The 115,343-nt window shown below is 74.5% G+C and carries 87 protein-coding genes and 4 pseudogenes (2 of these 91 running past the window's edge); 38 read left to right on the forward strand and 53 right to left on the reverse strand.

Features of this window, described 5'->3' with window-relative positions; all coding sequences use genetic code 11:
- Positions 1–665, reverse strand: partial view of a TetR/AcrR family transcriptional regulator gene (locus tag ACF1AK_RS09320; protein ID WP_391498142.1) — the 5' portion only. Its footprint begins 49 nt before the window's first position; only the first 665 of its 714 coding nucleotides appear in the window; the start codon lies at positions 663–665; its stop codon lies beyond the left edge, outside the window.
- 145 nt (positions 666–810) lie between these two features.
- Here ACF1AK_RS09320 and ACF1AK_RS09325 point away from each other — a divergent pair, with 145 nt between their 5' ends.
- Positions 811–1,377: a hypothetical protein gene (locus ACF1AK_RS09325; protein ID WP_391498143.1), complete on the forward strand. Its 567-nt coding sequence runs from the start codon at positions 811–813 to the stop codon at positions 1,375–1,377.
- A 59-nt stretch (positions 1,378–1,436) separates the two neighbouring features.
- On the opposite strand, the gene ACF1AK_RS09330 is transcribed toward ACF1AK_RS09325, so the two are convergent.
- Positions 1,437–1,922 carry a MarR family winged helix-turn-helix transcriptional regulator gene (locus ACF1AK_RS09330; protein WP_391498144.1) on the reverse strand — a complete coding sequence of 162 codons (486 nt, stop codon included), beginning with the start codon at positions 1,920–1,922 and terminating at the stop codon, positions 1,437–1,439.
- Between the two features lie 212 nt (positions 1,923–2,134).
- Between ACF1AK_RS09330 and ACF1AK_RS09335 the strand changes: the two genes are divergently transcribed.
- From ACF1AK_RS09335 to ACF1AK_RS09365, 7 genes are all read left to right on the forward strand, one after another.
- Complete coding sequence (locus ACF1AK_RS09335) at positions 2,135–3,328, forward strand: MFS transporter (protein WP_391498145.1); 1,194 nt, start codon at positions 2,135–2,137, stop codon at positions 3,326–3,328.
- A gap of 64 nt (positions 3,329–3,392) precedes the next feature.
- Positions 3,393–3,812: a heme-binding protein gene (locus ACF1AK_RS09340; RefSeq protein ID WP_391498146.1), complete on the forward strand. Its 420-nt coding sequence runs from the start codon at positions 3,393–3,395 to the stop codon at positions 3,810–3,812.
- Entirely contained in the window at positions 3,809–4,156 is a 348-nt protein-coding gene (locus ACF1AK_RS09345; RefSeq protein ID WP_391498147.1) for a nuclear transport factor 2 family protein, read from the forward strand. Before ACF1AK_RS09340 ends, ACF1AK_RS09345 begins: the two co-directional genes overlap by 4 nt.
- A gap of 15 nt (positions 4,157–4,171) precedes the next feature.
- Positions 4,172–5,002 carry an aldo/keto reductase gene (locus ACF1AK_RS09350; RefSeq protein WP_391498148.1) on the forward strand — a complete coding sequence of 277 codons (831 nt, stop codon included), beginning with the start codon at positions 4,172–4,174 and terminating at the stop codon, positions 5,000–5,002.
- A 154-nt stretch (positions 5,003–5,156) separates the two neighbouring features.
- Positions 5,157–6,143, forward strand: coding sequence for a TIGR03571 family LLM class oxidoreductase (locus tag ACF1AK_RS09355; protein WP_391498149.1), 987 nt, complete (start codon positions 5,157–5,159; stop codon positions 6,141–6,143).
- 109 nt (positions 6,144–6,252) lie between these two features.
- Positions 6,253–7,263, forward strand: coding sequence for an aldo/keto reductase (locus ACF1AK_RS09360; protein WP_391498150.1), 1,011 nt, complete (start codon positions 6,253–6,255; stop codon positions 7,261–7,263).
- A 190-nt stretch (positions 7,264–7,453) separates the two neighbouring features.
- A complete protein-coding gene (locus ACF1AK_RS09365) occupies positions 7,454–8,794 on the forward strand; it encodes a GH1 family beta-glucosidase (RefSeq protein ID WP_391498151.1) in 1,341 nt (446 codons plus the stop codon).
- 254 nt (positions 8,795–9,048) lie between these two features.
- Here the strand turns inward: ACF1AK_RS09365 and ACF1AK_RS09370 are convergent, their stop codons facing one another.
- The 4 genes and pseudogenes from ACF1AK_RS09370 to ACF1AK_RS09385 all read right to left on the reverse strand — a co-directional run.
- Complete coding sequence (locus ACF1AK_RS09370) at positions 9,049–9,282, reverse strand: hypothetical protein (RefSeq protein WP_391498152.1); 234 nt, start codon at positions 9,280–9,282, stop codon at positions 9,049–9,051.
- Positions 9,283–9,315: 33 nt separating this feature from the next.
- The gene (locus ACF1AK_RS09375) at positions 9,316–12,489 is read right to left on the reverse strand and encodes a trypsin-like peptidase domain-containing protein (RefSeq protein WP_391498153.1); all 3,174 of its coding nucleotides are present in this window, start codon (positions 12,487–12,489) and stop codon (positions 9,316–9,318) included.
- A complete protein-coding gene (locus ACF1AK_RS09380) occupies positions 12,486–12,836 on the reverse strand; it encodes a trypco2 family protein (RefSeq protein WP_391498154.1) in 351 nt (116 codons plus the stop codon). The genes ACF1AK_RS09375 and ACF1AK_RS09380 overlap by 4 nt, the downstream gene beginning before the upstream one ends.
- 172 nt (positions 12,837–13,008) lie before the next feature.
- Positions 13,009–13,173: pseudogene (locus ACF1AK_RS09385) on the reverse strand (pirin family protein); the annotation flags it as partial.
- Between the two features lie 95 nt (positions 13,174–13,268).
- Here ACF1AK_RS09385 and ACF1AK_RS09390 point away from each other — a divergent pair.
- Complete coding sequence (locus ACF1AK_RS09390; RefSeq protein WP_391498155.1) at positions 13,269–13,853, forward strand: hypothetical protein; 585 nt, start codon at positions 13,269–13,271, stop codon at positions 13,851–13,853.
- A gap of 321 nt (positions 13,854–14,174) precedes the next feature.
- On the opposite strand, the gene ACF1AK_RS09395 is transcribed toward ACF1AK_RS09390, so the two are convergent.
- On the reverse strand, positions 14,175–14,723 hold the full coding sequence (locus ACF1AK_RS09395) for a hypothetical protein (RefSeq protein WP_391498156.1): 549 nt from the start codon (positions 14,721–14,723) through the stop codon (positions 14,175–14,177).
- A 107-nt stretch (positions 14,724–14,830) separates the two neighbouring features.
- Here ACF1AK_RS09395 and ACF1AK_RS09400 point away from each other — a divergent pair.
- Positions 14,831–14,986, forward strand: a pseudogene (locus ACF1AK_RS09400) (IS5/IS1182 family transposase); the annotation flags it as partial.
- A 284-nt stretch (positions 14,987–15,270) separates the two neighbouring features.
- On the opposite strand, the gene ACF1AK_RS09405 reads toward ACF1AK_RS09400, so the two are convergent.
- The 3 genes and pseudogenes from ACF1AK_RS09405 to ACF1AK_RS09415 form a co-directional block, all read right to left on the reverse strand.
- Positions 15,271–15,447, reverse strand: a complete 177-nt coding sequence (locus ACF1AK_RS09405) for a hypothetical protein (RefSeq protein ID WP_391498157.1) — start codon at positions 15,445–15,447, stop codon at positions 15,271–15,273.
- A gap of 80 nt (positions 15,448–15,527) precedes the next feature.
- Positions 15,528–20,510 carry an RHS repeat-associated core domain-containing protein gene (locus tag ACF1AK_RS09410; protein WP_391498158.1) on the reverse strand — a complete coding sequence of 1,661 codons (4,983 nt, stop codon included), beginning with the start codon at positions 20,508–20,510 and terminating at the stop codon, positions 15,528–15,530.
- 604 nt (positions 20,511–21,114) lie between these two features.
- Positions 21,115–21,330 (reverse strand): annotated as a pseudogene (locus ACF1AK_RS09415) (hypothetical protein); the annotation flags it as partial.
- A 315-nt stretch (positions 21,331–21,645) separates the two neighbouring features.
- Between ACF1AK_RS09415 and ACF1AK_RS09420 the strand changes: the two are divergent.
- The 3 genes from ACF1AK_RS09420 (at position 21,646) to ACF1AK_RS09430 (ending at position 26,758) form a co-directional block, all read left to right on the forward strand.
- Positions 21,646–23,130, forward strand: a complete 1,485-nt coding sequence (locus tag ACF1AK_RS09420) for a hypothetical protein (protein ID WP_391498159.1) — start codon at positions 21,646–21,648, stop codon at positions 23,128–23,130.
- Entirely contained in the window at positions 23,123–25,777 is a 2,655-nt protein-coding gene (locus ACF1AK_RS09425; RefSeq protein WP_391498160.1) for a hypothetical protein, read from the forward strand. The genes ACF1AK_RS09420 and ACF1AK_RS09425 overlap by 8 nt, the downstream gene beginning before the upstream one ends.
- 72 nt (positions 25,778–25,849) lie before the next feature.
- Entirely contained in the window at positions 25,850–26,758 is a 909-nt protein-coding gene (locus ACF1AK_RS09430) for a phosphorothioated DNA-binding restriction endonuclease (protein WP_391498161.1), read from the forward strand.
- A 41-nt stretch (positions 26,759–26,799) separates the two neighbouring features.
- Here the strand turns inward: ACF1AK_RS09430 and ACF1AK_RS09435 are convergent, their stop codons facing one another.
- Positions 26,800–27,102 carry a hypothetical protein gene (locus ACF1AK_RS09435; RefSeq protein ID WP_391498162.1) on the reverse strand — a complete coding sequence of 101 codons (303 nt, stop codon included), beginning with the start codon at positions 27,100–27,102 and terminating at the stop codon, positions 26,800–26,802.
- 433 nt (positions 27,103–27,535) lie between these two features.
- Between ACF1AK_RS09435 and ACF1AK_RS09440 the strand changes: the two genes are divergently transcribed.
- On the forward strand, positions 27,536–27,886 hold the full coding sequence (locus tag ACF1AK_RS09440; protein ID WP_391498163.1) for a hypothetical protein: 351 nt from the start codon (positions 27,536–27,538) through the stop codon (positions 27,884–27,886).
- 307 nt (positions 27,887–28,193) lie between these two features.
- On the opposite strand, the gene ACF1AK_RS09445 is transcribed toward ACF1AK_RS09440, so the two are convergent.
- The 6 genes from ACF1AK_RS09445 to ACF1AK_RS09470 form a co-directional block, all read right to left on the reverse strand.
- Complete coding sequence (locus ACF1AK_RS09445; RefSeq protein WP_391498164.1) at positions 28,194–29,510, reverse strand: sensor histidine kinase; 1,317 nt, start codon at positions 29,508–29,510, stop codon at positions 28,194–28,196.
- A gap of 4 nt (positions 29,511–29,514) precedes the next feature.
- Positions 29,515–30,315: a response regulator transcription factor gene (locus ACF1AK_RS09450; protein ID WP_391498165.1), complete on the reverse strand. Its 801-nt coding sequence runs from the start codon at positions 30,313–30,315 to the stop codon at positions 29,515–29,517.
- A gap of 143 nt (positions 30,316–30,458) precedes the next feature.
- Positions 30,459–31,355: an endonuclease/exonuclease/phosphatase family protein gene (locus ACF1AK_RS09455; RefSeq protein ID WP_391498608.1), complete on the reverse strand. Its 897-nt coding sequence runs from the start codon at positions 31,353–31,355 to the stop codon at positions 30,459–30,461.
- A 152-nt stretch (positions 31,356–31,507) separates the two neighbouring features.
- Positions 31,508–32,563, reverse strand: a complete 1,056-nt coding sequence (locus tag ACF1AK_RS09460) for a D-alanyl-D-alanine carboxypeptidase family protein (protein WP_391498166.1) — start codon at positions 32,561–32,563, stop codon at positions 31,508–31,510.
- Positions 32,564–32,833: 270 nt separating this feature from the next.
- Positions 32,834–33,730 (reverse strand): hypothetical protein, encoded by an 897-nt coding sequence (locus ACF1AK_RS09465; RefSeq protein ID WP_391498167.1) that lies wholly within the window; start codon positions 33,728–33,730, stop codon positions 32,834–32,836.
- A complete protein-coding gene (locus ACF1AK_RS09470; protein ID WP_391498168.1) occupies positions 33,723–34,235 on the reverse strand; it encodes a SigE family RNA polymerase sigma factor in 513 nt (170 codons plus the stop codon). Before ACF1AK_RS09470 ends, ACF1AK_RS09465 begins: the two co-directional genes overlap by 8 nt.
- Before the next feature lie 252 nt (positions 34,236–34,487).
- Between ACF1AK_RS09470 and ACF1AK_RS09475 the strand changes: the two genes are divergently transcribed.
- Positions 34,488–35,240: a hypothetical protein gene (locus ACF1AK_RS09475; RefSeq protein ID WP_391498169.1), complete on the forward strand. Its 753-nt coding sequence runs from the start codon at positions 34,488–34,490 to the stop codon at positions 35,238–35,240.
- Between the two features lie 860 nt (positions 35,241–36,100).
- On the opposite strand, the gene ACF1AK_RS09480 is transcribed toward ACF1AK_RS09475, so the two are convergent.
- Positions 36,101–37,261: an iron-containing alcohol dehydrogenase gene (locus ACF1AK_RS09480; protein WP_391498170.1), complete on the reverse strand. Its 1,161-nt coding sequence runs from the start codon at positions 37,259–37,261 to the stop codon at positions 36,101–36,103.
- A 136-nt stretch (positions 37,262–37,397) separates the two neighbouring features.
- Between ACF1AK_RS09480 and ACF1AK_RS09485 the strand changes: the two genes are divergently transcribed.
- Positions 37,398–38,351 carry a LysR family transcriptional regulator gene (locus ACF1AK_RS09485; protein WP_391498171.1) on the forward strand — a complete coding sequence of 318 codons (954 nt, stop codon included), beginning with the start codon at positions 37,398–37,400 and terminating at the stop codon, positions 38,349–38,351.
- 106 nt (positions 38,352–38,457) lie between these two features.
- Here the strand turns inward: ACF1AK_RS09485 and ACF1AK_RS09490 are convergent, their stop codons facing one another.
- The 4 genes from ACF1AK_RS09490 to ACF1AK_RS09505 form a co-directional block, all read right to left on the reverse strand.
- The gene (locus ACF1AK_RS09490) at positions 38,458–39,228 is read right to left on the reverse strand and encodes a choice-of-anchor P family protein (RefSeq protein WP_391498172.1); all 771 of its coding nucleotides are present in this window, start codon (positions 39,226–39,228) and stop codon (positions 38,458–38,460) included.
- Positions 39,229–39,382: 154 nt separating this feature from the next.
- Positions 39,383–40,783 (reverse strand): glycosyltransferase family 2 protein, encoded by a 1,401-nt coding sequence (locus ACF1AK_RS09495; protein ID WP_391498173.1) that lies wholly within the window; start codon positions 40,781–40,783, stop codon positions 39,383–39,385.
- Positions 40,780–41,385: an archaeosortase/exosortase family protein gene (locus tag ACF1AK_RS09500; RefSeq protein WP_391498174.1), complete on the reverse strand. Its 606-nt coding sequence runs from the start codon at positions 41,383–41,385 to the stop codon at positions 40,780–40,782. The genes ACF1AK_RS09495 and ACF1AK_RS09500 overlap by 4 nt, the downstream gene beginning before the upstream one ends.
- Before the next feature lie 84 nt (positions 41,386–41,469).
- A complete protein-coding gene (locus ACF1AK_RS09505; protein WP_391498175.1) occupies positions 41,470–41,667 on the reverse strand; it encodes a hypothetical protein in 198 nt (65 codons plus the stop codon).
- Between the two features lie 403 nt (positions 41,668–42,070).
- On the opposite strand from ACF1AK_RS09505, the gene wecB (ACF1AK_RS09510) reads away from it, so the two are divergent.
- Together wecB (ACF1AK_RS09510) and ACF1AK_RS09515 are read left to right on the forward strand one after the other, a co-directional pair.
- Positions 42,071–43,246 (forward strand): non-hydrolyzing UDP-N-acetylglucosamine 2-epimerase, encoded by a 1,176-nt coding sequence (wecB, locus tag ACF1AK_RS09510; RefSeq protein WP_391498176.1) that lies wholly within the window; start codon positions 42,071–42,073, stop codon positions 43,244–43,246.
- Positions 43,247–43,497: 251 nt separating this feature from the next.
- Positions 43,498–47,301, forward strand: a complete 3,804-nt coding sequence (locus ACF1AK_RS09515; RefSeq protein WP_391498177.1) for a hypothetical protein — start codon at positions 43,498–43,500, stop codon at positions 47,299–47,301.
- Positions 47,302–47,543: 242 nt separating this feature from the next.
- Here ACF1AK_RS09515 and ACF1AK_RS09520 read toward each other — a convergent pair whose 3' ends face one another.
- Entirely contained in the window at positions 47,544–51,365 is a 3,822-nt protein-coding gene (locus tag ACF1AK_RS09520) for a ricin-type beta-trefoil lectin domain protein (protein WP_391498178.1), read from the reverse strand.
- A 278-nt stretch (positions 51,366–51,643) separates the two neighbouring features.
- Between ACF1AK_RS09520 and ACF1AK_RS09525 the strand changes: the two genes are divergently transcribed.
- Together ACF1AK_RS09525 and ACF1AK_RS09530 are read left to right on the forward strand one after the other, a co-directional pair.
- Entirely contained in the window at positions 51,644–59,032 is a 7,389-nt protein-coding gene (locus ACF1AK_RS09525) for an RHS repeat-associated core domain-containing protein (protein WP_391498179.1), read from the forward strand.
- A gap of 8 nt (positions 59,033–59,040) precedes the next feature.
- Positions 59,041–59,490: a hypothetical protein gene (locus tag ACF1AK_RS09530; RefSeq protein ID WP_391498180.1), complete on the forward strand. Its 450-nt coding sequence runs from the start codon at positions 59,041–59,043 to the stop codon at positions 59,488–59,490.
- Positions 59,491–59,581: 91 nt separating this feature from the next.
- On the opposite strand, the gene ACF1AK_RS09535 is transcribed toward ACF1AK_RS09530, so the two are convergent.
- Complete coding sequence (locus ACF1AK_RS09535) at positions 59,582–60,877, reverse strand: nucleotidyl transferase AbiEii/AbiGii toxin family protein (protein WP_391498181.1); 1,296 nt, start codon at positions 60,875–60,877, stop codon at positions 59,582–59,584.
- The gene (locus ACF1AK_RS09540) at positions 60,874–61,605 is read right to left on the reverse strand and encodes a hypothetical protein (protein WP_391498182.1); all 732 of its coding nucleotides are present in this window, start codon (positions 61,603–61,605) and stop codon (positions 60,874–60,876) included. Before ACF1AK_RS09540 ends, ACF1AK_RS09535 begins: the two co-directional genes overlap by 4 nt.
- A 43-nt stretch (positions 61,606–61,648) precedes the next feature.
- On the opposite strand from ACF1AK_RS09540, the gene ACF1AK_RS09545 reads away from it, so the two are divergent.
- Positions 61,649–61,969 carry a hypothetical protein gene (locus ACF1AK_RS09545; RefSeq protein ID WP_391498183.1) on the forward strand — a complete coding sequence of 107 codons (321 nt, stop codon included), beginning with the start codon at positions 61,649–61,651 and terminating at the stop codon, positions 61,967–61,969.
- Between the two features lie 84 nt (positions 61,970–62,053).
- Here ACF1AK_RS09545 and ACF1AK_RS09550 read toward each other — a convergent pair whose 3' ends face one another.
- Entirely contained in the window at positions 62,054–62,665 is a 612-nt protein-coding gene (locus tag ACF1AK_RS09550) for a TIGR03086 family metal-binding protein (protein ID WP_391498184.1), read from the reverse strand.
- 183 nt (positions 62,666–62,848) lie between these two features.
- Here ACF1AK_RS09550 and ACF1AK_RS09555 point away from each other — a divergent pair, with 183 nt between their 5' ends.
- From ACF1AK_RS09555 to ACF1AK_RS09590, 8 genes are all read left to right on the forward strand, one after another.
- Complete coding sequence (locus tag ACF1AK_RS09555; protein WP_391498185.1) at positions 62,849–64,129, forward strand: pyroglutamyl peptidase; 1,281 nt, start codon at positions 62,849–62,851, stop codon at positions 64,127–64,129.
- A 222-nt stretch (positions 64,130–64,351) separates the two neighbouring features.
- Entirely contained in the window at positions 64,352–64,564 is a 213-nt protein-coding gene (locus ACF1AK_RS09560) for a DUF5988 family protein (protein ID WP_380295928.1), read from the forward strand.
- 257 nt (positions 64,565–64,821) lie between these two features.
- Positions 64,822–66,240 (forward strand): amino acid permease, encoded by a 1,419-nt coding sequence (locus ACF1AK_RS09565; RefSeq protein WP_391498186.1) that lies wholly within the window; start codon positions 64,822–64,824, stop codon positions 66,238–66,240.
- 137 nt (positions 66,241–66,377) lie between these two features.
- A complete protein-coding gene (locus tag ACF1AK_RS09570; RefSeq protein ID WP_391498187.1) occupies positions 66,378–69,074 on the forward strand; it encodes a hypothetical protein in 2,697 nt (898 codons plus the stop codon).
- 1,047 nt (positions 69,075–70,121) lie between these two features.
- Entirely contained in the window at positions 70,122–70,895 is a 774-nt protein-coding gene (locus ACF1AK_RS09575; RefSeq protein ID WP_391498609.1) for an ABC transporter ATP-binding protein, read from the forward strand.
- Positions 70,880–72,871, forward strand: coding sequence for a hypothetical protein (locus tag ACF1AK_RS09580; protein WP_391498188.1), 1,992 nt, complete (start codon positions 70,880–70,882; stop codon positions 72,869–72,871). Before ACF1AK_RS09575 ends, ACF1AK_RS09580 begins: the two co-directional genes overlap by 16 nt.
- Positions 72,868–74,361, forward strand: a complete 1,494-nt coding sequence (locus tag ACF1AK_RS09585; protein ID WP_391498189.1) for a sensor histidine kinase — start codon at positions 72,868–72,870, stop codon at positions 74,359–74,361. Before ACF1AK_RS09580 ends, ACF1AK_RS09585 begins: the two co-directional genes overlap by 4 nt.
- Positions 74,325–74,981 (forward strand): LuxR C-terminal-related transcriptional regulator, encoded by a 657-nt coding sequence (locus ACF1AK_RS09590; protein ID WP_391498190.1) that lies wholly within the window; start codon positions 74,325–74,327, stop codon positions 74,979–74,981. The genes ACF1AK_RS09585 and ACF1AK_RS09590 overlap by 37 nt, the downstream gene beginning before the upstream one ends.
- Here ACF1AK_RS09590 and ACF1AK_RS09595 read toward each other — a convergent pair.
- The 3 genes from ACF1AK_RS09595 to ACF1AK_RS09605 are packed head-to-tail and all read right to left on the reverse strand — an operon-like array spanning position 74,954 to position 76,753.
- Positions 74,954–75,637, reverse strand: coding sequence for a rhomboid-like protein (locus ACF1AK_RS09595; protein WP_391498191.1), 684 nt, complete (start codon positions 75,635–75,637; stop codon positions 74,954–74,956). The genes ACF1AK_RS09590 and ACF1AK_RS09595 overlap by 28 nt on opposite strands.
- 8 nt (positions 75,638–75,645) lie before the next feature.
- Positions 75,646–76,020: a hypothetical protein gene (locus tag ACF1AK_RS09600; protein ID WP_391498192.1), complete on the reverse strand. Its 375-nt coding sequence runs from the start codon at positions 76,018–76,020 to the stop codon at positions 75,646–75,648.
- A gap of 31 nt (positions 76,021–76,051) precedes the next feature.
- Complete coding sequence (locus ACF1AK_RS09605) at positions 76,052–76,753, reverse strand: DUF4291 domain-containing protein (protein ID WP_391498193.1); 702 nt, start codon at positions 76,751–76,753, stop codon at positions 76,052–76,054.
- Between the two features lie 179 nt (positions 76,754–76,932).
- On the opposite strand from ACF1AK_RS09605, the gene ACF1AK_RS09610 reads away from it, so the two are divergent.
- Positions 76,933–77,463 carry a universal stress protein gene (locus ACF1AK_RS09610; RefSeq protein ID WP_391498194.1) on the forward strand — a complete coding sequence of 177 codons (531 nt, stop codon included), beginning with the start codon at positions 76,933–76,935 and terminating at the stop codon, positions 77,461–77,463.
- A gap of 35 nt (positions 77,464–77,498) precedes the next feature.
- Here the strand turns inward: ACF1AK_RS09610 and ACF1AK_RS09615 are convergent, their stop codons facing one another.
- From ACF1AK_RS09615 to ACF1AK_RS09630, 4 genes are all read right to left on the reverse strand, one after another.
- Positions 77,499–78,119 (reverse strand): L-threonylcarbamoyladenylate synthase, encoded by a 621-nt coding sequence (locus ACF1AK_RS09615; RefSeq protein ID WP_391498195.1) that lies wholly within the window; start codon positions 78,117–78,119, stop codon positions 77,499–77,501.
- Positions 78,120–78,209: 90 nt separating this feature from the next.
- The gene (locus ACF1AK_RS09620) at positions 78,210–79,385 is read right to left on the reverse strand and encodes an AI-2E family transporter (RefSeq protein ID WP_391498196.1); all 1,176 of its coding nucleotides are present in this window, start codon (positions 79,383–79,385) and stop codon (positions 78,210–78,212) included.
- 10 nt (positions 79,386–79,395) lie between these two features.
- Positions 79,396–80,580, reverse strand: coding sequence for an alcohol dehydrogenase catalytic domain-containing protein (locus ACF1AK_RS09625; RefSeq protein ID WP_391498197.1), 1,185 nt, complete (start codon positions 80,578–80,580; stop codon positions 79,396–79,398).
- Between the two features lie 44 nt (positions 80,581–80,624).
- Positions 80,625–81,590: an SDR family NAD(P)-dependent oxidoreductase gene (locus ACF1AK_RS09630; protein ID WP_391498198.1), complete on the reverse strand. Its 966-nt coding sequence runs from the start codon at positions 81,588–81,590 to the stop codon at positions 80,625–80,627.
- A gap of 154 nt (positions 81,591–81,744) precedes the next feature.
- On the opposite strand from ACF1AK_RS09630, the gene ACF1AK_RS09635 reads away from it, so the two are divergent.
- A complete protein-coding gene (locus ACF1AK_RS09635) occupies positions 81,745–82,803 on the forward strand; it encodes a DNA topoisomerase IB (RefSeq protein ID WP_391498199.1) in 1,059 nt (352 codons plus the stop codon).
- A gap of 109 nt (positions 82,804–82,912) precedes the next feature.
- Here the strand turns inward: ACF1AK_RS09635 and wecB (ACF1AK_RS09640) are convergent, their stop codons facing one another.
- A complete protein-coding gene (wecB, locus tag ACF1AK_RS09640) occupies positions 82,913–84,037 on the reverse strand; it encodes a non-hydrolyzing UDP-N-acetylglucosamine 2-epimerase (protein ID WP_391498200.1) in 1,125 nt (374 codons plus the stop codon).
- A 420-nt stretch (positions 84,038–84,457) separates the two neighbouring features.
- Here wecB (ACF1AK_RS09640) and ACF1AK_RS09645 point away from each other — a divergent pair, with 420 nt between their 5' ends.
- The 4 genes from ACF1AK_RS09645 (at position 84,458) to ACF1AK_RS09660 (ending at position 87,521) form a co-directional block, all read left to right on the forward strand.
- Positions 84,458–84,634 (forward strand): hypothetical protein, encoded by a 177-nt coding sequence (locus ACF1AK_RS09645; RefSeq protein WP_380296313.1) that lies wholly within the window; start codon positions 84,458–84,460, stop codon positions 84,632–84,634.
- 8 nt (positions 84,635–84,642) lie between these two features.
- Positions 84,643–85,257 (forward strand): exosortase/archaeosortase family protein, encoded by a 615-nt coding sequence (locus ACF1AK_RS09650; RefSeq protein WP_391498201.1) that lies wholly within the window; start codon positions 84,643–84,645, stop codon positions 85,255–85,257.
- Positions 85,254–86,642: a glycosyltransferase gene (locus ACF1AK_RS09655; protein ID WP_391498202.1), complete on the forward strand. Its 1,389-nt coding sequence runs from the start codon at positions 85,254–85,256 to the stop codon at positions 86,640–86,642. Before ACF1AK_RS09650 ends, ACF1AK_RS09655 begins: the two co-directional genes overlap by 4 nt.
- Positions 86,643–86,774: 132 nt before the next feature.
- The gene (locus ACF1AK_RS09660; protein WP_391498203.1) at positions 86,775–87,521 is read left to right on the forward strand and encodes a choice-of-anchor P family protein; all 747 of its coding nucleotides are present in this window, start codon (positions 86,775–86,777) and stop codon (positions 87,519–87,521) included.
- 57 nt (positions 87,522–87,578) lie between these two features.
- On the opposite strand, the gene ACF1AK_RS09665 is transcribed toward ACF1AK_RS09660, so the two are convergent.
- On the reverse strand, positions 87,579–88,100 hold the full coding sequence (locus ACF1AK_RS09665; RefSeq protein WP_391498204.1) for a GNAT family N-acetyltransferase: 522 nt from the start codon (positions 88,098–88,100) through the stop codon (positions 87,579–87,581).
- Positions 88,101–88,180: 80 nt separating this feature from the next.
- Positions 88,181–89,422, reverse strand: a complete 1,242-nt coding sequence (locus ACF1AK_RS09670) for a cytochrome P450 (protein ID WP_391498205.1) — start codon at positions 89,420–89,422, stop codon at positions 88,181–88,183.
- Positions 89,423–89,743: 321 nt separating this feature from the next.
- On the opposite strand from ACF1AK_RS09670, the gene ACF1AK_RS09675 reads away from it, so the two are divergent.
- Positions 89,744–90,262 (forward strand): hypothetical protein, encoded by a 519-nt coding sequence (locus ACF1AK_RS09675; protein ID WP_391498610.1) that lies wholly within the window; start codon positions 89,744–89,746, stop codon positions 90,260–90,262.
- Positions 90,263–90,287: 25 nt separating this feature from the next.
- Here the strand turns inward: ACF1AK_RS09675 and ACF1AK_RS09680 are convergent, their stop codons facing one another.
- The 16 genes and pseudogenes from ACF1AK_RS09680 to ACF1AK_RS09755 form a co-directional block, all read right to left on the reverse strand.
- Entirely contained in the window at positions 90,288–91,904 is a 1,617-nt protein-coding gene (locus ACF1AK_RS09680; protein WP_391498206.1) for an amidohydrolase, read from the reverse strand.
- Entirely contained in the window at positions 91,904–92,752 is an 849-nt protein-coding gene (locus ACF1AK_RS09685) for a PaaX family transcriptional regulator C-terminal domain-containing protein (RefSeq protein WP_391498208.1), read from the reverse strand. The genes ACF1AK_RS09680 and ACF1AK_RS09685 overlap by 1 nt, the downstream gene beginning before the upstream one ends.
- 76 nt (positions 92,753–92,828) lie before the next feature.
- A complete protein-coding gene (locus tag ACF1AK_RS09690) occupies positions 92,829–93,590 on the reverse strand; it encodes an Asp/Glu racemase (RefSeq protein ID WP_391498209.1) in 762 nt (253 codons plus the stop codon).
- A gap of 56 nt (positions 93,591–93,646) precedes the next feature.
- Entirely contained in the window at positions 93,647–94,552 is a 906-nt protein-coding gene (locus ACF1AK_RS09695; protein ID WP_391498210.1) for a fumarylacetoacetate hydrolase family protein, read from the reverse strand.
- A gap of 16 nt (positions 94,553–94,568) precedes the next feature.
- The gene (locus ACF1AK_RS09700) at positions 94,569–95,693 is read right to left on the reverse strand and encodes a cupin domain-containing protein (RefSeq protein WP_391498211.1); all 1,125 of its coding nucleotides are present in this window, start codon (positions 95,691–95,693) and stop codon (positions 94,569–94,571) included.
- Positions 95,690–96,694 (reverse strand): carbon-nitrogen hydrolase family protein, encoded by a 1,005-nt coding sequence (locus ACF1AK_RS09705; RefSeq protein ID WP_391498212.1) that lies wholly within the window; start codon positions 96,692–96,694, stop codon positions 95,690–95,692. The genes ACF1AK_RS09700 and ACF1AK_RS09705 overlap by 4 nt, the downstream gene beginning before the upstream one ends.
- On the reverse strand, positions 96,691–99,165 hold the full coding sequence (locus ACF1AK_RS09710) for an FAD-dependent monooxygenase (RefSeq protein ID WP_391498213.1): 2,475 nt from the start codon (positions 99,163–99,165) through the stop codon (positions 96,691–96,693). The genes ACF1AK_RS09705 and ACF1AK_RS09710 overlap by 4 nt, the downstream gene beginning before the upstream one ends.
- A complete protein-coding gene (locus tag ACF1AK_RS09715) occupies positions 99,162–99,563 on the reverse strand; it encodes an acyl-CoA thioesterase (protein ID WP_391498611.1) in 402 nt (133 codons plus the stop codon). Before ACF1AK_RS09715 ends, ACF1AK_RS09710 begins: the two co-directional genes overlap by 4 nt.
- A gap of 63 nt (positions 99,564–99,626) precedes the next feature.
- Positions 99,627–101,222: pseudogene (locus ACF1AK_RS09720) on the reverse strand (AMP-binding protein); the annotation flags it as partial.
- Between the two features lie 139 nt (positions 101,223–101,361).
- On the reverse strand, positions 101,362–102,780 hold the full coding sequence (locus ACF1AK_RS09725) for a phytoene desaturase family protein (RefSeq protein WP_391498214.1): 1,419 nt from the start codon (positions 102,778–102,780) through the stop codon (positions 101,362–101,364).
- A 674-nt stretch (positions 102,781–103,454) separates the two neighbouring features.
- On the reverse strand, positions 103,455–107,966 hold the full coding sequence (locus ACF1AK_RS09730; RefSeq protein ID WP_391498215.1) for an SAV_2336 N-terminal domain-related protein: 4,512 nt from the start codon (positions 107,964–107,966) through the stop codon (positions 103,455–103,457).
- Between the two features lie 8 nt (positions 107,967–107,974).
- Positions 107,975–109,030, reverse strand: coding sequence for an AAA family ATPase (locus tag ACF1AK_RS09735; protein ID WP_391498216.1), 1,056 nt, complete (start codon positions 109,028–109,030; stop codon positions 107,975–107,977).
- A gap of 50 nt (positions 109,031–109,080) precedes the next feature.
- On the reverse strand, positions 109,081–110,568 hold the full coding sequence (locus ACF1AK_RS09740) for a hypothetical protein (RefSeq protein ID WP_391498217.1): 1,488 nt from the start codon (positions 110,566–110,568) through the stop codon (positions 109,081–109,083).
- The gene (locus tag ACF1AK_RS09745) at positions 110,565–111,458 is read right to left on the reverse strand and encodes a trypsin-like peptidase domain-containing protein (protein ID WP_391498218.1); all 894 of its coding nucleotides are present in this window, start codon (positions 111,456–111,458) and stop codon (positions 110,565–110,567) included. The genes ACF1AK_RS09740 and ACF1AK_RS09745 overlap by 4 nt, the downstream gene beginning before the upstream one ends.
- Positions 111,459–111,514: 56 nt before the next feature.
- Positions 111,515–111,961 carry a CU044_2847 family protein gene (locus ACF1AK_RS09750; RefSeq protein WP_391498219.1) on the reverse strand — a complete coding sequence of 149 codons (447 nt, stop codon included), beginning with the start codon at positions 111,959–111,961 and terminating at the stop codon, positions 111,515–111,517.
- 113 nt (positions 111,962–112,074) lie between these two features.
- Positions 112,075–112,848, reverse strand: coding sequence for an alpha/beta hydrolase (locus ACF1AK_RS09755; RefSeq protein ID WP_391498220.1), 774 nt, complete (start codon positions 112,846–112,848; stop codon positions 112,075–112,077).
- A 201-nt stretch (positions 112,849–113,049) separates the two neighbouring features.
- Here ACF1AK_RS09755 and ACF1AK_RS09760 point away from each other — a divergent pair, with 201 nt between their 5' ends.
- The gene (locus ACF1AK_RS09760) at positions 113,050–113,862 is read left to right on the forward strand and encodes a hypothetical protein (RefSeq protein WP_391498221.1); all 813 of its coding nucleotides are present in this window, start codon (positions 113,050–113,052) and stop codon (positions 113,860–113,862) included.
- Positions 113,863–113,901: 39 nt separating this feature from the next.
- On the opposite strand, the gene ACF1AK_RS09765 is transcribed toward ACF1AK_RS09760, so the two are convergent.
- A complete protein-coding gene (locus ACF1AK_RS09765) occupies positions 113,902–114,276 on the reverse strand; it encodes a DUF6401 family natural product biosynthesis protein (RefSeq protein ID WP_391498222.1) in 375 nt (124 codons plus the stop codon).
- 166 nt (positions 114,277–114,442) lie between these two features.
- Between ACF1AK_RS09765 and ACF1AK_RS09770 the strand changes: the two genes are divergently transcribed.
- Positions 114,443–115,343, forward strand: the 5' portion of a protein-coding gene (locus ACF1AK_RS09770) for an LLM class F420-dependent oxidoreductase (RefSeq protein ID WP_391498223.1). The gene runs 26 nt beyond the window's last position; 901 of the gene's 927 nt are visible here — the first part of the coding sequence; it begins with the start codon at positions 114,443–114,445; its stop codon lies off the right edge, out of view.

The following is a 115,343-nucleotide window of genomic DNA, read 5'->3' on the forward strand; positions in this document are numbered from 1 at the left end:
AGCTGATCGACGAGGTAGCAGCGGACCAGCCGTTTGCAGGCGGAGATCATCGCCGGGTCGCCGTCCGGGTCGCAGCGGAAGGCGAGCTTGAGCACCGCGTCCGCCGCCTCCAGGGCCACCCGCAGGCCGAGCGTGAGGGCCGCCGGGTCGGCGGCCGCGAAGAGTTCGCCGCCGAGCGCCTGGAGCCGCAGCGCGACGGCGGTGTTGTTGTCCACCTCGGGGTCCAGCAGATGGCGTTCGGCGCGGACGCCCGCCGGGACGGCAAGTCCGGCGAGCCCGAAGTCCAGCTGCCCGAAGCCGGGAACCGTGCGCTTCATCGCGACGAACTCCTCCACCGCCAGATCGGTGAACCCGGCCGGTCCGGCGGGCGCCTCGGACCGCAGCCGGTCGTCGAGCCGTTGCAGGTACTGGTCGAGGTTGCGCCCGGCGAGGGCGGCGAGGAGGTCCTCCTTGCCGGCGAAGAACTGGTACAGGGTGCCGATCGGCACCCGCGCGCGCCGGGCCACCTCCTTGGTGGTGAGCGCCGCCGCCCCGGCCTCGTCGAGCAGTGCGGCGCAGGCGTCCAGGATCCGCCGGTAGCGCTCCTGGCTGCGCTGCTGCACCGGCCGTCGCCGCCCGGCGCCGGTCCGCCCGGAGACCGGGTGACTCCTCGTGTCCGCGCTCATGGGGCCACTGTGCCGCATCCGCCGTTCGGCGGGCCAATCCCGCGCGCCCTCCCCGCGCGCCCGTCGCACGTCCGCTCCGCACGTCCGCCGGCTGCGCCCCGGCTAGGCTCGGCGCTGATCACAGGGGCAGGGAGAGGGAAGACAAGTGGGCCAGAAGATCATCCGGTTCTCGGACCTGACCGGCAAGCACGCGGAGAACGAGGACGACCTGGTGCGGATCGTCGTCCGCGAACACCCCGACCTGGCGGACGGCCCGGTCGAGATCGAGGCGCTCCCCGGCGAACTGGCCGGGATCGCGGGCCTGGCGCTCGACCTGGTGACGGTCGAGCTGCACCACCCGGACGGCGAGGAGCCGGAGACCGTCGTGATGACCGCCGAGGCGTTCGACAGGCTGGCCACGGCCGCGCCGATGGCCGAGGTGCTGCGCGGCGCCCAGCGGGTCGCGCGCCCCTTCCCGGTCCAGGGCGCCCCGGCCGGCGCCGCCGCGTCCGTCCGCGAGCGGGTCAACTACGCGAGCCTGGAGCACGCCGGCCGCCCCCACAAGGGCCGCACCACCGACGCCGAGAAGCTGCTCGTCCAACAGCACCTGGACGAGATCAACGCCCGCCTGACCGCCGAGGGCGTCCGCGCCATTGACCTCGGCAACCCCGAACACGTCACCCGCTACGGCCTGGAGGACCTCGCCCGTACCCGCGGCGCGACCCTCGCCTGACCGTCGGCACGAAGCCCCGGGACCGCTGGCGCGTGGTCCCGGGGCTTCGTCGTGCCCGGTCAGTGCGCGGCGGCGGGCTCCGGGAGCCGTCGCGCCGTGTTCATCTCCTCGACGGTGGCGACCAGCGGGGCCAGCTCGGGGTTCCGGGCGGCCTCGTCCAGCGCCTCCCGCAGGGCGGCCTGGTTGGTGGGCCTGGCCGCTTCCAGGAGCTCCAGGCCGGGTCCGGTCACATCGGTGTAGATGCCGCGACGGTCGGTCGCGCAGAGGTAGCGCGAGAGCAGGCCGCGGTCCTCCAGCCGGGTGACGAGGCGGGTGGTGGCGCTCTGGCTGAGCACCACCGCGTCGGCAACCTGCTTCATCTGCAGGTGCCCGCCCTCACCGTCGTGCTGGCGGCTGAGCACGTCGAGCAGCGAGTACTCGCGCACGCTCAGGTCGTGCTCGGCCTGCAGGGCGCGCTCGATGTGCGCCTCGATCCGGCCGGCCAGGAGGTAGAGGGCGGCCCAGCCGTTGGCGAGGGCGGTCAGCGCGGGGTCCGTGGCGGTCATGGGCGCGGCACTCCTTTCCAGGGGTTCCACCCCAGGATAAGCCCTTGCACGGAATATCTGCCAACACAGGTATCCCGCCCATGCAAGTATTATGGGCGGCCGACGCCCGCCGTCGGCGATGGGCAGATGCCCGCACTTGCACTTTGCCCGCGCTTGCAACTATTGTCGGAGCACGTAAGCCGCAACAGCAATCGTAAGGAAGGCAGTACACCATGCCTCTCGCGCTCCTGGCCCTGGCCATCGGGGCCTTCGGGATCGGTACGACCGAGTTCGTGGTCATGGGCCTGCTGCCCGAGATCGCGGGCGACTACGGAGTGTCCATCCCCTCCGCCGGGCTCCTGGTCACCGGTTACGCGATCGGCGTCGTCATCGGCGCCCCGCTGATGACGGTGCTCGGCACCCGGATCAGCCGCAAGACCATGCTCATGATCCTGATGGGCCTGTTCGTGGCGGGGAACCTGCTCTCCGCCGTGGCACCGACCATGGGCGTGATGCTCGTCGGCCGCATCGTGGCCTCCCTCGCCCACGGGGCGTTCTTCGGCATCGGCTCGGTGGTCGCCGCGGACCTCGTGGCCCCCGACAAGAAGGCCGGCGCCATCGCCACGATGTTCACCGGCCTCACCATCGCCAACATCGTCGGCGTTCCGATGGGCACCTTCATCGGCCAGGCCGTCGGCTGGCGCGTCACCTTCGCCGTCGTCGCCGCGCTCGGCGTGGTCGGACTGCTCGGCATCGCCAAGCTCGTCCCCGCCCTGCCCCGCCCCGAAGGGGCCCACCTGCGCCGCGAGCTCACGGCGTTCCGCAACCCGCAGGTCCTGCTCGCGATGGCGATGACCGTCCTCGGCTTCGGCGGTGTCTTCGCGGCGATCACCTACATCGCCCCGATGATGACCCACGTCGCGGGGTACTCCGACGGCGCCGTAACCTGGCTGCTGGTCCTGTTCGGCGTCGGGATGTTCCTCGGCAACCTGCTCGGCGGCAAGTTCGCCGACCGCAAGCTGATGCCGATGCTCTACGCCTCCCTCGGCGGACTCGCCGTCGTCCTGGCCCTGTTCACCCTCACGGCCCACAACAAGATCCTCGCCGCGGTCTCCATCCTGCTCGTCGGGGCGCTCGGCTTCGCCACCGTCCCGCCGCTGCAGAAGCGGGTCCTCGACCAGGCGCACGGCGCGCCCACCCTGGCCTCCGCCGTCAACATCGGCGCCTTCAACCTCGGCAACGCCCTCGCCGCGTGGCTCGGCGGGCAGGTCATCGCCGCCGGCCTCGGTTACACCGCCCCGAACTGGGTCGGCGCGCTGCTCGCCGGGGCCGCCCTCCTGCTGGCCGTCTGGTCCGCCGTCCTGGAGCGCCGCACCCCCGTACGGGAGGGCGCCGTCACCGCCACTCCCGTCCCCGTCCACCACTGACCGTCCACCACTGACCGTCCACCACTGACGCACCCGTCCCGTTCCTTCCAGGAGAAGCGCCACCATGAGCACCACCCTCACCCCGCTGACCACCGCCGACGCCGAGACCCTGATCAACGCCGCCCGCGCCGCCGCCGAGGCGGCCGGGGTCCCGGTCAGCGTCACCGTCCTCGACGCCGGGGGCCACCTGCTCGCCTTCCGCCGCGACGACCGCGCCGTCCTGATCTCCGGCGAGACCAGCACCCGCAAGGCCTACACCGCGCTGCAGCTGAACGCCCCGACCGCCGACCTGGTCGACCTCGTCAAGCCGGACGGCCCGTTCCACTCGCTGCCGACCGCCCTCGACCGTCCGCTGCTGTTCATCGCCGGCGGCATCCCGGTCCACCGCGACGGCCGCCTCGTCGGCGCCATCGGCCTCGGCGGCGGCGCCCCCGAGCAGGACCACTCCTTCGCCACCGCCGCCCTCCAGGAACTGAACCGGTGACCCGCACGCCGCGCGAGGTCTTCGCCGACCACGGCGAGCGCCTGGGCACCGGCGACCTCGACCGCATCGCCGGGAACTACACCGAGGACGCCGTCCTGATCACCCCCGACGGCGCGTTCCACGGCCACGACGGGGTCCGGAAGGTCATCGGCCGCCTCCTGGCCGATCTCCCGGACGCCGACTGGCAGCTGGACCCGCAGTTCGCGGGCGGGGTGCTGTTCCTCCAGTGGGCCGCCGCCACCGGCACCCACCGGGTCGCCGACGGCACCGACACCTTCGTCTTCCGCGACGGCCTCATCAGTGCCCAGACCGTCCGCTACACCCTCACCAACCGCACCGACTGAAAGACCGGTACCACCATGAGCACCCCCGCTGTCCCCACCGTGAAGCTCAACAACGGCGTCGAGATCCCCCAGCTCGGCTTCGGCGTCTTCCAGGTCCCCGACGACCAGACCACCGCCGCCGTCGCCAGCGCCCTGGAGGCCGGCTACCGCAGCATCGACACCGCCGCGATCTACGGCAACGAGGCCGGCGTCGGCCGCGCCCTCGCCGAGGCCGGCGTGCCGCGCGAGGACCTCTTCATCACCACCAAGCTGTGGAACGCCGACCAGGGCTACGACGAGACCCTGCGCGCCTTCGACGCCAGCCTCGCCAAGCTGGGCCTGGAGACCCTCGACCTGTACCTGATCCACTGGCCCACCCCGGCCCGGGACCTCTACCTCGACTCCTGGCGGGCCATCGAGCGCCTCGCCGCCGAGGGCCGGATCCGCGCCGCCGGCGTCTCCAACTTCCAGCCCGCCCACCTCCAGCGCCTGCTGGACAACAGCGAGCTCGTCCCGGCCGTGAACCAGGTCGAGCTGCACCCCGGCCTCCAGCAGGCCGAGCTGCGCGCCTTCCACGCCGAGCACGGCATCGCCACCGAGGCCTGGAGCCCGCTCGCCCAGGGCGCCGTCCTGGACGACCCGGCGATCACCGCGATCGCCGAGCGCACCGGCAAGTCCGCCGCCCAGGTGGTGCTGCGCTGGCACCTCCAGCTCGGCAACATCGTCATCCCGAAGTCCGTCACCCCGGCGCGCATCCGCCAGAACCTGGACGTCTTCGACTTCGAGCTGACCGGCGAGGACATGGCCGCCATCGCCGCCACCGACCGCGGCCTGCGCACGGGCCCGCACCCGGACCAGTTCAACTGACCGACCCGCACCCCCGGAAGCCCGCTGCGGGCCGGCCCTTCCCGGCCGGTCCGCGGCGGGCTTCGCCCGTTCCCGCCCCCGCCCCGTTCCCGTTCCCGCGCCGACTCTCCGTCCCGATTCCCCCGCTCCGACCGCTCTGAGGACCGACTCACCCATGGCACTCCGTCACCCCGCCCTCGCCCGCCTCGCCCCCGGCGAGGGCCGGCTCACCCTCGGCCTGGAACTCCCGCTCGACAACGACTGGGGCCCCTCCCGGCAGACCGCCGACCGTGCGGCCGGCCGCCCCCACGGCGTCCCGGACCTCGCCGAGCACGCACGCCTCGCCCGGCTCGCCGACCGGCTCGGCTTCGCCGGCCTCTGGGTGCGTGACGTCCCGCTCTTCGACCCCGTCCGCTTCGGGGACGCCGGGACGGTGTTCGAGACCTTCACCCACCTCGGCCACCTCGCCGCCGTCACCGAGCGCGCCGTCCTCGGCACCGCGGCCGTCGTCCTGCCGCTGCGCGAGCCGCTGCTCGTCGCCAAGGCCGCCGCCACCGTCGACGCGCTCTCCGGCGGCCGGATGCTGCTCGGCCTCGCCAGCGGCGACCGGCCCGTCGAGTACCCGCTCTTCGGGCGGGACTTCGAGGCCCGTGGCGCCGCCTTCCGCGAGGGACTGCACACCCTGCGCGCCGCCTGGCGCCCGGGCCCGCTGGAGCTGCCCGGGGCCGGACTCGGCGCGGACTTCCAGCTGGAGGTCCTGCCGAAGCCGGAGCAGCCCGCGGGCATCCCGATCGCCGTCGCCGGCGGCGCCCAGCAGACGCCCGAGTGGATCGCCGAGCACGCCGACGCCTCGCTCAACTACCCCCGCGACCTGGGCGCGCTGCGCCTGCGGACCCGCCAGTGGCGCGAACTCGCGGGGGAGAAGCCGTACCTCACCCCGATGGTGCTCACCCTCCAGGAGGACCCGGACGCTCCGGCCCGTCCGATCCGGCTCGGCCTCAGCACCGGCCGCAACGCCCTGATCGAGCACCTGGAGACCATGGCGCTGTCCGGGGTCTCGCACGTCTCCTTCAACCTGCGGCCCAACGACCGGCCGGTGGAGGAGCTGCTGCAGGAGCTCGCGGAGCACGTCCTGCCGCGCTTCTCCGCCTCCGTCGCCTAGAGTCCTTGCATTAGCCCGCGCCTGCAATTATTGTTAAAGCAGGCAAGGGGCGCTCGCATCTCATGAGCGGGCCTTGCACCCCGCACCCTCCGTTGGAAAAGGCACCACCATGTCCCTCAAGGAACTCCTCCCCGGCAAGCTCGGCTACGGCACCGCCCCGCTCGGCAACATGTTCCGCGCGATCCCCGAGGTCGAGGCACTCGCCACCGTCGAGGCCGCCTGGGACCAGGGCGTGCGCTACTACGACACCGCCCCCTTCTACGGCGCCGGCCTGTCGGAGGAGCGCCTCGGCGAGGTCCTGTCCGCCAAGCCCCGCGGGGAGTACGTGCTGTCCACCAAGGTCGGCCGCGTCATCCTCGACGAACTGGAGCAGGGCAGCCGCGACCTCGGCGAGAAGGGCGGCCTGTTCGAGCACGGCAACCCCAACAAGATGCTCCACGTCTGGACCGCCGAGGCCACCGAGCGCTCCATCGAGGACAGCCTCAAGCGCCTGCGCACCGACCGCCTGGACATCGTCTGGGTCCACGACATCGCCCAGGACTTCCACGGCGACCAGTGGCTGCAGAAGTTCGAGGAGGCCCGCACCGGCGCCTTCCGCGTCCTGTCCCGGCTGCGCGACGAGGGCGTCATCAAGGCCTGGGGCCTGGGCGTCAACAAGACCGAGCCGATCGAGCTCACCCTCGCCCTCGACGAGCCCCGGCCCGACGGCTTCCTCCTCGCCGGCCGCTACACCCTCCTCGACCACGAGCACGCCCTCCAGCGCCTGCTGCCCCTCGCCCAGGAGCAGAACGTCGACATGGTCGTCGGCGGCCCCTACAGCTCCGGCATCCTCGCCGGCGGCACCCACTTCGAGTACCAGGAAGCCCCTGCGCACATCGTCGAGCGCGTCACCCGGCTCAAGGGCCTGGCCGCCGAGCACGGCGTGAGCATCAAGGCCGCCGCCCTCCAGTTCTCCCTCGCCCACCCGGTCACCGCCGCGGTCGTCGCCGGCGCCACCAAGCCCAGCCGCATCGCCGAGGACCGCGCGGCGCTCGTCGAGACCGTCCCCGCCGCGTTCTGGCAGGAGCTGCGCGCCGCCGGCCTCGTCAGCCCGGCCGCCCCGCTGCCCTACGGCGCCTGAACCGCCTGAACCGTCTGAACCACCCCCGTCGGCAAGCCCGGGTGCGCGCCCCTGTGCACCCGGGCTGCCGGCTGTCGGGCGCCGGCTCCCGGGCTCCCCGGCTCCCGGGCTCCCCGGCCCCCGGGCCCTCTGGTGCTCCGGTGTGACCCCGCTAACATGACAGACCCTCACGTTCACGCAGGAGGCCGTCATGCCCGACCGCTTCGACCTGCCGGCGGACTTCCGCTGGGGTGCCGCCACCGCCGCCTACCAGATCGAGGGGGCGGCCGACGAGGACGGCCGCGGCCCGTCCGTCTGGGACACCTTCGCCGCCCGCCCCGGCGCCGTCCGCGACGGCCACACCGGCGCCGTGGCCTGCGACCACTACCACCGCTGGCCCGAGGACATCGCCCTGATGCAGGGCCTCGGCCTCGACGGCTACCGCTTTTCCCTCGCCTGGCCCCGCATCCGGCCCACCGGCGCGGGCCCCGTGAACCCCGCCGGCCTCGCCTTCTACGACCGCCTCGTGGACGCCCTCCTCGGCGCTGGCATCACCCCGCTCCCCACCCTCTTCCACTGGGACCTCCCGCAGGCCCTCGAAGACCACGGCGGCTGGCTGAACCGGGACACCGCCCACCGCTTCGCCGACTACACCGCCCTCGTCACCGACCGCCTCGGCGACCGCGTCCCCACCTGGATCACCCTCAACGAGCCCTTCGTCCACACCGTCTTCGGCTACGCCCTGGGCACCCACGCCCCCGGCCGCACCCTGATGTTCGAGGCCCTCCCGGCCGCCCACCACCAGCTCCTCGCCCACGGCCTGGCCGCCTCGATCCTCCACGAACGCGGCCTGGAGGCGATGCTCTCCAACAACCTCACCCCGGTCGAACCGGCCTCCCAGGACCCCGCCGACCTCGCCGCCGCCTCGGCCTACGACACCCTCCACAACCGCCTGTTCACCGACCCCGTCCTCCTCGGCCGCTACCCCGACCTCTCCCTCCTCGGCGTCCCCGACGACATCTTCGGCGCTGTCCGCCCCGGCGACCTCGACCTCATCCACACCCCCGGCCTGGACGGCCTCGGCCTCAACTTCTACAACCCCACCCGCGTCGCCGCCCCCACCGCCCCCGGCCTGCCCTTCGACCTCGTCGACATCCCCGAAGCCCCCCACACCGCCTTCGGCTGGCCCGTCGTCCCCGACGCCCTCACCACCCTCCTGCTCCACCTCCGCGACACCTACGGCAAGGCCCTCCCACCCCTCACCATCACCGAGAACGGCTGCTCCGTCGACGAATCCACCACCCCCGACCAGCCCCGCATCGACTTCATGTCCGCCCACCTCGACGCCCTCGCCCGCGCCACCGCCGAGGGCATCGACGTCCGCGGCTACTACACCTGGTCCCTCCTCGACAACTTCGAATGGGCCGAGGGCTACCACCAACGCTTCGGCCTCGTCCACGTCGACTTCGCCACCCAGCACCGCACCCCGAAGGCCTCGTACACCTGGTACCGCGACCTGATCGCCGCCCACCGGCTCTATCGGGCTAGGTAGTTGAGATCGATGGCGGCCGTGGCACATGTCGGGACCGGTCCAGGTTGATCAGTGCGCTGGTCGAGCGCGGGCAGGTGGCCGCGCTCGGCCATAGGGTGCGAAGACAGGGTGTTCGACGGTTGAGAAGGCCGTCACCAGCGGTTTGAGCTGAATCGGATTTTGTAGAGGCCTTGAAGCCAGGCATGATCGCTGTGTTGGCCCAGTCGTGGGCCTGTTTCTGCTCGACGCTGCTGGCATCGCGTGGTATAGGTCGATCAGGTCCGGATCGAGGCCCAGCGGGTCGGGGCTGAGAGAGTCGGCGGTGGGCGGGTCGTAGTACCGGAAGACGTTGAGTGCAGGCCGGTCTCGACGTCGTGGAACTGCCCGGGGAAGCACAGCGGGCAGTCGATGCTCTCGACCGCGTCAGGCAGCGGGTGGCCGCACAGCGCGGTGCGTTGCTGCCAGGCCACGGCGCCGCGCTCGTCGACCAGTTCGGGCCTATTGCGCATCAACCAATAATCGAATGATCTGCAGGGAACGGCCTACCCCCGAGCCTCAGGCTTCAAGGGGACCCACCTCGTCATCGAGTCCCAGGCCTGCAGGACATCCTCCAGAACGTCCACCGAGGCCTCGGATGCGGGCCCGACCGCGCTCGTCGTAATGAGCAGCATTCCGCCGTATTGCTCCACCAGCGCAATGAACGCCTCGGTCGCCGGAGCACTCCAGACTTGCCCGAGCACTACCACCGCAGCTTCGCCGGGGCCGGTGAGTGCCCAGACGCGCCCGTCGGAGGACCTGGGCGGCAGCCCGGACCACACCGGTCGCAGGTTGAGCACCTGGGCGTTGGCCGACCGGGGCCCGCACGCTGCCGTCGCTGTCCAGCGGTCCCCGCTGCGAACCAACTGCGCGACCTCGAAAGACGGGTTGACCACGAGGGCGGGAACGCAGGGCGGGCCGAATCCCTCCCCCGTAGGCACTCCGGCGGTGAAGGCCGTCCAGCTGATGCCCGCGTCTTTGGCCACCTGGGTCAGGGCCGACTCGTTCCAGTGCGGATACCGGCACAGTCCGAAATGGAAGAGCCGCGCGTCGGCCCCCATGAAGGTGTCGTCCACGTAGAGCGCCGGAACACCGTCACCCAGGGGGTATCCGCAGTCCTGGCAGTCGCCGGCCCAGAGTAACTGCATGAGCGAACGGGCTTCCTCCTCTCCGAGTCTGTCCAGGCAGACCTGGCTGAAGGCCAGGTGCCGCAGTCCGGACGAGCCCTCCTCTGCCTCCAGGACCACCCAGTCCGAGGGGCAGCCACGCTCCTGCGCCCGGCTCCACCATTTCTTCCCCAGTCGGACATCGCCGAAGGAGTACGCCGTCACACCGGCCATCAGCCAGCCGATCGGATCACCCAGCTCCCCCTGCTCGACCGCTGCAGCGTAGGCACGCGACACGTAGGCATTCGCCGTCTCGTGGTCCTTCCTATGCAGGAGGACGCCGGCGTACGAGAGGGCGGCGAGCGGGATCTTGCCGTCGGCAGCAACTCTCAGGGCTTCGACGGCTTCGTCCGACTGCCATTTCGACCTCAGCCAGTCCGAGTAGTGCAGCGCACTCCCGGGGTCTCCGGCCTCGGTACCGTGTTTCCAGAGCGCCACCGCCTCGTCCTGGTCGCCCAGTTTCTCGTGAACCAGGCCGAGGGCTCCGATCGACATCCGCTCCCCACTCTGGATCGCGCGCTCGTACCACTCCCGAGCCGCTTCCAGATCCCCCCGCACGAAGGAGACGGCACCCATATTGTGTGCCCCCATGGAGTCACCCAGAGCGGCAGCGCACTCGAAGCAGCGGGCGGCGCCGTCATAGTCTTCCTCCTCTGCCAGCAGAGCCCCCAGATTGATCAGGCCGTCTGGATCGTTTGCCTCCGCGAGGGGACGGAGCACCTCCTTGGCCACCTCCGGCCGGCCTGCCACCTTGGCGACGGTCGACACCAGCACCCGGCGCGTATCGTCCACGACGCGCAGCGCCTCTTCCCACACCTGCTCCGGGAGTTCGTTCGGACGGGCCCGGCGCGCAGCATCGGACACCAGGTAGTCGAACGGCTTCCATGTTCCGCCCCGGCCCGGCACCAGGGGACTGGTCACGCCCAGCACGATCCGGGACGCCCACTTCCATGCATCCGCCATGTCCTCCGGACGCAGCGCCGGACCGCCCGCCAGGTCGAGGAAGTACTCGTGGAGGCGTTCCAGTGAATCCGGTGGCAGTGCACTGTCCACACCCGTGCGGGCAAGGGCGACCGCAGCCTCGACGAGCGCGGCCCCCCGGGGGTTGCCTCGTACCCGGGAGGCGGCCTTCCACCGCTTGAGGACCTGGGGCCCCGCTGCCAGGTACTCTGCCACCCCGTGCGCCCGGTCGGCGCTCAAGGCCGCGACGACGCGCGGGTCCTGGCGCGCCGACGCGGCCTGCCGCTCGTCGTCGGTCCAGATCCGGTCCAGCGTGAGGTGGTGCGCAGCGCGGATCACCCTGCCCGGCGAGGACGGCAGACGCGGCCCGGTGCTCTGCGAGAGTGACGGCCCGTCCTCCTCATCTGTGTAGTGCTCGTAGAACTCGGTGCGCAGCGTCGCGAGCACGACCGTGCCCCGGCGGACGAGCCGGTCGAGCAGAGACGGCGTCAGCCCGTCGGACCGCAAGTAGGTGTGCAGGTCGTCGAGCCACACGACGCTCTCGTAGTCGATTCCGGAGGGGGAGTGCAGGAAGGCCAGGTCGGCGTCGGGATCCGGCTTGCAGACCGACCGGTCCGGGAGATTGCGAACCATGCCTTCGAACAGGGCCCGCGACTTGCCCGCCGCCGAATCCCCGGTCAGGAGCAGCATGCCGCCGGTCTCCGCCAGCGCTTCGAGTCGGGCGTCAAGTTGGGCATCGACGTCGCGTGGCACGTACGGCACCACTTCCGGATGGCCGGCGGCGTCCGGCGCGCGATGGACTCCGAAGGAGATCGGGTCGGCGTCGGCGATCCGGAGCCAGTCGCCTTCGCGGGAGGTGGCGGCCTCATGCACCGCGGGGGGTGCCGGCCTGCCGATCTCCACCACTTCGGGCCGCAGCCCTGCGGCTGCCTGTACCGCCCGCTGGAACCCAGGGTCGGCCACCACGACCGAGATTGGAACGGCTTCCACCCGTGCGTGTGCCCACTGTCCCGGGTCCCCGGAGACCACTCCGATCAGGAATTCTCCGGCGAAGAGCGCGGCACCCGACATCCCCTGCCAGGGCGATGCGCCGGGAGTGCCGGCCGTCGGCGGCGGTGTGTGGGAGCTGTCCAGGATGTAGCGGCCGCGCAGGATCGACGACCCCGGCTTCAGCGTGCCGACGATCTGCTCAGTGTCCGGTCTCGTCCCGTCCCGCAGCGAGATGAGCGGGTACCCCACGGCTTCGCAGTTCTCCCAGGCAGCCAGGCCCACCGTCCGGCCCCAGCGGACGTCGGAGATCCGGCACGTCGTGGCGTCCCTGACCAGGTCGTCGTCCACTTCGAGCAGGGCCGCATCGCACGCCTCGTCGTAACGGCGCCACTTGAGGCGGCAGTTGCGCGTCCCTACCCCTCCGGGGACAGCGACGCGAGCGGCCCCGTCATCCGCGTCGAACAGGTGCGCCGAGGTAAGCACCAGGCGGGAGTTCAACAGGAAGCCGCTGCCCTGCCGCGCTCCCTGGACGATGGCGACGCGTTCAACGGACCGGACGTTCATCCGCCGCGCAGTCCGGACGGATGCTCAAAGTCACCCAGGTCGATCGCGGCCCGGCTGCCGATCTCGATCGGCCCGCCGCGGGCGGAGTCCTTCGGCTTCAACTTCACGGACACCTTGTGGACGGTGTTCTGCGCCATCCCCACCTGGGCGTCGCCGGAGACCACCCAGGCCTTGAACCCCGCCTTGGTCGTCGCGTCGCGTCGCAGCTCGACCGAGAAGTCCAGCGTGATCTCGTCGACCTCGAACCTGATGCGCTGGCTGTCCGCAGCGTCCGCGGCGGTGATCAATTGGTCTCTGAGACCTTGTACGGCCTCGGTGAGTTCCACGTTCTCCAACGGATCGCGCACGTCTCCGACTCCCCCGTTCGGCCCGCCGTCAGCCGCTATTCCTATCACATCGCTCCTGGTACGGAGGGGCGATCCGGACAACGCCGCCGAACGCACCGGAGCACGTGGGGGGCGCGTCGAGCACCACCGATGCGCCCACGACACGGCCCGCCGCACAGCTAACGGCGCCAACTCAGCGCTCGTGGCTTTGCGGCTTCAGTGGCGTCAGCGGCAGCTCCGGGGTGGGCAGGCGGCTGCGGGCGTAGCCATGGACTTCGCCGAAGCGGGTGCCGGACTGTCAGTCGGCGCGGGTCTGGGCGATCTCCTCGTTGGTACGGCCGATGAAGTTCCACCACATACCACGTGATTTGCGTTTCTTCCCAGGTCAGGGGTGTGGCGGACCATCTGCGGTCAGCAAAACGTCAGCATCGGACGGGATGGAGACCGCAGGCGATGGCCCCGAGGACCCTGGTCTGCGGCATGGGCACCTTCTTCAAGACCTGTGAGCACCCGCAGGCGCGATGGTCGAAGTGCCCGCACACCTACGTGATCCGGTTCCGCAACGCCTCCGGTCGGCAGACCGAGGAGTCCGGCTTCGCCACCCAGGACAAGGCAATCGGCCGGCTCACCGAGATCTACCGGGCGAAGCGCGAGAACCCCTGGAGCCAAAGCACGGCCGAGCGCAACCGCAAGTACGGCGCGATGAACTTCGGGACGTACACCGAGGAGTGGAAGGCCGGCCAGCGCGCACTCGCCCCGGCATCGCTGCGGCACCTCGACTCGCTCCTCGAACACCACCTCTACCCGGCGTTCCACAGCCGCCGGATGGCCACCTTCGACCACAAGGTCGTCGACGCCTTCATCCAGACCATGGAACGCAATGGCGTTGGCCTGGCCACCCAGGCCAACGCCTTCGCCAAACTCAAGACGATCCTGCTCGACGTCCACCGCCTCGGCCGCTACCCGGAGAACCCGTTCGACGGTGTCACTCCGCCTCAGTACGACCCGAAGCGCGCGGTCATCCCTTCGCTCGTGTAGCTCGGCGCGATACGCGAGGCCGGCGACGAGACCTCCAACCTCGTCGCCGAGCTGATGAGTGGCTGCGGCCTCGGCAACGGTGAGGCCCTCGCCCTCGCCGTCAACGTCAACAAAATCGTCGCCGATGATGTCTACCGCGCCACCGAGCAGGTCAACCAGACGACGAAGGACTACGCGCCGCTGAATCACCGCAAGGAGGCTCGGAGTTCGTCGTCGACGTCTTCAATGCGCCTATCCCGCTTCAGAACTCCGAAGACTAAGGGCTGTCCCGTAAGCGATCATGTGGCGCGCGAGGTTGTCGCGCCACGCGATCCGCCGGTGTCAGCGTATGTTGGCCGCCCAGTCCGACAGGGCGGCGAAGTCAGCGGCAGTCAGCCCGGTCTGCGGATCCACCTGGTGCAGGAGGGCTGGGCCATCATGGTGCGCTTGGACCCACGAGCGATCCGCATCGGTGATTTGGTCGTCGACCCAAGCGAACGGACGGCCCTGGGCCCACGCGATGATCTCTGGCGTCTTCCAGAACACGCCGCCTTCCGGCTGGGGACGCGGTTCGGACCAGGCGATGAACGGCAGCACGGGCAGCCGCAGCAAGGGCGCAAGGAAGTCGTTGGCCTCCTCTTCCCAGGTCGTCGCCCAGACAAGGTCATAGGGGAGCTCGGCCAGTGCTGGCCCATGGTCAGGGTTGAGCCAGACCCGCAGCGGCTTGACCGGCTTGTTGGGCAGTCCCCACGCGGTGAGTCGACGCCGCTCGGCCGCCTCCCACCGCGGTGTCAGCAGCCGGTGCGTCCCGTAGCCCTCCGGACGCCGGTACGGCTTTGCCGCATACGGATTCAGCGGTCCGTCGACGTCCACCAGCAACACCGGCCGCATCAGCCCACCCCCTGAGATCGTTTCCGTACAGTACCGGCCCAACGATGTGAGGCCCAGCACATTTCCTCGTCGCACAGGCTTCGGATCTACGGTGAGATGATCTTGGTGTGGCTGGTGTGATCACGGCGTCAGAGCCGTCTTGGAAGCCCCGTTCACCGGGCTGAGCCCGCGCGACTTCCGCAAGCTGGTGACGGTACTGCGCCGCGAGGGCGCCGGCACAGTGCGGCCCCGGCCGGCCGTGGAGCCTGCCTTTGCGGGCGCGACCGCCTGTCTACCTGCCGGATGCGCGACGGGCCCCTCGACGCGGCACGGTTCGGCAGCGCCGGGGACCTCGGCGGCGACGTCGTCGCCGTGGAGGGCCCGGGGCGGCGGGCGGGAAGTCGCTGGAGCGGAGGCTGATGCGCGGGCTGGTGCGGTCGGCGCGGAAGCCGGCCCGGCCGTGCGGATCGGCCCGGTGTCCGGGGTGAACCACGGGCGGGCGGGCACCGCGGATGCCGGCTCGGGAAGCGCCACGAGGTGCAGAGGCGCGCCCTGGCCGGTTACTCCGTCAGGATCGGTTGGCACGGCGCTCGGCGCCCCATGCGGCGAGCGCGAAACCGGTGGCGGTCCAGAAGCCGGGAGCCCCGTACGCCCGCCCGGACAGGAACGAGGCGGCCACGCCGATGACGGCCACGGTCAGGGCCGAGGCGAAGCAGGCGTTGGAGAGCGCTCGGTACCGGTTCATGTCGGGTCCTCACTGGGGTGCACGGGCCGTCCCGGGCACGCGGTGCGCGTGCCCGGGACGGCCCGTCCGGTCGGGGTGGGTCAGCAGTTGCGGCGGTACGGAATGCCGTAGGCGCCGCTGGCGTAGATCGGGACGTAGTAGCGGTGGTAGATCGCCGCTCCGGATCCGATGCCCAGGCACTTGCCGGTGTTGGAGGCCCAGTTGGCGATCAGTTGGATGGTGCCCCAGTACATGGAGACGAGGGCGCCGATCGCGATGGCGGCCGGGGCCGCCGGCGGGGCGAGGGCGGAGACGAGGCCGGTGATGCCACCGATGATGAGGTAGCTGTACCAGCCGTAGTTGCCGATGCGCCAGGTCCAGAGCCTGTTGAAGTTGGCGGTGGCGGTGGCCCCGCCCCAGCCGGTCCCCGTCCAGGAGGACGCCGACCAGTACCGGCCCGAGACGCTGCCCCAGGAGTAGTACCGGGTCTTGGACGCGCTCCAACGGCCGTCGAGGTCGGTGCAGTTGACCGGGTCTCCGGAGCAGTACTCGTAGGCGTTGGCGTTGCCGCCGTGGACGGGATCCGTCGAGAGGAACCGGCCGGTGGCGGGGTTGTAGAGGCGCACGCCCATGAGGGTCACGCCCGCCGGGGTCGAGGTGGAGCGCTGGTAGGCGCCGAGGTAGCCGTACCGGCCGCCGGCGGCCCCGGGCTTGAGGTTGCCGAACTCGTCGGTGTCGGTGGCGGTGGGCGTGCTGCCCGCCGTGAGCGGCACCCGCAGGCTCACGTCACCGTGGATGTTGGTGAACAGCAGGACGGGTGAACCGGTGGCCGTGGTGGTCGCCTCCACGCCGGAGCCCAGGCCCGAGACGTTGCGGGTGGTGTTCCCGGCGGCGTCCTCGGTGATCCACCGCGGCGTGTCGTTGTCCGCGGAGTAGTGGTTGACGCTGGTCGCGTCGGTGCTCCAGGTGCCGGAGACGCTGGTCTCGGCCTTGGCGGTGCGGAAACGCTGATTGGAGTCCAGGGTCCAGGTGGTGCGCTTGGACCCGGTGGTCTGCTGCTGGACCAGGTCGTTGGTGAAGTAGGCGTTGGTGGTGCCGGGCAGCGTGGTGGTGCGGCCGAACGCGTCGTAGGCGTACCCGGTGTCGGTCAGGCGGTCGGCGCTGTCGTAGGTGTGGTTGGTCGTGGCCCCGCTGGTGGGGCAGGCCGCACCGGCGGCACCCGTGGCCGTGGACTGGGCGACGCGGTTGGCGCGCTTGTCCAGGGTGTAGGTGCGCAGCGTGCAGACACCGCCGGTGGTGTCCTTGACCTCGGACAGCCGGCCCGCTCCGTCGTAGGCGTAGCGCTGGACGGAGCCGACGCCGTTGCTGGAGCTGTGGGTGGTCACCTGTCCGTGGACGGACTGGACGATGCTGTCGGCGAGCACCACCGCGCCGTCGCTGTCCCGGGTGTAGGTCCGGGCGACGGTGGCGCCGCTCGGGTCCTGCTTGCGGGTCAGGGTGTAGCCGCCGGGAAGCTTCTCGGTGGCCAGGGCGCCGTCGGGGGTGTAGGTGGCGGTGAAGGTGCCGGCCACCGAGTCGGTGAGGCCGACCGGGACGCCGCGCGGCTCCTTCGCGGTGTCGTAGCTGTAGGTGACGGTGGACGGGACGCTGTCGGAGATCACCAGCGGGCGGTCGAGTGCGTCGTAGCTGGTGTTCGTGGTGGCGCCGTCCGCGTCGGTGTACGAGATCTGACGGCCGAGCTTGTCGTACCCGTGGGTGATGGTTCCGCCCAGGGTGGAGGCCGAGGTGAGCAGCCGGCCGGTCTGCGGGTCGTAGGTCTGGGTGACCTCGGGGACCGCCTGGCCCTGGTTGCCGGTGATCTTGGTGGTGACGACCCGGTCCGCCGCGTCGTAGGTGATCGCGGTGGTGCGGTACGCGCTGCCGGAGGTGTCCACCGTGGTCAGCGCCTTGCCGTAGCGGTTGTAGGTGATGGTCGAGTCGACCAGGGTGTTCGGGTTGCCGCCGCCGCCGGTGATGTCACCCGCAGGCCCGGTCCAGCAGATCAGACCGGCCCACTCGGGGCGCCCCTTGCACCAGTCGGAGGTGGTGCCGGAGCCGTCCCAGTAGACGGTGACCTTGGCGGCGGCGTCGCCACCGGTGCTGCCCGGCAGCTGGACGCCGATGACGCGGCCCTGGGCGTCGTACACGGTGCCGGTGGTCAGCGCGAGGCCGCCGGAGTCCTGGGTCACCAGCTTGGGCAGGCCCTTCGCCCAGTCGTACTGGGTGTAGGTGACCCGCTTGTCGGTGAGCAGCGAGTCGTAGCCGTTGACCCGCAGGCCCGCGGTGGTGGTGGTGAGCTGGTCCTGGACCGTGGCGCTGCCGTCGGTGGGCCGCTCGACGTCGTACTCGTTGACCTTCCAGGAGCGCGCCGCGACGGTGCTGCCGGCCGGGGCCAGCACGGTGGTGCCGCTCTTGAAGTCCTTGGTCAGCTCGACCGTGTGCAGGGGACCGAACTCCTCCAGGAGCCGGGTTCCCTTGCCGTTGTAGTAGTTGTACGAGCCGAGGAGCTCGGCCCGCTCGGCGCTGCTCAGACCGGCGATGCCGAGCTCCGCCTGGGCCGCGGTGTCGGCGGGGGTGAGCCCGAGCGCGAGGGAGCGGTTGGAGGCGCCGAGGGTGCGGACGGTGTTGCCGAACCGGTCGTACTGGGTGGTGGAGATGTGGCCGCCGGGCTCGGCGCTGTTCACCAGACGTCCGGAGGCGTTGGTGTAGAGGATGGTCGCCCTGGTGTAGTCCCCGGCGTTGAGGTCAGCGCCGTTGGCGGACGCGGGCACCTGGTCGGCGGGGAAGAACGCCGTGCCGGTGGCGGGCACGTCCTTCTGGTTCCAGGCGCGTACGTCCGCGGCACCCATCTGCAGCGGCGCCTTGGCGCCGGTCAGCGGGACGTGGTAGACGACGCTGCTGGTGGCGGTGCCGTTGACGGTCGCGGTCGTGCCGGGCGTCAGGGTGGGGCGCGAGACGCTGAGCAGCATGCCCGGGCCGGAGAGGCCGCCGCTGCCCACGGTGCCGTAGGTGAACGTCCAGGGCAGTTCACCGGCGGTGGTCAGGGTGGTGACGCGTCCGGCGCTGTCGTAGGTGTAGGCCGCCTTGAGCGGGGTCGTCAGGCGGGGGTCCCAGGAGGCGCTCAGCCGTCCGGCGGTGTCGTAGGCGTACTGGACCACCGCGGTGGCGGTGGCGGCGCTCGCCCCCGGGTCGGTCGCCCACAGCTTGATCTGGGAGACCCGGCCGAGGTAGTCGCCCGGGGTGTCCGAGGTGGCGGTGGTGCCGGTGGCGTAGACGTATTCGAGCACCCGGCAGCCCGCCGTCGCCGGTGCGGCCTGGCAGGCCGCGTTGGTGACGGCGGTGCTGGGCGCGATGACGTACTTCGGCCTGGCGAGCGTGGTGGACCCCGACACGACCGTCTCCGAGACGACCGTGGTGGTCGACTCACCGGTGGGACGGTAGCTGGTGGAGGCGTTCCAGACCGTGGACGAGGCGTCCACCTTGCTGAACGTGGAGGTGACGCCCTCGGTGTCCTTCAGGGTGAAGGAGCCGGTGAGGGAGCCGGTGAGGGAGAGGCTCTCCGCACCCGTCTCCGGCACCCAGGCACCGCCCGCCGCGGCGGTGAAGTTGACCTGTATGCCCTCGGGGCGCACGACCGCGACGGAGGTCGCCGAGGTCTGCTGGACGTAGGACCAGGCGGAGGCGGTGACCGCGGCGGTGGTGCCCGCTGTCCACTCCGGCCCGAAGATCGCGACCTGTCCCTCCTGAGCGCCACCGGCGGCGGGCCGGCGCGAGGACGCCGTGCGGTTGACGGCCAGCCCGAAGACCGACACGTCGGCGCCCGACAGGGTGTAGTCGCCGGTGAGCGAGTTCAGGCTGCCCGGACCGACGCCCTGCAGGGGGGCGGTGCCGGCGTTGCGGTCGACGATCACACTGGTCGTCTGGCTGTAGCCGGTGTTCGTGCCGTCGGTGAAGCGGGCCCGGATCTGGACCGTGCTGTCCTTCGGGAGGGTGCCGGTCAGGTTCCAGGTGAGCGCGGCAGGCTGGCCGGAGGCGACCGCCACCGGCCAGCTGACGGCGCCTCCGTTGGAGGCCGCGGTCACGTCACCGGCCGGAACGGTCTTCCAACTGTCGGTGTCGCCGAGGCGGTACTCGTAGGTGGCGCCGGTGTAGGACGTGCGGCCGATCGCGGTCAACGTGACCGTGCGGGCCGGGCGGTCGCCCTCGGAGGGCGTCAGCAGCGCGGCTCCGTCGGCTCCGATCCCGAAGCTGTACGCGGTGGCGGCGGACGTCAGGTTCCCCGCCGCGTCGATGGACCGGACGTAGAGCGTGTGCCAGCCGGCCGCCGGGTCGACGGTCAGCTGGAGCGGGTCGCCGTCGGTGCCGTCGGCGGTGTCGTACAGCCGCTCCGGGGTGCCCTCGTCGTCCATTCCCCAGGCGTATCCCTGGCCGTCGGTGCTGGTGGTGTCCAGGGTGCAGACCGCGCCGCCGGACTGCGGGGCGGTCCAGGTGCCGGCGCCGTAGCCGGCGCACGACACGGTCGCGGCCGCCGGACGCGTGGTGTCGACCACGAACGGCGTGTACGCGGTCCAGTCGCTGTAGTCGGTACCGTCGAAAGCCCGGGCACGCAGCCGCAGGTGTTTGCCGTCCGGCAGTGCCTGGTTCACCGGCACCGTGTACAGCGCGTTCACGCCCGAGGCAGTGGGTGCCGAATTGGCGGTGTATGAATAGGTGGTGTCGCCGAACGCCGGATCGGCCGTTATTTCGAACTGGGCCTGATACGTTCCGCCATCGGCGTCGACCGCCTTCGCCCGTAATGTCGGTGTGGCGCTCGTGGTGTAGTGGACGCCGCTGGGGCCGTGGACGGACTCGGGTGAGACCGCCCAGGCCAGGGGTGTCGCCGGGGCCGTGGCGGCACTGGCGGAAGACAGCGCACCGGACCTGACCGGGGCGGCCATGACCTGGCCCGTTGTCATCACCACGGTCGCGGTCTCCGCCGCCATGGCGAGGGCCACGATCGCGGCGGTCCGCCACATCGGGCGTGTTCGGGAACTAAGGATGCGCAATTGCCACTCCTTATTGATGCCTCCGATACCGGAGGAACCAGAAGAAATAGCAGAGCCCCCCGACCGGCGACTAGATCGCCCGATCACTTCCTCCGCGAATGCACCAAATATTCCCCGCGGCCCCGCCCCCGCGTGCGCCGAATAGGTCAGTATGGACAGCTTCAGGTCCAATTATGGCGCCGATATGCCTCATGCGTATTTCCGCCCCCCGGCCATCCCCGCACGAACAAGTCGTGATATGCCCGGCGATCCGGACTGCTCGCTCCGGCCCTCCCCGTCCCGGCGGCCGCCGGCCCTGCGGGCCGGCCGAGGCCTGGCGCGCGGCGGTTGGCCCGGGAGACCCGGAGCGTCCGTGGGCAGCTGACCGCACGACAGAGAGCCGGCTCCACGCGCGCGTACGACGCCTCACCGCCAGGGAGCAGAACCCTTCCGGCGGCCCCGTCCGCCGCTGCGCCACCGGCTGCCCGCACCCCGAAGACCTCCTGCCCCTGGCACCGCGGCCTGATCGCGGCCCACCGGGCGCGGACCGCGCGGTGGTCGGGGCAGGCCGCCGGCGGAGGCAGGCGCCGAGGTGCCGGACGCCGGGGCCGGGGCGGGAGCCGGGTCAACGGCCGACCAGCCGCGGACGCGGGGCCTCACCCGTGGATTCCGCATCAGGGTCGTCGGTGCCGGCCGGGACGCCGGGAAGCATCCGGTCCAGCCACCCCGGCAGCCACCAGTTGGCCCGGCCGAGGAGTGCCATGGTCGCCGGCACCAGCACCATGCGTACGACCGTGGCGTCGATGAGGATCGCCGTGGCCAGGCCGAGCCCGAACATGCGCCCGCAACCGGGTCGAGATCGCGATGTGGGCCTACGGAACGCGCCGCATCCTCGTCGGCACCACGCGCCCCACCCGCCCCGGATCGTGACGCACCGGAGGCCGGGACGGGGACGGTGGGACACCCGAGGCGACAGGACTCCCGACAGCCACCCCGCCGGTCTCCACCCGGGGCGGAACGGCCCGCCGCCTTGTGCCCGCCCCCCGGGAGAGGCGGGCTGTTCCAGCGGCGTACTGCGGCCCGTCGGCCCGGACGTAGGATCACCGCGGCGAGGCGTGGCGGAGGCTGCCGTGCCGGGGAGGCGGCGGTGCAGGAGTTGGCGTACAGGGTCGGCGCGGCGTGGTCGGAGAGCGGGCTGAGGCTCCTCGACGGGAAGTACCCCTTGGCGGTGGAGCGGTACGTGCTGCGGCAGGTCGCCCATCTGGTTCCCGGGGTGACCACGGTGACCCCGCACGCCCGCTACTACGCGCTGCACGGCCTCGTCGCGGCCGAGGCCGACGCGCGGGGGCTCGGCAGCGCCGAGACCCAGGAACTGCTGCGCCGCTGTGAGGTGGTGCTCGCCGCCGCCTCCCACCTGCACCGGGAGGACCACGGCCTGCACGGGTTCCCGCAGGCCCACGGCGAGGGGCGGCTGCGCGGGCTCTTCACTGCTCCCACGGTGGACTTCGCGGAGGCCGTCCGGCCCGTCAAGGGCGGCTACACCCGCAGCAGGTGGGGCTTCCTGCCGCCGTACCAGACCTCCGAGCGCGAACTCGGCATCCTGGTGAGCGTCCCCGGCTCCGCGGGACGTCCCGGGCCCGGGCCGCGGCTGGACCTGCGCGCCGTCCGCGACGGCCTCGGGCCCGTGCTGGAGCTGGCCCGGGGGGCGGAGCTGCGGCTGGCCGACGTCGAGTCCCACGTGGAGCAGCTCTGTGTCTGCCGGGGCGGTGCGCAGCCGGACGGGCGGTGGCTGGCGGAGCTGCTCTGCCGGGCGCCCGAGGACGGCTCGGACGAGGCCGGGGCCCGGCGGCGGGAGACCGTCCGGCTGCTCACGCGGATCCTGGACGGTCATCGGTCGGACCGTCCGGTCGAGCAGGCGGTGGGCGAGTTCCTGGCCCTCGACCCCCGGATGGCCGAGGGGGGAGCGCTCGCCGGGTACGTCCGCGCGGCCGACTGGCGCGGCCTGGCGATGCGGAACTACTCGGTGACGGCCTGGCGCAGGCTCTGGTCCTGGCTGGTCGGCCAGGCCGCGGAGGGCGTGCACCAGGCGGAGTGGGCCGACCGGTTCGCGCGGGCCGTGCCGCCGGGGACGGTCGGCGAGTTCTGGGACGCGCTGCCCGCCCCGACGGCCGGCACCGGCTTCGGCGCCTCCGGTGGCGGGATCCGTCCGGAGGAGGAGCTCGCCGTGCTCGCCCAGGGGGCCCGCTGGGCCGAGGAGCTCACCGGCGACACCGCGATCGCCTTCAACGGGCCGTCGCGCGAGCACGGGCAGGAGCTGCACCCGCGCTGGCTCGCCGCCCATCTGACGGAACGCCGTGGCCTTCCGCTCGCCGAGTGCGCCCGCGAGCTCGCGGTGATCCTGCTGCGCCGCTCCGCCCGGGTCGCGCTCGCGAAGTCCCGGTCCGCCCCCGACGGACGGCTGCGGTTGCCCACCAAGCTCCAGCAGCGTGACACCTTCCTCTTCACCCGGGGTCCCGAGGGGACCTCGCGGGTGATCCTCCGTCTCAACCGCCTGGCCTACGTGCTGGCCGGCTGCGGTGTGCTGGCCGTCGACGCGCGGAGCTGGCGCGTCACCGATCTCGGGCGGGACCTCTGTGCCTGATGAAGCGTCCATCGCCTCCCCGCTGGAACTCGTACACGAGGAGGAGGCGCACCGTGACTGCCAGGCCGCCGAGTTGTTGCTGCTCAGCTACACCGTCGACCTGCAACTGCTGGAGAAGTTCGCGCTCGGCCCGGCCCGGGCCGCCGGAGCCCGCCTGACGGTGCTCGGGGACGTCGACCACCTGGTGCTCGATCCACGCTCGGCGCGCCTGCCCGGCCGTGACTACCTCGTCGGGCCCGCTGCCGCCCGCGCCGCCTTCCACCCGAAGCTCTTCGTCATGGCCGGGCCCGAGCGGGCCACCGTGGCCATCGGCTCGGGCAACGCGACCGTGGCCGGCTGGAGCACCAACCACGAGCTGTGGACGGTACTCCGCTCGACCGCCGAGGGCACCCCCGCCCTCTTCGGGGACCTGGCCGCCTGGCTGCGCGGACTTCCGCACGGCCGGGTCGCGATGATGCCGCCCGTCGTCACCGCGCTGAACCGCACCGCCGAGCTGCTGGAGCACCGCGTCGCGGCCGCCCCGGCGGTCGAGCCGCAGACCAGGTTCGTCTCCTCGCTCCACCGGCCGATCCTCGGGCAACTGCCCGAGGGGCCGGTGGAGGAACTGACCGTCTCCGCCCCCTTCCACGACGAGGGGGCGACGGCGTTGACCCGGCTGGTGGCCCGGCTGAAGCCGCGCCGGCTGACCGTCTGCTACCAGGAACACGGCACCGAGCTCGACGGGCCGGCCGTGGCCGCGCTCCTGCGGCAGCACGGCGGCGAGCTGCGGCGGGAGGCCCGCCGGGGCCCGTACGACGGCCGGTACCGGCACGGCAAGCTGATCGAGTGGGTCGCCGACGGGCAGCGCTGGGCGCTCACGGGCAGTCCGAACCTCTCCGCCGCAGCCCTGCTCGGGGTGATGACGGGCAGCGGCAACTGCGAGATCGGTGTGATCGCACCGCTCGGCCGTTCGCTGGCACCGCCGGGGGAACCGGTCGCTCCGGAGAGCGTCGAGCACCTCGCACCACCGAGGCGGAGCGCCGGGGAGTCGCCGGTCGCCGGCCTTCCGCGGCTCCTCGGCGCCGTCCGCGAGCAGGGCGGCCTGCGCGTCTGGCTGGCCCGGGCCGCCGAGCGGAGCGTCGAACTGCGGCTCTCCCCCTACAGCCGGCCGCCGGAGGAGTGGACCGCGATCGGCGCCGTGCCGGCCGGGGCCGCGGAGCACCTCTTCCCGGTGGACGCCGATCCGGGCAGCCGGGTGGGCATCCTCGGCAGCCCGGACCTCGTGCCCGTGACGGACGTCGCGCGGGCCGTCCACCGGCCGGCGGCCGAGAGCCGGGAGCCCGCGCCGCTCCAGGCCGTGGACCTCTTCCGGCACCATGCGCTGCTGGAGCAGCTCCTCCGCAGCCTGCTCGACACCCGGCCCGAACCCTCTTCCGGGAACTCGCCGGCCCGCCCGGGGCCGCCGGCCTCCGCCGGCTCCGGGCCGGGTGAGCCGGGGCTCGGGCTCCCGCTGACCCTCTTCGCCCTCGGGCGGCAGGGCGCCGCCGAGCCTTCGGACGCGCCGCCGCCCGGGGCGGGCGGAGAGGAGGACGAGTCGGGCGGGCGTTCCTGGTTCGAGGTGTTCACGCCCGAGGAGGAAGCAGGTCTGGAGAGCGACACCGAGGAGAGCGAGGAGCAGCCCGCGGTGGACGAGCCGCCCCGGGACGCCGGAGAACCGCTCCGGGCCTCCCGGCGGCGGCTGGCCGCACGGCTCGGCCGGGCGCGTGCGGATCTGCCGATCGTCCCGAGGCTGTTGCTGGTCCGGGTTCTGCTCGAATTCCTGGCCGGGGACACGTGGCCGGGCGGCGACCGGACGTGGTACGCCCTGCTGGCCGAGGTGACCACCCCGCTGGAGCGGCTCGACCCGTACCGGCTCTCCCCGGAGGACGCCGAATCGGCGGCCTCGCTGGCAGCCCTGGTGCTGGCCGTGCTGGAGTCCCAGGGCGTCGGCACGGCCGAGAGGAGGCGGTACGAGCGGCTGGCCGCGACGCTGGCCGAACTGCTGCTGGCCGCGAGCGAGGAGCGGATCGCGGCCTACGTCGCACCGGAGCTGGCCGCGCGGTTCGGCGTCCTGGTGGAGCCGTACCGCGTCCTGGAGCTCGCCAACCAGCTCCAGGAGGACGCGGCGGCCAAGGCCGTCCGGAAGCTCGGCACCCGGCGAGGCACCGTCGCACGCCGGCATGCCGCCAATCTGATCTCCGTCCACGGCAGTTGGTCCAACCCCAGCCGGGCCGCCCTGGACGCCCTCGGCTGCACCGGCCTGGACGGCCCGGTCGGTGCCTGGGCCTGCCACGAGGACAGCCGCTGGTCCTTCGTGGCCTGGCACAAGCCGGACCTGTTCGAGGTGACCTACCGGGGACAGGCCGTCAACTGGCGGCACTTCCGGCTGTCGCCGGCCACCTCGCCCGCGGCGCTGGCCCGTGACCCGGCCTTCGACAGCCGCCGGCCGGTCGCCCGGGGTCTGCTGTCCCAGACCACCGCCGTCGGCCGGAACCTGCTCGACGCACTCGATCTCCCCACCCCGTTCCCGCCGCCGGATGCCCTGGCTCCGGAGGTCTCCGCCGCGTCCGGGTCCGGCTCTCCCCGCCCCGGGGACAGGCCCGCGGACGGGGCCGGCCCGAAGCCCTGACGTCCGGTGCGGGGCTGCACTGCCCGGGTGGGGCCGAAGGCGGGTCGGTGCCCCGGCCTACCCTGGGTGGTCATGGACTGGCTGGAGCGGGTGGCGAAGCTGAGACGGTGGACGAGCAAGGACGTCCGGGCGCCGCACAAGCCGTTGTTGCTGCTGTACGCGCTGGGCAGCTTCCAGCGCGATGCCGACGGCGAACTGCGGTACAGCGTGGTCGAGGGGGAGCTGAAGAGGCTGCTGGAGGAGTACGGGCCGTCCCATCCGACGACCCCGGCGTACCCGTTCCACCACCTGGTCAGTGACGGCGTGTGGGAGGTCAGGACGGACCGGGGGCCCGGCAGCCCCGGTACCGGGGTGCGGGTCCTCCGGGACAGCGGCGCGAGCGGCAGGCTCGCGCCCGGGCTGCGGGCGGCCCTGCGGAAGGAGCCGGCGCTGCTCGGCCGTCTGGTGCGGGTGCTCCTGGACTTCCACTTCCCGCCGTCGCTGCACACCGACCTGTGCGAGGCGGTCGGTCTCGACCTGGACCTGGCGGAGACCGCGGGACTGACCGGCGCGCCGGGCGGGAAGGAGCGGGCGGTGCGCCGGCAGCGGGACCGGAGGATGCGTGAACTGGTGCTGACCGCATATGAGTTCCAGTGCGCTTTCTGTGGCTACGACGGGATGCTGGGTGCGAGCACGGTCGGCCTCGAAGCGGCGCATGTGCGCTGGTGGTCCCACGACGGACCGGACGAGGTCGACAACGGCCTGTGCCTGTGCTCCCTGCACCACAAGCTGTTCGACAAGGGCGTCCTCGGGCTGGGGGCCGGGCATCGCATACTCGTCTCGCAGCGCTTCGTCGGACGCAGCGAGGCCAGCCGCCGGCAGGTGCTCGCCTTGGCCGGACGCCCGGTCATCGGTCCGCAGGCAGGGATCGAACCGGTCGCCGGTCGGCACCGGGAGTGGCATGCCGAGCAGGTCTTCCGGGGCGCGCCCCGGCAACCGTGACCGGCGGCTGTGTGCGGCTGGTGGTGGGCGGGCCGTGCCGGCTACACGGTGGCGGCGATCCAGCCGATGGTCTCGGTGGTGTGGGGGCCGTCGGACAGGAGGGTGCCGCGGCCGACGAGTTCGTTGATGCGGATCTTGAAGCCGGTGGTGGTGACGTCGGCGATGCGCAGCCCCGGGGTGTCCGGGCCGTTGAAGGTCTGGACGAAGGGGACCACGATCACCTCCGTGCCGTTGGGGAAGGGCGTGGGGAAGGTGACCTGGGTGAAGGTGGAGGTGTCTCCGCCGGTGACCGCCGAGCGGCTGGTGGAGTTCAGCTGCAGCCTGCCCGTCTGGATCGTGCTCATGGTCTCCGCCTTTCGTGGGGGCGTCGCCCCGTCCGGGACGTGAGGGGAGCCGCCTGCAAGGGAGTTGCCCGGATTGATCCGCGTTTAGAGCGCAAGTCGCCGATATGGGCGAACTGTTCTTGTGCGACTTGTCAAGGGCGGCGCGGCTGGCTAGGAGCCGTCCGGTCCTGGGCCGGAGGCCGGCCGGCCGGTGGTGGCCGGAGGGTGAGGAACCTTCGGGCCAACGCCCGCAGGGGAATGTCGCGAAATGTGACCGAAACAGTGTCAGCCGTGGCGCGCGGAGCCCCGGCGCCCCCCGTGGGGAACTGGCATTCCGGCGGCGGAAAATGCCGCCCCGAAGGGCCCGGCAAGGGAACGATCTGTTCCGGGGGGCCGTTCCAGACGGCTCAGAATCCTGCTCTGTGGACAATCAATTCTCCCTACTATTACGGCCATGACACACAAACACTCCCTGATGGGGAAGATCGCGGCCGTGACGATCGGAATCGCCGCCGCCTCGCTCGCTCTGACGACGCCCGCCTCGGCCAGGCCGCTCACGTACGCGGAGGTCTGGCACGGCGACGACTTCGCCCGCGCCAACGACAACCACGTCTTCGTCTTCGACGGCGAGTCCGACGGCAACGGCGTCTACGCCGACTTCTGGCTCGCCAACGGCCAGCACCTGTCCCAGTGGGACGGCTCCGGTCACGACGCCTACGGCTCGGACGGCTACTACGCGGCGAACGTGACCAAGATCCGCGTCTGCGAGGACCACACGGGCTGCTCCGGGTGGAAGAACCTCTGACCCGTCGCACACCGCGGCCTGGCGAGTGCCCCTCTCCTCGCGTGGGCGAGCGAGAGGGGCGCTCGCAGGTCGGCGCCGCCGGCACGTCGCCACCGGCGGCCGGCCGCGGCGGCTGCCGGGCCCGTTCCACCGATCCGGACCGGTGTGCGGGCGAGGCTGTCGTCCGCGAGGCAGCCGCGCCGACTCTGTCGCATTGCCGCCATTCACCGGTCGCCGGCGAACGCACCGAAGGTGCCGGCCCTCCGGAAATCGAATCGGCATTGCGACGCATGCGGGCGGTTCGGTGCCTTCGGATTTCCTGATGCGGCTATGCCTTCATCGCTCCGGTGCTGTCGCGCCGGGTATCTCCGCACGGATCCGTCAATTCCCGGGCCGGAGGGTGCGGGAGGTCGAGGGTGGCGAGGGCGCCGGCGTCGGGGGCGTTGGCGAAGGTCAGAGTGGCACCGAGCACCGCGGCGTGGCCGGCGGCGATGGTGAGGCCCAGGCCGTGGCCCCGGCCGCGTTCGGTGGCGCCGGTGCGGAAGCGCTGCGGCCCGTCGGCGAGGAGGTCGTCCGGGAAGCCGGGGCCGTGGTCGCGCACCGTGATGCGGGTGCCGGTGACGGTGACCTCGACGGGCGGCGCGCCGTGCCGGTGGGCGTTGGCCAGGAGGTTGGTGACGATGCGCTCCACCCGGCGCGGGTCGGTCGGGACGACGGCGGGGGCCTCCAGCCGCAGCCGGGTGCCGCCGTCGGCCTGCCCGGCGGCGTGGGCGACGAGTTCACCGAGGGGGACTTCGTCGAGCCGTGCCCGCTCGGCACCGGCGTCCAGGCGCGAGACCTCCAGGAGGTCCTCGACGAGGACCCGCAGGGCGAGCACCTGCGTGCGGACCAGGCCCGCCGCCTCGTCGTCCTCCGGGAGCAGTCCCGCCGCCGTGACCAGGCCCATCAGCGGAGTGCGCAGCTCGTGGGCGACGTCGGCGGTGAAGCGTTTCTCCGCGGCCAGCCGCGCCTGCAGGGCGGCCGCCATCGCGTCGACCGCCACCGACATCTCGGTGATCTCGTCGCGGGCCCGGCCCCGTCTGCCGATCCGGGCGTCGAGGTCCCCGTCCGCGATCCGCCGGGCGGTGCGGGAGCCGTGGCGCAGCCGCCGGTTCATCCGTTCCGCCCCGAGAGCGGCCGCGGGCACGACGACCAGGAGCGCGGCGAGCGCGGCCTTGACCATGCTGCGGTCCAGCAGCTGGAGGCTGCGCACCTCGGCGCTCATGTCGGTCCGCACGACGACCACCCGGTCGTCGCCGACCGGGGCCGCCGCCCAGAGCCAGTACCAGTTCGGCTCCTTGACGTCGTACCAGAGCGCGTACGAGCCGGGCGCCCGCAGGTCGGCGACGGCCCGTGCCAGCGGTGCCGGCAGGTCCGCCGTGGTCCGCAGGTCCGCGAAGCCCGGACGTTCGCCCGTGAGCGAGAACTCCATTTGCGCCGCCGCGACCTGGGAGGCCGCCAGCTCGCGCCCGGCCCGCTCGCCGCGCTGGGCCGTCGTCCGGTGGACGAGCACCCCGATCACGGCGGCGACCGCGCAGCAGGCCAGCGCGACCAGGGCCGCGACCTTCCAGCGCAGGGACCGCGGGTCGAACAGCCGGGTGGTCATCAGCTCAGCCCCGCACGAGCTTGTAGCCGAAGCCCCGGACGGTCTCGATCCGCTCCGCCCCGATCTTCTTGCGCAGCCGCACCACGCACAGGTCGACGACCCGGGTGTCGCCCTCCCAGCCGTAGTCCCAGACGTCGCGCAGCAGACGGCGGCGGTCCAGGACCGCGCCGGGGTTCTCGGCGAAGGCCAGCAGCAGCCGGAGTTCGGTGGGCGTCAGCGGGACCGGCCGACCGTCCAGGCGCACCTCCAGGCCGCGCAGGTCGACGGTCAGGCCACCGAGGTCGAGGAGGTCGGGGGAGGGGGAGGCCGGGGGTTCCGGGGATTCCGGGGGTTCCGGGACGCGCGCCGGACCGGCAGGCGCGGACGGCGCCTGCGCCGCCCGTTCGTCGTGCGCGGGCTCCGGGGCGGGAGCGCGGTGGAAGGTGGCGCGGCGCAGCAGGGAGCGGATGCGGGCGACGAGGACGGGGATGTCCACCGGCTTGACCACGTAGTCGTCGGCGCCGGCCTCCAGCCCGGCCACGACGTCGAGGGCGTCGCCCCGGGCGGACATCATCAGGATCGGGGTCAGGCTCTCCTCGCGGACCCGCCGGCACAGGCCGATGCCGTCGAGGCTCGGGAGCATCACGTCCAGGATCAGCACGTCGTGCGCCCCGGCCCGGAACGCCTCCAGGCCGTCGAGGCCGTCCCCCGTGACGTCGACCTCGTAGCCGTAGCGTTCCAGGGCCAGCTGCACCGAGCGGCGGATGACCGCGTCGTCCTCGACGAGCAGCACGCCGACCGGGTCGGGCACACGAATGGCGGGCAAGGGATCTCCGATGTGTTCGCCCGGGGAGCCGCACTCCTCCGGGCCCGCGAGTGATCGATCGTAGCCGTCCGGGCGGCGGGCACGGCGCGTACGGCAGGGGCGGCACGGGCGGCAGGGGCGGCGCCGGGGCGCCGCGGGACCGGTCAGAGCCGCAGGGAGGCCGCCACCGGCAGGTGGTCGCTGCCGGTGGCGGGCAGCGTCCACGCCGCACGCGGTGTGACGCCGGCCACCAGGATCTGGTCGATCCGGACCACCGGGAACGCCGCGGGCCAGGTGAAGCCCAAGCCGTCGCCGGCCTCCCGCTGCGCCGACCGCAGCGGGCCCGTGAGCCCGCGCAGCGCGGAGTCGTCGGCCGAGCCGTTGAAGTCCCCCAGAACGACGATCCGCGCGAGCCGCTCCGCCCGGAGGGCCTCGGCCAGCCGGGCCGCCGCCTCGTTGCGGCGGTCCGTGGCGAAGCCGCCGGCCAGGTGCACCCGGACGGAGGCGAGGTGCACCGCGTACAGCGCCACCGGCCCCTTCGGCGTCCGCACGGTGGCGCGCAACGCCCTCGTCCAGGGCATGATCTCCACCGGCTCCACCTCCTCGACCGGGTACCTGCTCCACACCCCGACCCCTCCCCGTACCTCGGAGTAGGGGTAGGCGGCCGCCAGTTCGCGCCGGAAGGCCGCCTGTGCCCGGCTCGCCAGCTCCTCCACCGCCAGGACGTCGGCGCCCGAGGCCGCCAGCGCGCGGGCCGTGCGGGCCGGATCGGGGTTGTCCTCGTTCACGTTGTGGCTCACCACCGTGAAGTCCCCGCCGCCGGACCTCTTGTCGACGAGGGCGGGCCCGAACAGCGCGGTCCACACCAGGGCCGGGACCAGCACGGCGACCGCCGCCAGGGCCGACCGGCGCACCGCCGCGCAGCACAGCAGCAGGACGACGCCCACCCCCGACCACGGCAGCATCGTCTGGCAGAGACTGCCGAGGTTGCCGACGGCGTTCGGCAGGTGGGGGCTCAGGGCCATGGGGGCGGCGCAGAGCAGCGCGGCCACGGCGACCAGCCGGCCACGCGGCCCGTACCGCCCCCGCGAAGGACGGGGGGAGCGGTGAGGGCGGCGGCGGGACGTCCCCGCGCCGTCGCGCCCAGGCCCGTCGGCCGTCGCCGTACCGCCCCCGGGTGAGGGCGCGGGTGGGACCGTGCCCGGGTGCGCGTTCACGCCCACTCCCGTCGGCCGCCGTCGAGCGCGGGCAGGGCCTGCGGCAGCCGCTGCCGCAGCGCGTCGACGAGCCGCCCGCTGTTCTCCATCGCCGCCCGCATGCCCTCGGCGGGCGTCGTACCGGCGCGCTGGCCCAGGACCACGCCGAGGACGAGCCGGCGTCCCGTTCCGGCCCCGCCCTCCGGCACCTCCAGGGCCCACATCAGATTGCCGCCCGCCGGCGTGCTCGAACCGGTCTTCAGCCCCACCACCCCGGGGCGGTCGAGCAGCGTGTTGGTGTTGGGCAACGGCGCCGCGCGGCCCGGCAGCGTGGTGCTGCGCAGGGCCACGGTCGCGCGCAGCACCGGGTCCTTCATCGCCTCGCGGGCCAGCACCAGCTGGTCGGCGGCCGTGGACACGGTCGTGGGTTCGATCCCGCTGGCCCCGGTGTAGGACGTCGCGGCCATCCCCAGCCGGGCCGCCTCCGCGTTCATCCGCTGCACGAACGCCTCCTCGCTGCCCGCGTCCCAACGGGCCAGCAGCCGGGCCACGTTGTTCGCGGACGGGAGGAGCATCACCTCCAGCAGCTTGCGCTGGGTGAGCCGCTGGCCCGCGACCACGGGAGCCGTCGACTCGCTCGTCGAGGCCGACTCGGCCGCCGCCCGGGCGTCCACCGTGATCGTCGGGCCGTCCTCGCCGTCCCGGAGAGGGTGGTCCCGCAGAACGACGTACGCCGTCATCACCTTGGTGACGCTCGCGATCGGCACCGGCTGCTGCGGTCCGCTCACCCCCAGGACGCCGACCTTCGTCACGGCGACCGCCGACTGTCCCTCCTCCGGCCACGGCAGACCGAGGTCGACGACGGGCGCAGGAGCCGGCAGCGTCGGCGGCCCCTCGACCCGGACGCCTCCTTTCCGGACGCCGCCGGCCGCCTCCTCGTCCGGCAGGGTCGCCGCCACGCCGCCAGCGGCGCCCGCGACCAGGGCGGCGGCCAGCAGCCACAGCACCCTGCGGCGGGGCACCCGGCGGGGGCCCGGCGCGGCACCGGGATCGTGGTCTTCACGTTTCGTCACGGCGGACACGGCAACTGCCTCCCGGAGCAGGGGAACACGGAGCCCCGGTGGCACGGACGGCCACCGGGGGGGTGTCCCCAGACTCCGCGACGGCTGCTTCCAGCCGGTCGTCACCCGACTTCGGCCGGCACGCGATCGTGTATCAACTACGTACCGGTGACGCGGAAGGCGGGGAGGGAGGCGTCGTGGACGCGGCCGCGGGGGTCAGCCGTACCGGGCGCGTGACCCTCCCTCGCCGCCTGGACCGGCTCGCCCCGCCCGAAGCGGCGGTCACGGGCGGGGGTTCTTGACGTTGGGCTGCGTCTTCTGGTTGTAGATCTCCTTGCCGTCCGCGTCGTAGGCGTGGACGTAGGGCGCCGGGGGGAGGGCGTTCCCGTCGGGGGTGGTGGAGACGGCCGCCGTGTGGACGAAGGCGCCGCCCGCCATGACGGCCGGGTACTGCGTCGGGTCGTCGCCGTAGCTGACGGTGACCTTGGCGACCTCGGGCGTGTAGTGCCCGGCGCCCAGCGAGAGGTACTGCCCGGCACCGGCCCGCGCACTGAAGGTGTCGAAGAACTTGATCAGCCGGCCGGCGCCCCACGAGTGATCGTTGACGGACGTGGCGGGGACGGATGTGCTGCTGCCCCGGGCGCCCTTGGTCTCGCACTGCACGTACTGGCCGGCGGGGTCGACGGCGACGACCACGCCGTCGGTGTCCGCCGAGGCGACGGGAGTGCGGACCGCGATCACCGCGTGGAACCGGGAGGCGTCGGAGCCCAGGCAGGAGGCCAGGATCCCGGCGACGGTCCCGGCGTCGATCGGGGAGGTCGCCGTGCCGGTGACGGTGGTGGCGGCCGGGGGGCGGGGGGAGGCGGACGCGGGGGAGGCGTCCGTGGTGGCTGCTCCCGGGTGCGGTTCCGGCGACCGCGGTGGTTCCGGCGAGTGCCGTGCCCCCGGGGAGTCCGGTGATCCCGGGGAGTGCCCCGGCTCCGGGGAGCGCAGCGCCGAGGGGAGGGCCAGGCTCAGCGCTGCCGCGGCGCAGGCCGCCGTCACGCCCAGCGCGCGCCGGCGGTGGCGGCGCCGGTCGGCACGCCGGCGGATCTCTGCAGCGGGCAGGGTGGGCGCGGACAGCTGCGTGCCGAGCTGCCGCAGCCGCTCCCCGAGGGCGTCGTGGACGGGGTCAGACATGGAGCTTTCCTTCCTCACCGGGCGCCGTCCGGTCGGCGAGCATGGCCGCGAGCGCCGTCCGGCCGCGGGCGAGGCGGCTCTTGACGGCGCTGACGCTGGCGCCGGTCTCGGCCGCGACCTGCTCGACGGAGAGGTCGCACATGTGGTGCAGGACCAGGGCACCTCGCTGTGCCTCGGGCAGGTCGCGGAGCGCGGTGACCAGCATCAGGTGCTCCTCGGAGGGTGGCTCGACGGTGGGCGGTTCCCGGCGGTGGTGACGTCCGGCCAGGTGCAGGCCCCGGGCCAGACGCCGCCAGCGGGAGAGGGCCAGCCGCCGGGCCGTCGTCCGGATCCACGCCTCCGGGGCGTCGTCCGGGTCGAGGGTGCGCCTGCGGTCCCACGCGCGGACGAAGGCCTCCTGGACCACGTCCTGTGCTTCGGACCAGTCGCCGGTCATCGCGTAGAGCTGGCCGGTCAGGCGGGAGAAGGACGCGGCGTAGAACGCGTCGAACTCCTGTGGCGTCATCAAGGGCCTCTCCTACGGGACCGTCCTTCGGCTCGGGCACGGGTGGCCCGCGAGGAGGCACCCCCCGGCCCCGGCGGTGAAGCCGGGCGTCCCGGGCGGAGCCTCCCGCTCTGTACGCACGAGCGCCGCCCCGGCGTTGCGCCCGCGGCCTATGACATGGATCACGCGTGCGCGGCGCGACCTGCCGGACGCCGGGAGGCGTACAGGGTCGCCGGCGTCAACCGGACGCCCGCCAGGAAAGGACCCGGATCCATGCGAATCCGCCCGATCATGCTCACCGCCGCCGGCCTCGCCGCGGCCATCGCGGCCGCGGGGGGAATGGCCACCGCCGCTCCCGGCGCCCCCGCGCCCGCCCCCACGGTCCACAGCGAGCCCTCCGCCGCGCCGGTCGCCACGGCCTCCGGCAGCGTCCCGGCCGTCACCGGCGGGCCTGCCACCCCGGCCGCTTCCACCGTCACCGGCACGGCGACCTCCCCGATCGACGCCGGGACCGTCGCCGGGATCCTGGCCTCCTGCCTGGGCTCCGACGCGTCGCAGTACCAGGCGGTGATCGCGGTCCGCACTCCCGTCGCCTCGGCGGACACCGACGGCGTGGTCGTCGCCGTCGACGCCGCCGGCCAGTACGTGCAGTGCGAGACCAAGGGCGCCCAGGGCAGCAGCCTGTCCTCCCCCGCGACGTTCATCAACGACCGCCTGTGGGGCGCCGGTCACCTGATCGAGTTCTTCGACACCTTCAGCACGCGGGCCGGTGCCGGGCAGTACCTCTCGCTGGGCGCCGGGCACTACACGCCCGAGGTCGCCAAGGTCACCGTCAGCTACGGCGACGACCCGACGCAGTACCCGGCCGTCATGGCGGGCGGCGCCTTCGTCCACACGGCGGCCGTCTCCACCACCCCCGACGGGAACGCCTTCCCCCCGGCGCCCTACGTCCACGCCTTCGACGCGGACGGGAAGGAGATCTACAACCAGAAGACGCAGCCCAACGTCAAGAACACCGCTCCGTAGGCGCTACGTCCAGGTGCCCGGTGGCGGGGCGGCCGTCCCGGCGACAGCGCCGGAGCAGCACGGCGGTCGAGCACACGCCGAGCGCCGCGGCTTGCCGAAGCCGTTCCGCCACGAACGGATGCATCGACGGCGAGGCCGTCGGACGCTCCCCGGGTTCCTGCCGGTCATCGGATCGTCGACCCGGCCATGCCGTGGACTGACGCGCCGTCGGCGCGGACAGAGCCGTGAGTCCGACTGCCCCGGTCTCGCGGTGACGACAGGGGTGGCAGGCTCCGCACCCCGAACAGGATCCCCTGCGAACAGCCCCTGTCGTTCTGCGGCGGGCGACCGATCCGGTGGAGCCGCTGCTGCCGATCCGGCAGCAGCGGCTCGATCCGGCCCCGCGCATCGCCCGGCACCGACCACCGCGGACCCCACGGCCTGCTCGGCCGGCCGAGGGAGGAACGGACCTGGGCACCGCGATGTCCTGTCGGCTCCGGCAGGCCGCCGACGGCAGTCACACGGTCCGGACCCTCCACCTCGACGCGAGAGTGTGCGGGCCGTGGCGGGGCGCCGGGCGGCGGCGCGGGCGCCCACCTCGGGTGTCGGTGATCCGGTCGTGATGGCGGAGGACCGAGGGGGCAGCAGTTCCGCACGTACTGCGCACAGCCCCCGGCCGCCGCGGCCCGACGGCCGGTCACCGCTCAAGGGCCTCCGCCGCGGCCCCCCGGGCCGGGGCCGGAGGTGAGGTCACCCGGATCGTCCGGATCCAACGGGGGCGCCCGGTGCGGCGCCGGCCTCGCTCACGCCCGAGGAGCGGCAGCGCCCCCGGGACCGTCCTGGCGGAGACGCTCGACGCGGAGGCCTCCCGCGGGGCGGGATCAGGCGTAGATCCGGGTGTAGAGGGCCTGGATCTGGGCGGCGGTGGGGACGGCGGGATTGTTGGCGGGGGAGCCGGAGGCGAGGGCCTGGTCGGCCATCAGGGGGATCAGGCGGGTCCAGGCGTCCTGGGGGATGCCGTACGCGCGGGGGGTGGGGACGTCGAGGTCGCGGCAGAGGGCGCGCAGCGCGTCGACGAGCTTGTCCGCGGCCGCGTCGTCGGGGTCGGCGTCGGTCGCTGCGCCCAGGGCACGGGCGCAGTCGGCGTACCGGGCGGGGGCGGCGTGCACGGAGAAGGCCGTCACGGCGGGGAACAGCATCGCGTTCGACAGGCCGTGGGCGACGTGGAAGTGGGCGCCGATCGGGCGGCTCATGCCGTGCACCAGGGCGACGCTGGAGTTGGAGAAGGCGATGCCGGCCTGGGTCGCGGCCAGCATCATCGCCTCGCGGGCCCCGATGTCCGAGCCGTCCGCGTAGGCCCGGCGCAGATGGCGGCCGATGGTGGTGATCGCGGTGAGGGCCAGGCCGTCGGAGAAGGGGTTGGCCCTCCGGCTCACATAGGCCTCGACGGCGTGGGTGAGGGCGTCGATACCGGTGTCGGCGGTCAGCCGGGGCGGCATCGACATGGTCAGCTCCACGTCGACCACGGCGGCGAGCGGCAGGAACGCCGGGCCGGGACAGAGCATCTTCTCGTCCGTGGCGCTGTCGGTGATGACGGTGAACCGGGTCGCCTCCGAGCCGCTGCCCGCGGTGGTGGGGACGGCGATCACCGGCAGCGCCGGCCCGTGGTTGACCCGCGGTGCCTTGTAGTCGCGCATCTGCCCGCCCTGCACGCCCAGCAGGGCGAGGGCCTTGGCGGTGTCCATCGGGCTGCCGCCGCCGAATCCGATCACCGAGTCCGCCTCGTGGGCGTACAGCGCCTTCAGGCCCGGGGCGAGCGAGTCGGTGGTCGGGTCGGGCACGGTGTCGGCGAACAGCCGCGGGTGCAGCCCGGCGTCGAGCAGCGTCGCCGTCAGGCGCTCCGCCGCGCCGCTGCCGACCAGGAAGGCGTCCGTGACGAGCAGGGGGCGGCTCAGCCCCAGTTCCCGCAGGACGTCGCCCAGTTCGGCGGCGGCGCCGCGGCCGACGCGCAGGATCCGCGGCAGGGAGAGGCCGGCAACCATGGAGCACCCTTCGGTGGTGGGGGAGCGGTGGCCGGTCGCACCGGCCGGGAAGGTTCGACTGTGCCGCCCGCGCGGGTGTGCGTTCAACCGCCAATCGTGCAGACGGCCTGTGCACGCGTGCAGATACGCTGACCCGGTGCCCTCCCGTTCCCGCCCGGTCGGCGACCGGCTCCGCGCGGACGACCTCCGCTACCTGCTCGCGGTCGCCCGGACCGGCCGGTTGGTGACCGCGGCCGACGCGCTCGGCGTGGACCACACCACCGTCTCGCGCCGCATCGCCGCGCTGGAGAAGGGCCTCGGCGTGCGGCTGATGGAGCGCGGCACGGAGGGCTGGGCGCTGACGGACGCCGGGAAGGCCGTCTGCGAGAGCGCCCGCGCGATCGAGGACGCCCTCGTCCGCGCCGTCGACGCGGTGTCCGGCCGGGACGCCCCGTCACTGCACGGCACCGTCCGGGTCAGCGCGCCGGACGGCTTCGGTACCGTCTTCGCCACCCCGGCGCTGGCCGGGGTGCGCCGGTCCCACCCCCGGTTGCAGACGGAACTCATCACCGCGACGCGGCAGTTGCCGCTGCGCCCGGCGGGCTTCGACCTCGCCGTGACGATCGGCAGGCCGCCGCGGAGCCGGCTGGTCACCGAACACCTCACCGACTACGCCCTGGGGCTGTACGCGGGGGAGGAGTACCTCGCGCGGTGCGGCGCCCCCGGCACGGTCGCCGAGCTGCGGGAGCACCCGCTGGTCTTCTACATCGAGTCGATGCTCCAGGTGGGCGATCTCGACATCGAGCGCCATCTGCCGGGCACCACACCCGCGTTCTCCTCCACCAACGTCTTCGCCCAGGTGGAGGCCACCCGGCTGGGGGCCGGCGTCGGGGTGCTGCCCGCCTTCCTCGCCGACCGGGCCGGGCTGCGGCGGGTGCTGGCCGACGAGGTCGACATCCGGCTGCCGATCACCCTCGCGGTGCGCCGGGAGGCGGTGGGCCGCCCCGCCGTCCGGGCCGTGCGCGACGCGCTGCACCGGGAGGTCGCCGACCGCGCGGCCGAGCTGCTCCCCGGTCCGGGCCGCCGTGACGCTCCGGGGCATCCGCTCTGATCCGCGGTCCGCGGCCGGCCGAACGGGTCGGGCCCGGGGGCGCCCCGACCCGCGAACGGGCCGGGCGCCCTCGGGCCCGCGGGGGGACCGGGAGACCGGGGGCCGGTCAGCCGGCGGCCGGGGTGGCCGCGTTGCCGCTGCCGCGACGGCGCAGGTAGACGATGCCGAGGCCGGCGGCCAGGGCGGTGGCCCCGGTGGCGGAGGCGACCTGCGCGTTGATCATGGGAACGGGGGCGGCGGGCGGCGCGCCCCCGCACGCGGCGTGACCGATGATCAGGTTGGCGCCGTTGAGGGCCGGGAGGAGGGTGAAGTGGACGGCGTTGACGGTCAGCACGCCGTCGGCGTCGGTGCTCTGCTCGTTGAGGATCGCCTGGCCGATGCCGGGGATGGTGACGGAGGTGTTCGCCGGGGCGTTGGCCTGCAGGGTGACCGGGGGGAGCGGGAACGGCAGGGTGACGGTGCCGCCGGCGATGGTGCCGTTCCCCGTGGCGCCGCTGGGGGTGGCGTTGCAGGTGGCGTTGACGCCGGTCAGGGTCGCGGTGCCGAGCGCGCCGAAGTCGATGCCGAGGCTGTCGACGGTGGCGCTGGCGGAGGAGGTGCCCGTGGTCGGGTCGCCCGCGGTGGTCGCCGTCAGGGCGGAGTCGGTGGCGTAGGGCCCGGCGGTCAGGCCGACCAGGGTGGAGGTGCCGCCGGGCGGATAGGTGGAGGTGGGGGTCGGGGGGACGGAGGCCAGATTGCCGAAGGCGTCGGCGGAGACGACGTAGGCGTTGGCCTCGGGGGAGGTGAGCGCGGCGTACGCCGGGCCGGCCACCGCGGTCAGGATGCCTGCGGCGAGTGCGGTGCCGGCCAGGACGCGGGCGCGCGTGCGTGTTCTCACAGGGGGGCCTTTCATGCGGAAGAAGGGGGGCTGGCAGAAGGCACTACCAGCGTGCGCATGCGATGACCTGGTTGTGTGATTTTCCTACGCGCCACGGGGAGGTGTTGCGGAATACCCCTCGTGCGGCCCATCGCCGGGGCGCCGCGCGGGGCTGTCAGGAGGAGAACCCGCCGACGGTGGCCGACTGGTCGAAGCGGTCGATGGGGTCGATCGGGTCGAAGGGCGCGGGCTGCGCCGTGCGGGCGGTCTTGTGCCAGGAGTCCCGGCGGCGCAGGAGGCGCCAGAACGCACGGACCGCGACGACGTAGGTGGCGGCCGCGTAGAGGGCCAGGGCCAGGCCGTAGCCGAGGGCGGCGCCGAGGCTGAGGCCCGGTTCGCAGCGCCGCCGGTACAGCGGCCCCCAGATGGCGAACTCGCCCACCCCGATCAGCAGGTAGATCAGCAGCAGCGGGGCGCCGCCGTGCTGGAGGAAGTCGAGGGTGAACCGGGGGTAGGTGACGGCGTTGTAGGAGAAGGCCAGGATCGGCACCAGGTAGGCGACCAGGCCGATCAGCTGGAGCCAGGGCTGGGCCATGAAGTACAGGACCTCCAGGAAGCCGAGGGTGGTGAACTCGCGCGAGCCCCAGATCGGGCGCATGTAGCGGGCGCACTGCATGGAGCCCTGGGCCCAGCGCACCCGCTGGGTGAGCAGTTGCCGCACGCTCCACAGGGCCTCCTGGTCGACCCAGGCGTCGGTGGTGTAGCCGTTGCGCCAGCCGGCCAGCATCAGCCGCAGGCCCAGTTCGAAGTCCTCCAGCAGGGCCTTCCCCCAGGGCCGTTGGTCGTCGAGGCCGACCGAGTCCAGGGCCGACAGCCGGGTGAGCTGGCCGTTGCCGCCGACGTTGACGGTGCCGGTGTGCCGCCGGGTGATCTGCATGGCCGAGATCGGTCCGCGGAACTCCAGGTCCTGGAGGCGGGCCAGCAGCCGGGCGCAGCGGTTCCTGATCCGTCCGCGGTCGGGCAGCGGCCTGGCGACGTCCCGGTTGGACATCCGGACCTCGACCTGGACGCCGCCGATCCGCGGGTCGCCGAAGTAGGCGTCACCGGCGCACACCTCGAACGTGTTCGGGGAGGGGCGGCCGTCGGCGTCCAGCACGCAGACGATCACCCGGTCGGGGTCGGTGTCGAGCCACAGACCGGCGTTCAGCGCCTGGTACGCGGCGTTCAGGGCGTCGCCCTTGCCGGTCCGGGCCTCGGGGAGCCGCCGGGAGACGAGGTGGACCGGCCGGCCGGCCCGCTCCCTGGCCCGGACCAGGTCGGCGGTGCCGTCGGTGGAGTGGTCGTCGACCACCCACACGGTGGCCTCGGGGAAGTACTCGCCGAGGTAGTCGAGGGTGGTGCCGATGACGGCCTCCTCGTCCCGGCAGGGAATGAAGAAGTGCCAGTCGAAGGCCTCGGGGTCGCCGGGCGGCCGCGAACGGGCGCGCAGGTAGTTGCGCACGATGACGGCGACGTAGGCCAGGAAGCTGATGCCGAGGACGAAGGAGAGCGAGATCGAGGTGTCGAGGAGGGTCACTGTCCGGGCTCCTCGCCGTCACGGGCGGGCCGGCGGGCGACAATGCGCAGGTAGAGCAGGAACGCGGCGAGGGCGGCGGCCATCATCAGGACCGACCCGAGCAGCACGTGCGCCCAGCCGAAGCCCGCCTCGCCGAGGTGGTGCTGCATGGCGACGATGAGCGTGAGCCGGCCGAGGTTGGTGGCCACCAGCATGGCGGCGGCCACGGCGAACGCCAGCAGCATCCGCGCCGGCCGGCGGGTGCTGAAGAGCAGCAGCAGGCCGGTCAGCAGCGCGAACGGGGCGATCAGCATGGCGCTGCTGCACCCGGCGGTCAGCGCGATCCCGCGGTGGAGGCCGGAGTCCGTGCCCGCGTAGAGGACCGGGGCGCTCGGCCCGGCCAGGAGCATCGTGCGCAGGCCCAGCAGGTGCTCGACCAGCCATGCCGCCGAGGTGATCTCCCGGTGGCGGTAGTAGTGCTCGCCGGCGACGAGCATGCCGCAGGTGCCGAGCAGCACGGGCCCGAAGACCCGGCCGAGCACCGTGGTGCGGGCCGCCGCGGACCGGCGTCGGCGGGCCGGCCACGACGACGGCCCGGACAGCGGTGAGGTGTCAGTGAACACAGGGGCACTCCCGGGACGAAGGACAGGAAACGGGGCCGCCGCGCGGGATCGTTCCCCTGCGGCGGCCCCGGCTCGTGGATCGGTTCACCCTCGGTCGCGCCCCTGACCGTCCTGCGACCGGACGTCCGCGGCCAGCTGGCCGCGGCGGATCAGCGCGACGCCGGTGACCACCATCACCACCGCGACCGCCGCGGCGATCCCGAGGCCGGGAGAGCCGGTGGCGGCCAGCGCCCCGCCGGCTCCGACCGCCGGCGGGATCCCGCCGTGAATGTGTCCGTACACGAGGTTTCCTCCATTTCCACCAGGCGGCCGACACCGCTCTGCGGTGTCGGCCAGGAATCCCGATGGTGCTGGCCCGCTGCCCCCGGAAGGGTGACGCCACGCGCCGCCCGGCGGCGAATCCACCCGCACGCCGCATCCCGTGGAACCCGCCCCGGTGACGCGCCCCGGTGACCCGCCGCCGCTGACGGCCGGTCGGCGCGGGAGGAGTCCTGCGCCGTGGCCGCCGGTCCGGGGCGGGCTGCGGTCCGTGGTGGCGACCGGTCCGCGAACCGGCGACCGGTCCGCGGCGGGCTCTGGTCCGAACGGGGGGCGTTGCCGGATTCCGGCCGGAGTCCCCGCACTCCGCGGCCGCGCCGTGCCGATACTGCAGCAATCCCTCGTCACATATGACAATCGGAGAACAATGTCTTCCGTTGATGTCGCCCTGGTCTTCGGAACCCGGCCGGAAATCGTCAAACTCGCCGGCGTCGCCCGCCTCCTCGGGCCCCAGGCCAGGATCGTGTGGACCGGCCAGCACTGGGACGCCGGCCTCACCACCTGCTTCTTCGAGCAGTACGGGCTGCCCCGCCCCCACCACCTCCTCACGGGCGTCGGCGGCGAGGCCCGCGGCCAGCAGATCGGCCGCATGATCGCCGCCCTCAGCGACCACTTCACCAAGCGCCCCCCGGCCGTCGCCGTCGTCCAGGGGGACACCAACACCGCCGCCGCCGGAGCCCTCGGCGCCCACTGCGCGGGAATTCCCGTGGTCCATGTCGAAGCGGGTCTGCGCTCCTTCGACGACGACATGCCCGAGGAGACCAACCGGCGCCTCATCGCCCCCGTCGCCGACCTGCACTGCGCCCCGACGCCCACGGCCGCCGCCCACCTGCTGCGCGAGGGCATCGACGCCGGACGCGTGCTGGTCACCGGCAACACCGTCGTCGAGGCGACGCTGGAGACCCTCCCCGTGGAGGCCGACGCCCACCGGGTCCTCGCCCGCTACGAGGTGGTCCGGGACGCCTACGTGCTCGCCACCGTCCACCGCCCGGAGAACACCGACGACCCCGCGCGCCTGGCCCAGCTCCTCGACCAGCTCGCCGCCGCCGGCCTGCCGGTCCTGATGCCGCTGCACCCACGCACCCGGGCCGCCGTCGACCGCTACGGGCTGCGGCGCTCGGTCACCCGGCTGCGGCAGATCCCCCCGCTCGACCACGCCACCTTCCTGGCTCTGGCCCGTCACTGCCGCCTGCTGGTCTCCGACTCCGGCGGCGTGCAGGAGGAGTGCACCGTCCTCAAGCGCCCCCTGATCGTGGTCCGCAACTCCACCGAGCGCCCTGAGGCCGTCCGGGCCGGCTTCGCCCGCCTGGCCCAGCCGGGCCGCCAACTCGCCTGCGCGCTGCGCGAGATGCTCGACGACTCCACGCTCACCGGCCGCCTCGCCCGGGTCCCCTCGCCGTACGGCGACGGCAGCGCCAGCGCCGAGATCGTCGCCGCCGTCCGCGCCCGCTACCTCACTCCCGACCGCACGCCCGGCGCCCAGCTGCCGGCCCCCGGGTACGCGCCGGACCGGGCCGGCGCCGTGACGGCCCATCGGCCCTGAGGCCTGGCGGGTCGTCAGCGTCCGGTGGTCCGTCCGATCGCACCGGCGGCCCTGATGGATCAGGTGATGGCTCGCCGGGATGACAAATAGTAATATTGTGTGCACAGAGTGTTTCCATGACAAGAGACCTTTGCGGTCCGTCGCGGCTCCTGAAGCGCACGGCCCGCCTCGTGACGACAGCGACGCTGGTGGGATTCCTCAGCACCGGGCTCACCGGATTACAGGCACGGGCCGAAGCGGTGCCCCCACAGGTGCGGGCGAGCACGGGCGACCGCGTCCTGGCGACCGGCACGCCACTGCTCAACGAGACCTTCACCGGGGCCACGGCGGACCCGCGCTTCACCGCCGTGGGCAGCGCCTGCCTCACCGGCGCGCCCATCGGCGTACCCGGCCCCGGCAGCCACCCGCTCACCGGCTGCCCGGCGGTCCAGGTCGGGCCGGTGCCACCGCACAACGGCGCGCCGCACGGATACCTCCAGCTCACCGACGCCGGCTTCGACGAGGCCGGCGCCGTCCTGTTCGACCAGGCGCTGCCCGCCGGCAACGGCCTGGACGTCACCTTCGACCAGTGGCAGTACGGCAGCACCACGCCGGCCCACCCGGCCGACGGCATCTCCTTCTTCCTGGTCGACGGTGACACCGAGCTCACCCACCCCGGCGCCTTCGGCGGCAGCCTCGGCTACGCGCAGAAGCTGCCCGACGACAACCCCAACCTGACCTTCCTGCCCGGTGTCGACCGCGGCTACCTCGGGGTGGGCCTGGACGTGCTCGGCAACTACTTCGGCGACTGGGAGCACCGCGGCAACGGCTGCGCGACGCGCTCCCCGGCCGGCACCGGGATCCACGTGCCCGCCCCCGGCGCCAACATGGTCACCGTGCGCGGCCCCGGCGACGGCACCACCGGCTACTGCTTCCTGACCGCGACGACCAGCAACTTCACCACCACCGGCCCCTGGCCCTCCACCCTGCCGGGCACCCTCCAGGGCCCGCTGACGGTGATGCCGCCCGGGGTGACCCCGGCGCAGGCGGAGACCCTGCTGGAGCCCTCCCGCCGCCGGGTGAACGTGCACCTGACGCCCGCGCCGAACCCGGTGCTGACGGTCAGCGTCGACTTCAACAACGGCACCGGCTCGCACCAGGTGCTCTCCACCCCGGCGCCCCAGCCGGTCCCCTCCACCTACAAGTTCGGCTTCGCCGGGTCCACCGGCGCCTTCACCGACGTGCACCTGATCCGCAACGTCACCGTCACCACGGACCAGCCGCTGCCCGCGCTGAACCTGGTCAAGCAGGTCCGCCGGCCGCTGCCCGGGCTGATCACCGTCGGCACGGAGCTGCAGTACGAGTTCGTCGTCACCAACTCGGGGAACGTCGCGATCGACAACCTGGGCGTCAACGACCCCAAGGTCGGACCGGTCAGCTGCCCCGTGGTCGTCCTGAACCCCGGTGCGACGGTCACCTGCACGGCCACCTACCTGGTGACCGCCGCCGACGCCCAGGCCGGCCAGGTGCCCAACACCGCCGTGGCCACCGGCACCGCCGACGGCTCCCCGATCACCTCCCCGCCCGCCTCGGACAACGTGCCGGTCGTGGCACCGCCGGGCATCGACCTGAGCAAGCACGTAGACGCCCCCGGGCCGTTCGCGGTCGGGGACGTCGTGCCGTACAGCTACGTGGTCAAGAACACCGGCGGTGTCCCGGTGGACGGCCTGGTGGTGACGGACGACAGGGTCGCCGGCGTCACCTGCGACGCCACCACGCTGGCCCCGGCCGGCAGCCCCGGCGACAGCACCGTCTGCCACGGCAGCTACACCGTCACCCAGGCGGACGCCGATGCCGGCCAGGTCATCAACAACGCCCTCGCCCAGGGCGTGGCCGACGGAGCCCCGATCACCTCGCCCCCGGCCCAGGCCACCGTCCCGGTGGTGTCGACGTCGAGCCTGGGCCTGACCAAGCAGCCGAGCACCCCCGGCCCGGTGCACGAGGGCGACACGGTCACGTACACCTACACGGTGACCAACACCGGCACGACCACGGTGAACGCCCTGGCCGTCGCCGACGACCACGTCACGCCGGTGACCTGCTCGGCGACGACCCTCCTTCCCGCGCAGAGCACCACGTGCAGCGGCAGCTACGTGGTGACCGCCGCGGACGCGGTGGCGGGCCAGGTCATCAATGTGGCGACGGCGAACGGCCTCAACCCGCAGGGCCTGCCCGTCGAGAGCCCCCCGGCCCAGGCCACCGTCGTGGTCGCGGGCGTCGCGAGCCTGTCGCTGTCGAAGCTGGCGGACACGGCCGGTCCGGTGAACGTGGGTGACACGATCACGTACACGTACACGGTGACGAACACCGGTACGGCGGCGGTGCACGACCTGACGGTGATCGACGACCGGGTGTCGCCGGTGACGTGCACGGCGACGACGTTGGCCGCTGGGGAGAGCACGACGTGCACCGGTAGCTATGTGGTGACGACCGTGGATGCGGTGGCGGGTCAGGTCATCAATGTGGCGACGGCGACTGCGCTTGATCCGCAGGGTCTGCCGGTGGTGAGTCCGCCGGCGCAGGAGACGGTGCCGGTGACGTCGGTGGCGGGGTTGTCGTTGACGAAGCGGGCGAGCACGGCTGGTCCGGTGAACGTGGGTGACACGATCACGTACACGTACACGGTGACGAACACCGGTACGGCGGCGGTGAACAGCCTGACGGTGACGGATGACCGGGTGTCGCCGGTGACGTGCACGGCGACGACGTTGGCCGCTGGGGAGAGCACGACGTGTACCGGTAGCTATGTGGTGACCGCTGCGGATGCGGTGGCCGGGAGTGTGACGAACCATGCGACGGCCAACGGTCTCGACCCGCAGGGTCTGCCGGTGGTGAGTCCGCCGGCGCAGGAGACGGTGCCGGTGACGTCGGTGGCGGGGTTGTCGTTGACGAAGCGGGCGAGCACGGCTGGTCCGGTGAACGTGGGTGACACGATCACGTACACGTACACGGTGACGAACACCGGTACGGCGGCGGTGAACAGCCTGACGGTGACGGATGACCGGGTGTCGCCGGTGACGTGCACGGCGACGACGTTGGCCGCTGGGGAGAGCACGACGTGTACCGGTAGCTATGTGGTGACCGCTGCGGATGCGGTGGCCGGGAGCGTGACGAACCACGCGACGGCCAACGGTCTCGACCCGCAGGGTCTGCCGGTGGTGAGTCCGCCGGCGCAGGAGACGGTGCCGGTGACGTCGGTCGCGGGGCTGTCGTTGACGAAGCAGGCGAGCACGGCCGGTCCGGTGAACGTGGGTGACACGATCACCTACACCTACACGGTGACCAACACCGGTACGGCGACGGTGAACAACCTGACCGTCACCGACGACCGGGTCGCTCCCGTGACCTGCGTCGCGACCACCCTCACCGCCGGGCAGAGCACCACCTGCACCGGCAGCTACGTGGTCACCAGCGCGGACGCAGCGGCCGGGAGCGTGACGAACCACGCCACGGCGAACGGTCTCGACCCGCAGGGCCGGCCCGTCCAGAGTCCGCCGGCGCAGGCCACCGTGCAGGTGGCGGGCGCGACGTCGGGCCTGTCGCTGACCAAGCAGGCCGATGTGTCCGGCCCCGTCCACCCCGGTGACACGATCACCTACCTCTACCTGGTGACCAACACCGGGACGACCACGGTGACCGACCTGACCATCAGCGACGACCGGGTCCCGGACATCGCGTGCGAGGCGACGACCCTCGCTCCCGGGCAGAGCACCACGTGCACCGGCAACTACGTGGTCACCGAGCAGGACGCCAAGGAGGGCCACGTCACCAACCGCGCGACGGCCAACGCCGTGGACCCGGACGGCCGGCCCGTCCAGAGCCCGCCCGTCGAACTCTGCATCACCGTCGAGGAATGCCCGCCCCCGCCGCACCACGGCTACGGGTCCGACTACCCCGAATACCCCGAGCACCCCGAGTTCTCCGAGTTCTCCGGGCGTCCTGACTACCTCGACTACATCGACCACCTCGACCACTTCGGCTACTTCGGCTACCTGGTCGGGCCGCGTGAGCGGTGAGCGATCCGGGCCGATAGCCGGCCCGGGTCCGGCACCCGGTCCGTCGCCGTCGTTCCGGCGGCGCCGGACGGTGCCTCCCGGGTCCCCCTCCCGCCCGGTCGCACGGCCCCCGCCGCGGCTCCGTCCTGACGGAGCGCACGGAGCGGGGGACCGATGACGGCCTGGCTCCCGCCTCGACACGGCGGCCCCACCGGACGGATGTCCGGCGGGGCCGCCGTGGTGCGCGGAGGGGTGTCAGGGGGTCAGGGCCCGGTCTCCACGGTCAGGGTCCACTGCTGGTTGGCCTGGAGCGTGGGGCAGTCCCAGATGCCGAGCCGGATGCCCTGGTTGGCGTCCCAGCCCGGGCGTTCCAGGCAGCGGCCGGTGGGGGCGGAGGCGGTGGTCGTGGCCGGGAGGTAGATCCGGCCGTCGGGGGTCATCGCCCACTTCTGGCTCGGCTTGTTGCCGCAGGTGGCGAGGACGACCTTGGTCCCGTTGGCGAGCGAGGGGTCCTGTGCGGTCAGGCAGTAGCCGGAGGCGCGGACGGTGCCGTCGATGCCGAAGGTGAACCGCTGGTTGACACTGCTCCAGCAGCCCCAGACCGACATCTCGGCGCCGTCGCGCGGGCCGCCCTCGGCGTCGGCGCACTGCCAGGGGACCTGCTTGGAGTGCAGGGCGACGCTGGTGTTGGCGTAGCCCATGAAGGAGATGCCGGAGAAGCCGTCGACCTTGCCCTTGGCGTCGCCGGTGCCGGTGAAGACGGCGATGGCGCCGGTGTTGTCCATGACCCAGAGGTCGGCGAAGCCGTCACCGTTGAAGTCGGCGGCGCCGATCTTGGGGTGGTTGGCGGCGGTCAGGCCGTCGCCCCGGTCGATCAGCTTGCCGCTGTTGGGCTTGGTCAGCGCACTGAAGTCGGTCTCGCCCTGGGCGGTGCGGGTGATCGGGTAGGAGAAGACGTCGCCGGTGGCGCGGTGCCGGGCCCAGAGGGTGGCCTGCCAGGCGTCGGGGTGCTCGGGCGTCGTGGTCACGCCGTTCGCGGGGCCGGGATTGATGAGGTCGTACTCGTCCCAGCTGCCCGATCCGGGAGCGGTCGGGATGAGCAGGGCCGGGGAGTTGACCTCGTTCCACTTCAGTTCGTGGGCGTCGTGCAGCCAGAGCCGGCCGCCCTCGACGGTGAGCACGGAGGTCTGGCTGATGATCTTGGTCTGGGCCGGGTCGGTCGGGGTGGCCGGGAACTTCTGCGTCAGTTCGCCGCTGGGGGTGCCGAGGGCGACCACCTGGCTGACCTGGGACCAGTCGGAGGCGAACGGCCGGTCGGCCGGGCAGGCCAGGCCGGAGGACGGGACGGCCGCGCAGGCGGTGGCCGGCTGCCGGGTCAGCGGAATCCGCGTGTACTGGTCGTACCGCCCGGTGCCGTCGTTGTCGATCAGGTAGAGGTTCTTCTTGAGGTTGGCGTCACGGGTGTTGTGCACGATCAGCTGGTCCAGCGCCCCGGCCTCGTTGAGCGTGCCGCGGTGGGTGACCTGGTAGTCGGCCCAGCTGGTGGTGGTGTCGTTGACGCCGTTGCGCGGTGCGCTCGCGGCGGTGGCGGTGATGGCGCGGGACGGGTCGTTGTTGCCGCTCAGGGTCCGCAGGTTGCCGGCCGCGTCCGGGGTGACGATGTCGGGGATCTGGTCGCCGTCGGTGTCGCCGAAGATCGGGGCGGTGCCGGGCTTCCAGGGGGCGTAGAAGTTGTAGTCGGCGCGCTGGCTGTAGTTGCCCGCGACGTCCATCGCCCACGCGTAGACGGAGTTGGTGCCCCAGCGGGTCGGGGCGAAGGAGACCGACGCGCCCGGGCCGTAGGTGCCGGACTGGCCGCACTCCCAGCCGACGACCGGGGTCGGGTCGGTGCTGAAGCGCACGCAGGCGATGCCGGAGGCGCGCAGGCCGGCGGCGGGCGCCGGGTCCTCGGCGTTGATGACGAACGTGCCCGGGTGCTCGGGGTCGTTGGCGAACCGGGTCGGGTGGTCATTGGGCGTGCCGGACGGCGGGAAGTCGGTGGAGCTGATGCTGAGGCGGGGGTTGGTGCGGTCGACGCGGAAGTAGCACCACGCGCTGGACGGCGAGGTCAGGGCCTCGTCGGTGACCCGGGCGAGCCAGCCGTACTGGTGGCCGTCGGAGAGCGAGCCCACCGGCAGGGTGTAGCCGGGGTCGTTGTAGCTTCCGCCCCAGCCGCCGTCGGCGATGGAGAAGTTGGGGTCGTTGTCGTCCCAGACGTGGAAGCCCGTGTAGAGGCTCTGGCCGGTGGGGGACCAGCTGTTGGCGGTCAGGTAGATGTTCTGGTTGTTGCCGACCCAGCCCGGGTTGTCCCACGGGTTCGCGCCGTTGCTGGTGCACTCGGCGGTGGTGTGGTTGTTGGCGAAGCCCGGCGCCGGGCTGGTGCGCGGGTACCAGATGGTCGGGGTGATGTCGTAGGTGCTGGCGATGCTGGGGTTGCTGGCGATCTTGTGGCGGTAGAGCTTCTCCCACTCGGTCGCCTGCGGGGCGATGCCGATGGTCCAGACCTGCCACTTCTCCGCGGCGGCGCGCTGCATCCAGCCGGTGACGTCGACGGCCAGCGGCCCCGACCCGGTGATGTGCTGGGTGCCGACGTAGTCGCAGCTGTCCATGATCAGGTTGCCGTTGGTGCCGCACGGCTGGTTGTTCCAGTCGCTGGTCTCGCCGATGGTCCGGCCCTGCGGCGCCGAGTAGACGCCGAGGTCGGTCGGGGTGCCGGGGCTGGAGGCGTCGGTGACCTGGCCGTTGAGCGTGGAGGTGTAGAGGGTGGGCGGGAACTGCGCCCCGTGGGGGATGGTGGACAGGGCGGGGTTGATCCGGATCTGGAAGTAGGCCCGCTCGCGGCCCTCGACCGCGCAGTTCAGCTGCGGGTCGCTGCTGTGGTAACCGCAGTACCCGGTGGAGAGGTTGGTCTTCTTGTTGTAGTTCCTGGCGGTCTTGTAGTTCTCCTGGACCTGCACCGAGCCCTCGGAGGTGCTGGCGGCCGAGGTGAAGGTCGGGTCGAGGTACCAGGGACCGGTCCCCGAGCCCAGGGCGGCCCGGTCGGGCGTCAGCTCCAGGGCGCCGTTGGTGACGGCCGTGGTGATCGCGGCGACGTTGGCGCCGTCCCCGGGGCCCTCGGCGGTGGAGGCGGGCGGCGGCGGGGGCGCGTCGGGATCGTTGCGCGGGGCCGCCGACCGGCGCGTCGCGGCCGACGTGGCCGGGGCGGCGGCCGGCGCGGGCCGGGAGGAGTCCCACTGCAGGGCGGCGGTGGAGCGGAAGCGGACGGTGCCCTGGTCGTCCTTGACCTCCACCTCACCGGAGTCGGTGGTGGAGGCGTTCAGTCCTTCGGCCTTGAGCGGGAAGCGCAGGGTCCTCAGGGCCGGGTCGGCGGCCGCCTCGGCGGTGCGGACGACGATGACGTCGCGCCAGCCGCCGTCGGTCAGGGCGGTGAGCTGGAGGTCGACGCCGGGCAGGACGTCCGCGTAGGTGGCGGTGGCGCCGTCGAGGGTCGGCTTCGGGAGGGCGAACGGGGCGTCGAAGGAGAGCTTCTTGCCGTCCTCGGTGGCGAGCGTCGCCATGGGGCCGCGGCCGCCGCCGGAGAAGGTGACCGGGGTGGAGGAGACGGCCGGCGCGAGGGTGCCGTCGGGGTTGGCGCGCAGCGTCGCGTCGAGCTCGGCCCAGCCGCCGGACCTCTTGGTGCGGACGGGCGCGCTGTTGTCGGTCGTGGTGAGGGTGCCGTCCGGGTTGGCGACCGTCCGGGAGGACTCGGTGGTCATCGCCTCGACGACGACCGGCTTGCCGGTCGACTTCGCGGTGGTGATGGCGTCGAGCATGGCCTGCTGCTCGGGGGTGCGCTGCGGTGCGGTCCCGGTCGGCGTGACCGTCGCCGGGCTGCCGCCGGCGGGGCCGGGGGCGGCCACCGCCGCGGGGGCGCCCGTCCCCCCGAGCAGGCCGAGGCCCAGCGCGAGGCTGGTGCCGAGCGCGGCGAGGGCACGGTTCGGCGACCTGCGGGGGCTGGTGCGAGGTATCCGGTTCGGCGGTGATTGGGTGCTTCTGATGGACGACATCGGTCCCCTCCGGTGAAGCCCGCCCCTCCGGGGCGGCGTGTGCGGGAACGAACGATGCTTGTCGGCCGGGGGGTTGGTCAATCCCATTCGGCGCTTTGTTCCCACATGCCCCATTGGCACCACGTGCCTCGGTAACAAAGGTGTAAACCAATTCCGGTTCGTCCGATTCGTGGTGGCGGGGCACTGCTGATGATCACTAACGTCCGTGCCCGATCTATGCGCGGACGACGCGTCGGACCTCAGATGACGCGTCATGCCGTCCTACGGAGGGGACTGACGTGGAGCTTCGGCATGCCCTGGGGCGGGCCGGGAGGACGGGCAGGCGCTGGTCGCCGGGCCTGGCCGCCCTGCTTGCCCTGACCTTGACAGGAGTGGTGGTGCCGCCGGGAGTGGCCTGGGCGGCGGCACCCGCGTCGGAGGACCTGATCTGGTCCCCGGCGCAGACACCGCTCGGCGCTGACACACCGTCGGTCGCGGGCCGCGACCACCGGCCGGACGCCGAGGCCGCCGCGTCGGCGGCGTCGCGTCCGCAGACCTGGACGCCGGTCGTCGCCGCGCCCGTGGTGCCCGGCAAGGCCACCGTCCGGCTGGGCGCCGACGGGGCGGAGGCCCTGGCCGCCCGGTCCGCGACCGGCGGGGTCTCCCCGGCCTCGGGCGGCGCCGGGCCGAGCCGGGCCGGCACCCTGCCGGTGCTGCTCGCGCCCGTCGATGACGGCGCGGCCTCGGCATCGGCACCGGCCTCGGCTTCGGGCCGTCGGGCCGCACCGCAGGCGACCGCGGTGTCCGTCGAGGTGACCGACACCGCCAAGGGCAGGGCCGCCGGGGCCGGCAGCGCGCTGGTGGCGCTGACGGACGCGGACGCCACGCCCTCCGCCGAGGGCCGGCGTACGCACGTCTCGCTGGACCTGAAGGGCCTTCAGGCGGCGGGCTGGGCGGACCGGGCACGGCTGGTCGCGCTGCCCGCCTGTGCGCTGACCACCCCGGAGCGGGAGGAGTGCCGGACCAGGACCCCGGTGGAGTCCACCGTCGACGCGAGCGGCAAGCTCTCCGCCGACGTGGTCCTGCCGTCCGCCGGTGCCACGGCGTCGGCGAAGACCGCCGCCCCGGCGGCGGCCCCGATGGTGCTGTCCGCCGAGCCGACCGCGTCGGGAGCCGGCGGCAGCTACGAGGCGACGGCGCTGGCCCCGTCGATGGAGTGGAGCGCCGGCTCGAACGTCGGCAGCTTCACCTACAACTACACCATCCAGGTCCCGCCGACCCTGGGGGGCCTGGCGCCGTCCGTGGTGCTCGGCTACAACTCTTCGTCCGTCGACGGCCTGACCTCGGCGACCAACTCCCAGTCCTCGTGGATCGGTGACGGCTGGTCGTACGAGCCCGGCTTCATCGAGCGCTCCTACCGCACCTGCGACAAGGGCGGCGACAAGGGCATCAAGGGTTCGGGCGACCGCTGCTGGGGCGGGCAGAACGCCACGCTCTCGCTGGCGGGCCGCTCCGGCACCCTGGTCCGCGACGACGACACCGGCGTCTGGCACCTGCAGAGCGACGACGGTTCCAAGGTCGAGCAGTTGACCGGCGCCCCGCGCGCGGCCGGCGAGCGCGAGTACAAGGACACCGAGTACTGGCGGATCACCACCCCGGACGGCACCGAGTACTACTTCGGCAGCAACCACCTGCCCGGGGGCGACGCCACCGACCCGGCCGCCCGGTCCGTGCTGACCAGCCCGGTCTACTCGCCCAACCCGGGCGACCCCTGCTACAGCGCGTCCACCGGCAAGGGCTCCTGGTGCCAGATGGCCTACCGCTGGCAGCTCGACTACGTCGTCGACGCGCACAAGAACCTGATCGGCTACCGCTACGCGCCGGAGACCAACCACTACAGCCGTGGTGGCGGGCAGAACAACGGCAACGGCACCCTCACCTCCTACGAGCGGGCCACCACGCTGACGCAGATCGCGTACAACCAGCGTTACGACGAGCAGAAGGCCGCCAAGGGCACCCTCACCCCGGGCGCGCTGGTGACGTTCGACGCCACCGCCGAGCGCTGCAACCCCGGCGGGGCGATCACCTGCGCCGAGAGCCAGCGCACCACCGCCAACGCGGACTTCTGGCCGGATGTGCCGGTCGACCAGCTCTGCGCATCCTCGGGCACCTGCACCAACTACGCGCCGGCCTTCTTCTCCACCAAGCGGCTCACCTCGATCACCACCCAGGTGGCGACCGGCTCCGGCCCCGTCACGGTGGACAGCTGGGCGCTCGGACAGTCCCTGGTGGACCCGGGTGACGGCACCAAGCGCACGCTCTGGCTGGACTCCATCACCCGGACCGGCAGCAACGGCCGTTCCGCGACGCCGCTGCCCGCTGTCACGTTCGCCCACAAGATGATCCCGAACCGGGTGGACGGTCTGGTGCCGGCCTCGCCGATGTTCATGCGCCCGCGCATCAAGGAGATCACCACCGAGACCGGCGGCCGGATCAACGTCGTCTACACCGACCCCGAGTGCTCGCGGGTCAACAACCACATGCCGGCCTCGGCCGACAGCAACACCATGGCCTGCATGCCGGTCAACTGGTACCCGCCGGGCCGGACCCCGCAGCCGGGCCAGACCGAGGTGTTCCCGGTCAACGACTGGTTCAACAAGCCGATGGTGCGCACGGTGACCGAGCAGGACCTGGTCGCCGGCCCCTCGGTCACCCGGACCACCGAGTACACCTACCACGGCACCGCCGCCTGGCACCGGGACGACGCCGAGTTCACCGACCCCAAGTCCCGCACCTGGGACTACTTCCGCGGGTACGAGGCGGTCACCACCACGACCGGCAGCGCCTTCCCGGGGGAGGCCCCGAAGACCCAGCAGAAGAGCACCTATCTGCGGGGCATGGACGGCGACCACAAGGCCGACGGCACCACGCGCAGCGTGGACGTCGCCAGCCCGCTCGGCGGCACCGTCAAGGACAGCGACTGGCTGGCCGGAACGGTGCTCGCGGCGGAGGTCTTCGACCAGGCGGGCGGCACGGTGAAGGCCGTCTCCGGCAGTGTGCGCTCCGGCCAGACCGCGACCGCGACCCAGAGCCAGAGCGCCGGCGCACCGAAGATCTACGCCCGGTACCCGGACTCCCAGGTCACCGACATCAGCAAGGACAAGCTGGCGGACGGCAGCTGGCGCACCACCACGACGGTCACCACCACCGACCCCGCGCACGGCAACCGGGTGCTGCACACCGCCGACAAGGGCGACGGCACCGCCGCCACCCCGGAGCTGTGCACCACGCTGACCTACGCGGTCTCCGACAACCCGCTGCTGATGATCCTGCCCGCCGAACGGATCACCGTGCAGGGCCCCTGCGGCACCACGGCGACCGCGGCGAACACCGTCGGCGGCAGCCGGACGCTGTACGACGGGCGGCCGTTCAAGCAGGCCGGCACCACCGGTGACGCCTCCGGCGTCCAGGTGCTCGACCACTACGACGCGGCCGGCAACCCGGTCTACACCCACGGCGGCAGTACCACCTACGACGCCTACGGCCGCACCGTCACCACCGCCACGCCGGACGGGTCGGTGTACGACGCCGCCGGTGCGCAGCTGAGCGGCGCCACGCTCACCCCGGCCGTCACCACCACCACCCGCAGCCCGGCCACCGGACTGTTCCCGACCACCGTCACCACCACCGGCCCGCTCGGCGCCGGCTGGACGGCAGTCGTCAACCAGGAGCCCGGCCGCGGCCAGGCGCTCAGCGAGACCGACACCAACCAGCGGACCACCACCCAGCAGTACGACGGCCTCGGCCGCCGCACCGCCGTGTGGGTCCCCGGGCGCGGCCTCGACCAGCTGCCCAACCAGCGGTTCGGCTACGCCGTCAACGGCACCGCCGGCCCCTCGGTGATCACCAGCGAGTGGCTGCAGCGCTCCGGCAACACCTACTCGGGCAAGCGCGAGCTGTTCGACGGCCTCGGCCGCGTCCGGCAGGTCCAGCGGACCAGTGACGCCCGGGCCACCGGCCGGCTGATCACCGACACCGTCTACGACTCGCACGGCTGGGTGATCAAGACCTCGGAGCCCTACTACGAGGCGACCACCGCGCCCAGCACCGCGCTCTACCTGCCGCAGGACTCGCAGGTGCCGTCGCAGACCTGGACGTCGTACGACGGCCTCGGCCGCCCGGTGCGGGCCGAGTTCCGCTCCAACGCCAACCTGCAGTGGGCCACCACCACCGCCTACCCCGGTGCCGACCGGGTGGACGTGACCCCGCCGTCCGGCGCCTCGCCGACCACGACGATCACCGACGCCCGCGGCCGCACCACGGCGTCCTGGCAGTACCGCACCGCGACGCCGACCGGCAACCCGGCCGACGCCGACATCAGCACCTACACCTACACCGCGCTCGACCAGCCGGCCACCCACACCGACCCCTCCGGGAACACCTGGACCTACGGCTACGACCTGCTGGGCCGGCAGACCTCGCTCACCGACCCGGACGCCGGGACCTCCCGGACGTACTACGACGCCAACTCCCGGGTCGACCACACCGTCGACGCCAAGGGCAACACGCTCTCGTACACGTACGACCTGATCGGCCGCAAGACCGGCCAGTACAACGGCGGCGTCGCCGACGCGAACCTGCTCGCCTCCTGGACGTTCGACACGCTCGCCAAGGGCCGGCTGACCTCGTCCACCCGCTACGTCGGCGGGAAGGCCGGCGCGAAGTACGTCAACGCCGTCACCGGCTACGACACCGGCTACCGGCCGACCGGCACCGCGGTGACCATCCCCTCCGCCGAGGGGGCCCTGGCCGGCACCTACAGCACGTCGATCACCTACGAGCCCGTCCTCGGGCTGGTGGACACCATGACGCTGCCGGCCGCCGGCGGACTCCCGTCGGAGACCATCGGCTACACCTACAACGACACCGGGCTGCTGGTCTCCAGCAAGAGCCTCAAGAAGTCCGTGGTGGCCGAGGTCATCTACGACGCCGCCGCCCGGCCCGTGCGCACCACCGTCGGTCCGTACGGCACCCAGGTGGTCTCCACCCAGCAGTACGACTGGGCGAGCGGGCGGGTCGTCAACGCCTTCGTCGACCGGCAGAACGGCACGGTCTCGGCCGACCAGACCAGCTACACCTACACCCAGTCCGGCCGGATCACCTCGGTGACCAACCTCCAGGAGGCCCGCGACCGCGACCTCCAGTGCTTCACCTACGACGGCATCGGCCGGCTGACCAACGCCTGGACCGACACCGGCGGCACCCACACCACCGCCGACTGGACGGACTCCTCCGGCGTCAAGCACGGGACCGGCAGCTCCACCGCCGTCCCCGGCACGGGCGGCTGTGACAACGCCACCGGCCCGGCGGCCGTCAGCCCCGGCGGGCGCACCGTCGGCGGCCCGGCGCCGTACTGGAACACCTACAGCTACGACGCCGCGGGCAACCGCACCGGCCTGGTCCAGCACGACATCACCGGCAACAGCCTCAACGACACCACCACGACCTCGGTGTTCGGTGCCGCCGGAACCCGCAACACCCCGACCACCGCCGCCAACACCGGCGGCGGCACCGGTGGTCCGCACGCGCTGCTGAGCTCGGTCACCAACGGCCCGGCCGGCAGCAGGACCACCCGCTACCAGTACGACGCGGTCGGCAACACCACCGCGATCACCGACACTTCCGGCACCACCAGCCTGGCCTGGAACGCCGAGGGCAAGCCGACCACGGTCAGCAGGACCAGTACGGCCGGTGACACCACCTACGTCTACGACGCGGACGGCAACCAGCTGGTCCGGCACAGCCCGGGGAAGACCACGCTCGTGGTCGGCACCGACGAACTCACCCTGAACACGGCCACCCAGGGCACCACCAACACCCGCACCCTCGCGGCGGGCGGCGGGCTGACCCTCACCCGCGTCACGGCACCGGTCGGCGGCGGCACCGTCGTCGTCCAGGCCGCCGACCCGCACGGCACCAACGGCCTGCAGATCGGCACCGACGCGGCCATGACCGTCACCCGACGGCCCACCGATCCCTTCGGCAACGCGCGCGGCAGCCAGCCCACGGCGTCCTCCTGGGCGGGCACCAAGGGCTTCGTCGGCGGTCTGAAGGACGAGAACACCGGTCTGACCAGCCTCGGGGCGCGGCAGTACGACCCGGCGACGGGCCGCTTCATCAGCACCGACCCGATCCTCGACCCGGCGAACCCGAGTCAGTGGAACGCCTACGCCTACTCCTACAACGACCCGGTCAACGCCAGCGACCCCAGCGGCCTCTACGGCAGCTGGTGCGCGACCCAGGCCTGTGCCGAGGCGACCCAGAAGGAGGAGGACGAGCGGGCCAAGGCCAAGGCCGCCGCCGAAGCCGCCGCCGCGGCGGGCAACGGCGGAAGCGGCGGGACCGCCGCGAGCGATGGTGGCGGGGGCGGAGGGTCGTCGCAGACCACGACGGCCACCTCCACCCGCAAGACCTACGTGGCGATCACGATGACCGTCGCCGTGCACGACGACGGTTCCGGTCTCGCGCAGAAGCTCAAGAAGGCCTACGAGTCCGAGATCGGGAAGATCAACCACCCCGAGTACATGACGGTGAAGGACGAGAACCGCGCCATCGCCGCCGCGTGCAAGGCCATCGGCCCGGCCTGCACGGACGAGGTCCAGGACCTCATCGAGTACATCTCGGTCATCAACGGCTACTCCAGCACCGGGTGGGAGGCTCCTGCGGCCCGCTCCGGTCTGCTGATCAACTCCTGTGCGTTCCACAGTTCCTGCGGCAGCGACAACAACGGGATGTTCCTGGCCGGTGAGGAGGGCACGTTCGGCGACAAGAAGAACGCCAACCCCGACCCGGGCTCCTTCGACATCGACTACGGCAACGGCTGGTGGCTGGTGTGCCACAGCTTCGTCGCCGGGACCCCGGTCCTGATGGCGGACGGCACGCTGGTGCCGATCGAGCAGGTCCGGACGGGGGACCAGGTCCTCTCCTCGGATCCGCAGCAGGGGCTGACCAGGCCGGAGACGGTCACCGGCGTCATCGTCACGGACGACGACGAGGAGTTCACCGACCTCTCCGTCGCGGCGACCGCCGCGGACGGCCGGGCCGCCGCCGGGAGCGCGGCCGTCCTCACGACGACCGCCCACCACCCGTTCTGGAACGCCGTCACCCAGCGCTGGGAGGAAGCCCGTGACCTGCGGGCCGGCGAGCTCCTCCAGCAGGCCGACGGGACCTCCGCGACGCTGAGCGCGGTCGACCACCGGGTCGGCACGGAGCGGACCTACGACCTCACGGTGGCGAACCTCCACACGTACTATGTGCTGGCAGGCGCCACGCCGGTGCTGGTCCACAACAACGACGATCCGAAGCCCACCCCGTACAACCCCTGTGGCGGCGGCAGCTCCCCGCAGGGCGGACACACCTCGGGGACGGAGCGGCCCCCGTGGACCGGCGGTACGCCGGACTCGGTGTACACCCGGACGGGCAAGGACGGCACTCCCGTCCAGAACACGATCTACGACAAGAACGGAGCCGCAGTCGGCCACTTCGACTTCAAGGACCACGGGACCGGTGGGCCGCACGGCCATGTGATCGACCCGCCCGGTACGAAGGGCGGCGGCCACGGTGCGGGTGCTCCCCACATCCCGGAGGCCGAACTGCCGAAGGGCTGGAACCTGCGACCGCGGAAGTGAGTGAGAAGGTGACTGGAGTCGAACTCTCCGAGGAGTCCGTTCCCGCATTCCTGGAGAGGTTCCTGGGGTTCGAGGACGGGGTCGTCTCCCGGATCTCCGTCGTCCTCCCGAGGGGGGACGACGCCGGGCGGACGGTCGAGGTGGAGGTCCAGGCCATGGACCGGACGAGTCCGGGAGGGGAGGGGCGCAACGCCCGGCTGTTCGGGTGGAAGCTGGTGAGGATCGCCATGCACGGCATCGATGCGTACCGGTTCGCCGAGACCCGTCAGTACCCGCTGCAGGTCCTCTCCGACGGGCTGAGGATCGGCTTCGCCGACGGGTTCTTCGTGCTCGACCTGGACCCGGGTCCGGACGAGTGGTCGGCGTCGGCGATCCACGACGCGGCGAACAGCTACTCCAAGCAGTACGTGGTGTCGCAGCGCTGCTCGTTCGAGGTGCTGGACGGTCCGTTCATCTAGCCCGAGCGCGCGCAGTGCTCCGTCGACGGAGCGGGAGCCCCGGCCGGAATTCCTTCCGGCCGGGGCTCCCGGCTTCCGGGTGCGGCGCCGGTCAGACGGTGCGGCCGGCGGCCAGCTCGGCGGCGTAGCGGTCGGCGACCGCCGGCAGGTCGTTCAGGTGCCGGTTCGGGTGGCCGTGGTCGCCCAGGAGCTTGCGGGCGGCGGCGAGGTCGCCGTCCAGCAGCTCGCGGACGACCACCAGGGCGTTGGACGGGGGCATGTGGTGCGTGGTGATCCAGCGTTGGACGGCGGCCATGCCCTCGTGGGCCAGGACCTCGCGCAGTTCCCCGATCACCGGGGCGAGCCACTCGGCCCGCAGCGCGTACTCGCCGCGCCCGCCGAAGGTGGTGGAGAGGCCGGCCAGCAGTTCGGCCGGGTAGTCGTCGACCGGTCCGGCGAGGCCGGGGTGGTCCTTGGCGAACTCGTCCCAGTCGACGTCGGCATCGGCGATGTGCCCGGGGAGCACCGGCCACCGGGCGTAGTGCTCCTCGGAGCGGACGAAGACCTCGCGCAGCAGCGCGTAGGAGACCCGGGCGGTGCGGGAGAGCAACACCGCGTCGTAGAGGTCCTTGCCCTGCGGGTGGCTGTCCGAGACCAGCCAGAGGATCTTCCAGGCCAGCGAGAGCGCCGGTGTCGCGGCGAGCAACGGGCCTTCGACGCCCGGCAGTTCGCAGGGCTCCGGCGCGGCGGGCAGGTGCTCGGTGAAGACGAAGTCCAGCTGGACGGTGCCGCCGGGCAGGCCCGGGGCCGTCCAGGGCAGCACCAGCCGGCGTCCGGGGACCCGGCCGTACGTCCAGATGTCGTCGTCGACGGCCCGGTCGGCGTGCAGCCGGACCCTGCCGGGCCGTGCCTCGTCGCCGTGCGCCCCGCCGCAGAGCGCCTCCGCGCCGGCGGCGAGTTCGGTGAGCATCCGGCCGGTGCGCTCGTCCTCCAGCGGCCAGTCCGTCGGCTGCACCACGAAGTCCAGGTCACCGGGCTCCCGGGCCTGTTCGCCGTACCAGGCGCGCAGCAGGATGCTGCCGCGCAGCACGAGGTGCTCCGCCCACGGCGAGGCCGCGACGGCGGACAGGACGGTGTTCAGCGCCTCCCGCCGGGCGGCGAGCCAGCGCCCGGCGAGCCCGGGATCGGTGAAGACGGGTTCGCTCGGCCGCAGGGCCCGGGCGTATCCGGCGAGGGCGGGGTCGAAGACCGGCTGCTGGTGCACCGCCTCGTCGGCGATCGGCAGGATGGAGCGGGGAAGGTCCCGCTCCTCCCGGACGTCCTCCGGCGGGGGCTGCCCCGGCAGCGAGAGGCCCTGCCACGGCCCGTAATCGAGGTCCTCCCACACGAGGGGCCGTTCCTTGCTCATCGGGTCTCTCCTTCTTCGGTGCGGTCGTGCCCGGTCGGCCGTCCCGCGTCGGTCGGCCGTCCCGCGTCGGTCAGCCACCCCGCGTCCAGCGCCTCGTCACTGTCGACGGCGACGAACTCGCGCTCCACGGAGGCGGTCCGGTGGCCGTCGGCGGCGAGGGCGGCGAGCAGGGCCTCCAGGCGGCGGCCGGCGGTGGCCAGGCCGACCCGGCGGCACCGCTGGGTGACGAACCACTCGCGGAGGCCGTCCTCGCGCACCCGGCGCGGGTTGTGCGACAGGTGGGCGCCGTGCCGGACGGCGAGGTCGGCGAGCCCGGGCTCCGGCGCGGGCCCGGGAATCAGCAGTTTGACGTGGTGCTCGAAGTAGCGGGCCGGGCCGTGCGCGGCGGCGTCCGCGTCCGAGGCCGGGACGCCGAGCGCCCACGGCGAGGCCTCGATCTTGGTGCGCAGCACGGTGAACCCGGCCCCGGCCAGTCGCCGCGCCGTGCCGGCGGCGCTCGCGGCGACCTCCTCCAGCGGCCCGGTGGCGCGCAGGGTGAGCATCGGCTGCGAGGGCGCCACGCCCCGGTCCAGCAGGATGTGGGTGAACTTCAGGGCGTGGTCGGCGGCCCAGGCGGCCAGCGCCTCGGCGGCGCCCGGCCGCACGGTGAGGTGCACCTCGAACTCCCCCCGGAGGCCGGGGAGGGCCGGGTCGCTGTCGGAGTGCCGGTCGGAACGGGTGGCGAGCATGACCGCATCGTGCCAGGGACCTCCGACAACCGATACTGGCCGGATGCGAACGTACGCGCCGGCCGCCGTGGCCGTGAATCTGGTGCTGGGGGTGCCGGCCGTGGTGCCGGTCTGGCTGCTGTGGTACTTCGCGGTCAACTGGCCGCTGGCGGCGCTGGGGTGGACGGTGGGGGAGCCGACGGAGAACGACGGCCCGCTGCCGTGGCTGGTGCTCTGCGGCCCGGTGGTGCTGGCGTCCGCGGCGCTGTGGTGGCTGGCGAACGCGGGGCTGCGGCGCCGGTGCGCGAGCGGCTGGGTGTACTGGCCGGTGAGCGCCGGGCTGACGCTGGTGCCCACGGGCGTGCTGATCGCCCGGTCGCTGTAGCGGGGTGGCGCGGCGCCCGGGCGGCGGGCCCCGGGCAGGTGGGCGACCGTCCGGCCGGAAGGGGCCGGCCGGGGTCCGTCCGGCTCAGATCCGGTCGGCGGACCAGGCCGGGTCGCGGCCGGTGAGGGCCAGCAGCAGGTCCTCGGCGTCGGCGCCCGGCGGTGCGTCGCGCGGCGGGTCGAAGCGTCCGGTGCCGGCCAGGTCGCGGTAGCCGCGGAACTCGGCGAGCGCGTACCGGGCGGCGCCGGGCGGCATCCGGCCGCGCTCGCCCAGCGCCCGGGAGAGGTCCCAGCCGTGCACGACCGTCTCGGCCGTCAGCTCCCGGGCGTACCCGCCGACGTCCCGCAGGCCGTACGGCAGGCGGACCAGGAAGTCCGGTGCGCCGGGGCGGTCGAGTGCGCGCTGGGCGCTGCGCACGGCCATGTCCCACATTCCCAGCGGGTTGCGGCCGAGCACGTCGCCCTCGAAGCGGTGGCCGATCTGCTCCGGGGTGTAACCGGCGACCGCCTGGCACACCCACAGGTGCTGGGCCGCCAGATGGTTCACCAAGGCGCGCACGTCCCAGTCGCGGCACGGGGTGGGCGCTGTCCAGAGGTCCTCGGACACCGAGCGCAGCAGCCGGGCCGTTTCGGCTCCGGCGGCCGCGTAGCGTGCGCGGACCTCAGCGTGGAATCCGGGTGGGTGAGGACATTCCATCGCCGGGCCTCCGTCTCCTGCCCTGCTCACTCCCAGTAAACCGCTACGGGGCGTGACTCGCCAGGGGGGACGGACCGTGTGGTGCTGCGGATCTTCGGGGGCGGGCGCCTGCCTTGGTCACCGTCAGTCGCGAACGTTCGGCGCTCTGGTGAAGCACCGGCGGGCAACTGTAGTGTCCACGCCATGACGACCGCCCGGCGCCGGGTCGCCCTCGCCGCGACCCTCATCGGCGCCCTCGCCGCCACCATCCTCCCCGCCACCGCCGCCGGCGCAGCCGACGCCGCGGCGGGCCGCCCGTCCTGCCGGACCGTCGGCTCCGCGCCGCTCGACCGGGAGCAGGCGCGCACCGCCGACCCGCGGACCGCCGCGCTGACCGAACGCGGCGGACTCGGCGACTTCGTCCGCCGCTTCCCCGCCGCGCTGTGCGCCGCACGCAGCGCCGCCGGGGCCGGCCGGATCGTCGAGTCCTGGGGCGAGGCACTCTGGCGGGCCGGCGTCGACCGCGCCCAGGGCCGCCGCCCCGGCGGCGACCTGCCGGCCGGCGACGACCGCCCGCTGTACTGGACCAGGGTCGCCCTGACCGTCCAACTCGCCCGCTGGCAACCGGGCTTCACCATTGATGCGGCGGCCCTGCGGCAGCGCTTCGAGGACGCCTCGCGCGGGCTGTCCGACAGCGCCTTCGATGCCCGCCGCGGGGTGCGCCGGATCTTCGTCAGCGGCTTCGACCCCTTCGGCCTGGACGCCGAGCTGCGCCGCGCCAACCCCTCGGGCTCGGCGGTCCTGCAGCTCGACGGACGGCGGATCACCCTCGCCGACGGCACCCCCGCCGAGATCCAGGCGGTGGTGTTCCCGGTCCGCTACGGCGACTTCGACCGCGGCCTGGTCGAACGCGCCTTCGGCCCGCGGCTCGCCCCCGGCCACCGCTCCGCCGACCTCATCACCACCATCAGCCAGGGCTACCCCGGCCTGTTCACCCTGGAGGCCTGGGCCGGCCGCGCCCGCTCCGCCGACCCCTACCCCGACAACGCCGGCGCGCTCTCCGGCGGCACCCGCGAGCACCCCGTCACCGCCCCCGGGCTCGGCCCCGGTGCGGAGTTCATCGCCACCAGTCTGCCCACCGGGCCGATGACGGCCGTTCAGCAGCCGTTCCCGGTCAAGCTGAACACCACCGTCACCGAGATCCCCGCCGGGGCGAGCGCCCCGGTCGACCGGGCGGACGGCCCGACCCCCGGCTCGCGCGCGGTCGCCGGCGGCGGCGGGGGCTACCTCTCCAACGAGGTCGCCTACCGCACCAACCGGCTGCGCCTGGAACTCGCCCCGCAGCTGCCCGGCGGCCATCTGCACACCCCCGTGCTCACCGGCCTGCCCGAGCAGACCGACCGGCTCACCGGCCCGGTCTTCGAGCAGAACGAGGCCGCGATCGCCGGCGAGGTCCTGGAAGTGCTGCGGCACGCCACGGGCTGACGGCGGCTCCTCCGGTGGATCCCGCCGGCCCCCGTCGCGGTCGTGCGCGACGGGGGCCGGCGTGCCCTTCGCGGCTCCCGGGACCGGGCGGTACGCCGACCGTCCGTGTCCTGAGGCGGTCAGGAAAGGGGTGAGTAGGGGGTTCACCCGCGGCCGGTTGTCTGCATAGGTTCGGGCCCAGGTCAGGTACCGCTGGCGAAGCCACACCTCGGAGGTATCACGATGACGGAGCCGAACGCGAACATCCTGCTCGAAGGCGGCGCGGCCGGATCGGACTTCGCGCGCGTGCGCGAGGTCGGGCCCGGCGAGAGCGTGGTCAAGGTCCTCACCGGCAACCGGTACGAGCACTTCCGGCGCACCGGCAGGACCGCCGTTCACGAGGGCGTCCCGCTGGACGTCTTCGAGTGGAGCGGCAACACCTTCGTCGCCGAGTGACCGCCGCCGGGGGTGCCGGCGCCGGAGTGGCGGCGCCCGGCACCCCCGGCTCCTCCGGCCGCCCGGGCACCGCCCCCGGGCACCCCGCCGAGGGGTGCGGGACGAGTGCCCGTCCGCCCGCCGCGGGACCGGAGGTTTTCCGGTGGGCGGGCCGGTCCGAAGGACAAATCCCGTCGATTTGGTACAAGGTGCCGCCTGCATGACCATGGGCCTCCGCTCCACCGAGCGCGCAGGACCAGGAAAGGCACCACACCCTCATGCAGACCAGCCCGGCCGCGACCCGGCAGGCACCCCCCGAGCCGTCGCGGCCGGCGCAGCCGTCCCCGTCCCCGGCGCCGCCGGCCCCCGCCCCGGCACCACCGGCCCGGTCGGCCGTCCGCCGCTTCGGCCTGCCGACCGCGACCGCCCTGGTGATGGGCAACATCATCGGCGGGGGCATCTTCATGATCCCCGCCGCCGTCGCCCCGTACGGCACGGTCAGCCTGCTCGCCTTCGCCGTGCTCACCGTCGGCGCCATCGCCCTCGCCCTGGTCTTCGGCCGGCTCGCCCGCCGCGACCCGCGCACCGGCGGTCCCTACGTCTACGCCCGCGAGGCCTTCGGCGACTTCGCCGGCTTCCTGGCCGCCTGGTCCTACTGGATCACCACCTGGGTCAGCAACGCCGCCCTCGCCGTCGCCGCCGTCGGCTACCTCACCGTGCTGTGGCCGGCCGTCGGCCGCTCCACGGCGCTCGCCCTCGGCTGCGCGCTGGCCGTCCAGTGGCTGCCCGCGCTCGCCAACCTGGCCGGCACCCGGTACGTCGGGGCCGTCCAGCTCGTCGCCACCGTGCTCAAGTTCATCCCGCTGGTGGTCGTCGCGGTGGCCGGACTCGGCTCCTTCGACCCGGCCAACCTCGGCCCCTTCGACGCGACCGGCGACGGCTGGCTCGGCGGGATGACGGCCGCCGCGGCGCTCCTGCTCTTCAGCTACCTCGGCGTGGAGTCCGCCGCGATGAGCGCCGGCCAGGTCCGCGACCCGGAGCGCAACGTCGGCCGGGCCAGCGTGCTCGGCACCGCGGGCGCCGCCGTCGTCTACCTGCTCGGCACGCTCGCCGTCTTCGGCACCGTCGCCCACGAGCGGCTGGTCCACTCCACCGCGCCCTTCTCCGACTCCGTGAACGCCGTCTTCGGCGGCTCCTGGGGCGGCACAGCCGTCGCCGTCGCCGCCCTCGTCTCGATGACCGGCGCGCTCAACGGCTGGACCCTGCTCTCCGCGCAGGCCCCCTACGCCGCCGCCAAGGACGGCCTCTTCCCGGCCGTCTTCGCCACCGAGCGGCGCGGCGTGCCCGTCGTCGGCGTGCTGACCGGCGTCACGCTCGCCTCGCTGCTCACCGTCCTCGACTTCGCCTCCGGGGCGAAGGCCGCCTTCGACACCCTGGTCCTGGTCACCACCTTCACCGCGACCGTCCCCTACCTCCTGTCCAGTGCCGCCCAGCTCCGCTGGCTGCTGGGCGGCGACCGCGACCGGGTCGTCCCCGTCCGGCTCGCCCGGGACCTCACCGTGGCCCTCGGTGCCTTCGTCTTCTCCGTCTGGCTGGTCGCCGGCGCCGGCTACGCGGCCGTCTACCAGGGCGTCCTCTTCCTCGTCGCCGGTCTCCTCGTCCACACCGTCCTGGTCGCCCGCCGCCGCCGGGCCTGAGCAGATCGGCACTCCGCGGGGCCCGCACCGCCCGCTGCGGGCCCCGCGGAGTGCCCGGCGCGCCGTCGGCGGACCGGTTGTCAGTGCCGTCCGCTAGGTTCGCGATCATCAACCGGACCGGGCGGGGGAGGGGCGTCATGGGCGGAACGATCGGCTGGGACGAGGTGCGGGCGCTCATCGCCGCGCGGGTGCCGCAGGGGGTGGCCGACCGCCTCTCACCGGTGCCCGCCGACGAGCTGGGCCCGCTGCGCGCCCCGCTGCGCAAGCTCCGCGCCGAGCTGCTGCGCGAGCTCTCCTCGGGCGACATGCGGCGCTACGCCGCCGCCTACGACCAGCTCGCCGCGCTGCAGTTCGCCGGGCTGTACGCCGCCGCCACCCCGGCGGAGGCCCTGGACTGGCTCACCGCGCGCCGCCTGCTCTCCCTCACCTGGCCGCTGCCCGGCGGCGGTTCCACCAACGCCGATGCCCGCGTCCTGCTGACGGCCCTGCTCGTGCCGCACCGCGACGCGGCGTTCCAGCGCGAACTCGCGATCCGGCTCGCCGAGTGGCTGCCGGCCCGCGGCGACCACGTCCGCTGGCTGATCACCCACGGCCTCGCCGTCTGGTCGGACACCGAGGTCCCGGCCACCGACGGCTACGTGACCGGCTGGCTGCGCGAGGGATCGTCGATGCACTACCACCACCGCGAGATCGGCGAGTGGTTCGCCGACCAGGGCCTGCGGGCGCCGGTGCCGCACCACGACACGCTGCTCTCCTGGCTGCGCGTCCAGCCCCGGCTCGCGGTGTTCGTCCGCCGGCTGTTCGAGGTCCCGGACGTCGGCTCCGGGTTCACCGACCCGTACGCGGCCCGTTCCGGGCCGGAGAACGAGTGGCCCAAGGCGCTCGTCGCCCTGGCGGGGGAGGGCCTGCTCGACCGCGCCGAACTGCTCGGCCTCTGCCTCGGCCGGCTGCTGCGCGGCGACCGGCCCGGCAACCTGCGGGGCTTCCTCCGGCTCTACGCGGAGCTGGCCCCCGACCCGCAGGAGGTCGCCGCCCGGGCCGGCGACCACGTCCGGCTGGCCGCCGACGGCGCGCCGACCGTCGCGAAGGCCGCCCAGGCGGCGCTGCGGTCGGCGGACACCCTGCTCTCCGGCGAGCTGTTCACCGAACTCACGGCCGCCGTCCTGGCCCGCCCCGAGAAGGCCCTCGCCACCGTCCAGCTGGGCTGGGCCGACACGGTGCTGCAACGTGATCCGACCCTGGCCGACGACCTGCTGCCCGCGCTCGCGGTGGCGTTCGGGCACCCGGCCCCCGCGGTCCAGGAACGCGCCCTGCGACTGGTCGCCCGCCATCTGCCCGGGGCCGCCGACCCGATGACCTCCGTGACGGTGCGCGTCGCCGCCACCGCGCTCGGCCCCGCCCTGAGGGCGCGGGCGGCCGAGCTGCTGGCCGCCCCGGCCGTGACCGCCGGGCCCGCGCCGTCCCTGCGTGCCGTGGGGCCGGCCGCCCTGCCGCCCGCGCCCGCCGGGCCGTTCGAGCTCGCCGAACGGTCGGCCGCCGTGCTGGCCGGCCGGGTGCCCGAACCCGGGGAGTTCGAGGTGGTCCTGGCCGCCCTGGTCGCCGAGCACCACCGCGACCCGGCCGCCCTCCGCACCGCGCTCGCCCCGCTCGCCGCGAGCCGCGGTGACCGCCGGATCCTGTTCGACGGCATCGGCACCGTCGGGGGCTCGCTGGGCTGCCTGCTCGACGCCCTGGCCGGCCGTGAGCACCGGTCCGCCGCCTTCACGGCCGAACTGCTCGCCCTGCGGGACCCGTTGCGCACTCCCGCCATGATCCCCGCGCTGCGGGTCTTCGAGGCGGCCTGCGGAGTCGCCGACGCGCCGGTGCCGGTGCTGCTCGCCACCCCCACCGCCGCCGACGGCAGCCTCGACCCGGCCGTGCTCACCGAACGGCTCGCGGCCCACCGGGCGGCCGGTGCCCGCCCCTGGCCCGCCGATCTGGCCCAGGCGCTGCTCCGGACACCGCCGCACGCGCGGCCGGCCGTCCGCGCGGCGGCGGCCGGGCTCGGCTGCGACCTGCCGCCCGACGTCCCGCTGCCCGAGCCCGCAGGGCTCCACGTCCACGCGTCGGACGGTTCGCCCGGCAGGTCCTCGCGCATCGCCCCGAAGGCCCCCGTCCCGGTCGTCTCCGAGGGCATCACCGGGCTGCTCCACACGCTGCCCGACCCCACCAGGATCGGCTGGGGGGCGGGTCTGTTCCGGTCGTCGGCCGGCCAGCTCGGCCAGCTGCCCTGGACGGCGCCCTGGCATCCGGACACCGTCGCCGCGCACGGCCTCCCCGAACTGGCGGTCCAGGCGCGCGACACGGGCCCCGGCGACCCCAACCCCCTGCTGCCCCGGCTCGCGGACCTCCCGGGCGAACCCGGGCCGGTGAGCCACCTCCTGCTCGCCTACGGCATGACCGCCGCCCGCGCCGAACACCGCACCGCCGCCCTGGACGCCCTGCTGACGCTGACCGCACGGGGCCGACTCCGGCCGGAGACGCTCGGCGAGCGGCTCGCGGCGCTGTGGCGGCTGTCGGTCGCCAAGCCGAACCGGATCCTGTCCGTCCTCGCCGACGCCGCCCGCAGCGGCGCGGGCCGCGCGGTGTTCTCCGTGCTCACCGCGATGCTCACCGACCTCGCCCCCGACCCCGCCCGCCGAGGCCTGGCGGACGTCCTCACCCTCGCCGCCGACTGCGCGGCCGCCGAGCACATCCGCACCCCGCTCCCCGCCCTCGTCCCCCTCAGCGCCCCGGCGGCCCCCCGCCGCGTCCGTACGGAGGCGGCCCGCCTGACTGCGGTCCTGGCCTCCTGAACCCGTCGGCGCCGACCGCCGGGCCGGGACCGGCGGTGAGGCCGGTTCCACGCTGCGCCGACGGCGCCCGCAGCGGTGCGGGCGGCGCGGTGTGTTCCGTGCTCATCGCGATGCTCGCCGGACTCGCCCCCCGTCCCCGTCCGCTGGCGCCTCTCCGCTCGGCCGGGGCCCGGTGGCAAGGCCGGTTCCACGCTGCGCCGACGGCGCCCGCAGCGGTGCGGGCCGCGCGGTGTCTCCGTGCTCGCTCCGGACGCCGCCTGGCAAGGGCTGGCGGATGTCCGCACCCCGTGCGGCTGCCGGGCGCATCCGCACCCGCCCTCCGCCGCGTTCGTACGGAGGCGGCCTTCCTGGCTGCGGTCCTGGCCCTCTGAACCCGTCTGGCCTCCCCGCTCGGCCGGGACCGGTGGCGGGGTGAGGAGTGGGCCGGTCGCCTTGGGGCGGAGGCGGCGTGTCCGGGCGGGTTCGGTGCCTCACGGGTCCGCCCGCGCCTGGGCCGTGCCGCCGGTCCGAGGGTGGCCGGGGACGTGCCCGGCTGGTGAATGCCGGTCCGGGGAGTCTTCGGTGGGTCGGATCCGCGCCTGCCGGGTGCGCTGCGGTCTGCCTGTCCGGTGCGGGCGTCGGTCCGGATGCCGTCCAGAGGGGCCGGGCCTGGTGGTGGGGTGGGGAGTGGGCCGGTCGGCATCCGGTGGTGTGCGAGCGGGATCGGCGGTCCGCGTCCGGGGCGGCTCAGCCGGTCCAGGGGGCGGTCTTCGGTGGGTCGGATGTGCCTGCGGGATGCGCCGGGGTTCCCCGCCCGGCCGGGCGTCGGGCCGGTCGGACTGCCTTCGATCGCCTTCGACGGCCGCGCGGTCCGGTGGCGCTCCGGCGTGTCCGGTTCCGGCGGGGAGCGGCGCCTGTGCGGCCGGTGGGGTAGCGGGGTGCAGTGCGGGGGTGGGGCTGGACCCACCGTGAAGTGTGTGGCGGGCTGGATTCCGGCTCGATCGTGTCCGTCCTAGCGTTTGCCGTGGGCCGCCCGGTGGGGGTGGGCCGGTGTGTCGGGGAGGTGTGGTGCGGGTGGAGGGCGAGCGGGTTCCGGCGCTGCGGTTGGCGGGGCTGAGCAAGCGGTTCGGGGGCCGCCGGGCCGTGGACGGGGTGGAGCTGACCGTGCCGGGCGGCTCGTTCTACGGGCTGGTGGGGCCGAACGGCGCGGGCAAGACGACGTCGCTGTCGATGGCGGTCGGGCTGCTCCGGCCGGACGCGGGGCGGGCGGAGGTGTTCGGCATCGACGTCTGGGCCGACCCGCTGCGCGCCAAGGCACTGGTGGGCGTGCTGCCCGACCGCCTGGCGCTGCCGGAGCGGCTGACCGGTCGGGAGCTGCTGCGGTACCTGGGGCGGCTGCGCGGCCTGGACGGGCGGACGGTGGACTCCCGCGCGGAGGAGCTGCTGGACGTGCTGGAGCTGACGAAGGCGGCCGGGACGGCGGTGATCGACTACTCCACCGGGATGCGGAAGAAGATCGGCCTGGCCCTCGCGATGCTGCACGCCCCCTGGCTGCTGGTGCTGGACGAGCCGTTCGAGGCGGTCGACCCGGTCTCGGCGGCGACCGTGCGGACGATCCTGCGGCGGTTCGTCGCGGCCGGCGGCTCGGTGGTGCTCTCCAGCCATGCGATGGCCCTCGTGGAGAGCCTCTGCGACCACGTCGCGGTGATCGCCGGGGGCCGGGTGGCGGCCGCCGGGACGGTGACCGAGGTGCGGGGCGGGCGGGCCCTGGAGGACGTGTTCGTCGAGCTGGTCGGCGCCCGGACCGGGGGAGCGGAGGGGCTGGAGTGGCTGGCGCCCTGACGGCCCCGCCGGCGGCGGGCGGCCGGGTCGCGGTCACCGTGCTCACCGGCATGAAGGTGACGGTGCTGCGGCGGTCGATGTCCGGCCCCCGGGCCGCCGGGCTGGTCTTCGGCGCGCTGTGCGGCGGGGTGTGCGCGGTCGGCACGGCGCTGCTCGGCGCGGCGGACTACGCCACGCCCGAGGCCGGGTTCGGTGTCCTGGCGCTGGGTCAGCTGCTGTGGAGCCTGGGGTGGGCGCTCGGCCCGCTGGTCACCGGCGGCGACGCCACCCTGCGGCCGGCCTGGTTCGCCATGGTGCCGATGCGTCCGCGTGCCCTGGCCCTCGGGCTGCTCGGCGCCGGCTTCGTCGGCGTCACCCCGGTGCTCGCGCTGGTCGCCTTCGCCGGGCTGTTCGTCCTCGGTGCCCGCCACGGCCCGGCGGCGGCGCTGGTCGCGGTGCCCGCCGTGCTGCTCCAGCTGCTCTTCGTGGTGGTGCTGGCGAGGTTCACCCCGCAGGTGCTGGGCGGTGTGCTGCGCTTCCGCCTCGGCCGGGAGCTGTCCGCGCTGCTGGTCGGTCTGGTGATGGCGGGCCTCAACTCCGGCTGGTTCGCGATCGGCTTCCTGGTCCGGCTCGGCAGCGGCGACTGGGCGGGCGGGGCCGCCATCATGGTCCGGGTGCTGCCCTCGGGCTGGGGGGTGGTCGCGGTGGACGCGGCCCGCCGGGGGGACTGGCCGCCGGCCGTCGCCGCGCTGGCCGCGCTGGCGGCCGTCTGTGCGCTGCTCCTGGCGGCCTGGGCGGCGCTGCTCTCCCGGCAGCTCGTGCGCGGCGGCGGACGCCCGGTGCGAGCACCCGCCCGGTCCCGGACCCGGCGCAGGCTGCTTCCCGGCACTCCGGTGGGCGCGGTCCTCGCCAAGGAGCTGGTGCTGTGGCGGCGTGATCCCCGCCGGGCCCGGTTCCTGCGGGCGGCGCTCTGGACGGGGGTGTTCACCGCCCTGCTCCCGCTGCTCGACGGCTTCGACGTGCTGCTGCCGTGGGCGGGCGTGGTGGCCGCGCTGTTCGCGGGCGCGTTCTGCGTCAACCTGTACGGCCTGGACGCCGGCGCGCTCTGGCTGACCCTGGTGGTGCCGGGGGTGGAACGGGCCGACGTCCGGGCCCGGCAGGCCGCCTGGCTGCTGGTCACCGCCCCGGTGGCACTGGCGCTGACGTGCGCCGCCCTCCCGGTGACCCCGGGCGCCGTCCGTCCGTGGGTGTTCGCCGTGCTGCCCGCCGTCCTCGGCGCCGCGGCCGGGCTGATCCCGCTGCTGTCGGTGAGCGCCGCGGCCCCGTCGCCCGACCGTCCCGGCGGCGGCCCGCTGGACGACCTCGCCGACGAGAGCGCCGAACACGTCCACGCCCAGGGCCTGGCGGCGTTCTGGCTGCAACTGCTCGCCGCGCTGCCCGCGGCCGGTGTGGTGCTGGCCGGCACCCTGCTGTCCAGTGCGCCGCTGCGTTGGGCCGGGGTGCCCGCGGGCCTGCTCACCGGCGTGCTCTCCGCGTGGGCGCTGGGCCGGGCCGCCCGGCGCCGGCTGGAGGCGCGTGGCCCGGAGCTGCTGGACGTGCTGCGCAAGGGACTCGTCCGCACCGCGCCCGCGGAACCCGAGGGGGCCGGGGGCGAGGGTCCGTCGGCGCGCGCGACCGCGACCGCGCGCGGCCGCGTGGCGGCGGTCGGCCTGCTGACCACCGGCGGCATCCTGCTGATCGCCCCCCAGGGGCTGGTGGCGCTCGGCCTGGCGCTGTTCGCGCCCGCCGCCCGCAGCTGGTTCCTGGTGCTCTACCTGCCCCGGGCGGTGGGGATACCGCTGGCCGTGGTGTTCGTCGTGCTCGGTGCGTTCTGTCTGCGGACGGCACGCCGGCTGGACCGTCCGGGAGGTCCGTCCCGCCCGCTCCGCCCGGACGGGACGGAGGAACCCCGCGCCGTCCCCGACCACCCGGCCCCGTCGGCGGAGCTGGGATCATGACCGGGCGACGGGCCGTCACCGGGCGCGCCCGTGCCCGCCCCTGCCTGCCCAGGACGACCCACACCGAACGGAGGCCCGGCCCGGTGAACAGCGCGCCGCCCACCGTCCCCGCCGTCCCCACCGCCCCCGCCGTCCCCACCGCCCCCGCTGCCCCTGCCGCTCCGGCCGGCCCCACGGGCCCCGCCGTCCCGGCCGCGCTGCGGAGCCGAGGTGCCGCCCTCGGCCGGCTGCTGGTGCTGACGGCCGTCGTCCCCGCCGAACTGCTGCTGCAGGCGGTCGTCCTGGGCAGCTTCGTGCTCTGGTTCGGCCTCGGGATCTTCTTCCTCTTCCCCGCCACCACCCGGCTCGCCCGCGCCGCCGCCGGTCTCGCCCGGGCCTACGCCGGCCGCTGGTCGGGCGTGCCGGTGCCGCCGCCCTACCTGCCGCGCCCCGGACTCGAACGCACTCTGCACGGCTGGTTCTGGACCGGCCACGACTACCAGAAGAACCGCTGGTTCGCGAGTGCCTCCCGCACCATCCGCTGGCTCTGGAAGGACCCGGCGACCTGGCGCGACGCCCTCTGGGTGCTGCTGAACCCGGTGGTCGGCGGCGCCCTGGCCGCCACCCCGCCGCTGCTGCTCCTCGCCGGGCTCTACACCCTCGCGTGCACCGTCCTGCCGCTGCCGCTTCCCGGCGGTGACCGCGGTCTCCCGGTGGCCCCCGCCCCCGCCCCCGCCCTCGCGCTCGGCCTCGCCCTGGCCGCCGCGGGCCCGGCGCTGGCCCGTCCGGCGCTGCGGCTGCACGGCCGCTGGACGCACGCCCTGCTCGGCCCCACCGAGCGCTCCCGCCTCGCCCACCGGGTCGAGCAGCTGACCGAGACCCGCCTGGACGTCACCGAGGCGCAGGCCGCCGAGCTGCGCCGGATCGAGCGCGACCTGCACGACGGCGCCCAGGCCCGGCTGGTCGCGGTGAGCCTGCGGCTGGGCGCGGTCGCCGCGCTGATCGACAGCGACCCGGAGCGGGCCAGGGCGGTGGTGACGGAAACGCAGGAGAACGTCGCCCAGGCGCTCCAGGAGCTGCGCGACCTGGTGCGCGGCATCCACCCGCCGGTGCTCGCCGAGCGCGGTCTGGCCGAGGGGCTGCGCGCCCTGGCCCTGGACGTGCCGCTGCGCGTCGAGGTGCGGGCCGAGCTGCCCGGCCGGGCCGAGGCCCCGGTCGAGTCGGCGGTCTACTACGCGGTCAGCGAGGCCCTGACCAACGTGGTCAAGCACGCCGGAGCGCGGCACGCCGCCGTGGACCTGCGCCATGCGGACGGACTGCTGCGCGCCGAGGTCACCGACGACGGCCGGGGCGGCGCGGACCCCGGCCGGGGCACCGGCCTGCGGGGCATCCAGCGCAGGCTGGCCGCGTTCGACGGTACGCTCACGCTGATCAGCCCCCCGGGGGGCCCGACCCGGCTGACCATGGAGCTTCCGTGCGCGTTGTCCTCGCCGAGGACCTCTACCTCCTGAGGGACGGCCTGTCCCTCCTCCTCACCGCCCACGGGCACGAGATCGTCGCGGCGGTGGGCAGCGGCCCCGAACTCGCCGCCGCGCTCGCCGAGCACCGGCCGGACGTCGCGGTGGTGGACGTCCGGCTGCCGCCCACCTTCACCGACGAGGGCCTCCAGGCCGCCCTGGCGGCCCGCCGCTCCCGGCCCGGCCTGCCCGTCCTGGTGCTCTCCCAGCATGTCGAGCAGCTGTACGCGCGGGAGCTGATCGCCGACGGCGCGGGAGCGGTCGGCTACCTGCTCAAGGACCGGGTCTCCCACGCCGGGCAGTTCATGGACGCCCTGCGCACCGTCGCCTCCGGCGGCACCGTGATGGACCCGCAGGTGATCACCCGCCTGCTCGCCCGCAACGCCGACGACCGTCCGCTGGCGCTGCTCACCCCGCGCGAGCGCGAGGTGCTGGCGATGATGGCCGAGGGGCGCTCCAACGCCGCGATCGCCCAGCGGCTGCACTTCAGCGAGGGCGCGGTCAGCAAGCACACCTCCGGCATCTTCGCGAAGCTGGGCCTCGGCGCCTCCGACGACGACAACCGCCGGGTGCTGGCCGTCCTCGCCTACCTGGACGGGACGCGCTCGGCCTGACGCGGCGCCGCCGCGGCGGCGCGCCGGGCCACCGGCGGCAGCCCCAGCCGGTGCGCGGCCGCGACGGCGAGCCCCGCGAACAGCGAGACCAGGTGCCCCACGGCGGCGACCTCGCCGTCCACCACCCCGCCGAGCAGGGTGGGCGCCGCCACCGCGAACATCACCAGCCACACCGCGCGCGACCACACCGGGCGGGCCCGGCAGGCCGCCACCGCGAGCGCCGCGACCACCACGTAGGACGGGCCGGTGTCCAGGGCGTGCGCGGCCTCGGGCGGCAGCGCGCCGTGCTCGATCCGCCACCACACCAGGCCCTCGGTCAACGCGGTCGCCGCCACGTGCACGAGCGCCAGCACCGCCACCGCCCGCCGGCCGCCGAGCACCCCGACCACGGCGAAGACGGAGAGGGCGAACACCGGCCAGATCCACACGGTGTCCTGCGGGACGAACGCCGACACCGCTAGCGAGCCGACCGGGTGACCGTCCGGCCAGGGGCGCAGGTTGTCCAGGTCGGTCGAGGTCCACGCGCGCAGCGCCCGCACCCGCTCGGGCGGCAGCAGCCGCAGCACCGGCCACATCGCGGTCAGCGCGCCCACGTACCAGAACGCCGGGTTCCGCAGCAGCAGGAGCAGCCGCCGCGCGTCCGGCCGTGGCAGCACCCCCGGCCCTACCGGCCGCGGCGCCGACGCGCCCCGCCGGCGAGCATCGTCGCCGCGGTGAGCGCCACCGCACCGGCGGCCAGCACCCCGCCCCGGGCGCACCGGGACCGGGACAGCGCCGACCAGCGCGAGTTCGCGGAGAGCAGCGAGCCGACGCTCAGCCACGACCCGGCGGACAGCACGGACAGCGCCGAGCCGGCCGAGCCGATCGACAGGACGCTGCCGGCCGACCCGATCGACAGCACCGAGGCCGCCGAGCCGATCGACAGGACCGACCCGACGGAGCCGATGGACAGGACGGAGTTGCGGGAGGAACACGCCGCCCGGGCGGGCGAGCAGGCCGACGCGGCGGCCGCTGACGAGCGATCACGAAGCTTGGACACCCCATGATCGTAGGCCGCCGCCGCCCGCCGGTCACCCTCCGAGGCGCGCCGACAGGCCCTCCGGAAGCGGGTAGGGCCGCTCGTCCGGCAGCAGCAGCCGGGCGGCCTCCGGCTCGCCGTCGCACAGCCGGCGGTGGATCCGCCGCACCAGCGGAGTGACGTCGGTGACGGACACCGTCCACTCGTCCGCGTACCGCCGCGCCGCCTCGCCCGCCAGGCCGAGCTGCAGCGAGCGGTACGGCAGCGGGCGCAGGTGCAGATCGCGCTCGGGGTCCCACTGCACCCGGGCGGGTGCCCGCTTCAGCTCGCGCTGCCAGCTCGCCCGGTCGGGGTGCAGGCCGCGCTCGTACTGCGCCGGGCAGGCGTGCTCCAGGGCCCACGCGAAGCCGGCCCGGTCGATCTCCACGGCGAGCACGGTCTCCTGCCCCTCCTTGGTGGCCCATCCGCAGCGGTACATCATCCAGAGGAACGAGGGCTTGATCCACGTCATCCGGTCGCGCTTCCACTGTGCCGGGAAGCGCCCGTCGCGGGCCGCCGCCGGCCCGATCTCCGGCGGGTACGCCTGGTAGACGGTCACGGTGGTGGCGGTGTGGAGGGCACGGACCCGGCGCCGCGGCTCGGGCGCGTCGTCCGGCGGGGCGCTGTCCGGCGGGGCGACGGCCGGGGCGGCGCTGTCCGGGGCGGTGCGGTGGAGGGCGGTTCCGTGGAAGGCGGTGCTGTGCGGTGCGGTCACGCCGCCCAGGGTGGACCGGGCCCGGCGGGCATCGCCACCGGTTTCCCGCCCCGCGGACGGGCGCGTTCCTGCGATGCAAGGCCATATACAGTTAAAGCCTTTGATTTGCAGGCTTGACAGCCCTGTGGAACCATAATCCATAAGCATTCAGCGGATCGAACACCAGAAAGTGAAGGACCATGTCGGACGGCGCGCGCGTCATCGTCGGAGTCAGCGGATCGTTGCACAGCCTGACCGCCCTGCACCGGGCGGCGGACGAGGCACGTGACCGGGGCGCCGTCCTGGTGCCGGTGCTCGCCTGGACGCCGGCCGGCGGCGAGTACAACTACCGGCTGCGCCCCTGCCCGCCGCTGCTCCGCGCCTGGCAGGCGATGGCCGACGCGCGCCTGGACCAGGCCCTGGAGGAGGCGTTCGGCGGGCTGCCGGCCGGCGTCCGGGTCGAGCCCCTGGTGGTGCGCGGTGAGGTCGGCCCGGTGCTGACCGCGCTGGCCGACCGCCCGGACGACCTGCTGGTGGTCGGCGCGGGACGGCACGGCACCCTGCGCACCACCCTGCGCCGCCTGTTCCAGGGCGGCTCGGTGAGCCGCTACTGCCTGGCCCGCGCCCGCTGCACCGTCCTCGCCGTCCCGCCGTCCGGTCTCCAGGCCGACCTGCGCGCCCTGCGCCGTGGCATCGACCTGCGCGAACTCGACGGTCTCGTCGCCGCCTGAGCGGCCCGGGCCGCCGGCATCCGGCCGCCCCGCCCTCACTCGAAGCGGCTGACGTCCCCGGCTCCGCGCCGGACGATCTCCGGTCCGCCCCCGGAGAAGTCCACGACCGTCGTCGGCTCCGTACCGCAGTCGCCCGAGTCCACCACCGCGTCCAGGACGTGGTCGAGGCGCTCCTTGATCTCCCACCCCTGGGTCATCGGCTCGTCCTCGCCCGGCAGGATCAGGGTGCTGGAGACCAGCGGCTCGCCGAGTTCGGCGAGCAGCGCCCGGGTGACGGCATGGTCGGGGATCCGGACGCCCACCGTCTTCTTCTTCGGGTGCATCAGCCGGCGGGGGACCTCCTTGGTGGCCGGCAGGATGAACGTGTAGCTGCCCGGGGTGGCCGCCTTGACGGCACGGAAGACGGTGTTGTCGAGCTGGACGAACTGCCCCAGCTGCGCGAAGTCCTCGCACATCAGGGTGAAGTGGTGCCGCTCGTCGAGCCGCCGGATCGACCGGATCCGCTCCAGGCCGTCGCGGTTGTCCAACTGGCAGCCCAGGGCGAAGCAGGAGTCGGTCGGGTACGCGATGAGGGCCCCGGCCCTGAGGCTGGCGGCCACCGTGCCGATGGTGCGCGGCTGCGGGGATTCGGGATGCACGTCGAAGTACTTGGCCATTGGCCGACCCTACGGGATCCCGAGGGCCGCTGCGCCGGCGGCCCGCCGCGCTCCCGCGGCCGCGATCCGGGGCGCGGACGGCCCCCCGGTTCAGTCCTCGGAGGTGTCGTGGCGCAGGGCGTTGAGCACGGCCCAGGCGACGGAGACCACGGGAACGGCGACCAGGGCGCCGAGGACGCCGCCGAGGACGGCGCCGCCGGTGACGGAGAGGGCGACGGCGACCGGGTGGATGCGGACGGACCAGCCGAGGACGAGCGGATGGAGCAGGTGGCCCTCGATCTGGCCGATCACCACGATCAGACCGAGGACCAGCAGGGCCACCACCGGACCGCGGGCGGCCAGCGCGACCAGGGAGGCGACGGCCAGGGCGATCGGGGAGCCGATCAGCGGGATGAGCGTGGCGACGAACTCCAGGACGATCAGGGGCAGCACCAGGGGCACCCGCAGGATCGCGAGGGCGATGCCGACCAGCAGGGCGTTGGTCGCCGCGACGATCAGCACCCCGCGGGTGTAACCGGCGAAGGTGTGCCACGCGGCGCGGCCGGCCCGTTCCCACACCGGCCGGGAGCGGGCCGGGAACTGGTGCTGCGCCCAGCTCCACATCCGGTCGCCGGAGTGCAGGAAGAACACCGAGCAGAACACCGCGAGCGCCAGTCCGGTGAGCAGCTCGACGGCCCGCCCGGCGCCGCTGAGGGCGGTGCTGAGCAGCGCGGAACGGTGGCCGGCGATGTAGTCGCCGATCCGGGCCTTGAGATCGGAGGCCGCGCCGGGGTGCAGGTGGAAGGGGGCGCCGGTGAGCCAGCGGTCGATCCGGCCGAGGCCGCCGTGCAGCTCGTCGCCCAGCCTGCCCCACTCGGCGGCGACGGTCGTGCCGACCAGCGCGAGGACCCCGCCGACGAGGACGACGGAGCCCAGGAGGGCGAGCAGCACGGCGAGCGAGCGGGGCAGCACCCGGGCCATCAGGTCGACCGGCGGACGCAGCACGGAGGTGAGGACCAGGGCCAGGAACAGGGCGATCACCGGCAGCTGGAGCCGGGTGAGGACGGCGACGGCCAGGTAGGCGGCCACACCGAGCACGACCAGCCGCCAGGCGTACCCGGCGGCGGTCCGCAGCCCGCGCGGCACCCGCTCGCCGTTGCGCCCGGCCGGGCCGCCGCCCCTGGCGGACAGCCGGCCGGAGGCCCGCCCGGAGGCCCGGTCCGGCCCGGCGCGAAAGGCCGGACCGGGCCCGCCGGGGCGCCGGGGGCGCCCGCGTCCCGCGGTCATGGCGCGCCGTTCAGGGCCGGAACAGCACCTTGACCACACCGTCCTGCTTGCGTTGGAACAGGTCGTACGCGGCCGGTGCCTCCGCCAGCGGCAGGTGGTGGGTCGCGAAGCCGTCCACGCCGAGCGGGTCGCCGTCGTCCAGCAGCGGCAGCAGCTCGTCCGTCCAGCGCAGCACGTTGGCCTGGCCCATCCGCAGCCGCAGCTGCTTGTCGAACATGGTCAGCATCGGCAGCGGGTCCGTCATGCCGCCGTACACGCCGGACAGCGAGAGGGTGCCGCCGCGCCGCACCATGTCCACCGCCAGGTGCAGGGCGTGCAGCCGGTCCAGGCCCACCCGGGTCATCAGCCGGGCGGCCAGGGCGTCGGGCAGCAGCGAGGTCATCCGCTGCGCCGCGGTGGCGGCGGGGGAGCCGTGCGCCTCCATGCCGACGGCGTCGATCACGGCGTGGGGGCCGCGTCCGTCGGTGAGGTCCCTGGCGGCGTCGACCACCCGGGAGCCGAGCCGGGCCAGGTCGAGCACCTCGACGCCGCGCTCACGGGCGCGTTCCAGCCGCTCGGGCACCAGGTCCACCCCGATCACGGTGGACGCGCCGCGGTGCCGGGCGATCCGGGCGCACATGTCGCCGATCGGTCCGAGGCCGAGCACGGCGACGCTGCCGCCGGGCGGCACCTCGGCGTACTCCACCGCCTGCCAGGCGGTCGGCAGCACGTCCGACAGCAGCACGTAGCGGTCGTCGGGCGGCCCGTGCGGGACGACCACGGGCAGGGTGTTGCCGAACGGCACCCGCAGCAGTTCGGCCTGTCCGCCGGGCACCTGCCCGTACAGCTTGGTGTAGCCGAACAGCGCCGCGCCCGTCCCGTACTCGCGCACCTGGGTGGTCTCGCACTGGGAGTGCAGGCCCGTCACGCACATGAAGCAGGTGCCGCAGGAGATGTTGAACGGCACCACCACACGGTCGCCCACCTCGACGGCGTGCACGGCGCTGCCGGTCTCGCGCACCACGCCCATCGCCTCGTGGCCGAGGATGTCGCCCTCGTCGAGGAAGGCGCCGAGCACCTCGTACAGGTGCAGGTCCGATCCGCAGAGCCCGGTGGTGGTCACCTCGACCAGGACGTCGGTGGGCTCCTCCAGGACCGGGTCGGCGACGGAGTCGACGCGGACGTCGCGGCGCCCGTGCCAGGTCACTGCTCTCATGGTGTGCTCCTCGCTGGGACGGGTCCGCGCCGCCGGGGTGCGGCTCAGGACGCCGTCGGTTCGTTGTGGGACCGGGCGGCCCGCCGGCCGAGGGTGGTGAGCCGGTCGACCGGTCCGCCGCGCCGGTGCCGGGCCGCCGCCCGGACGCCGGGCACGTTGTGCTCGGGGGCGGACCCGGCGGACGGCAGCAGCCGTGCGGTGAGGGTGAGCAGCCGGCCGGTGGTGGCCGGCGCGAGGCCGTGGGCGCGTGCCGCGGCCTTGGCGAGCGGGGTGAGCACCAGCTCCCGGCGGCCGGTGACGACCGCCCGGACGATCCGGCGGGCCGCCCGTCGCGCGTCCATCGACACCAGCGGCAGCGAGGCCGCGGAGGCGAACCAGGCGAACTCGCGCGCGGCCTGGCCGGTGAACTCGGCGGCGGTCTGCGACCCGGTGCGCATCAGCCCCGGGACGACGGTGGTGACCCTGATCCCGTACGGTGCCAGCTCCGCCGCCAGTCCCTCGGAGAGGCCGGTGAGCGCGAACTTGGCGGCGACGTACGGCAGCAGGTGCGGGGCCGGGACCTTGCCGCCGATCGAGCCGATCATGACGATCGAGCCCGCGCCGCGCGCCCGCATCGCCGGCAGCACCGCCTGGACCAGGCGCAGCGGCGCCATCACCATCAGCTCGTGGGCCCGCCGGAAGTCCTGTTCCTGCATGGCGGAGAGCGGGCCGACCTGGATCAGGCCGGCGTTGTTGACCAGCAGGTCCACCTCGGCGCCGAAGCGTTCCCGCACCGCGTCGAGCAGCCGGGCCGGGGTGTCGGCGGCGGTCAGGTCGCACGCGGTGGCGGCCACCTCGCCGGGGCGGCCGCGCAGCATCCGCAGGGCGCGTTCCAGGGCGAGTTCGTCGCGGCCGCAGATCATCACCCGGCAGCCCCGGTCGGCGAGCTCGCCCGCGATCAGCAGGCCGAGCCCGCGCGAGGAGCCGGTCACCAGTGCCGTCCGTCCGGCCAGGTCGTTTCCGCCGTGCATCGGCCGTTCCCTCCTCCGCTCGGGGACGCCCCCGTCGCCCGGCGTCTGTCCGGCGACACCGCCGCCAAACCCGCGGGCACGGAGCGGGCAGGCGGGGGCGGTAGCGGCGGACCGGGCGGTGTGACGCAGCGGCCGGGCGGGCACCCGCCTCGACGTGACCAGGCTGATCACCAGTGACCCGCACGCCCGCGGTCTGCGCCGGGAGCGCCGCGGCCGGGGCTTCGGCTACCGGGACGTCGACGGCTCGCCCCTGCGCGACGCCGCGGCCCTCGCCCGGGTGAAGGCCCTGGCCGTCCCGCCGGCCTGGACCGACGTGTGGATCTGCCCCCACCCGCGCGGCCACCTCCAGGCCGTGGGCACGGACGCCGCGGGCCGCCGGCAGTACCTCTACCACCCGGAGTTCCGGGCCCGCCGGGACGAGGCCAAGCACGAGCACGTGCTCGCCGTCGCCCCCGCGCTGCCCGGGCTGCGGCTGCTGGTCGAGGAGGACCTCGCGCGGCGCGGCCTGTGCGCCGAACGCGTCCTCGGCTGTGCCGTGCGCCTGCTGGACCTCGGCTTCTTCCGGATCGGCGCGCCCGGCTACGAGCGGGCCAACGGCTCGTACGGGCTCACCACGCTGCTGCGCGGGCAGGTGACGGTGCGCGGCGACCGGGTGCGGTTCGCCTACCGGGCGAAGTCGGGCCGCGCGCGGGACATCACCCTGGAGGACCACCGGGTCGCGCAGACCGTGCGGGCGCTGCAGCGCCGCGCCGACCCCGGGCCGCGGCTGCTGGCCTTCCGGCAGGGCGGCGACTGGGTGGAGGCGGACGCGGTGCGGCTCACCGGGTACCTGCGCGAGCGCAGCGGCACGGACCTGTCGGCGAAGGACTTCCGCACCTGGCACGCCACCGTGCTCGCCGCCGTCGGCCTGGCGGTGTCCTGGCCGGCGGCCGGGCACTCGCCGGCGGCCAGGCGCCGTGCGGCGGCCCGGGTGGTGCGCGAGGTGGCCGACCGGCTCGGGGACACACCCGCCGTGTGCCGGGCCTCGTACCTGGATCCCCGGCTCTTCGAGCTCTACGACCGGGGCGTCACGATCGCCCCGGCGCTGCGCGGGCTCGCGCCGGGGGAGGGGCGGGGCCTGCCGGGGACGGGTGAGGACGTCGAGCGGGCGGTGATCGAGCTGCTGGCAGGCCGGAGCGTCCGTGGCGGGCTCCCGGCCGGCCGCCGCGGGTGACCCGCGGCCGCCCTGGAGGGCGGTCGGCCGACGTCCACGGTGGCGTGCGGCGGTGCCGGGAGGGGCGGGCGCCCGCCGTCGGAGCGGCCCGCGCGGCGACCGCCCCGGCTCAGCAGGCGCAGAGCAGGCGGGCGTGGTCCTCGGCGAGGTAGCGGGAGCGGACGGCGGCGACGATCTCGGCGCTCGCGGTACCGCTGCCGTACGGCGAGGGGCGCCCGGCCAGGGAGCCGACGGCGTCCGGGTCGGCGAGCAGTTCCCGCAGGGCGAGGTCCAGTTGGGCGCCGGGCCGGACCAGCCGGGCGAAGCCGGCCCGGACCGCCTCGGGCCGTTCGGTGGAGTTGCGGACCACGATGAGCGGCCGCTTGAGCACCGTGCACTCCTCCTGGACCCCGCCGGAGTCCGAGACCAGCAGCCGGCAGCCGGCCGCCAGGGCGAGGAAGGTGCGGTGGTCGACCGGGGGCACCGGGCGCAGCCCGGCCAGTGCGCCGGAGAGCCCGAACCGCTCGATCGCCGCCCGGGTGCGCGGGTGCAGCGGCAGCACCACCGGCAGGTCCAGTGCGGCGAGTTGGCCGAGGATCCGGCCGAGCCGGGCCGGGTCGTCGGTGTTCTCGGGGCGGTGCAGGGTGGCCAGCAGGTAGCGGTCGGGGCGCAGCCCGTGGCCGTCCAGCACCGCGCGGGCCTCGACCGGTCCCGGCAGCGATTCCAGGGTGGCCTCGACGACGGTGTTGCCGGTCACCACCACCTGGTCCTCGCCGATCCCCTCGCGCAGCAGGTGGGCGGCGGCGGTGGCGGTCGGGGCGCAGTGCAGGTCGGCGAGCGGGGCGATGAGGCGGCGGTTGGCCTCCTCGGGCATGTCCGGGTCGAAGGAACGCAGCCCGGCCTCGACATGGACGACGGGCACGCCCGCGCAGTGGGCGGCCAGCGCTCCGGCGGCGGCGGAGTTGGTGTCGCCCTGGACGACGACGGCGGCGGGCGGGTGGGTGGCGAAGTGGTCGCTGAGCGCGCTGACCATCCGGCCGATCTGCCGGCCGCGGGCCTCGCCGGCGATCCCGCTGAGCGTGATGTGCGGGTCGGGGAGCGCGTACTGCCGGAAGAAGGCGGTGGTGAGGCCGGGATCCCAGTGCTGACCGGTCCAGACGATCCGGGCGGAGTTCTCCAGGAGTCGCACCACTCCGGCGAGTTTGACGATTTCCGGTCGGGTGCCGAGGACCACGGCGATGTCGGCGGATGGCATTCGGGCTCCCTTGACGGTGCATCCGATCGGTCGATCGGGGTGTTCGAACTACGCGTCACAACATGGCCGCCGACGGTGAGCTGCGGCAACCGGTGGTGATCAATGTCCCCCGAATGGCGGAATGGCCGGGTGCCGCGCCACGCCGTCGACGCGCCGACGCCACGCCGATCAGGCCAAATGGGGGACGTATCGTGCGAATACGGACCATCAAAGGTCTGATTTTCGGTCCATGATGTGCCAGCAGCACGGGAGTTCGATCCGTGGTGGGGTCGCGTAACGTTCCTCCCCGCCCGGGCCGTTCCGATGCACCCGGCGCTGCCCCCCCTTTTCCAACGGGTCACGCCGACGCCGCCCGCATCGTCGTGCTGCGCGTCAGCCCCCCCCGTGATCCCCCCGTTCTCCGACGAGAGGAATTCCCCCATGTACGGACCCGTGGCCGGCGGACTGCCGCCGGCAGCCGGTGGCGGCGCCCTGGCCGCCACCGGATCGGTGGGCATAGGCGTCACGGCGACGGCCGCGGTGGCCCTGGTCCTGCTCGGCCTCGGCCTGCTGCGGCGCAGCAGGCTGCGCCGCGGCGACGGACCGGGCGAGGACTGAGCCGCACCATGACGGAATCCCTGTCGCACCCGTTCGCGTCCGGCCCGCGCGCCGCGGGCCGGGCCGGGCGCTCCCCGCTCGGGATGCTGTGCGGCGCCGTGCTGCTCGGTGTGTGCGGCTCGCTGGTGGCCGGTGAACGCGCCTACCGTTCCCAGGAGACCCGCGGCACGGCGTGGCTGGCCGAGCACCTCCTGGGGATGCGCACCCTGCTGCTCGAAGGGCCGACCGCCCCCGTCCTGTACGCCGGCGACCAGGCCGGCCTGGACCGGGGCGTCGCCCTGACCACGGGGTGCAGCAGCGCGCTGCTGATCGCCCCGCTCGCCCTGGTGACGGCCCTGCTGCTGCTCTTCGGCAACCGCCGGGCCGGCCGGGTCCTGCTGGCCTTCGCCGTCGCCGCCGGGCTGGTGCTGGCCACCAACCTCGGCCGGCTCACCCTGGTCCTGGTGATGCAACACCGCTACGGCGCCGAGGGATTCGGCTGGGCGCACGTCCTGCTGGGCTCGGTGCTGATGATGGCCGCCGCCCTCGTCGCGGCCCTCCTCTTCCTGTGGCTGCTGCCCCGCGGCACCGCCGCCGCGCCCGCGCCCGCGCCCGGGCGTCCGGCCGGGGAGGACGCGTCGTGACGCTGCTGGACACCTCCGTCTCGCTCTCCTTCGTCCTGGGCGTCGGCTTCCTCGCCTACGTCGTGGTGATCGTGCGCGGCTACCTGCGGGACCGGCCCGCGCCGGCCGGCGACCCGGACGACTACCGCTGGCACTTCCTGATTCCCTGCCGGGACGAGGAGGCGGTGATCGCCACCACCCTGGACTACCTCGCCGAGCACTTCACCGGCGCCACCGTCTGGGTCGTCGACGACGACTCCGCGGACCGCACGGCCGAGCTCGTCCGCGCCTGGCCCGCCACCTGCGACCGGCTCACCGTCCACCTGGTCCCCCGCCGGCTGCCCGAGGCGCGGACCGGCAAGGGCGACGCGCTGAACGCGGGCTACCGGGCGCTGGAGGCCGCGCTGCCCGAGGGCACCGACCCCGCGCGGGTCGTGGTCTGCGTGCTCGACGCCGACGGCCGCCCCTCGCCCGGCGCGCTCGCCGTCTGCGCCGGACCGGCCCTCTTCGGCGACCCCGGGATCGGGGCCGTGCAGGTCGAGGTGCGGATGTCCAACCGCGACGTGCCCCGGCCGCTGCCCGGGCGGGGCGCGTTCGCCAACCGGCGGGCCCGGCTGCTCGCCCGCCTCCAGGACATCGAGTTCCGCGGACCGATATCCGCGATGCAGATCACCCGGCGCCGCACCGGCACCGTCAACGTCGGCGGCAACGGCCAGTTCACCCGGCTCTCCGCGCTGCGCGCGGTGGACGGCGGCGGCGGGCGGCCGTGGGGCAAGGCGCTGCTGGAGGACTACGAGCTGGGCCTGCGGCTGATGCTGGCCGGCTGGCGCAACGGCTACACCACCGACGCCTGGGTCGACCAGGAGGCGCTGTGGAGCCTGCGCCAGCTGATCACCCAGCGGGTGCGCTGGGCGCAGGGCTCGATGCAGTGCACCCGCTACCTGCGGACGATCTGGGGCTCCCGGGCGTTCGGCACGGCCGGCTTCCTGGAGGTGCTGTACTTCATGAGCCAGCCGTGGCTGCAACTCGTCGGCCTGGTGGTGTACACCGTGCCGATCACGGCCTTCGGCTACAACCTGGTGGTCTACCCGGAGTTCGTGCTCACCTTCCTGAAGCAGGGCGGCGCGCTGCTGCTGGCCCTCTACCTGCTGCTGGGCGTCGGTGAGTTCGCCGTCTGGGGGCCGCTGTACCGGCGGCGCTGCGAGCCGGGCGTCGGACGGCGCGCCGCGCTCGGGTACGGGCTCGCGCTGGCCCTGTACGCCGCCACCACCTATCTGGTCGCCGTCCGCGCGGCCTGGCGGGTGCTGTGCCGGCGCAACTCCTGGCACAAGACGGCCCGGGTCGCCGCCGCCCCCGCCCCGTCCGTCGCCCCCGCCCCGTCCGTCGTCGGCGAGCCGGCGGCATGAGCGTCCGGCGCCCGGCCCGCGCCCCGCCCCGTCCCGCCCGCCCGACGACCGCGCCCGGTCCTGCCTGCCGGACCGTTCCCGACCGTCCTCGGCCGTCCCCCTCTCTCCCGTTCCATGAAGGGCACCACCACCATGACTTCTCGCACCCGGACCCGCACCCGCCTGCTCGCGGGCGCCGCCGCCACCGCCGCGCTGGTCTGCACCGCCGGCCCGGCCTGGGCCGCCCTGCCCGCCCCCGAGGCCGAGGCCTACGTCGTCTCCGCCGACGCCGTCGCCGGGATGGTGGCCGTCGCCCCGACGCCCGCCTCCGCCTACCCCTCGGGCGGCACCAACACCCTGGCCGGCATCCACGTCGGCCCCTTCGCCAGCAACGCGCTGCTCACCGCCACCACCTCGGGCGACCCCCAGGCCGGCACCTCGGGCGCCTCCGCGACGATCGACTCGCTCGGCGTCGACCTGAGCGTCGCCACCGTCTCGCTCACCGGCGTCAACTCGACCTGCGCCGCCACCCCGACCGACGCCACCGGCTCCGGCGTCATCGCGGGGGGCAGCGTCAAGCTCCCGCTCCTGCCCGCGATCAACCTTCAGGCCGGGGCCGGGCCCAACACCGGGATCGACATCCCCGGGGTCGGCACCATCCTCCTCAACGAGCAGGCCACCGACGCCAACGGCAAGCTCAGTGTGAACGCCGTGCGGATCAGCCTGCTGCCGATCCTCAGCGCCGCCGACCTGGTCATCGGCCACGCCGAGTGCGGGGGCGCCGCGCCCGCCGAGGCCGTGCCGATGATCAACCCCCAGGTCGCCGCCGTCGGCGGAGCGGCGGCCCTGGCCACCGCCGCCGGGGTCTTCCTGCTGCGCCGTCGCAGCACCACCGCCTGATCCCCGCCGGGGCGCCCCGGAAGCGGGGCGCCCCGGCCGTCTTCCCGGCCTCCCCCGTCAGGCCGGACGGAGGTCCAGGCGCCAGTCGTTGCCGCGCATCGGCCGGCCCGGCGGGTACTCGAACTCCCGCACGCCCAGCAGTTCGAAGCCCGTGGCCCGGCACACCGCGTTGGACGCGGCGTTGTCCACCGAGGGGAAGGCGTGCAGGTACCGGTGGAGCCCGGCGGCCCGGGCCTCGGCCACCACCGCGCGGGCGGCGGCCTTCGCGACGCCGCGGCCCTGGAAGGCCGGCAGCACCGTCCAGCCGGTCTCGTACACCGGCTCGCCCTCCCCCGTGCGCTCCCAGAACCCGATGCTGCCCGCCGCCGTGCCGTCCGCCGCCGCGATCCGGAACATCCGCCCCGCGGCGGCGGGCCGGGCGCTGAGGCCGACATAGCGACGGTGCCGGCGGGCCAGCTGCTCCGCGCTCTCCGGTCCGCCGAGGTGGACCGTCAGCTCCGGCGCGTTGAGCGCGGACAGCAGCGCGGCGTCCCCCTCGGACCAGGGCTCCAGACGTACGGCGACGGTGTGATCGTCCATGGGCGCACGGTAGCCGGCCCCACCGACAACCGCCCCGCCCGGCAACCGCCCGCCGGCAGCCGGCCAGAGGGGACGGCGGGCTACCCGGCGGCCGGTCCCAGCCGGACCGGCAGGGACCGCAGGGCGTTCACGATGAACGACTCCTGCGGGAGCAGCCCCTCCGGCGGCAGCGCGAGTTCAATGTCGGGGAAGGCGCCGAACAGCGCGCTCAGCGCCTCCTCGGCCTCCATCGTGCCGAGCACCGCGCCCAGGCAGTAGTGCCGGCCGTGGCCGAAGGCCAGATGGGTCTTGTCGGGCCGGGTGAGGTCGAACTCCTCCGGCCGGTCGGGGTGCAGGCCCGGATCCCGCCCGGCCGCGCCGAAGGCGAACAGGACCGGCTCGCCGGCCCGGATCAGCACGCCCTCGCCGAGGTCGATGTCCGCGGCGGCGAAGTACATCGGCAGGTGCATCACCGGTGCCTCCAGGCGCAGCGACTCCTCGATGGCGTCGCGCCAGGTCGCCTCGCCGGAGCGGATCAGCGCCAGCTGCCCGGGGTGCGAGAGCAGCAGCGCCACCGTGTGGTCGATGAGGTTGACGGTGGTCTCGGACCCGGCGCCGATCATCAGGATCAGGGTGGAGACCAGCTCCGTCTCGCTGAGCCGGGACCCCTGGGCGTCACGGGTGGCGATCAGCTCGCTGGTCATGTCGTCGCCCGGCGCCGCCCGTTTGGTGGCGGCCAGGCGGGCCATGGCGGCGAACAGGTCGTCGAGGACGGCCTTGGCGTGCTCGGGGGTGGCGTCGGTCGCCAGGACGCCGTCCACCACCCGCCGCACCTCCGCCCGCTGCTCCTCCGGGACGCCGAACAGGTCGCAGATCAGCGTGGTCGGCAGCGGGTAGGACAGGCCGCTGTGCAGGTCGACGGTCTCGCCGGGCGCGGTGCCGCGCAGCGCGTCGACCAGGGCGGCGGTGATCGCCCGCACCCGGGGCCGCAGCGCCTCCACCCGGCGCGGGCCGAACGAGGGCGCGGTGAGGGTACGCAGCCGGTGGTGGTCCGCGCCGTCGCTGGTGAACATCGACTCCACCGCGACCCAGCTGGCCAGCGGCCAGTCGGGGCCGACCCGGCCGTCGATCCAGTCGGGCCAGTGGTGGCGGGCGTTCTTGGCGAGCCGGGGGTCGGTGAGCAGCTTCCGGGCGACGTCGGCCCGGGTCACCGACCAGGCCAGGACGCGGCCGGGGAGCTCGACCCGGACGGCCGGGCCGTGGGAGCGCAGATGGGCGGCCTCGGCGTGCAGGGCGGTGCCGCGGGTGTCGAGGACGTGGGTGTAGGGGCAGCGGGGTTCCATGGGCCCTCCTGGAAAGGGGAGCGGCGGTCGGAAACGGTCGGCCGATGGTGACCGTACGACCGACCGGCCGACAGCGGAAGGGCGCCTGTCGCCGTGCCGCGCGCCCGGGGGCGCCGCCCTCGGGGCCCGAGGGGTGGACGCGGACGCGCTACCCGGGCACGGGGCTCCGGCGAGGGGCGCTCCCGCGGCGCCGGCACGAGGGGCCTTCCGGCCGCGCCGGCGGTGGCGCGAGGGCCGTGCGGTGCCCCGGGCGGGTAGCCTGCCGGGGTGGCGGTCCACGGGTTCGGGGTGACGGAGTTCCAGCTGGTGCTGCTGCGCCGGATGGCGGACTTCCGGCCGGAGCCGGTCGAGGAGGCGCTGCGCCGGCTGGGGGTGACGCGCGCGGGCATGCGCGAGGCGAACAAGCGGTGGCAGGCCATGGTGCGCGCGCCGGGGTTCCCGTCCGGCGGGCGGCGTTGGACCGCCGTGCTCGGCGCGCCGGAGGCGGTGCTGCCGCGGCGCGTCGGGGACCTTGCCTGCACCGCGTGGCAGTGGGCGCTGCCGCTCTGGCCCGGCCTGCGCTTCGAGGTGCTCCTCGCGCCGGGCGGGGCGGAGCTGAACGCCTGGCTGGTGCGGGCGCCGGGCAGCCCGCCGCCGGTGCTGCGCACGCTCGCCGACCTGACGCCGTGGAGCTGCGTGGTGGCCGACCTGGGCGCCGCGTTCCCGCCCGCCGTACCGCGCGAGGGCAGCGCGCCCACCAGGTTCCGGCTGGACTTCACCGCCCCGGACGCCGACGGCCGGCCGCGCGCCTGCACCGCGGACTTCACCTGGGGACTGCTCCAGGAGGTGCGCCCGGCCTGAGCCACCGGCCCGCCCCGGGCGTGGCTCAGCGCCGGTGCACCGTCCGCCCGCCGATCACGGTGCGCTCGGGCAGCAGCTCGCGCAGCTCCTCGACCGGGCAGCTCAGCGGATCGGCGGGCCACAGCGTCAGGTCGGCGAGCGCGCCCGGGCGCAGGGTGCCGCGGGTGCCGCTCTCGCCGGTCAGCCGGGCGGCGTTGACGGTGTGCAGGGCGATCGCCTCGGCGCGGTCGATGGCGTGCTCGGCGCCGATCACCCCGGCGACGGTGGCCCGGGTGGTCATCCCCCACACCGAGAGCATCGCTCCGTACGGGCCGACCGGGAAGTCCGAACCGGCGGAGAGCTGCGCGCCCTCGTCGAGCCACTCGCGCAGCGGGAACAGCGCGCCGGTGCGCTCGGCGCCCCAGGCCCGCTGCTGGGTGCGCGCGCCGTCGTGCAGCAGCGGGTGCTGGACGGTCACCGGGATGCCGAGGGCGACCGCCCGGGCGCGCTGGGCGGGCCGGGCGAGCCCGGCGTGCTCGACGACCAGCGTGCCGGCGGGCAGGCCGGGGCGGCGCGCGAGCACCTCCGCGTAGACGTCGAGCAGCACGCGCAGCCCGCGGTCGCCCCAGGCGTGCACGCCGACCCGCAGGCCGCGCCCGGCCACCCGGTCGACGGCCTCCGCCAGTTCCCCGGGCTCCCAGAGCAGCCGCCCGTGGTAGCACGGCCGCCCCTGGTACGGCTCCTCCAGCGCGCCCGCCTCGAAGCCGCCGTCGATGCCGAACTTCACGCCCCAGACGGAGAGCCGCTCGTCCTCGTCGCCGGCGGCGCGCCAGGCCTCGATCCGGTCCAGCAGCCCGTCCACCTCCGCCGGGGTGCGGACGGCGAAGCCGGAGACCAGGGCCCGGACCCGGACGGCGAGCGCGCCGCGGTCGCGGGCGGCGCGCAGCACGTCGAGGTCCTCGACCGGGACCAGGCAGTCGCGCACGGTGCCGATGCCGGTGGCGGCGTAGTCGGCCGAGGCGGCGCGCAGGCCGTCGATCCGCTCGTCGAGCCCGGGCCGGGGCAGGACGCGTTCGGCGAGCTGGGTCGCCTTGTCGATCAGCCGCCCGGTGAGCCGGCCGGCCGCGTCGCGCTCGATCACACCGCCGGGCGGGTCGGGGGTGGCGGCGGTGATGCCGGCCAGCCGCAGCGCCGCCGAGTTGAGCACCATGTTGTAGGCGCCGCGGCGCACCAGCACCGGGTGGTCGGCGGTGGCGCCGTCCAGCTCACCGATGGTGGGCAGCCGCTGCTCGGCGAGGTTCACCTCCTGCCAGTTGACGGTGGTGCGGATCCACCGGCCGGCCGGGGTGCGGGCGGCGCGCTCGCGGATCAGGGCGAGGAAGCCGGCCAGGTCGGCGGCCCGGTGCACGGGGACGCCGGACACGCTGTGGCCGGCCAGGACCAGATGGGTGTGGGTGTCGTCGAAGGCGGGGAGCACGGTGGAGTGCGGCGCGTCGACGAGCTCGGTGGCCGGACCGGCGAGCGCGTCCAGGCCGTGCGGGTCGGGGGAGAGCGCGGTGATCCGGCCGCCGGTGACGGCGACCGCCCGCCGCGGGGGCTCGCCGGGGGCGAGGGTGTGCACGGCGCCGGCGCGCACCAGCAGGTCGGCGGGCGGACGGATCATCACGGCTCCCCGGGGTGGGCGGCGGTCCTGCCGGTGACCTTCTCCACGTACTCCAGAGCGGGTCCGGCGAGCAGGGCGTGCAGTTCGGTGAAGACGGCCCGGGCCGCGACGGCGTTCCAGTCGGCGGGCAGCAGCGGCTCGGGCAGGCCCGGGTCGAGGTAGGGCAGCCGGCGCCACTGGTCGAGCATCGGGACGTAGGCGCGGAACGCCCCGGCCGGGCCGGGGCCGGCCCGGCGCGTGCGCAGGGCGGTGGCGGCCGGCTGCCAGGCGTCGGTGAACGCCGCGTACTGGGCCTCGATGGCGGGGAAGTCCCACCAGGCGGCGACGGCCGTGCGCAGGTCGGTGAAGCCGGCGTACTCGGCGGACAGGAAGAGGTGCACATAGCCGTCCAGGCCGAGCCTGGCCAGCAGCCGCCGGGCGTCCGGCAGCAGCCGGGCGGGGGCCAGCCAGACGCCGGGGGCGGCGTTGCCGAAGCCGAGCCAGCTGAGCCGCGAGCGCAGGGTGTGGCGGTGGGCGCGCTCGGACTCCGGGACCGAGAAGACCGCCACCACCCAGCCGTCGGCGAGCGCGGCGGGCTCCAGGCTGTGGAAGATCCGGCGGTCGCCCTCCTCGAACACCGGGTCCATCGCGGGGGAGAGCCGGTAGCCGGTGCCGTCGCGGCGCTCCTGGAGGAGGGTGCCGGCCTTCTTCAGACGGGAGATGGCCGAGCGGACGGCGGGGGCGTCGACGTCCAGCTCGGCCATCAGCGCGATCAGGTCGGCGATCGATATCCAGCCGCCGAGGCGGCGGACGAACTCGCCGTAGACGGTGTGGATGAGCGAGCTCGGCCGGGGCGTGCTCTCCGTCATGGCGGGCCTCCTCCCGGCAGCTGGTGGTGATCATAGCGGCGCCGCGCGTTCCCCGGGCCCCGCCGGTCCCCTCCGGTCAGGCCTGCGCGAAGGCTCCGGAGAGCAGGTGGCCCGCGCCCGGGGCGTGGGCCGGCAGGCCGAGGGCGCGCAGCAGCTGGTGGGTGGTGCAGACCGCCGCGGAGACGACCGGCTTGCCGAGCCGCTGCTCGGCCTCCTCGATCACCGAGAGGGAGGGCAGTTGCACGCACGCCGACAGCACCACCGCGTCGGCCCGGGCGTGGTCGAGCCCGGCGGCGATCGCCGGGAGCTTCGCCGGGTCGTGGGCGGCGACGTCCAGGTTGTCGGCGATCTCCAGGGCGGTGTGGTCGACCACCTCGATGCCCTCGTGGCCCAGGTAGTCGACGACGGTGCGGGCCAGCGGCCGCAGGTAGGGGGTGACCAGGGCGACCCTGCGCGCGCCGAGCGCGTGCAGCCCGGCGACCAGGGCCCCGGCGCTGGTGACGACCGGCGCGGGCGCGCCGTTCTCCACGGTGCGCCGGTGCAGCCGTCGTTCGGCCTCCCGGTGGTACCCGGGGCCGGCGCTCATCACGGCGACCAGGCAGGCGTAGCCGAGCACGTCGACCCGGGCGTCGGCGAGTTCGGCGGCGCACCGGTCGGACTCGGCGTCCATGCCGCGCAGTTGCTCGGGCGTTACCCTGGTCATCCGCATCCGGCTGGAGTGGAAGGTGAACCGCTCGGGCGCGACCCGCTCGCGGGCCCGCAGCAGGGCGGGCACCTCGGTTTCCATGGTGACGTTGGAGCTGGGGACGATCTGGCCGATCCGGTAGGTGGTGGCCATGACGGGGACGGTCCTTCCGTGGTGAGGGGGCCTTCGGGGAGGGGGTCTCCGGGGCCTCAGCGGGCGTCGATCACCGGGTTGGCGAGGGTGCCGATGCCCTCGATGGTCGCCTCGACGAGGTCGCCGGGGCGGAGGAACTGCGGCGGCACCATCCCGGCACCGACGCCGGAGGGCGAGCCGGTGGCGATGACGTCGCCGGGCTCCAGGGTGACGCCGGAGGAGATGTCGGCGATCAGCCGGGCGATGCCGAACAGCATGTGGCGAGTGTTGGAGTCCTGCCGCAGTTCGCCGTTGACCCGCAGCGAGAGGTTCAGCCGCTGCGGGTCGGGGATCTCGTCGGCGGTGACCACGACCGGGCCGAAGGGTGCGTAGCTGTCCTGGCCCTTGGAGAAGAACCACTGGCCGGAGCGGCGCTGGTCGCGGGCGCTGACGTCGTTGACGATGCTGTAGCCGAAGACGTGCCGCCAGGCGTCGGCCTCGGCCACCCGGAAGGCCTCCGCGCCGATGACGACGGCGAGTTCGCACTCCCAGTCGAGCTGCTTCGTGAGGTCGGCGTTGTGCCGGATCGGCTGTCCGGGGCCGGTGACGGCGGTCGAGGGCTTGCTGAACAGCACGGGCCGGTCCGGCAGTTCGCGGTCGGTGTCCAGGGTGCGGTGCGACTCGGCGACGTGCTCGACGTAGTTGAGGCCGACCCCGACGATCTTGCCGGGGCGCAGCGGTGCGTGCAGCGTCACCTCGGTGAGGGCGGGCAGCGCCGCCGGGTTCCGCGCCGCCCGTTCCACCAGGTCGCGGGCGGTGGCCAGCGCCGGTCGCCCGGCGCGGATCAGGCCCAGCAGGTCGCCCGGCAGCCGGGTGCCGGCGGCCGCGGCGAGCGCGGTCAGGTCGGCGACGCGGTCCCCGGCGAGCAGGGCGCCGGGCCGCGGGTCGGCACGGCGGGGGGTGTGGAAGGTCAACAGGCGCATGGGTGGGGGCTCCTGGTCACGGGGTGGCGGCGGGCTGGTGCCCGTCGTGCTCCGGGTAGGCCTCCTCGCGGTACAGGCCGAGCGAGTGCATCACCGGGAAGTCGTTGAAGGAGAACAGGCAGGCGTCCTCGCCGGGATCGGTGTTCGCGTGCTCGTGCCAGGCCCAGGACGGCACGACGAAGATGTCGCCCTGCTGCCAGGCGAGGCGCTGCCCGGCGATCACCGAGACCCCGCGGCCCTTGGCGGCCGTGTAGACCACGGAGCCGGTGTGCCGGTGGGCGCGGGTGGCCTGGCCGGGGCGCAGCAGCTGGAGGTGGGCGCTCATGGTGGGCATCACCGGGCCGCCGGTGACCGGGTTGGTGTACTCCATGATCACCCCGTCGAAGGGCGATCCCGCGGTGGCCCGGGCGAGCCGGGTGAGCGCGTGGTGGCTGGGCTCCCAGGGCCAGCCGAGCAGCGGCGAGTGGGGGCGGGTCCACTTCTCGACGCCGTACGGCAGCAGGTTGCCGCCGTACGTCAGCAGTGAGGAGTTCACCACCTCGCCGGGCCGCTGGTACAGCTCCGGGTGGACCTCGTAGAAGTTGGCGTCGAGCATGTTGACCAGCGGGATGTCCAGGCCGTCCTGCCAGATCACCGGGGCCTCGTCGGACTCGTTGCCGTGCTCGTGCCAGGTGCCGTTGGGCGTGATGGCGAAGTCGCGCGGGCCGACCTTGAGCTTCTGGCCGTCGACGATCGTCCAGGCGCCGGTGCCCTCGTGGACGAAGCGCAGCGCGGAGGCCTGGTGGCGGTGCGCGGTCATCGCCTCGCCGGGGCCCATGATCTGCAGGCCGGTGTACAGCAGGCCGACGGCGGCGCTGAGTTCGCGGCGGCCGGGGTTGACCAGCATGACCACCCGGCGGCCGGCGTCGTCCGCCCTGACCAGCGGCAGCGCCTTGTGGACCAGCGGGCGCAGCTCGGCGTAGCGCCAGAGCACCGGCACCGACTTCGGCTGCGGGTACCAGGGCTCGATCTCGTTCGCCACGGTCCACAGCGCGCCCGCGTCGGCCTTCGCCAGTTCCTCGTAGTAGGCGGTGAGTTCCGGGTTCCCGGTGACCCGGGCCCGGCCGATCCGGTCGTCGTCGTGGTCCGGCGTGCCGTTCATTCCTGCTCCTTCGGGGAGTCCTGGTCGAGCATGAGCGGCCGCAGCGGGCGCTGGTCCACGTGCAGCCGGAAGACGTCGAAGCGGTTGTAGTGGCCGACGATGTCGTGCATCTGTTTGGGCCGGACGCAGCGGCCGAGGTCGATCTCGGCGTGGACGATGCCCTCCTCGTCGACCAGCGGCTCGGTCACCGGGCGTCCGTCGGGGCCGAAGATGCCCGACAGCGCGCTGCGCGGGCGGGCGAGTTGCTCGCGCAGCTGCCGGTCGTCGCCGGCGATGGCCTCGGCGATCTCGGGCGAGAGGGTGGAGCAGGAGACCACCGTGAAGACCTTGCCCTCGAAGCAGTGCGCGGCGGCGCGCAGCGCGATCGCCTCCGCCATGTCGTAGTCCTCGGGGGCGACCGGCAGGGCGATGTAGGCGGCGGCGTGGACGAGTTCGCCCTGGGCGAGGAGGGTGAAGCGGGCGAGCGGGTTGGTGTTCTCGCCGCAGGCGAGCGCGCCGAGCGGGCCGACGGCCGTGCGGTGGACGCGCAGCGTGCTGCCGTCGCCGGGCGTCCAGGTCAGCTTCTCGGCCCAGGTCGGCACCAGTTTGCGGTGCACGCTGAGCAGTTCGCCGTCGGCGTCGATGACCAGCAGGGTGTTGTACAGCACCCCGAGGCTGTGCGGGCCGCGTTCGTTGACACCGATCACCAGCACCACGCCGGCCCGGCGGGCGGCGGCGCGCAGGGTGTCGACGTGCGGGCCGGGTACGTCCACCGACGCGCGGTAGAGGCGCTCGTACCAGGGCGAGCCCTGCACCGGGTTCATCGTCCAGTTCCAGTACGGATAGCCGGGGACGAACACCTCGGGGAAGACCACCAGGGAGGCGCCCCGGCCGGCCGCCTCGTGGATCAGTGCGACCGCCTTGTCGACGGTGGCGGCGGTGTCCAGGTAGACGGGCGCGGCCTGGACGGCGGCGGCGGTGAAGCGGGGCAGGCGCAGCGCGGCGGCCACGGGCTCGGTCATCGCTCCTCCTCGGGGCGCCGGGCCGGGTCGGCGTGCTCGGCCGGGCCGGGGGGTGCGGGGCGCGCGGGGGGCGCGCTCGGGGCGGGACGCCAGCGGCGGTGCACCGGCGGGGCCGGCTCGCGCACGAGCCGCAGCCGTGGCGCCACCCGGTCCGCCCCCGGCCCCGGCGGCCGGCGGCTGCCCGCCGCCCACGGCCCGGGCCAGGGCGCCCCGGGGCCCGCGTAGCCCTGCTCGGCGGCGGCGTGCAGCGTCCACAGCGGGTCGTGCAGGTGGGCCCGGCCGACCGCGACCAGGTCCGCCCGCCCGGCCAGCAGCACCGAGTCGGCGTCGTCGTGGTGGGAGATCGCGCCGACCGCGACGGTCGGCAGGCCGGTGGCGGCGCGCACCAGTTCGGCGAACGGCGTCTGGTAGCCGCGCCCGTACGGCGGCCGCTGGTGCGCCACCACCTCGCCGGTGGAGACGTCCAGGGCGTCCGCCCCGCCGTCCGCGAGCGCGCGGCAGATCGCGACGGCCTCCGCCGCACCGGTGCCGCCGGGCGCCCAGTCGCTCGCCGAGATCCGCACCAGCAGCGGCCGCCCGGCCGGCCACACCGCGCGGACCGCCGCCAGCACCTCCAGCGGCAGCCGCAGCCGCTGCGCGAGCGGGCCGCCGTAGCCGTCGGTGCGCCGGTTGGTGAGCGGGGACAGGAAGCCCGAGAGCAGGTGGCCGTGGCCGAACTGCAGCTCCAGGGCGTCGAAGCCGGCCCGCGCCGCACGCTCCGCCGCCGCGGCGAAGTCCGCTGTCACGGCGGCGAGTTGGAAGGCATTGGCCTCGTGCGGCAGGGGAGAGGCGGCGTCCCACGGCAGCGGCGAGGCGGCCAGCACCGGCCAGCCCCCCTCGGTGAGGGGCGGCCCGGTGCCGTCCGGTCCCGGCACCGCCCGGGAGGCCCGGCGCCCGGCGTGGGTCAGCTGGATCCCCACGGGGGTGTCGCTCACCTCCCGGATGCCGGCGAGCAGGTCGCGCCAGGCCTGCTCCTGCCGGTCGTTCCACAGGCCCGGGCAGCGGTCGGTGGCCCGGCCCTCCGGGGTGACGGCGGTCATCCCGGCGATCACCAGCCCGGCGCCGCCGAGGGCGTGCGCGGTCAGCTGGGCCCGGTCGAAGGCGCTCGGCAGTGTGCCGGAGGCGGTGAAGGTGGCCAGCGGCGGCACCACCACCCGGTTGCGCAGCTCCAGGGCGCCCAGCTTCAGCGGGCGGAACATCGGCGGGGCGTCCCGGGCGTCCCGGGTACCGCGGCCGTCGTGGGTGCCGCGGGCGTCCGGCGCTCCCGAGACGGCCCGGTCCACCGCCGCGACGAACCCGGGATCCCGTGCCCGCAGGCTCCCGTAGGTGACCCGGCGGCTGCGGGTGAGCAGGTTGAACGCGAACTGGTCCGCCCCCTGCCCGGTGCGCCGCCCGATCGTCTCGAACCATTCCAGGCTCGCCTGCGCGGCCCGCTGGGCGGACTCCACCACCGGCCGCCGCTCCGCCTCGTACGCGGCCAGCGCCTCCTCCGGCGTGGGCTGTTCGCGCAGGCTCGCGGCGAGTGCCAGGGCGTCCTCCATCGCGAGTTTGGTGCCCGAGCCGATGGAGAAGTGGGCCGAGTGCGCCGCGTCGCCGAGCAGGACCACGTTCCGGTGCCGCCAGGCGGCGTTGCGCACGGTGGTGAACCGGATCCAGCGGGAGGCGTTGGGGATCAGCCGGTGTCCGTCCAGGTGCCCGGCGAGCAGCTCCGCGCACCGCCGGACGCTCACGGTGTCGCTCTCGCCGCGCGCGAACTCCCGGTCCGCCAGGGCCTCGAAGCCCGCCCGCCGCCAGGGCTCCTCGGCCAGCTCCACGATGAAGGTGGACCGCTCGGCGCTGTACGGGTAGGCGTGCACCTGCAGCACGCCGAAGTCGAAGCGCTCGACGATGAAGGTGAAGGCCTCGAAGACCTTGTCGGTGGCGAGCCACATGTAGCGGCTGCGCCGTTCGTCCAGCTCCGGGCGGAAGGCCTCCGGATACGCCGCCCTGGTGGCGGAGTTGATCCCGTCCGCCGCGACCACCAGGTCGTACTCCGCGGCGAGCCGCCCGACCGGCGGGGCGGGCGTGCGGTAGCGCACGTCCACCGCCAGCTCCGCGCAGCGGCGTTGCAGGATCGCGCGCAGCCGGTTGCGGTCCAGCGCCGCGAAGCCGTGCCCGCCGCAGGTGCGCACCTGGCCGGCGTAGCGGACGTCGATGTCGCTCCAGCGGGCGAACTCCGCGCTCATCGCGGCGAACACCCGCGGGTCGGCCCGGGCGATGCCGTCCAGCGTCTCGTCGGAGAAGACCACGCCGAAGCCGAACCCGTCGTCACGGCCGTCCCGTTCGAAGACGGTGATCTCCCGGCCGGGCGCCGTCTGCCGGGCCAGCGCGGCGAAGTAGAGCCCGCCTGGACCGGCGCCGATCACCGCGATGCGCCCGGCGCCGGCCGTCACCGGATCACCTCCGGCTCCTGGCGCCCGGCTGCGGCCAGCGCCTGGCGCACCCCGTCCGGCCACGGCTCGCTGCCCTCGGCGTGCGGCGCGGCGTGCACCACCGACATCCGCCCGCTGGCGGCCAGCCCGTGCGGCCCGTGCACCTCGAAGGCGTAGTGCAGCGAGGAGCCGCCGACGCGTTCGACCCGCAGCTCGGTGCGGACCACGTCGCCGAACCAGAGCCGTTCGCGGTAGTCCGCCTCGAAGTGCACCCGGGGGATCCGCCCGAACAGGCCGTCCAGCCCCAGCCGGCGCAGCAGCGTCGCCTCGGCGGCCTCGGCCCAGCGCTGGACGGCCGAGAAGTGGTAGTGCCCGGCCGCGTCGGTGTCCGACCACTCGACCCGGCGCTCGGTGGTCACACTGGCCGGCGCCCCGGTGGCCCCGGTGGCCCCGGTGGCCCCGGCGGTCCCGGCGGCCCCGGCGGCCGCGCGGCGGCGCAGCTCGGCGCGGGCCAGCTTCCCGGTGGCGGTGCGCGGCAGCGCGTCGGTGAACTCCACCACGCGCGGGTACTTGTACGGCGCGACGGTCCGCTTCACGTGCTCCTGGAGCGCCCGGACCGTCGCCGGTCCGCCCGCCACCCCGGCGCGCAGCACCACATACGCCTTGACGACGGTGCCGCGCCGCTCGTCCGGTGCCCCGACCACCGCGCAGTCGGCGACGTCCGGGTGCCCGGCGAGCACCTGCTCGACCTCGGGACCGGCGATGTTGTAGCCGGCCGAGACGATCATGTCGTCCGTGCGCGCCCGGTACCAGAAGTAGCCGTCGGCGTCGCGCGCACAGGTGTCCCCGGTGAGGTTCCAGCCGTCCCGGACGTACTCGCGCTGGCGCGGGTCGTTCAGGTAGCGGCAGCCGGTCGGGCCCTTGACGGCGAGCCGTCCGGGCTGCCCGTCGGGCACCGGCCGGCCCCGGTCGTCCAGTACCGCCGCCCGGTATCCGGGCACCGGCAGCCCGGTCGCACCGGGGCGGATGCCGGCGTCGGCGGCGGATATGAACACGTGCAGCAGCTCGGTCGCCCCGATGCCGTCGATCAGCCGCACCCCGGTGGCCGCCCGGAACGCCTCCCAGACGGTCGCCGGCAGGGGCTCGCCCGCCGACACGCAGCGCCGCACCCCCGCCAGCCGGTCGGCCAGTCCGGCGGCGAGGATCGCCCGGTAGGCCGTCGGCGCGGTGAACAGCACGCTCACCCCGTGCCGGCGGACCTGTTCGGCCAGCTGCTCGGGCGCGGCCTGTTCCAGCAGCAGGGCGGCGGCGCCGGCCCGCAGCGGGAAGACCACCAGCCCGCCGAGCCCGAAGGTGAAGGCGAGCGGCGGGGTGCCGCCGAACAGGTCCCCCGGGGTGGGGCGCAGCAGGTGGCGGGAGAAGGTGTCGGCGGTGGCGAGGACGTCCCGGTGGAAGTGCAGGGTCGCCTTGGGGCGGCCGGTGGTGCCGGAGGTGAAGGCGATCAGCGCCACGTCGTCGGCGGCCGTCGGTACGGCGGTGAACCCGGCGCCGCCGGTCAGGCCCCGCGGCCCGGCCCCGTCGTAGGGCACCACCGTCAGCCCGGGCGTCTCGGCCCGCTCCAGCTCTGCCAGGAACCGCCCGTCGCACAGCGCCACCACCGGCCGGGCGATCGCGCAGAGCGCGCTCAGCTCTCCCGCCCGCAGCAGCGGCATGGTGGTCACGGCCACCCCGCCCGCCTTCAGCACCCCGAGCCAACAGGCCACCAGCCACGGCGCGTTGGGGCCCCGCAGGAGCACCCGGTTCCCGGGCACCAGGCCGAGCCGTCCGGCCAGCAGCCGGGCCACCGCGTCCGCCCGTTCGCGCAGCTCGCCGTACGTCCACCGGCTGTCCGGCGTGACCAGGCACCGCCGGTCGGGCCCGTACCGCGCGATCGTCGCGTCGAGCAGCTCGTGTGCGCAGTTCAGCCGGTCCGGATATGCCAACTCCGGTAACTCGAAGAGGAGTTCGGGCCATTCGTCGAGTGGTGGGAGGTTGTCGCGACAGAACGTGTCCACGTGCGCAGAGGGAGAGAGCTCCATGGGCGGGCCACCTCATCGGGCGAGCGGGAGTGAGCCCAGTATCGCGCTTCGGTGACGCCAGTCAAGGGATCGATACACGCATTCGGCCCAGCCCGCCCCGGCCGCGCCCGCTCCGCCCCGGCGGGTCGGCCCCGGCGGGTCAGCCCCGCAGCCACCGCAGGGCCGCCTCGGCGGCGCGGGCACCGCACATGCCGTGGGCACCCGGGCCGGGCGGGGTGGCGGCGGAGCAGAGGTAGTGGCCGGGCAGGCCGGTGGCGTAGGGGTGGAGGGTGGGGCGCGGGCCGAGGAGGAGCCGGCCGGCGCTCTCGGCTCCGGTCATGATGTCGCCGCCGACGAGGTTGGCGTTGTCGGCGGCGAAGTCGGCGGGACGGCGTACGGCCAGGCCGACGATCCGCTCGCGGAAGCCGGGGGCGAAGCCCTCGATCCGGTCGGTGACCGCCCCGGTGGCGTCCCCGGTGTAGCCGTGCGGCACATGGGCGTAGCTCCACACCGGGTGGACGTCGCCGACGGAGCGCTGCGGGTCGGCCAGGTACTGCTGGCCGACCAGGACGAACGGCCGCCGCGGCATCCGCCCGGCGGCGACGGCGCGCTCGGCGGCCGCGATCTCGGCGAAGCCGCCGCCGAGGTGGACGGTGCCGGCGCGGCGGGCGGGTTCGGCCGTCCAGGGCACACCGCCCTCGACGGCGAAGTCGACCTTGAACGCGCCGGGTCCGTGCCGGAAGCGGCGGTAGGCGCGGGCGGTCCGGACCGGCAGCCGGTCGCCGAGGAGGTCGGCGACCGCGCCGGGGGCGAGGTCGTACAGGACGAGGTCGGCGGGCGGGATCCGGTCGGCCGAGCGGACCCGCACCCCGGTCTCGACGGTGCCGCCCAGCTCGGTGAGCAGCGCGACCAGCGCCCGGGTGATCGCCCCCGAACCGCCGACGGCCACCGCCCAGCCGTACCGGTGCCCGGCGGTCAGCAGCCCGAGCCCGATCGCCGCGCTCAGCGGCCGGTGCAGCGGCTGGAACGCGTGCGCCGCCGCCCCGCCGAACAGGGCCCGCGCCCGCTCGCCGCAGAACGCCCGGGCCAGGGCGGAGGCCGGGAGGAGCGCGGGCAGCCCGAACCGGGAGAGCAGCACCGGGTGGCGGGGGAGGCGCAGCAGCGGGCCCATGAGGTCGGGGGCGAGCCGGTCGTACCCCGCGACCGGCCGCTCGAACAGCTGCCGCCACCGCCGGCCGTCGACGCCGCCCAGCGCGTCGGCGGTGGCGGCGACCGACCGGTACAGGACCCCGGCCGTGCCGTCGTCCAGCGGGTGCGCGCAGTCGACCTCCGGCAGCCGGAACTCCAGTCCGAACCGCTCCAGCCCCAGACCGCGCAGGAACGGCGAGCCGACGGTCATCGGGTGGACGGCCGAGCAGTGGTCGTGCAGCAGCCCGGGCAGGATCGCCTCACCGCTGCGCGCCCCGCCGCCCGGCTCCTCGGCGGCCTCCAGCACGGTCACCCGCAACCCGGCCCGGGCCAGCCGGACGGCGGCGGCGAGCCCGTTGGGCCCACCGCCCACGACCACGGCGGTACTCATGGGCCCAGCATCCCGCACCGGCCCGCTCCCAGCGCTGCGGCAGCCCGCACCCGTCCGGCCCGCGGGCCCCGGCCGTGTTCTCCGCGCCGGCCGGCGCCGGGCGCCGTGCGGCCCCGCCCCGACGGCCGGCTCCACCAGCCGCCCCGGTGCGAACGCGGAGGTCTCCTCGGCCGACGGGCGCAGGTCCTCGCCGTCCGCGCCGGGCAGCTCCTCGGCCGTCGCCGCCGCCCACCGACGCCCGACCTCGGCGAGCCCGGCCTCCGGAAGCTCCGCCAGGGCGTCCCGCACCGGTCGGCCGAGCCGCATCACCCGTGGCCCGGTCGCCCAGGGGCCGTCCTCGTCCGCGGGCCCTCCCGGCCGGGCGGCGGTGTGGTCGGCCACACCGGCGCCCCGCCGGCCGGGCCGACCGCCCACTCCACCCGCCGCACGACGGCGATCAGCTGCCCCAGCACGACATCCGGGTCCACCCCTGGGCCCCGACCCCGTCGAACACCGCCCGCGCGCCCCCGACCAGCGGCCCGCCCTCGGCGGCCCGGACCGCGGCGAGGACGGTGCCGTCGTCGGCCGCGCGGACGTCGTCGGTCAGGACGCCCAGGGCCGGCGGTTCCTGTCCGCTCGCTGGTGGGTGCGGTGCGCGACCAGTGGACCAGTGGACCAGCGGCCACCGACATCGCTCAGCTGGTGGGCGCGGCGAGGTGTTCGCCGAGTTCACGGGCGTTGCCGTGGTACAGGTGGACGCCCTCGACCGGTGTGAAGCGCAGAGCCTCGCGGGTGCCCAGCCGGTCGCTCACCAGCTCCAGGACGCTCCTGGAGACGGTGAGTGCGGCGATCGGGCTGTACGGGGCCCGCGGTGCCGTCGCGAGCCTCCTCAGCAAGGCCCGGCGGCCGGGTGCCGGGGATTCGTGCGGGCCGGCGAAGACCGCCAGGCCGAGCGGGGGCCCGGTCCCGGCGGGGAGTCCGGACATGGCCCGCCACACCCGCACGATCACGCGCCCGACGGCCGCCGGCGGATCCCGCTCGTCGGTGAGGGTCACCTGGAGCGCGGTGTCGAGGTCGGTCACCGTGCCGTCGGCCTCGGAGCCGGCCACGAGGCCCACCAGGATCTCCGTCACGAGGAGCTTGGCGCTTCCGAGATCGGAACCCCGCAGATGGAAGACCAGGTGGACCGTCGTTCCGTCCGACGCGCCGTCGGCGATCCGGGACAGCCGGTCGTAGGCCGTGCGTTGGCTCCCGGTGACCTCCTCACCGGGCCGCCGGCCGTCGAGTTCCCGCCGGAGGCGCTCAAGGAACCGCGTCTCCTCCTCGTGGTCGCCGTCCCGGCGGAGGGCGGCGAGCGCGGCGTCCGCCACCGTGGCCAGGTCGTCGAAGCGGCGTACCCGGACCAGGAGCACCGTCAGCGCTGTCGCGAGGGCGGAGGCGGCGTAGCGGACCAGCGGGAGCAGGACGGGCCGCTCGGCGTCCAGCCAGGCGAGGACCTCCGCGGACGAGCGGAAGCGGTCGGTGGCCCCGTGGTCGAGGTGGTCGACGGCGGTCTCCACCGTGGAGCGGTAGTGCGTCAGCAGCTGTGCGAGGGCGTGGTCCCGGTCGTCGGCGTGGTCCTCGCACAGGCCGCTGGCGTAGAGGGTGAGCAGCGGGTGGACCGACCAGCGGCCCCAGGCCGAGCCGAAGCCGACGAGGTGGGTGTGGGCCAGCTTCCCCAGGAGGTCCTCGGCCGCCCGGGCGTCGAGGTCCGCGAGGCGGGCCGCCGCCTCCGTGGTCAGATCGGGATGGGGGAACACGGAGAGCAGCCGGAAGAGCCGCGCCTGATCGTCCGGGAGCCGCTGGTACGACACGTCGAAGGCCGTCCGCACGCTCAGCTCGTCGTGGCGGATCAGGTCGAGCCTCGGACCGGGATCGGTCAGCCGCTCGACCAGGGAGGCCACCGGGCGGGTGGGGGCGTCGGCCAGCAGGCCGGCGCAGAGGACCAGCGCCAGCGGCAGCCCGCCGCACAGCTCCGCCAGCGCCCTGGCCCGGTCGGGAGCCTCGGCGATCCGGGTGTCGTCGCCCAGGCGCTGCCGGAGGTGGTTCTCCAGGAGCCGGACCGAGGCGTCGGAGGACAGCACGCCGACGTCGAACAGCCGGGCGTCGAGCCGCAGGGCGTTCCGCGAGCTGACGAGGACGGTGACGGCGCCGTGGGACGGGATCAGCTTCACCGCGTCGGCGGCGCTCGTCGCGTTGTCGAGGACCATGAGGACGGGCCCGAACTCGTGGGCGGTCCAGGCCAGCACACGCTGGTGGAGGCGGAGCCGCTCGGCACGTCCGGCCGGGACGGCCTCCGGGGTGACACCGAGGGAGCGGAGCAGGAACTCCACGGCTCGCTCGGCGGTGAGCGCGTCACCGCTCCGGTTGCCCGCCAGGTCGAGGTACAGGACCCCGCCGGGATACCACCCGCGCTCCAGGGCCCGGCCCGCGGCCTGGAGGACGAGCTCCGTCTTCCCGACACCGGGAGGGCCGGAGACCACGGCCGTACGGTTGCCGCCGGTGCCCGGCCTGGCGGGCGTCAGGAAGCCGGTGAGCCGGTCGAGTTCCTCCTCGCGACCGGTGAACGCGCGGGACGCGGCCGGCAGCGGCGCCAGGGGGACGCGTCGCGACGGGGGGACGCTCACGATGCCGGCCGGGAGGAGGCCCCCCTCCCCGGCGGTCGCGTTCCGCGGCCCCGGCGCGGCGAGGGCCTCCGCCACGTCCGCGGCGAGGTTGCGGGCGGCCAGCTGGACCGGGACGGGCGGCAGCCGGCGGGCCAGTCGCCGCAGGGCCCGCTCCACCGCGGGGTCCGCCGCATCGTGCTCCGGGCCCAGCCACGTCCGCAGCTCGTCCACCACCTCGTCGGGGCCGAGCGCTCCGAGCCGGACGACCCGGGCTCCGGCCGGGGGCCGCCAGGCGGCGATGGATTCGGTCGTGACGACGACGCATCCCCGGCCGTACCGGGGGAGCGGCAACCCGCTGTCGCCCGCCCAGACCTCCCGGGGAACGCCGTCGAGGACGACGAGCCAGTCCTGATGCCGCGCCAGCTGCCGCCACAGCGGAGTGAGGGAGGATTCGTCGAACGGGGCGCCGGGCGGGGTGAGGGCCTGCCAGAGCCGGGACAGCCCCGTCCACAGCGTGGCGGGCCGGCGGGTGTCGATCCAGTGGACGAACGGATGCGACCCGCCGAACGCGCGGACGTACTCCTGGACGAGCCGTCGGCGTCCCGTCCCCCGGGCGCCGGTGAGGATCACCAGGTCGGGGCGGTGCGGCCCGGTCACCGCCCGGGTGGGGGAGAACGCCTCCGCCAGCTCGGCCAGTTCGCGGCGCCGGCCGATCATGGCCGGGGGATCGGGCGGGCTCAGGACGGGTGGCACCGGGACCAGCCGGTCGGTCCTGAGGACCGGTGCGGCCGTCGGGGCAGTGGGCGCCGCCGGGGCAGTGGGGGCCGCCGCGCCGTCCCGCGCCGACCGCTCCAGCACCGAGGCCAGTCGTGCGGCGTCCTCCGCGTGCCGGCCGCCGGCGCCCGCCAGGACCTCCACCGCGACCTCCGCGAAGACCCGGCTCCGCTCCGACAGCGCCTCCGGCGGCGCACCGTCCCCGCCGACCGTGGCCAGGGCGCGGAAGTCGAGCGTCCCGCCGAAGGTCGCGGCGACCCGGCCGGACACCTTGGCGAGGAGCGCCAGCACGTCCACCGACTCGGTACGGCTCAGCTCGGTGAGCAGCTCCGCCCGCACCCCGCTCCGGAAGGCATAGACCTGCTCGTCCGGATCCCCGGCGGCCGTGCCGGGCGGTTCGAGCAGGCCGGAGACGAACAGTTCCGCGAGGTCCGTCTGCCCGGACTCGGGGACGGCGGCCCGCTGGACCAGCCGCATCACCGGAAGGCTCAGCGGCGCCGCCGCCAGGTGGCAGGCGAGCCGGTAGGCCGCCGGGGAGCTGCCGGCCCGGAAGCGGGTGACGCGCTCGGCGGGCGTGGCCGGATCCTCGGCGGGGCCGGCCGGCCGCTGCGGGCGCGGTACGCCGTCGAGCGGGGCGGCCAGCATCGGCGTCCAGCCGCCGGAGCGGCCCGCGGTGAGCCGGGCCCACGGGGCGAGCCAGTCGGCGTCGACCTCCAGGACCGGCAGCCAGCGGACGCGGGCTCGTCCGGCGGCGCCCCGGGCGCCGCGCGGGATGCCGGGCAGCGCGGCCTCCGAACGGAACACCGGGACCGGCCGGCCGGTGGCGGAGGCGCGCGCCTCCACCGGGGCGGTGCGCAGCGCGGTGCGGTGCCACAGCCGCCGGGGCAGCACCTGCAGCGCCGCGGCCGGCCGGGTGGCGGCGGCGGAGGCCAGGAAGCGGGGCAGCTCCTCCCCGTACCAGGCCGGGCCGACGCCGTCGGTGAGGACGAGCAGGATCCGGCGGCCGGTCGGGTCCAGGAGCGGGCGGAACCAGCCGGACCGGGGGCCGGGGGGTACGGCCGGGGGGTGGCGGCGGAGCGGGGTGAGCGCGGGAACGTCCAGGTCGGTCCGCAGCGACCAGCGGCGGACGTCGGCGAAGGCGCCGTGCCGCTCCAGCAGGGTGCCCACCTCCTCGGCGAGCCGGTGCCAGACGGCCATCGTGGCGCCGGTGTCGACCAGCAGGTCGACCGAGAAGTACGGCTGCCGGGCGGGGCGCCAGGCCGGGAGCAGGATGCCCGTCTCGGCGGTGTTCTCGGCGGTCGTCTCCTCGTCGAGGGCCGCCCGCCCGGGGGCGTCGGCCGGCCGTCGCAGCGGGCGCAGCGCCCGGGCGAGGTCCAGTGCGCCGTCGAGCGCGCGGGGGCGGGTGACCCGGACGGTCCGCCCGCCGGGCGCGGCGGCGCTGCCCGGGCCGGGGGCACCGGCGGGGGAGTGCAGCGCGGCCCGGGGGCCGGGGGCCTCCGGCCGGCGGGCCGGCCAGGGCGGGAGGCCGGCCGCGGGCGAGGCCGCCGCCGTCTCCCCGGTGGCCGCGGGCCCGGGCCGGGCGTCGCCCTCGGGCTGCGGTGTCCCGGGCGGGGCGGGCCGCGGGCCCAGCCCGGAGAGCCGGGCGATCCACAGGACGGCCGCGAGGTCGCCGGCCGTCGGCGGCCCGCCGTCGCCCGGGGCGAGCAGGCCGCCGAGCGCCTCCCTCAGCGGATCCGCCGAGGAGTCCTGCACCGCCCCGCCCGGCGGCACCTCCGAGGACCGGTCCACCGGCCCGCTCAGCTCTCGTTGAGCGGGCGCAGCAGGACGTCGTGCAGGACGTCGTGGCCGCGCTCGCCGTCCACGAGGCCGCGTCCGGCCATCAGCAGGGCGTTGAGCAGCTGGTCGTTGGCCAGTTCCGCGCCCTCCTCCCGCCGGCGGCGGAGGAACTCGGCGATCAGCGCCCTGGTCGCCCCGGCGGCCGCCGCCTCCTCGCCCAGGTGGGCGGCGACCATCGCGGCGAGCCGCTCCGCGCCCGGCGGCTGGATCTCCAGCCGCAGGCAGCGCCGCAGCAGGGCGCTCGGGAACTCGCGCTCGCCGTTGCTGGTGAGCACGACCAGCGGGAACTGCGCGCAGCGCACGACCCCGCCGCGCACGACCGTCCTGCCGCCGTGGTCGGCGGTGCCGACGGTGTGGTCGCCGGGGCCGAGCCGCACCAGCTCCGGGATCTCGAACTCGCCCTCCTCGAAGACGTTCAGCAGGTCGTTGGGCAGGTCGAGGTCGCTCTTGTCGATCTCGTCGATCAGCAGCACCCGGGGTCTGCGCCAGGGCAGCAGCGCCGTGCCGAGCGGGCCCAGCCGCAGGAAGCCGCCGATGCCGGGTTCGCCGGCGTCCCGGTCGGCCGGGGGACGCGCGGCGGGTCGGCGGTCCGCCGCCTCCCGCCGCAGCCCGGCCTCGTGCAGCCGGCCGATCGCGTCGTAGCTGTACAGGCCGTCGCGCAGGGCGGACCGGCTGGTGACCGGCCAGCGCAGCACCGGGCCGAGGCCCAGTTCATGGGCGACGGCGTAGGCGAGTGTCGACTTGCCGACACCGGGCTTGCCGGTGATCAGCAGCGGACGGCGCAGGTGCAGGGCGAGGTTGACCAGCTGCACCTCCCGTTCGTCGGCCCGGTGGGCGGCGGCCTGCCGGGCCCGGCCGAGCCGACGGGCCGTCAGGGCCTCGGACTCCTGCGGGGGCAGCTCCTGCACCGCCTCGCCCGGCTCGCCGAAGGCGCGCCAGGCCGGGGCCTCGGGGAGCCGGGCGATCCCGTCGTGGGGGACGCCGGTGCCCCGGTAGATCCACCAGTCCTCGGCCATGTCCGCTCCTGTCTCGCTGCGTGCGGTCCCGGGCCCGCGGGGTGTGCCGGTCATCCGGCCATCCCCGGGAACGGGCTGTCCTGGTCCGGGTCCACGCAGTCCGGGTCCTCCCAGAGCAGCGTGACGTCGTGCCGCGGGTCCCCGGTGTGGGCGCGGAGCTTGCGGCGGTACCGGTGGACGGTGTCGGGCAGGTCGGCCAGGCGGGCCGGCCGGTGGTCGCGCAGGGCCTCGACGAGGACGTCCGCGTCACCGGCCACCCGCCGCCAGAGCAGGCCGGGCATGCCGTCGAGGTACATGGCGTCGTCCACGGCGTACCGCACGTCGGCGTGGAGCTGGTCGTACGGCACGTCGAGGCCCAGGCAGGCGAGGGCGGGGCGCGCGGCGAGCCAGTCCGGAAGGTCGGCGACGCGCGCCGGGTCGAGCGGGGGCCAGCCGATCCGGTCGAGCGGGTCGGCCCGGCCGTCCCCGGTCACCAGGCTGCCGAGCTGCTGCCACCGCGCGTGCCAGGCCTCGAAGTTGACGAAGGGATCGGTGTACCGCTCCAGCGAGCGGACCACCACCGGATGGTGCTGGCCGATCGGCCGCCCGGTGGCGCCGGAGGACCACAGCTCGGCCGCGTGGCCGAGCATCGACCGGGGGAGCAGGAACTCGATCCGCACGGCCTTGCCGCGGATCTCCCGCCTCAGCGCCGGCCAGTGGACCAGCGCGGCGGCGCCGGTGGCGGCCAGTTCGCTCCGGGTGAGCGAGGCGATGACCGGGAGGCGGTCGGCGCGCTCGAACGGGCCTCCGGCGATCGGCTGGCGGTAGTAGGAGAGCCGCAGACGGTACCGGGTGTCGCCCGCGTGCTCCGGGGTCTCCTCGTCCAGCCGGATCTGGATGATCAGCCGCACCCGGGCCGCGGCCGCGGGTGCCGGGCCGCCGAAGGCGTCCACGAAGCGCCGCAGCGCGGGCAGTTCGGCGTGCCGGGTGACGCGCGGGTCGGCGCCGAGCGCGCGGAGGAAGCCGGTGAGCGGGCCGAGGACGTCGGGGCCGCGCCGGTCGGCGAGACGGCCCAGGAGCGCGGGCAGGCTCTCCTCGCCGCTGAGGTCCCGCAGCCCGGCGGTGTTCCCGGGCACGTGGCGGTGGAGCCCGGGGAATGCCGGGAGGTGGAGCAACTCGGCCACCACTGAGAGGAGTTCGCCGGTGTGCGGTTCGGGGTCGCGGGTCAGCAGCAGCGTGGTGAGGTCCAGCCAGGGCAGGGCGGCGTCGTCCGGGGCCAGGGTGCGCAGCGCGTCGCACAGGGACTCCAGCGCGACCCGGGGATCGGTGCGGGCCGCGACGGCCTCGACCAGGTGGCGGACGTGGGTGCTCGGCCGGCCGTGCTCGGTGATGTCGGCGTCGATGCCGGGGGTCGCGGCCGATCGCCCCATGGCGGCGACGAGTTGTTGCCGGAAGTCGTGCCGTCGCATCCTGGGGCAGCCGAGGAGGACCTCGGTCAGCAGTCGGTCCGCCGCCCCGCTCCACGGTCTCGGGGGCGGCGTCGGCGCCGCTCCGCTCATCCGCTCTCCCGCTCGCCGACCGCCCGTCCCACCAGCCGGCGCAGACCGTCGAGCGCCCCGTCCTCCGGGGCCAGCCCGGCCAGCGCGGTGACCAGGGCCCGCAGGGCGACCCGGCCGTCGCGGAAGCTCCGGCAGCCCGCCACGACGGCGTGGAGGTGCAGGCGCCGGTCGGGCAGTTCGTCCGCCTCGAAGCCGTACGGCAGGCCGAGTTCCCGGCCCATCGCGTCCAGCAGCAGGAACCGGCCGTCGGAGCGTCGCAGCAGCCGGAAGGCCATCAGGGCGGCGACCAGTTCGTCGTCGCCCGGCGGCGGCGCGGGCGGGCCGGGCACCGCGGCCCGCGCCGTCCCGAGCAGGGCGTCCAGGACGGCGGCCGGGGTGAACCAGCCGCCGTGGTCCAGCTCGTAGGAGCGGCTGCCCTTGAGCACCCCGTGGACCAGCCCGTCCGCGCCGACGAGCATGCTGCCGCTGTGGCCGTCACGCACGCCGTCGCCGCTCACCCGGACGAAGTCGCCCGCGGGGCCGACGACCCGCAGGGCGAGGGTGTCCGGCCGGGCGGTGCCGAGGTCCGGGGTGTGGGTGGAGAAGCCGAGCGCCGTGAGCCGGGTGCCCGTCGCGAGCTCGCCGGTCCCCAGCGGGGCCACCGGGTGGCCGGTCCAGCCGGGAACCGGCAGCAGGGCGAGGTCGGGGAACGGGTGGAACGGCCCGCCGGTGCCCGTCTCCGGGAACAGCCGGAGGTCCTGGGCCGCGACGGGGTGCACGTCCGGGCCGTGCCGCAGGGTCACCGGGGCGGCCTTCTGCCGGGCCCCCGCGAGGACGTGCGCGGCGGTGACGGCCAGGCCGGGGGCGACCAGGAACCCGCAGCCGGCGAAGTCGCCGTCGGTCTCGACCATCACCGCACAGGACCGCAGGGGATCGGGGCCCGCACGGCCGGGCGCCGCCGTCGCGGTCACTCGGCGTCGGCCGCGCCCGGGAGCGGGGACGGCTGCGGTGCGTTCCGCCGGCGGCGCTCGGCGAGGTCCCAGGAGAGCCGGACGGTGAGTCCGGCCTCGCCGCCGGCCTCGGCGATGACGCCGAGCAACTGGCCGGACTTGACCGCCAGTTTGAGGCCGAACTCGACCTCGAAGGCGTCCGGCGAGCCCGCCGCGTCCTGGGCGATGCTCTCGGCCGCCCAGCGGCCCACCCCCTGGACGGTGGCCCGCACCTGGTCCAGCGTCAGGGCGACGGCCTCGCCCAGCTGCTCCGTCGCCCGGCGGGCCCCGCCGCCGAGCCGGGCATCGCCGAAGGGCTCCCGCTGGGGTGAACGTCCGTCCTGCTGCTGGAAGTTCACCTCTCCGACCACCTCGGCGCGAACGGTCGTGCCGTCCCCGAGGTCGATCGTCACGGTTTCGGTCACGGGCCCCGCCCCTTGGGAAAGTTCTGTTCCGACGGACCATCAGAATACCCGCCCCGCAGGGCCGGCGGGCCCGGCTCGGGGCGCTTCGCCGGAGGGCCCGGCCGCGGGCGGCTTCAGGCGTCGGTGGGCAGCGGGCGGGCCGGGGGGCGGGGTGGGGCGCTGCGGGGGTGGACGGGCAGCGGCAGGCCGAGGGAGGCGTCGGAGCCGGGCGGGAGGGCGAGCGCGGCGGCGGTCTCCGGCGGCAGGTCGCGCAGCCCGAGCAGGCCGCAGGCGAGCCGGGCGGTGGCCCGGTGCCAGTCGCCGATCCGCCGCATCAGGGTGTGGCCGGTCCCGGCGACGGTGTAGCCGCAGACCCGTGCCCCGGCGGCGCGGCCCCGGGCGGCGAAGGCGCGGGTGTCGGCGGGGGAGGTGACCCGGTCGAGGTCGCCGTGCAGCATCAGGACGTCACGCCCGGCCAGCTGCTCACACGGGTCCTCGGCCGGGCACCACGGGGCGAGCGCGACGACGCCGGTGACCGTGGGATGGCCGGCCGCCCGCAGCGCCGCCCGGCCGCCCATCGAGTGGCCGACCAGGACGGTCGGCACCGGGCCCAGCTCCTCGGCGAGGTCGTCGAGCGCGGCGAGGGCGTCGCGGGCGGCGTCGGCCCGCTCGCCGTTCCAGCCGCGGTGGCGGTAGCGGACGGTGCCGACCGCGATGTCCGCGCCCGCGGTCTCCCGGCGCAGCGCGCGCACGAAACCGGTCATCCGCAGACCCGGCAGGTTGAGCGGCCCGGGCCGGGAGAGGCTGTGCTCCTGTCCGCCGTGCAGGACCAGGACCGCGGCGCCCGGCCGCTGCGGCCGCCCGTGCCAGGCCAGTGCCCGGTGACCGCCCCTGCCGTTGTCGCCCAAGGTCCGCCCCGCTCCCGCCCGTCGTCCGTGTTCCCGGACCGCCACTGTACGCGGCGGGCACGCCGCGGGGGCAGCGGCGTTCACCCGTGGAGGCCAGTGCGGGGCGCCGGGGCGTGCGGGCGTCCGGGGACCCTGCTATCCACGAAGGGTGGGGGGTCGCCGCGCCGCTCCCGGCGCGGTGCCGCCGAGTGGAGGACTCCCGTGGCTCAGCAGCTCGCACTGTCCGTCGACTTCGGCTCCGGCTTCACCGAGGCCTGGTCGAAGGTCGCCAAGTTCATTCCGCAGTTCATCGCCTTCCTGGCGATCCTGGTCATCGGCTGGTTCGTCGCCAAGGCCATCGCCCGGATCCTCGACCGCGTGCTGCGCAGGGTCGGCTCCGAGCGGGTGGCCGAGCGGTCCGGGATCGCCCGGCACCTGGAGGGCTCGAAGTACGACCTGACGGGGATCGTCGCCAAGATCGTCTACTACGCGATCCTGCTGATGGCCCTCCAGCTGGCGTTCGGCGTCTTCGGCCCGAACCCGATCAGCGTGATGATCAACGGCATCGTCGCCTGGCTGCCGAAGGGCATCGTGGCGGTCGTCATCGTGGTCGTGGCGATGGCCATCGCCAACGCCGTGCGCGACATCGTGCGCAGCGCGCTGTCCGGCGCGGCGTACGGACGGACGGTGGCCACCATCGCCTGGGCGTTCATCGTCCTGCTGGGCGTGGTGGCGGCGCTGGGGCAGGCCGGGATCGCCACCGCGATCACCGGGCCGGTGCTGGTCGCGGTGCTGGCCTCGATCGCGGGCGTCCTGATCGTCGGCGTCGGCGGCGGTCTGATCATCCCGATGCGCCAGCGCTGGGAGCGCTGGCTGTCCAGCGCCGAGCAGGAGACCGCCAAGCTGCGCGGCAGTGCCTACCAGGCGGGACGCTCGGACGCGCTGACCAACCAGCCGGCCCGGCCGACCACCCCGGCCACCCCGCCGCCGGCCCCGGGCATCGACCCCGGCCGGCCGGGCGAGCAGCCGGGCTGAGCCGGTCACCGGCGGCCGCCCGGTCGCCGGTCGCCGGGCTCAGGCCGCGAGCAGGCCGTCCTGCCGGACCAGCCAGCAGATCGCGGTCAGCCGGTGCACCGCGTAGTCGTACCCGACCGGTTCGCGCCAGCCGATCTCGGCGAGCGCGTCGAGGAAGCCCAGCGCGTAGTCCGACAGCTCCTCGCGGTCCAGGGGCCGGGGCAGCAGCTCCGGCCCCTGCGCGTACAGCAGCTCGCGCAGCTCGGCGGCGTGCTGGTCGACCGCCGCGGTGAAGCCGGGCTCGAAGGCGAACTCGGCGAGCCGGGGCGTGAAGGCGGCGACGATCCCGGGCAGCGGACAGCCGGCCGGACGGTTGCGCGGGTCTGGGGAGTCGTCGGGGGAGCCCCGGTGCGACTCGTCGGGCGTGACGGGCATCCGTCCACGGTAGGCGAGCGCGGGCGCGGCTCCGGCCGCCCGGGGCGGTTGCGGACTGAGACCTTGGCCACGCCGCCGTCACCACCGCGCGGCCGGAGCGGAACCTCCGGTGCGGGTTCGGGGGATCCGCCGTGGGGGAGGGGCGGTCCGTACCAGAATGGCCGGTATGGATCTGCGTATCTTCACCGAACCCCAGCAGGGTGCGAGCTACGACACCCTCCTGCGGGTGGCCCGGACCACCGAGGAGCTCGGGGCCTTCAGCGCCTTCTTCCGCTCCGACCACTACCTCAGGATGGGCGGCGTCAGCGGCCTGCCCGGCCCGACCGACGCCTGGATCACCCTGGCCGGCCTGGCCCGCGAGACCAGCACCATCCGCCTCGGCACCCTGATGAGCGCCGCCACCTTCCGGCTGCCCGGCGTGCTCGCCATCCAGGTCGCCCAGGTCGACGCGATGAGCGGCGGCCGGGTCGAGTTCGGTCTCGGCGCCGGCTGGTACGAGCAGGAGCACGCCGCCTACGGCATCCCCTTCCCGAAGGAGAAGTTCGGGCGGCTGGAGGAGCAGCTGGAGATCATCACCGGGCTGTGGAGCACCGCGGTGGGCGAGACCTTCGACTTCGAGGGGGAGTACTACCGGCTGAGCGAGTCGCCGGCGCTGCCCAAGCCGGTGCAGGCGAAGATCCCGGTGCTGGTCGGCGGCAAGGGCCCGACCCGCACCCCGGCGCTGGCCGCCCGCTTCGCCGACGAGTTCAACCTGCCGTTCGTCTCCGTCGACGAGACCGCCGCCCAGTTCGGCCGGGTCCGCGAGGCCGTCGAGAAGGCCGGCCGCCGGGCCGGCGACCTGCTCTACTCCAACGCGCTGGTGGTCTGCGTCGGCCGGGACGACGCCGAGGTGGCCCGCCGGGCCGCGGTGATCGGCCGCGAGGTCGACGAGCTGAAGGCCAACGGCCTGGCCGGCACCCCGGACGAGGTGGTGGAGCGGATCGGCCGGTTCGCCGCCGTCGGCTCCCAGCGGATCTACCTCCAGGTCCTGGACCTGGAGGACCTCGACCACCTGGAGCTGATCGCCT

Origin of the sequence: Kitasatospora sp. NPDC015120 (assembly GCF_043080305.1) — a bacterium.
Lineage (GTDB): Bacteria > Actinomycetota > Actinomycetes > Streptomycetales > Streptomycetaceae > Kitasatospora.

What these genes read in the sequence shown, in the direction of transcription:
- ACF1AK_RS09535 (WP_391498181.1), bottom strand. Translation starts at nt 60,877, where the DNA reads ATGAGCAAGGAACGGCCCCTCGTGTGGGAGGACCTCGATTACGGGCCG.
- ACF1AK_RS09335 (WP_391498145.1), top strand. Translation starts at nt 2,135, where the DNA reads ATGCCTCTCGCGCTCCTGGCCCTGGCCATCGGGGCCTTCGGGATCGGT.
- ACF1AK_RS09725 (WP_391498214.1), bottom strand. Translation starts at nt 102,780, where the DNA reads ATGAGTACCGCCGTGGTCGTGGGCGGTGGGCCCAACGGGCTCGCCGCC.
- ACF1AK_RS09465 (WP_391498167.1), bottom strand. Translation starts at nt 33,730, where the DNA reads ATGTCTGACCCCGTCCACGACGCCCTCGGGGAGCGGCTGCGGCAGCTC.
- ACF1AK_RS09735 (WP_391498216.1), bottom strand. Translation starts at nt 109,030, where the DNA reads ATGGCCGAGGACTGGTGGATCTACCGGGGCACCGGCGTCCCCCACGAC.
- ACF1AK_RS09430 (WP_391498161.1), top strand. Translation starts at nt 25,850, where the DNA reads ATGGACTGGCTGGAGCGGGTGGCGAAGCTGAGACGGTGGACGAGCAAG.
- ACF1AK_RS09570 (WP_391498187.1), top strand. Translation starts at nt 66,378, where the DNA reads ATGGGCGGAACGATCGGCTGGGACGAGGTGCGGGCGCTCATCGCCGCG.
- ACF1AK_RS09470 (WP_391498168.1), bottom strand. Translation starts at nt 34,235, where the DNA reads ATGACGCCACAGGAGTTCGACGCGTTCTACGCCGCGTCCTTCTCCCGC.
- ACF1AK_RS09560 (WP_380295928.1), top strand. Translation starts at nt 64,352, where the DNA reads ATGACGGAGCCGAACGCGAACATCCTGCTCGAAGGCGGCGCGGCCGGA.
- ACF1AK_RS09675 (WP_391498610.1), top strand. Translation starts at nt 89,744, where the DNA reads ATGGCGGACTTCCGGCCGGAGCCGGTCGAGGAGGCGCTGCGCCGGCTG.
- ACF1AK_RS09475 (WP_391498169.1), top strand. Translation starts at nt 34,488, where the DNA reads ATGCGAATCCGCCCGATCATGCTCACCGCCGCCGGCCTCGCCGCGGCC.
- ACF1AK_RS09330 (WP_391498144.1), bottom strand. Translation starts at nt 1,922, where the DNA reads ATGACCGCCACGGACCCCGCGCTGACCGCCCTCGCCAACGGCTGGGCC.
- ACF1AK_RS09565 (WP_391498186.1), top strand. Translation starts at nt 64,822, where the DNA reads ATGCAGACCAGCCCGGCCGCGACCCGGCAGGCACCCCCCGAGCCGTCG.
- ACF1AK_RS09480 (WP_391498170.1), bottom strand. Translation starts at nt 37,261, where the DNA reads ATGGTTGCCGGCCTCTCCCTGCCGCGGATCCTGCGCGTCGGCCGCGGC.
- ACF1AK_RS09405 (WP_391498157.1), bottom strand. Translation starts at nt 15,447, where the DNA reads ATGAACCGGTACCGAGCGCTCTCCAACGCCTGCTTCGCCTCGGCCCTG.
- ACF1AK_RS09390 (WP_391498155.1), top strand. Translation starts at nt 13,269, where the DNA reads ATGGCCCCGAGGACCCTGGTCTGCGGCATGGGCACCTTCTTCAAGACC.
- ACF1AK_RS09705 (WP_391498212.1), bottom strand. Translation starts at nt 96,694, where the DNA reads ATGACCGAGCCCGTGGCCGCCGCGCTGCGCCTGCCCCGCTTCACCGCC.
- ACF1AK_RS09350 (WP_391498148.1), top strand. Translation starts at nt 4,172, where the DNA reads ATGAGCACCCCCGCTGTCCCCACCGTGAAGCTCAACAACGGCGTCGAG.
- ACF1AK_RS09660 (WP_391498203.1), top strand. Translation starts at nt 86,775, where the DNA reads ATGACTTCTCGCACCCGGACCCGCACCCGCCTGCTCGCGGGCGCCGCC.
- ACF1AK_RS09690 (WP_391498209.1), bottom strand. Translation starts at nt 93,590, where the DNA reads ATGGCCACCACCTACCGGATCGGCCAGATCGTCCCCAGCTCCAACGTC.
- ACF1AK_RS09665 (WP_391498204.1), bottom strand. Translation starts at nt 88,100, where the DNA reads ATGGACGATCACACCGTCGCCGTACGTCTGGAGCCCTGGTCCGAGGGG.
- wecB (WP_391498176.1), top strand. Translation starts at nt 42,071, where the DNA reads ATGTCTTCCGTTGATGTCGCCCTGGTCTTCGGAACCCGGCCGGAAATC.
- ACF1AK_RS09625 (WP_391498197.1), bottom strand. Translation starts at nt 80,580, where the DNA reads ATGAGAGCAGTGACCTGGCACGGGCGCCGCGACGTCCGCGTCGACTCC.
- ACF1AK_RS09435 (WP_391498162.1), bottom strand. Translation starts at nt 27,102, where the DNA reads ATGAGCACGATCCAGACGGGCAGGCTGCAGCTGAACTCCACCAGCCGC.
- ACF1AK_RS09520 (WP_391498178.1), bottom strand. Translation starts at nt 51,365, where the DNA reads ATGTCGTCCATCAGAAGCACCCAATCACCGCCGAACCGGATACCTCGC.
- ACF1AK_RS09550 (WP_391498184.1), bottom strand. Translation starts at nt 62,665, where the DNA reads ATGGAATGTCCTCACCCACCCGGATTCCACGCTGAGGTCCGCGCACGC.
- ACF1AK_RS09445 (WP_391498164.1), bottom strand. Translation starts at nt 29,510, where the DNA reads ATGACCACCCGGCTGTTCGACCCGCGGTCCCTGCGCTGGAAGGTCGCG.
- ACF1AK_RS09615 (WP_391498195.1), bottom strand. Translation starts at nt 78,119, where the DNA reads ATGGCCAAGTACTTCGACGTGCATCCCGAATCCCCGCAGCCGCGCACC.
- ACF1AK_RS09765 (WP_391498222.1), bottom strand. Translation starts at nt 114,276, where the DNA reads ATGCCCGTCACGCCCGACGAGTCGCACCGGGGCTCCCCCGACGACTCC.
- ACF1AK_RS09695 (WP_391498210.1), bottom strand. Translation starts at nt 94,552, where the DNA reads ATGCGCCTGTTGACCTTCCACACCCCCCGCCGTGCCGACCCGCGGCCC.
- ACF1AK_RS09645 (WP_380296313.1), top strand. Translation starts at nt 84,458, where the DNA reads ATGTACGGACCCGTGGCCGGCGGACTGCCGCCGGCAGCCGGTGGCGGC.
- ACF1AK_RS09700 (WP_391498211.1), bottom strand. Translation starts at nt 95,693, where the DNA reads ATGAACGGCACGCCGGACCACGACGACGACCGGATCGGCCGGGCCCGG.
- ACF1AK_RS09585 (WP_391498189.1), top strand. Translation starts at nt 72,868, where the DNA reads ATGACCGGGCGACGGGCCGTCACCGGGCGCGCCCGTGCCCGCCCCTGC.
- ACF1AK_RS09740 (WP_391498217.1), bottom strand. Translation starts at nt 110,568, where the DNA reads ATGAGCGGAGCGGCGCCGACGCCGCCCCCGAGACCGTGGAGCGGGGCG.
- ACF1AK_RS09395 (WP_391498156.1), bottom strand. Translation starts at nt 14,723, where the DNA reads ATGCGGCCGGTGTTGCTGGTGGACGTCGACGGACCGCTGAATCCGTAT.
- ACF1AK_RS09375 (WP_391498153.1), bottom strand. Translation starts at nt 12,489, where the DNA reads ATGAACGTCCGGTCCGTTGAACGCGTCGCCATCGTCCAGGGAGCGCGG.
- ACF1AK_RS09360 (WP_391498150.1), top strand. Translation starts at nt 6,253, where the DNA reads ATGTCCCTCAAGGAACTCCTCCCCGGCAAGCTCGGCTACGGCACCGCC.
- wecB (WP_391498200.1), bottom strand. Translation starts at nt 84,037, where the DNA reads ATGCCATCCGCCGACATCGCCGTGGTCCTCGGCACCCGACCGGAAATC.
- ACF1AK_RS09440 (WP_391498163.1), top strand. Translation starts at nt 27,536, where the DNA reads ATGACACACAAACACTCCCTGATGGGGAAGATCGCGGCCGTGACGATC.
- ACF1AK_RS09540 (WP_391498182.1), bottom strand. Translation starts at nt 61,605, where the DNA reads ATGCTCGCCACCCGTTCCGACCGGCACTCCGACAGCGACCCGGCCCTC.
- ACF1AK_RS09745 (WP_391498218.1), bottom strand. Translation starts at nt 111,458, where the DNA reads ATGGTCGAGACCGACGGCGACTTCGCCGGCTGCGGGTTCCTGGTCGCC.
- ACF1AK_RS09620 (WP_391498196.1), bottom strand. Translation starts at nt 79,385, where the DNA reads ATGACCGCGGGACGCGGGCGCCCCCGGCGCCCCGGCGGGCCCGGTCCG.
- ACF1AK_RS09685 (WP_391498208.1), bottom strand. Translation starts at nt 92,752, where the DNA reads ATGACGGAGAGCACGCCCCGGCCGAGCTCGCTCATCCACACCGTCTAC.
- ACF1AK_RS09650 (WP_391498201.1), top strand. Translation starts at nt 84,643, where the DNA reads ATGACGGAATCCCTGTCGCACCCGTTCGCGTCCGGCCCGCGCGCCGCG.
- ACF1AK_RS09610 (WP_391498194.1), top strand. Translation starts at nt 76,933, where the DNA reads ATGTCGGACGGCGCGCGCGTCATCGTCGGAGTCAGCGGATCGTTGCAC.
- ACF1AK_RS09365 (WP_391498151.1), top strand. Translation starts at nt 7,454, where the DNA reads ATGCCCGACCGCTTCGACCTGCCGGCGGACTTCCGCTGGGGTGCCGCC.
- ACF1AK_RS09355 (WP_391498149.1), top strand. Translation starts at nt 5,157, where the DNA reads ATGGCACTCCGTCACCCCGCCCTCGCCCGCCTCGCCCCCGGCGAGGGC.
- ACF1AK_RS09680 (WP_391498206.1), bottom strand. Translation starts at nt 91,904, where the DNA reads ATGATCCGTCCGCCCGCCGACCTGCTGGTGCGCGCCGGCGCCGTGCAC.
- ACF1AK_RS09670 (WP_391498205.1), bottom strand. Translation starts at nt 89,422, where the DNA reads ATGGAACCCCGCTGCCCCTACACCCACGTCCTCGACACCCGCGGCACC.
- ACF1AK_RS09370 (WP_391498152.1), bottom strand. Translation starts at nt 9,282, where the DNA reads ATGCGCAATAGGCCCGAACTGGTCGACGAGCGCGGCGCCGTGGCCTGG.
- ACF1AK_RS09630 (WP_391498198.1), bottom strand. Translation starts at nt 81,590, where the DNA reads ATGCACGGCGGAAACGACCTGGCCGGACGGACGGCACTGGTGACCGGC.
- ACF1AK_RS09545 (WP_391498183.1), top strand. Translation starts at nt 61,649, where the DNA reads ATGCGAACGTACGCGCCGGCCGCCGTGGCCGTGAATCTGGTGCTGGGG.
- ACF1AK_RS09340 (WP_391498146.1), top strand. Translation starts at nt 3,393, where the DNA reads ATGAGCACCACCCTCACCCCGCTGACCACCGCCGACGCCGAGACCCTG.
- ACF1AK_RS09555 (WP_391498185.1), top strand. Translation starts at nt 62,849, where the DNA reads ATGACGACCGCCCGGCGCCGGGTCGCCCTCGCCGCGACCCTCATCGGC.